Here is a 115,343-nt window from a genome sequence, read left to right as displayed (position 1 = left end):
ATCATTTGTGGCGTTAAAGACGCTACTTTTTCTCTGTCCTCACTCTTAAAGCGCCCATATTCTATTTCAGGCAAGGATTGTGTCAGGAAATCTGGTGGCAGTTGGTCTTTTTCTATCAGTTTTAATACTAAATAAGCAAACAGTGGCTTGCTCAAGGAGCACGCCTCAAATACAGTAGACTCATCAACACAATCTCCTGAATCCATATCAGAAATACCAAGCGCACCGCTCCAAGAAAGTGTTCCATCAGAAATAGTAGCAATGGATAGTCCAGGAATGTAGGCTTTTTTCATCAAATCGTGCAACATTTCTTTTTTTGGTAAATCAACGGGTATTAAAGAGGGTTGCTCTTTTGCCCCAACTGTTTTTTCATGATCCGTTTCGAGTTGAGGTTTTGGTAAAGGATGTTTCAATAAAAAGGTTTTTTCCCCATGGATAGAAAGGATTTCCACGAGATCGCTTTTGAAACTTAGCTTAAACGAGGGATCCTCTTCCGGCAGAAATTCGGTTTCTGATATGCGTACAAGCTTTGTTTCAACATTAAAACGCCTGCAGATTAAGCTACCCTCTTTTAAGTAGATTTCTGCTTCATTGTTATAATTTCCTACAAAAGTTTCCAATGGAGCGGTAAATACTGTTTTTTCTAGAGAGGAAATTTGATGAACTGCATTCGACCATTCCAAATGCCTTAGCTTAAGCGCTTTTTCAAAATAAATTCTTGCCTCTTCAAGTCTGCCCTCTTCTTCACACATCTTACCCGCAATTGTTTCTTGCCATCCGGCCTCATCACTTTGACTAAAACTCATATAGTTAAAGAGTTCTTGCATATCCCCGATAGGAGGTAAAATAGGAGAATTCAAAATTTGAGTGGCGATACTCATCCCATTTTCTGAATTCGTAAAAAATACCGCACCCTTTTTTTCTGTAACATTTATGGCAATAAACGATCGTGTATTAGGGTTTGCACCCCATTGATAGGCGATGACTGCATCTTTATTTTTATAAATATGCCAACCTAACCCACAGGTTTTCGCAATATTGTAATCACTTCTTGGCTCAAATGCTTGTTTTATGATGGGATCATCCATACTATCCAACCAAGCACTCATCAATTTTGAAAAATCATTAGCTGTTGTAAGCAGTGATGCGGCAGAATGAAGTGGTGGATCTATTTCTAAAATGGGAGTCGATTTTCCCAGCTGAGTATGAACCACTACAATATTTGTATCGTCTTCTGATTGCGGCTGGAACGTAGAGCGATTCATTTTTAAAGGATCAAACACATACTCTTTAGCCAACTTTTCTAAATTTTTACCCGTTTTTGTCTCAATGACTGTTTGTAAAAAAAGAAACGCTTCACCTGAATACGAATATCCACTACCTAGATCTGACTTAGGATCAAATGCTAGTGGTGAAGATAAATTGGGAGCCCAATTGGGCAAGCCTGTGGTATGTGACAATACATGTCGAGCAGTTAATTTTTTAGCCTTTTCAGGATAGTCACCATCCACCTTGAATCGTTCATATTCATGGCCTTCTTGTTGAAGAATAGAAAGTAATGGCTCATCCAAATCGATTTGCTTCTCTTTGACCAGCTGTAACACCAAATAAGTAAATACAATTTTACTCAGTGAAGAGGCTGGAAATCTCGTATTACCATCTACGGAATTTTCAGTACCTGTGGATTGAACATTTTTTTTGCCAAGAGCAAGAGAAGTTTTTGCAAGTCCGTGTTGGTGTTGTTCATTAGATTCAACATAAGCATAACTTACAGCGGGAGTATGAGCAGAATCAATTATTTTTTGTAGTTGCCCTTTATTACGTACAAAAGTTGTGAGTTCTTGATGAAGCATCATTTTTTTATCATGCATGTTTTTTCGGTCTATAATGGTTTTTTTTGTGTCTTCTACTCGTTTTGCATCCTCCTCGTTTTCAAGCAAGATAACAGGCAGTTGACTCACCGTACCCAGATAATTTTTAAGTGCTGTTGGTGGCTGTCCATGCTTGATGTATTCATCAGCGATGAGAGAGTATGTCCAGAAATCTCTGAGATTAAAACTAAGTTCACCCTGATTATCTTGGAGAATTTTATCTATTTTTTCAAAATCACCATGTCGCGCATAGGCGAGCATTCGTTCTCCTATTGATAATTCTTGAGAGATTCTCCATAAATCTTTTGAATCGATGGTGACATCATGAATAACAGGCTCTAAACCAAGCTTCATGGCACATACATTGACTGCTCTAATGTTGGCCGGTGAAAAATAAGCATGAGTAAAATTAACAAAACTTGTTAAATCCACTTCTTTTTCAGAATGTAATGCATCAAATAACTCCTGGGTGTATTTTCCAGTATCATGCTTTATCGCGCTGCCTATTTTAAACTGCCAATCACCCTTTTCATCTTTAAAAAACAGAATGTTTTCAAATCCCATGGCATCCAGGATGATATTAGTCCTTTGATAAAAATCACGATAATGATTTAAAAATTCAATCATGACTTCCCGAAGCTTAGGATCGCTATCCAAACGTTGCAAAATGGCACCGATTCGTTCATCAATGAGCGCATAATCATTAAGCTCAAAATCTACTCCAGTATCGTCTTTATGAATAAGCGTTTTATGTGCCTTATCAAACAAATCCTGGTTATGCTCCATCAAATAAATATCAAGTTCTGCAGGTTCTATTTTAAAATCAAATTTTACTTTAGATTTGAAGCATTTCTCATAGGGAACAATGGATAACGCAGCACTTTGAGACTCTTTTCCAGGAAGTTGTACTTGACATGTAATATGCTGTTCCCTAATGCAGCGTTGTTTTCCATCTTGATCAAAACACTCGTATAAAACCGCATATTTTTTCTCTAATTCTTCAAGCGCCGTAGGATTTGGATTTTGTTTCATTAACTTAATAACAAAAGGCGCATCTGGAAATCGATAAAGTATGTGAGTTCCACCTTCAGCGATACGCAGAGCTTTAGTTAAATCAATTGCACCCGATTCAGTCTTTGGTACTGAGTGAATGAACTCTTGTTGTGCTAATTCACCAGACATTTTGTTCACTGATAGAATTTGAGCGATTTCTGTATTTGATGTGGACATAATAGGAAAACAAAAAAAGAAGTATTGCGCACATTTTAAACTAAAAAAATTGCGATCCCTTTGGGTGATCCTATTTTTACGTTTTTTTTACAGCTCAAATTGCTTTTTTATGATAGGTTACTATGAATTTCTGGCTCATCGACTAAGAGGGGCATTAAACTGACGCCTTACCTAACAAAAAATTATTATCTTGCATCCGCAAACACATTAACTCTTTATTTGCTATATCAATAGCGCGAGATAGAGCCCCAAAAATTAAATTTGACCCGAATAGAAGGATGTATAGCGTGTCTACGCGTCATGACCCATAGAGTGTGTTATTAATCATCTCAAGCGTACCTATAATGTTAACCGCTAGAATTCCACCAAATACATGGATTAAACCCTTTCCAGTAGCTCCTGGTTGACTACCCGAACCTGCAGCGCGTGCAATTAATACCCACCCTCTTACAAAAGCAATGAGACCGATGACTTGAATAATAATCGTCAATGGCCTTCCCACAACACTTCCACTACCAAATAAGGTATCAAGAGTCGAATTACCGCTATTAACCGGTGCATACTGAAGAACATTTTGATAACCAAAAGAAGATTGCATGAATGTCGCAAAAGTCGTTGGGAAATAAATCAGCATTGTACCCACTAACAAATAGGTTATTGGTTCTTTAGCATTGGTATTACTCGACATCATTGTTCGTTGTTCACCATATTGCTTTAAACAATAAACTCCCTTAAATAAAAAGGCGCAACCGATAAGATACGCTGCTCCTGTAATTAAGCGCTCTACAGGAAGCAAGTTATTTGCAATATTATTTAATATATTGACCTGACTTGATATCCAGCATGCTACTGTCCCGCCTGTACATGTATCAGCCATATAAAACCTCAACTATTTTCTTATCTAATCACTCGTACTGGGCACGTTAATACCCATCACCCCTTCACCGAATGAATTAATTTCACCCCATACCTTGCAATTTTTATTTCTTTTCTTACAGTTAAGTTTAGAATATTTATGCCAATTTGTTTTGCACAACGATATAAATACTATTTAACACTAATTCTGACTTAAAATAAGGCAAAATACTTAAATAGTAGCGCATTTTTACATAAATTTTGCAGATAATTTAATATTTGTGTATAATTGTCATAATGTTTATAAATTTGAATTTGGTATCCATCATGAAAAAAGACAAAGACAGAGAGAAAGAAAAACATCAGCCTGCCCCTGAGCCAACCACCACAGGTGGAGCAAAAGAACAAACCTCTTCAGCTGCACTCACATTGCAACTATTAAAAAAAGAAAAAGAAAAACTTAAAGAGGAAGAAAAAAAAGAGGCTGCTGCTGAAGGAGCAAAAGTACGCTGTCGGACTTGTTTTAAAGAAATAGCCCCTACCCGTCGTTGTTTTGGACATGGTGGAGGAGGTGGTGGAGGTGATGGTGGCTCTGGTAAAACCTCCGAGGAAAAAGCAAGTTCTGGTGAAGATAAATCACTCACTAAATCAGGAAAAATAGTTGAAACTACCGATGAATTGATAGGCGAGTTTGCTTCAATGGGAGATAGTGAAGAACTTGATTTAGAGTCTAGTTTTGACCCAGAAATAATTGAACAATTAATTGCTGATGGGAAATTGCTGGTTGATAGTGATCGCGAATCAATGACCCTTACCATTAAATTGCTTTGTGAACCTAATGAATTAACTGAAGAACAAAGAGAAGAATTAAAAAAATTCATGGAAGCGATTATAAAAGAATTCAATGAATTTAAAAAAGAAAATAATCTTTCCGATGATTGTTTACAACTCATTCAAGATGAGGAAGGAAACATACGTTCGCTTCGTATTACTATGCCCACATTAGCCTTATACGATGCATTTATCCAACGGCTAGCAAATAATTTAGTACCAATACCCAGTCCAAAAGCACAAGAAACGGATGAAGCCACGAAAGAACAAAGTGTTGCTCCAAATCCACTTTCGATGGAACCCAAGCCGTCTAATAAGTCCTCTAAACAAGAGGAAATTGAGCAAAATAAGGATATAGAACCTAAAAAGACGGAAAATGAGGAGGAGGAACAAGTAATCTTTAACCCATCTCCTTTTAACAGGAAACCTTGGTAAAAGCTACAAATGAACCTCCCTGTGGCAAGTCACGGAGAGGTTCATTAAATTATATTTTTCGAATCAGTGCCAAAACAACCCCAATTATTTTATGCCCGCAACTCCGAGTAACACGAATACTTGCCCAATTCTCATTTACAGCGATCAATTCATACTCCTTCACTGGATTACCTGCCGAGAGTTGCTTATAACGGCGCACGGTGACTTCTTTACTATCTTGTAAATGAATAACAACTATACCCCCAGGACGAATTATTTGATCCGGATCAACAATTAAAATATCACCAATTTTAAGTTCTGGAGTCATACTGTCATCTCGTATGCATAATGCAAATGAATTGTTTCCAAGTTGAGCTGTCAAATCAGGACTAAGCGGAATAAAAGATATAGCATCACTTTTCCTGTCTTCCTTTATCGCTTGAATATATTGTTTAGGATCGCAAGCTTGCTGAGCATTCAACAAGGGAATTAAGGCCCCTAGCCACGGAAACTCCTGCTTAACCTGTTTGTCATCAGTCAAACACATCAAATACCCAGGAGCTACATCTAACGCCTCTGCTAACTGCTTAATTTCCTCAGGACCAGGAGTTCTTATCCCTCTTTCCCAGTTGTTAATCCTGGAAGGTTTTAAATCGTCTGTAAGCTCTGAAAGCGCTTTTCTAGTCAGTCCTTTAGCTTGTCGCTCTTGAAAAATTCGCTCTCCAATTTTTTCTTTGATGTTCATCATCGAGTTATACCTTTTCTCAAAATAACTAATAAATCCATTGACAATTCACCTATTGTGCAATATCGTCATGCTTAATTGCACAATAGGTGCAATTATAAAATCATTATCTTTCAAATGAAGATAACACAGAATAAAAACAATAACGAGATGTACAACCAGGAATGTGTATCAATCATGGATTTTATGGTTAACAGCGAGGAACTTGAGGCAATTTATGGTTTACCTCATGCACAACAACTCGCTTATTTAAGAGGGATACGACCGTATATGGACGTTAAAACAGGACTTGTTGGCGTTAAACGGCGAATTAGCTTTCAGTCGATTGCTGAACAAATTTATATTCAGCCGCACCAAGGTGTAAAAAGTGAAAAATATTCTCGTGCTCAAGTTCGACGTGCTTTGTCTGCTTTAGAGCGTGTTGGTTTGATCAGTTTGCAATCAGAGGAATTGCAGCTGATTTTAAAATGCAACTTAGCAACTTTGGGTTATTTTACCCAAAATAAAGTAGTCACAAACCCGTCACAGAAAGCCGTCACATTTTGTTCTGAACAACCCATTGTAAATAAAGGGTTTTACGAAGGTTATTCAGAAAAACCCGTCACAGTGGAACCCCAAAAAGCCGTCACACCTCTTATAAAAGAAAATAATTATATTTATTTATTACGCCAATTCGACCATTTCTGGCTTATGTATCCCGAGAAAAAGTCACGTGATCGAGCTTTTGAAATTTTTCAACAAATCAATCCCGATGAGCATTTACTACAAACCATGTTGCAAGCACTGGATAGCCAAATCAAAGCCCGTAAAACGAAAGAAGTGCATGGCGAATGGGTTCCAGCCTGGAAGTTTCCAGCCAACTGGTTGTCGCAAAAGTGTTGGGAAGATGAAGTCAAAATCGAATTAAAGCAGGAGAAAAGGAATGAGAACCGTCGCGCAAATACTTCAACAACAGCCCATGACCCATTCTGGAACCCAGAAGCAGGAGACTTGGCCAGTACAGGAAAAGATGAATACCAGCAAGCCAACGTCATCAGCTTACAACGTTACCGGCAAGCGGATTGAGAACCTGTTTACACGCTTTGCTGTTTTTTACGGGCATTTGTGGCGCAGTCAGTTTAAGAGCGATGGATTTTTGGAGTTTGCCAAAAAAGAGTGGGCAGAAGGGTTGGGCCAATTTAGCGATGAGGTTTTGAATCAGGCCATTCTAGCGTGTCTGGATCATTGTGACATGCCGCCTAGTCTGCCGCAAATGATTGGTTTTTGTCGTGACATCAAAAGGAGGAATACTTTTTATGTCGCAGGTGAAGCACATCAACCAGCCAGCAAGACTGTGGTTGAAGAAAATATCAGGCAATGCAAAGCCTACTTACTTAAATAAATAAGGAGAAGCACAATGTTACTTTTATCAAGAAAAATCGGGGAATCCGTGGTTATCGGTGAAGATATTTACTGCACGGTGCTTGGATACCAACATGGAGAGGTTTGCCTGGCTTTTGATGCCCCTAAGTCCCTTCCAATTCATCGGGATGAAATTCAACGCAGAATTAACCGTGATCGTCAAAAGGATGAATGGTATCGCGAACCTATGTCTCATCAAGAAAGCGTGGTTGACCGCCTAATCAGTAAATTCAAACACGAGATGAGTCCTGCTTAGAACCATCAATAATAATATGAGGTTTAGCTAATGATAGATCTGGTTGAACAAGGGATAACGGTTAAAGACCGTGCCAAAGAAAAGCTGAAACGTGATTTAGGTGGTTTGATTGAAGGGGCGCTTAGCGATCCGAAAACCGTAGAGATAATGCTGAATGCAGATGGACGGCTTTGGCAGGAACGCCTTGGAGAAGCAATGCGTTGTATAGGGAACATCACTGAAGCTCGTGCCGATTCGATCATCAAAACTGTTGCTGGTTATCATGGAAAAGAAGTAACTCGCATGAAGCCTTTGCTGGAAGGAGAGCTGCCTCTGGATGGATCACGTTTTGCTGGACAACTACCACCAGTTGTTTCAAGTCCAACCTTTGCCATCCGCAAAAAAGCTTTATCGGTTTTTACACTTAATGACTATGTTCAATCGGGGATTATGACAGAAGCCCAGTGTGAGGTGATTGAAAAAGCCGTCTCTTCACACCGAAACATTTTAGTCATTGGTGGTACAGGCTCAGGAAAAACTACATTGGTGAACGCCATCATCAATGAAATGGTTATTCATGCGCCTGAGGAACGCATTTTTATTATTGAAGATACAGGGGAAATCCAGTGTGCAGCCAAAAATTGTGTTCAATACCACACCACGCTTGAAGTCAATATGACCCAGCTTTTAAAAACCACATTGAGGATGAGACCCGATCGAATCATTGTCGGTGAGGTTCGCGGTAGCGAGGCGCTTGACTTGCTAGATGCATGGAACACTGGACATGAGGGAGGAACTGCCACATTGCATGCTAATAACTGTCTTGCAGGGCTTCATCGGTTGAAATCACTCATTACTAGAAATCCCGCAGCACCCTCCGAGATAGAGCCTTTAATTGGAGAGGCTGTCCATTGTGTTGTGCACATCTCAAGAACCCCGCAGGGGAGACAAATTCAAGAAATTATTAATGTCCATGGTTATGAAAATGGTCATTACACCATCGAAAAACTTATTTAAGGAGAAAATGAATGAATCAAATAACTCTGTTTAACCAAAAGAACTACTGGATAATGGGATTAATCGTTTTATTTTTGTTGTTAATCACTCATCCAGCTGCAGCTTCCTCTGCAGGTGGGGGACTTCCCTTCGATTCATGGCTGACTAAAATTCAAAAATCCATTACAGGCCCTTTCGCCTTTAGTGCTGCTATTATCGGATTGGTTGCTGCAGGTGCGACCCTTATTTTTGGCGGTGAATTAAATGGATTTATGCGATCCCTGGTCTTTTTTGTACTGGTACTCTCATTTCTGGTAGCAGCTCAAAATACCATGACAGCAATTACTGGCAAAGGCGCTGAAATTTCTAAACCATCTGTTGGGATCATTGCAACGGAGTCTCAGCCATGAGTCTTCGTTCCATCCCAATACGACGCTGCGGAAACCGCCCAAGTTTATTTATGGGCGGAGACCGTGAACTGGTCATGTTCTCAGGGCTCTTATCAGCAATCCTAATCTTTGCAGCTCAAGACTGGCTGGCGGCTTTTGCAGGTATAGCCATATGGTTTCTATCCTTGAAAGGGCTTCGTTTAATGGCCAAATCCGATCCTTATATGAGGGCTATATATTTAAGGCAAAGACGTTACCAAGCTTATTATTCAGCCCGTTCAACTCCTTTCAAAGCAAATAAAAGAGGTTATCAATGATTGCATTAATTACCTTTTTAATCAGCACCACAGGACTTTTACTTTTGAGCCTCCTGTTTTGGGAAATTCGCCTGAAAAACCGTAAATACCATTTAAAAAAGCATCGTCATAATTCAGGAGGTACTGCTGATTTACTCAATTATGCCTCAGTGGTCGATGACGGTGTGATTGTCGGTAAAAACGGCTCCTTTATGGCAGCCTGGCTATACCAGGGTGAAGACAATGCCAATACTACGGATGAGGCCCGTGAGATGGTCTCGTTTCGAATCAATCAGGCAATGTCTACTATGGGCAATGGCTGGATGGTTCATGTAGACGCTATAAGACGAGCGGCTCCAGGTTATAGTGAGCGTGCTTATTCTCACTTTCCAGATCCGATTTCCTATGCGATTGATGAAGAAAGAAGGATACTCTTTGAAAGCATGGAAACCCTATATGAAGGGTATTTTGTGATTACCTTGACCTGGTATCCGCCGGTGATTGCCCAAAAGCGTTTTGTGGAATTGATGTTTGATGACGAAGGACTGAATCTAAGTCAAAAGGCAAAGACGCATCAACTGATAGAGGAATTCAAACAAGCCTGCAGAAACTTTGAATCACGACTAAGTTCAGCTTTTAACCTCGAACGACTGAAAGCCGAACAAAATAGTGATGAATATAATAATACCGTGCTTCAGGATAACTTCTTAAGACACTTGCACTATTGTGTCACAGGACTTAACCATCCGGTCAATCTTCCTAAAAATCCGATTTACCTTGATGCGTTAATCGGTGGTCAGGAATTAATACCGGGCATTACGCCCAAAATTGGCCGGAAATTCATTCAGTGTGTGGCGATTGAAGGTTTTCCAATGGAGTCTTACCCTGGCATTCTAACCGCCCTAACTCAATTGCCGGTTGAATATCGTTGGAGTTCTCGTTTTATTTTTATGGATCCACATGAAGCGGTGGCACATTTCACCAAATACCGTAAAAAGTGGAAACAAAAAGTCAGAGGTTTTTTCGACCAGGTGTTTAACACCAATTCAGGTGTGATCGATGAAGACGCACTCAATATGGTGAATGACGCACAATCAGCCATTGCAGAAACCAACTCAGGCATGGTGGGGCAAGGCTACTACACTTCGGTTGTTATTTTGATGAATGAAGATCGTGACTTGGTTGAAAAATCAGCGCTTTTGATTGAAAAGAACATCAATGCCTTGGGATTTACAGCAAGAACAGAAACCATTAATACCATGGATGCCTTTATGGGCAGTCTTCCAGGGCATGGTGTTGAAAATATAAGACGGCCTTTAGTGAATACCATGAATTTGGCTGACTTATTACCTACTTCCAGCATATGGACAGGCGAAAACAAATCCCCTTGCCCACTGTTTCCACCTTTATCACCTCCATTGATGCATTGCGTCACCAATGGTAATACGCCCTTTCGCCTGAATCTTCATGTAAGAGACTTAGGCCATGGCATTATGTTTGGTCCAACACGCTCTGGGAAATCCACTCATCTTGGCTTAATCGCACTCTCCTGGCGCCGCTACAAAGATGCACGGATTTATTCATTTGATAAAGGGATGTCCATGTATCCAACGTGTAAGGCCAGTGGAGGGGAACATTACACCATTGCTGATAAAAACTCACATCTTTCATTTGCGCCCTTACAGTTTTTAGCTACTAAAGCGGATAGAGCCTGGGCTATGGAATGGATTGATACGATCCTTGCCTTAAACGGGTTAAATACCACACCAGCTCAACGCAATGAAATTGGTCATGCCATTATGAGCATGCATCAGAGTGGTTCTAAAACCTTATCTGAATTGGTCATGACCATTCAAGATGAACCCATCCGTGAAACTCTGAAGCAGTACACGATCGATGGATTAATGGGGCATTTATTGGATGCCGAAACCGATGGTCTAGGGCTGTCTTCATTTATGACCTTTGAAATTGAGCATCTTATGGGGCTGGGTGAGAAATTTGCTTTGCCAGTATTGCTGTATCTATTTCGACGCATTGAAACATCACTGGATGGCAGGCCAACTCTGATTTTACTCGATGAAGCATGGCTGATGTTGGCACACCCGGTATTTAAAAACAAAATTGCTGAATGGCTTGATTCCATGGCCAAAAAAAATTGCGTGGTGTTTATGGCAACGCAACATTTATCGCATGCAGCGAATTCTGGCATTTTAGATATCATTGTTGAATCAACTGCCACAAAAATCTTTTTACCTAATCTGTATGCACGAGATCCTGAAACACGACTGATCTACGAACGCATGGGATTAAACCCTCGCCAGATTGACATCATTGCATCAGCTCAACCTAAGCGTGATTACTACTATGTCAGTGAAAAAGGACAACGCCTTTACCAATTGGCTTTAGGTCCAATGGCGTTGGCATTTGTGGGTGCTACAGATCCTGACTCCATAGAACGAATGAAACAACTTGAGCTGAAATATGGCGCTGAGTGGGTCTCGTATTGGCTTTTAGAAAAAGGAATCACAATGAATCAATTTGGAGAAGCAGCATGAACCAATTAAAAAAAAGGCTAAGTCTTAAAAAGAAAAAAAACGACTTAACTGATAATCCTTATCTCAATGCCAAAAGAGCTTGGAATTTCCATACTGCAGGTCTTATGAAATCATTGCAAATATGGCAATTAGTCAGTTTGGGTAGTCTTTTAATCACTTTGGCTGCTATTGGCGGACTCATAACAATTGGAAGTCAGTCCAAATTTATCCCCTTAGTATTTCAGCAGGATGCCAGCGGCAATACGCTATCAGTCACTCGTGCAGACCGTGTCGGTAATGCAAGTATCGATGATTACCGGGCAGCTGCAGCCCATTTCATTGAAAACATCCGAATGGTCAGTGTTGATGTCGCACTGCAGAAAAAGGCTGTATTTCAAGTTTATTCCTATTTGAACCAAAACGATGCGGCATTGACCAAAGTTCAGGAATTTTACAGTGACAAACTACACTCAAATCCATTTGACCGAGCAGCACATGAAATCGTTAGCATTGAAATACGCTCAGTCCTGCAAGAGTCTCCCGATACCTGGCAGGTTGATTGGGTTGAGACGGTAAGAAACCGTGACGGAACGCTTAAAGAAAAGCCCGCCCAGATGAAAGCACTTGTGACAATGTATCAGGATAATGAGCTCAATGATGTATCCAATGAATCTATTTTAAAGAATCCTCATCTGATTTATGTCCGCGATTTCAATTGGTCTTATGACTTAAAGAATGGAGAAAATGCATGAAAAAAATAATTCTTACCTTCAGTTTATTACTCCCTTTGACAAGCTTTGCTGTGGATAACACTGAGCTGGCTAACTTCTATTTTTCTAAAAGCATCCCGCAACTCACGAATCAGGAAAAGCAGGCTTTAAGCATTGCAGAAGAATGGCAAAAGGGTGACAAAACCAGCAAGCCATTCCACTCTTCTGATGGCTCGGTAAGTTTTGTTTATGGTTCAGGTCAAATCAGAGTGGTATGTGCACCATTACAGGTTTGCGACATTGCGTTGCAGCCAGCTGAGCAACTTAACGATATGAATGTCGGCGATCCACGTTTTCTCGTAGAGCCTTCCATTACTGGTTCAGGCATGGATCAGCAAATCCACTTGTTAATCAAACCCAAAGATGTTGGGCTAGATACCTCTCTAGTCGTTACTACAGACAGAAGAACCTACCATTTTAGATTGAAGTCAGATCAAAATGATTTTATGCCCTATGTCTCTTTTACTTATCCAGATGATGCAAAAGCAAAATGGCGTTTGATACAGCAAATGCAAGCGGAGCGTCGAAAAGCCAATACATTCACTGAAACCAGCGAATATTTAGGAGATCTTAATTTCAATTACAGAATACAAGGGAATTCCCGATTTAAACCCGTTCGCGTTTATAACAATGGTGTGAAAACCATTATTGAAATGCCTAGAAGCATGTCTGAAAGCGAGGCACCTGCACTACTAGTCTTAAGAAATGGTGGTTTGTTTAAACAACCAGAATCAGTGATGGTCAATTATCGTCTGCAAGGCTGCCGATATATTGTTGATAGTGTGTTCGACAAGGCAATACTGATTATCGGAAGTGGATCTTCTCAAGAAAAAATTACCATTACGAGGTGCTAGGGATGAGGAAATTAAGTGTTTTATTGCTGGCAATTGTTTTGTCGAGCTGTGCGAGCATGCAGTATGGAAATTTTACGGTTGCCTCTCAGAGCAAAGATATTTATTTGGCGAAGGATGCTACATCACAACTCATACGGATTTATCCTCCAGCTCAAAATACCTTTTATATCAGTCAAAAAGTTAATGATGGCTTTGGCATTAATTTGACTCATGAAATGCGAAACAAAGGTTATGGAGTGATTGAAAACGTCCAGCCAAGACAAAAAGCAAATTTTTTCTATGTGGTTGATGAGATTAAGCAAGGCTCTCACTATCGAGTCAGTCTTTATATTGGCTCGCAAACATTAAGCAGGATCTATGTCAGAACTAAAGAAAAAATCGCTCCAACCAGCCCATGGTCACACAAGGAGTAATACTGATGAACCCAAATAACGATTTATTATCAAAGGACTACTCACCTCAAAAGCTCAAAACAGCTGGGGTAAAACGTGTAAACAACTTGCCATTAATTATCGCAATTGGTGTATTGACCGTTTTTGTTGTGCTCATTGTCTTTGTTGCCCATAAGAGAGCCAACGCACAAAACCAAACCCCAGAGGCCATAAAAGTCACGGGACAGAAGAAAAATAACATGAATCTGGCCAATGAAATCGTTGGAAATCACAAGACCGGTGTGATGCCTGCTTCCAATGAGACACTAATTATCAATCATGAGCCAGTACTTGAGTTACCTGTGGATCAAAACTCCCCTCAAAAGCAAGAAATGGAGAGTCAAAATGTATCGGATACGGAGCTGGAACGAATTCGTCAGGAAAAAACTCAAGCATTTGAAGAGGCGGTCAAAGCAAAAACATCAATTATGGTTGATAATCCTCGCCTAAATTCCAGAGAAATTACCAATACTCACAGAGCCAATTCAGTTGCACCATTCGATGTCGATGGAGGTGGCTCCTTTAAAGAGCAACTTCAATTTTTACAAGAAAGACAAAATACCAGACCCATGCCGCAAACCTTGGGCGGTGAGGAAAATGAAATGCGCTGGCATTTAAATTCACGACTTGAGAATCCCAACAGTCGATATGAGTTAAGGGCTGGCAGTGTCATTCCAGGAGTGATGATCAGTGGCATTTCCTCTGAGTTGCCTGGGCAAATCATCGGTCAGGTTTCGCAGAGCGTTTATGATACGCCAACCGGGAAGTATCTTTTAATTCCGCAAGGTACAAAGCTTATTGGTATTTACTCCAGTGATGTGAGTTTTGGTCAAAATTCCGTCCTGGTAGCCTGGCAGCGCCTTGTTTTTCCAGATGGAAAAGCATTGGATATTGGCTCCATGCCGGGAGGTGACAGTGCAGGTTACGCAGGATTTCGTGACAAAGTTAATCATCATTACATACAACTTTATGGTTCAGCCCTTTTAATGTCCGGTATCGTCGGGGGAATTAGTTACAGTCAAAATAGTAACCAGCCTAATCAGTATGGATATACCCAGCCTACAGCTGGCAGTGTACTAAGTCAGGCCTTGGGACAACAGCTGGGTGAGGTGACTTCGCAATTGGTAGCAAAAAATCTGAATGTATCACCAACTATAAACATTCGCCCGGGTTACCGTTTCAACATCATTGTCGTAAAGGATTTAACTTTTACAAAGCCCTACCGGCAGTTTGCATCGTAACAGAGGAGAAATGTTATGAAACTTCGAATCCTATTTGTTTATTTATGGACATTTAATGCCTTCTCAAATATGCCAGTGTTTGATTTACCCAATTACGTACAAAATGGAAAAATGCTACTGAATCAGATTAAAGAGTATAAAACTCAGGTTGATCAATACAAAAACCAGGTTCAACAATATCAAAACATGCTGGATAACACCAAATCGCTCACTTCGTTTCAATGGGATAATGCCAATGGTGTAATAAATAATCTGCTTGAATCGACCGATACGATTGACTATTACAAACAGGAGGCTGGGAGCCTCCAGGGTTACCTAGATAGGTATCAAAGTCAGGAATATTATCAAAAAACTCCATGTTTTAATGGCAGTAACCAGTGTACACCCGAAGAAATCCAAAAAATAAGGCAAAGTAAAATCTCGGCTTCTGTTGCTCAAAAACGAGCTAATGATGCCATGATCAAAGGAATCGATAAACAGCAGCAAAGCATAAAAGATGATTCGCTGAAACTGCGCACCTTGCAATCTCACGCCCAAACTGCCCAAGGGCAAAAACAAGCACTTCAAGCTGCATCGCAACTGGCCAGCAATCAATCCCATCAATTGCTTCAAATAAGAGGGCTTTTATTAGCGCAACAAAGCGCCCAAACCACAAAAGATGCAGCCGCTGCGAACAAAGAAGCCATACAAACTGCGGGTGATGAACGCTTTAGATCAGGCGCCTTTCATAAAAGTTCAGGTAAGAAATGGTAACCCATTTATAACAAGAGGAAGACAACAATGAAACAATTAGGATTATCCATAGCACTTTTAGCATTCCTACTTACAGGCTGTGACAGCACTGAAATGAAAGCAAGAAAAAAGGCAGAGCATCTCGCATCGTTAACCTGCGACAGCTCCAAAGAGGGTAGGACAGCCAATGAGCTGCAGGCAATAGCTGATGCATGTTTTAAAGGCGGAAGTTACTCCAAAAGCTCAGGTACAAAATGGTAATCCTATGAAAAAAAAGACAATCACTTATTTAATCGTATTCTTTTTAATTGGGTTTTCCGTGTGTTGCCATGCTCAAGGCAGCATGGACAGCAGGGATTTGCTGGATAATATTTTGTATCGTTTTTCCAATACGGCCTCTACATGGAGCCAAACTATATTAAGTTATGCACGATACCTTTTTTGGTCTTTGGCATTAATCAGCATGGTATGGACCTATGGTCTCATGTCATTACGAAGAGCGGATATTCAGGAATTTATGGCTGAAACGGTTCGATTTTTAGTGGTTGTCGGTTTTTTCTATTGGATTTTAGATAATGGACCTGCCATTGCCACCGCAATCATCGATTCCATGCGACAACTCGCAGCTAAGGCTTCCGGAATAGATACGCACATTTCCCCCTCTGACATTATTGACGTAGGGTTTGATATTGTCTCCAAAGCAATTGATAACTCCTCCCTCTGGTCCCCTGCGGCAACAACGGTGGGATTGATCGTTGCAGGGGTGATTCTAGTCGTTTTGGCACTGGTCAGTATTAACATGCTGATTATTCTGATTACTGCCTGGATTTTAACGTACGGTGGCATCATTTTATTAGGCTTTGGTGGCGGACGCTGGACTTGCGATATCGCGATTCAATACTACAAAACAGTGTTGGGTATTGCATTACAGGCATTTGCGATGATTTTGATTATTGGTATTGGGAAGTCTTTTGTCGATCAATATTATGCCGCTATGGCAAAGGACATTCTCTTAAAAGAAATGTTTGTGATGCTCATTGTCGCCATTCTTTTGCTGGTGCTTATCAACAAAATTCCTCCTGTTCTTGCCGGAATTGTATCTGGCGGTGGCGGAGGCAGCGGTGGTATTGGTCTGGGTGGAGCTTTAGGTGCTGCCGGCATTGCAGGTGCTGCTTTGGCAAGTAGCGCGGGAGCTGTCAGTGCTCAAAGCGCAGGAGGGTTATCCGCTCTTCATTCTGCATTCAAAGCAGCATCCCAAAGTATAGGTACTGGTGATTTAAGTTCTGCTTCAGAGGGGAATGTAAGTTCTAAAACTGGGAGTTTGGCACAAGCCATGGGACAGGTTTCCAAATTCGCCGGTTCGTTTGGTTCTCATTTGGCTACAGGAGCATTTGATGTGGCACGTGAAAAAGCAAGCACTATGAAGGAAGCAATAGCTGCAACTGTGGCCGAAACTACAGGTGGGAAAATTGCTGATGCAATTCATCAACGGGTGGAATCGCAAAACGATTTATCAACATCTGAACACCAGGATTGTGCATTTCAAAATATTACTTCGATAGGCGCTCCAGAAGGAAGTTTCAGTGCTGGAGAAAACAATGATGAAGTCAGCCATTTTGTCAATCGAAAAGCTTCTGGAGAGAGCCAATGAATCTGAGTAAACCCAATAAATCCATTGGCCCACAGGTAAGAAAAAAGCAGGATAACAAGACAACCATACGACTCATCAGCATGACTCTGCTGGGGTTTTTAATTAGCTTGGAGATTGGCACACAATATGTAGCTTATAAATTTCATTACCATGCGAGTTTAGGTTTTTCATTCAAGCATGTTTATCTACCTTGGCAACTGCTGTGGTGGAATAGCAAATATCCTAATTACCATCCCGAATTTTTTAATGCTGCGTTTGGCATGGTGGTGATGAGTAGCTGTCTTTTTCTAATGCTGCTGATGTTTGCAAGTCGTCATTTTAAAAAAGAAAACATCAGCGAATACCTTCACGGTTCAGCCCGATGGGCGAATATGGATGATTTAAACGATGCTGGTTTGCTTTCCCAAGAGGAAGGTGTGTATGTTGGAGCTATTGAAGATAAGCAAGGAGAGATTCACTATTTGCGCCATAATGGACCGGAGCATGTGTTAACCTATGCACCAACGCGTTCGGGAAAGGGGGTTGGTCTTGTGATTCCAACCCTTTTATCGTGGAAGCCATCCTGTGTCATTACGGATTTAAAAGGTGAGCTTTGGGCAATGACTTCCGGCTGGAGACAAAAGCATGCCAACAATAAAGTGATCCGCTTTGAACCAGCAACATTAACTGGCTCAGCCCGTTGGAATCCGCTTGATGAAATCAGAGTAGGTACAGAATCAGAGGTGGGTGATGTACAAAATTTGGCAACGCTTGTGGTTGATCCTGATGGCAAAGGGTTAGAAACGCACTGGCAGAAAACATCGCAAGCCCTTTTGGTTGGTTTTATTCTGCATGCGATTTATAAATTGAACAACCAGGGGGAACCCGCCACATTTCCCAACATTGACCGTATGCTGGTTGATCCCAATATTAATATTGCCGATCTACTCATTGAAATGACCCAATACCCGCATATTGAAGGCAAAACCCATCCCGTTATTTCTGCCTCTGCCCGTGACATGATAGACCGCCCCGAAGAAGAAGCTGGTTCTGTGTTATCCACCTTAAAATCTTATCTGGCGTTATACCGCGATCCGGTAGTAGCACATAATGTCTCCGCCTCTGATTTTTGCATCCGTGATTTGATGAACCATGAAAGTCCTGTGAGCCTTTTTATCGTTACTCAACCCAATGATAAAGCAAGGCTTCAGCCTCTGGTTAGGGTCATGATTAATATGATAGTGAGGTTATTGGCTGACAAAATGGAGTTTGAGCGTATATCTGATGACACAGGTTTATCTTATGTCAGAACGAAAAAAACGTATAAGCATCGACTGCTTTGCATGATCGATGAATTTCCAAGTCTTGGAAAACTCGATATTCTGCAAGAGTCATTAGCGTTTGTTGCGGGTTATGGTTTAAAGTTTTACTTAATTTGTCAGGACATTAATCAGCTTAAAAGCCGTGAACGTGGTTATGGTCCTGATGAAACCATCACGTCTAATTGCCATATTCAAAATGCTTATCCACCTAACCGAGTTGAAACAGCAGAGCATCTTTCCAAGCTGACAGGTCAAACGACGATTGTTAAAGAACACATCACCACCAGCGGCAAACGCTTATCAACCTTTTTAAATCAGATCTCCAAAACCGTGCAGGAAGTATCAAGACCTCTCTTAACCGTTGATGAGTGTTTGCGTATGCCCGGACCGAAAAAAGATGCCGATGGTTTGATACGTGAGGCTGGTGATATGGTGGTTTATGTTGCTGGTTTTCCTGCGATTTATGGGAAACAGCCGCTTTATTTTAACGATCCGGTTTTCTTAGCCAGAGCATCTGTTGAGGCACCAGTACACTCAGATATTTTGCGTGCTCCTTTAAGTAACGATGAGCTCATCAAGTTATGAAAAAATTGTCCGTCTTCATCGCTATTTTCTTGATAAGTCTTATTACTTTAGGCGCACTGTTCCATGCCATGGGATTTAGGATAAACCTGACTGAATCCATTCCTATAGGCTTATATCGCATCACCAGTGCAGAGTCTCTCAAAAATGCTTATGTGATTTTTTGTCCTGATGACAGGAAGTCGTTTCGGTTAGCCAAGAACAGAGGCTATATAGACCATGGTCTTAATTGTGGTGGATATGGTTATTTAATGAAAAAAGTGGTCGCTGTATCTGGCGATATTCTTTCTGTGACACCTGAAGGGGTCTTGGTAAATCAAACGTTGCTTCCCTTTTCAAAGCCAAAGTTAAAGGATGGAATTAACCGAACTTTACCTCAATGGAGGACCTTAGATTATCCGCTTAAAGAAAATGAAGTGATGACCTTGACCAGTCAAAGCGAATGGTCATTCGATGGTCGATATTATGGTCTTGTTCACACAAGACAAATCAAGGGAATGATCACACCCATATGGGTAATTAATAAACGGGAGAAAACCACATGAGTCACGAAACCGAGTTAATGGATGTGATGTCAGAAAAACTCGAAGATTTAGTAATCCCTGGCTTTCTTGTCGAAGTCAGCCCGATAGAAGCTGACCTCATGGGAGCTTTTGTTGAAGATGCACTCAATGAAGAAGATGCGATGGAGGCCATTTATGACTAAAATGCCTTACCATCAAGTCGTTGCCAATCAAATTATTGAAAGCCTGAAAGCAGGAACAGCACCTTGGCTAAAACCATGGGAACCAGGCACAAGTAATGGTCAAGTTCCTTATAATCCGATAACAGGTAAACGTTATCGCGGGATTAATGCATTGTATTTAATGCTGAACCAAAGTGATGACAACCGCTGGTTAACCTACAAACAAGCACAAAGCATGGATGCTCAGGTTCGTAAGGGAGAAAAAGGAACCACAATCCAATATTGGAAATTTCATGAAGAACAAACTAAACACGATGATGCTGGTAAACCTGTGCTTGATGAGCATGGTAAACCATTAAAAGTGCAGGTGAATCTTGAACGACCCAAGGTGTTTTATGCAACGGTATTCCATGCCTCGCAAATTGATAATATGCCTGAACTCATTCCAAAAGAGCCGGACTGGTCCTTAATTGAAAGAGCAGAAAAACTATTGCATAACTCCGGCGCTACCATTATTCATTCTGAGGCTGACAAAGCCTTTTACAGATTATCGACAGATAGCATCCATCTTCCACCAAAAGACCAGTTTAAATCCGCAGCGAACTATTATGCGACTGCCCTGCATGAGCTGGGGCATTGGAGCGGCCATCCCTCAAGGCTGGATAGAGACCTAGGCCATCCCTTTGGTTCAGATGCCTATGCTAAAGAAGAATTGAGGGCAGAAATTGCCAGCATACTTTTAGGTTCTGAGCTTGGTATAGGTCATGACCCTTCACAACACACTGCCTACATCAAATCATGGATTCGAGTTCTGGAAGACGAGCCTTTAGAAATATTCAGGGCATCCGCAGATGCGGAGAAAATAGTGAATCACCTGTATGCGTTAGAGCAAACTCAAGACATTCAACAGGCAGAACTTATTGAAATCAAGGATGAGCAACTTAAAGAGGAAGTCTTTATGGCGCCTGAAAAAACAACTTCTGAAAAAGTCTGGTTAAGCATCCCCTACAAACAAAAAGAGATTGCAAAATCCACCATCGGAAAACTCCCCGATGGAACACCAGGAATTGCCTGGGATAAAGTGCAAAATTGTTGGTATGCAAACCCTGGTGTTCCTGTTGAGAAAATCAAATCTTGGCTTCCTGAACATCAAGTACAACTTCAAGAAAAAGTGCTTATACCTGAGAATGAATTTAAAGCGGCATTGATAAGCCTTGGTGCTATTGTTTCAGGAGAGCATCCGATTATGGATGGCAAGCCTCATCGTATCCTCACGGAGGGTGATAAAAATGGTGAAAAGGCAGGATTTTATGTAGCTCATTTAGATGGTATTCCAGCAGGATATATTAAAAACAATCGAACCGGCGCTGAGCTTAACTGGAAATGTAAGGGCTACATTTTAACTGATGAACAGAAGGCGTCACATAAGACCGAAGCGCTTGGACATCAACTAACTCGCCAACGTGAGATTGAAGCCAAACAAAAAAGTACTGCATTCAAACTCCAGCAAAAATTATCCATGATGACAGAGGTTGTGGAACCCACACCTTATATGCAGACTAAGGGTATTCAGAGTCATTATGGAGTATATACAGATAGTGAGAAACAAGTAACCTGCATACCAGCAACAGATTGCGAAGGAACCCTTTGGACTATTCAATACATTGCTGAAGATGGAACCAAACGCTTCGCGAAAGATTCAAAAAAAGAAGGATGTTTTCATGTATTGGGTGGTCTGGCAAAACTAGCAGAAACACCTGTTATTGTGATTGCTGAAGGTTATGCTACTGCTGCAACTATAAAAGATGCAACCAGACTACCAGCCGTCGTTTCCGCATTTGACTCCGGTAACCTCAAGCCAGTCGCTAAAGCTTTACATGATAAATTTCCCAATACACCAATTATTGTGGCTGCAGATGATGACAAACATCTTGAGTTAACAAAGGGCATCAATCCTGGAAAAGAAAAAGGTAGTGAAGCAGCAGATTCAGTTAATGGTTTCATCATTCTACCGACCTTTGCTCCAGGAGAGCAGTTATCAAACCCTCGACAGTTTAGCGATTTTAATGATCTGGCTAACAACAGCAAGCTGGGAATCGAAGGAGTGAAACGGCAGTTAAAATCAAAAATTGATAGTGTTGTTAAGCAAAACCGCCGCTTGCAAATAACGCAAAAAACTAATGTGGTTCGTATCGCCTAGATTCAATTGAATATGGCAGCAATTGACAGTTCAAATGTTGCCAACATCTATCTCTCTCATTATCTTGTAATCCCTGAATTTCTTAATGTATACTTCCGCCAGGTTTGTCGACATCCCTGGTTATGAGTGGCCAAAAAACGATTTTTCAAAAATGTAATCTGTTTTGTAGTTAATCTTTATTAACTGCTGGCAGTTTTCCTTAAACACTCATGAAAACAAAATTAAGACCAGCGTATTTAATAAGGAATCTACAAATGTCCATTGCAAAACTGTGCGCGGATCAACTTCGTGCTATTTCCAATAATTATGGTGTTAAACTAAAATCAAGCTCATGCTCATGAGCTTGTTGCTGCATTTTTTGGGTATAAATCAAAGGCAGCCTTGTTGTCGGATACCCTCGCATCCATAGAGAATATCGGGCAAGCACAAATTTTTGTTCTAATTCCATCCTCTTTTATAGAAGAACGTCGGAAATGCCTTGTGGATTTACCATCTGACCTACCAGACACCTATACCTTAGGTGAGGAAATGTTTACTTTCCTGGCAGCTCAAAAAATGCTTGTAGGTAATTCGTTTGCTTCTTGGGTGCATCTTGCTAAAGCACTCACAAATGAATATCTACAAATCAACGGAAACTTAATTTTACCAAAAAATTTTGGCCCTTCTGAAAATGCTCGCAGTATTTTTAATAAACCTGTTTATGAATTTAACCCCAAGCTGGAAGCTACAGAGAACGGAGTAAAACTCACGTTATCTAACAGGTACCACGGTTCAAGTCACGTACATTTTCATCCTATCGATGTTGTCCTAACAATCAAATTGCGGCGTATTGCTGGTCATTTTGGTTATGCAAAACCAGAAATCTCCTTAATTTGATATTTCTAGTCAGCCAGTTCGTTAAATTAGGAGACATAATGAAATCTTTAAAAAGTAAACGTTCGGCTAAATACATCTAGAAGAGGCGAACAAAATTGAGCAAGATTGCTGCCCCATAATTATTTAGAGCAGATAATGACAAAAAAAGAAGAACATTGGCGAGGAGTAATTAACACCTTTGAGGAGAGCGGTTTGGCTCCTGGTGAGTTTTGCAAAAAACAAGGGATTAGCGGTTCACGCTTTCGATTTTATCGTAAAAAATTTAGGGAAGAAGCTCATCCAGAACCCCCAGCCTCAAAAGCCTTATTCGAGCCTCTTATTATAGCCCCATCCTCCACTACCAAAACGAATTTTAAATTGGTTGTTGAACTTCCCAATAAAATTCGCTGCGAGCTTGGTGCAGTTGATAGCAAACACCAGATGGCGCTACTCAAGGAGTTGATGACATTATGTTGATTCCAAACGACATTCAAGTACACCTTTATTGCGGGATTACTGATATGCGCAAGTCTATCAATACGCTGGCGATTCTGGTGCATGAGGTATTTGAGATGGAGCTTACTTCAGGACATTTATTTTTATTCCGCAGTCGCTGTGGTTCAAAGCTCAAGGCATTGTATTATGAGGAATGCAGTTTCACTTTATGGTATCGAAGATTAGAGAAAGGAAAATTCATTTTTCCACGTAATGCTCAAGGACATATTGAACTCACCCAGGCTCATTGGGATTGGCTTTTATCCTCCAATAAATACACGTACCAGCAAGGAAGTCCTCCTGAAATTTATCGTGATTTTTATTGAAAAACTCTGATGAATCATGGTGGTTATGGTATAATTCCACCATGAAAACGCCTATCGAACATTCTATTTTTTCTTCTGAGTTTCAAGAGATTCTTGCCCCATTTCAAATAGAAGAATTTCAATCACTACAACAAGAAGCCCAGGAATGGAAAGATAAATACCATAATCTTTTAGAACAATTACGCCTGGCCAAACAACAACACTTTGGTCGCTCCTCAGAAGCCCATATAGGGCAAGGCGAATTGCAATTTGACGAAGCTGAATCGGTTGAGACAACAGAGCTTCCTCAAGAAGAAAATACCGTAACAGTAATCTATACGCGTAAAAAACCAGTACGACGTCCATTGCCTGCGCATTTACCTCGAGTCATTATCGAACACGACATTCCCGAAGAAGAGAAAATGTGTGCTTGCGGCTGTATGAAAGAACGTTTTGGTGAAGAGGTTACGGAACAACTGGAGTATATTCCTGCCCAACTTTCAGTAATTGCCCATGTTCGTCCAAAATACGCCTGCCGTCCCTGTGCTGAGGGAGTGAGTATGGCACCCATGCCGCAACTATTCCTTCCCAAGAGTATGGCAACCCCAAGCCTTGTGGCTCATACCGTTATTAGCAAATATGAAGACCATTTGCCTTTGTATCGCCAGGAGCACATATGGCAACGATTAGGGATAGAGATGCCAAGAAACACCGTGTGTGGCTGGATAATGGCGGCTTTCGAGGTGTGCGAACCAATGGGGACAGCCCTTCATGAGGAACTTATTGCATCGAATTATTTGCAGGTAGATGAAACTACCATGCAGGTTATGGATGAGCCGAAGAGAAAGAATACCAGCACCAGTTACATGTGGGTCTACACGAACCACCGACCCGATAAAAAAGTGGTACTTTTTGATTACCAACAAACCCGCGAGGCTCGATGGCCAAAACAAATGCTTAAAGATTTTAAAGGCTATCTGCAAACCGATGGCTACAAAGGGTATGATTGGGTTGATGACCGCCCCGACATTATCCATTTGGGGTGCTTTGCTCACGCCAGGAGGCCTTTTGCCCAATTAGTAAAGCTTGCGAAGACCACAGGGAAATCACATCAGGCTGTGGCTTACATTCAAAAGCTTTATCGTATTGAAAAAGTAGCGCGCGACAAAAACCACACTCATCAGCAACGATATGAGCTGCGTTTGCAGCAAGCCAAACCCATCTTGGGTGAGCTTAAAATCTGGCTGGACAAAACAATAAAAACAACAGTACCTAAATCCAAATTGGGTGAAGCGTTATTTTATATGCACCACCGATGGGGTGAGCTTACTGCCTATCTTTTAGATGGGGCTCTGGAGATTGACAATAATCTCATAGAAAACCTCATAAGACCCTTTGCTTTAGGGCGAAAAAACTGGATGATGGCCGGTAGCCCTAGAGGAGCTCATGCTGGAGCCCTATTCTATAGCCTCATTGCCACAGCCAAGACCAATGGACTCAATCCATTCAATTATCTCAAACATCTCTTTGAAAATATACGCTCCTGCAAAACTTCAGAAGATTATAAGGCATTGCTGCCCTTTAACATCAAGCAGCCTTAACCCAATTTCTTATCCTATACAACCTGTATTTAGCCGAACGTTTACTTTAAAAATAAAACTTCCTTTTGGATTAAATGAAAATAAGTCCATTGTGCACATTGCTAATGTTGCTAGTGGTAAGAATTGTAACTGTATTTGTCCGTCTTGCAACTCTCCACTAATTGCAGCCAAAGGCACAAAAAATCAGCACCACTTTAAGCATGCCACTACCATTGAATGTGAAGGAGGATTGGAAAGTGCCATCCATATGGCTGCTAAACAGATTATAAAGGAGCGAAAACAAATTAAGCTCCCTGAATATACCATCAACAAAACAATATTAGATTCGAAAGAAAAAATGCACCTCGAATATAAAACTCTTGTCGAGAAAGGAAGGTCTATTTACTTCGACTCTGTACAAGAAGAACAAGAGCTCAATGAAATACGAGCCGATATTTTAGCTATAGCAAGCAACCAGAAACTTATAATAGAGATATTTTATCGACATAAAGTGGATGATCAAAAAATTGAGAAAATTAAGGCGGCTAATATATCTACTATTGAAATTAATCTCTCTGATCTCAAACCAGACGATGTGAAGGACTGGGAAACTTTTTGGCTCTGTATTAACGATCCGAATCGTGCTCAATGGCTATATAACGCCAGAGCAGCAACTGAAAGTGTAGAACTTGAAAAACAATTGAGAGTAAAGGTTCAAAAAATAGAAAAAGAATATGCGCTGGAAGAAATTAAGAGACTTAAACAGGAGCAAGAAGTAAAACCAGTACTTGAAAAAGCTCTGGAGGAATTGAAGATACTTCGCACTAAGAAACATGGAGCTTGAACAAGAGGTAGACAAGCATCCTGCATGGAAATTTTATAGTAAGTATCTTCTACATTCAGCGGGTGAATTGCCAAATTTTCTGAATATAGATGTCTCTGACGGAGATTGGATTTTTGGTTGCGATAAACATATATGGCAAACAGCTTTTTATTATAATTTTTTCATTCTCAATGAGAACAACAAAAATTATTTCTCTATTAAGCAGGTAGATGATTGGCTTCAAAAGGTAGCCAAATGTAAAATCCCTCCTTGTGCTCAGATTGTAGGGAAATATGGTAGGCGCTTTCCTGAGCTTGTTCCCACTAATATTTCAGGAAATATGCCTTCATCATGGAGAACCCTGAGGGAATATTTTAATCATCTCGACAAATTAGGAATGCTTATATATGCCGGGAATGATCGTCGCCATAGAGGAAGTTTCTGGTTTCAAATTCTCAACAGGGATTTCAATTCTTATAAGCCTTACCCTTCTTCTTTAGTCGAGAAATTTCCCGTCGCACATGGTTATCAGGTTTGAATCCTTGCCGCTCCAGGTGATCATGTGCATTATCCTGCAATAGCACTTGACCTCCTCCGGTGAGCTGAACCAGATCGCATTTGGACAAGTTTCGCAAGCTGTGGTGATCTTTGGCTGGCGAGCCTTGTCTAATGCTGAAAGAGTTGGGCTTTGTACTGCCCCTTCTATTTCCAGTGGCTGTTCCAGCAGCCTCATGGCCTCCTGAAGTTCTTCCTCGATGGCTTTGTCGGTTTGATCTTGATTGATCATGCGATTTCTCCCGTTCAAAATTTAGTTTTCGACGTTGATTTTCCAAATCTAAATCAGCAAAAGTGATTGGCATTTGATATTGACTAACAATTTGCAAGATAATTTTTTTAAATAGTGGAGACCCGTTCACAAAAATACAGTCACCATAGCGCTGCCTTGCCATTTCCAAGGCTTTTTTAAGCGCAGGAATAGAACCACCTTTAGAAATTACAATTTCTTTTCCATTGTCTCTGATGATGGCGTTATCCTTTTTATAAATCTCAGTACCTTCTTTAGTAACAGAGTCGATTTGTTCAAAATTAAAAGAGGGAAAAACTGAGTCGGTGCCTGATATCGTGTAATTATTTTTGTTTTTTCGGTTACGATAACGCATTGCCATTAAAGCATCATGGTCACCACTTTGTGCTTTTTTTTGTAGCCAATCAGCCCAGGTCTTATTTTGAAAATTTTCCATTAAACTGTGCCGAGCATGCGTATAATTTTCCCTGATTTTCTCAATGTCGTGCAGGAGAGTTTTATTGATTTGCTGATAAAGAAACTTTTTGCTCATTCTTGAAAGGTTCATTAACTTTAAAGCGGTTCGTTTCATTTGTCCTCGTTTTTTGGCCTTATCAATCAATTTGACTTTAGCTTCGCGCAAGTTTTTTAGTTTTGCTGAACGTACATTTTGGTTTTGTTCTTTTTCATGCTGGTATTGGGCATAGAGTTCACTACTAATAATCGTTTTGTTTAGTGGTTCATACCGATAAACATTGGATGATGATAGATTAGTTATTGAAAGCAATGGCTCAAATACACCAAGTTTTGATTCAAGACGCTGTTTTGAAAAATTTCTTGATACAGAACTTGCTTTGACCATAAGACCATCCTCATCACAAAAAATAAAGCCATTAGCCCTGATTAGTATTCTCATATGGTGTTTAGCTAAAGCCTTATGTAAGTCGCTCCAATTTTGGGCCGCTTCGATTTGCGCTTTACAATTGCGCTTCATCCAGTTAATCAGGCTCTCAATACCTGAATGGAGCTCCATATCGTCAGCAAGGTTTTCTGAACGGTTTTTACGGGTTTGATGATTAGTTATTTGAAGACCTAATTCAATTTCGAGTTTGGATGCAACCTCAGAAAAGGTCTTATATGCCCTATAAGGTTCAATCATATTAAAGGTTTGGGGATGAATTTTATTAATCGCAACATGAATATGGAGATTGTCTGTGTCATGATGAACAACGGAGATTCTTTGATGTTCTTTAAATCCAATCGACGATGCCACTCTGTCTTCAATTTCTTGTAAAGCTTGAGATGAAGGATTTTCTCCTGGGGCGAAAGAAATGAGCATATGGTAGGTTTTATCGCCCAACGCTCTCTGGTTTCTAGCCTGTGTTGCCAATACCTCCTGAACAGCCCAAATGGGATCGATACTATTACAGTTTGATAGTCTGACTTTGCCCACACGCTCCTCTTTGTTTTGTTTATTACAAAGATACTGGACAAGCCCCGAAAAACTGCTGAGTCTTGTTTTCTTCATGGGAATATGGCGAATAATCATAGTTTTTTCACCACTTCAAACATCGCATCCTGGGTGGTTTGAATACGAGTTAACAATGTTTTTATTGTTTGTAGGTCAAAATGCGCGACACGTTTATCCTGAGTCAGCCAAAGTTTTAATAATCCACCAAGCCGTCCTAAGTCTCCATTAATCTTGGCTAGCTGCAGTACATAATCCTTATCAACACTACTTTGAATTTGATAACCGAGACTAATCCTTCTTAAATACTCGGCAATTGAAAGGCCAGCAGTGGCTGCATTCGATTTAATTTGAATTTCTTCAGATGGCAAAACAGGAACACGAAGATGACGACCATTTTTTCTGGTGGGGGTTTTAAGTTTCTCGTCCATAAGGATGCTGGCCTCTTAATTAAGTGGTTATGCAATCCTTTGAGTATCGATTTGATCTCAAAACACAGTTTTTTCGTTGAGCACCGAAGGTGCGAATAAGACTCGTGAGGTTTGGTAGCCAGCTTGCTGGTTAGCTAACTTCACCTATCTTGCCCTGCGTTTTAAGTTCATCTAATGGCATACTATCAGGTAATTTTATGTAATTTCAAGGTTATTTTTCGTAACGCCCTATTAATTACTTATAATTACAATTAATTACGACAAATTACACTAATGTGTATTTAAAAGTTAGTTTAATTACGAAAAATGGAAGGAAAATAACATAACCTATTGCGGTGTAACGCAATATTTCATACTATCGAAGGGAACAACAATAAATTAACAGTATGAACATGGGAAACTCCCTCAGCGAACGAATCGCAGCCAAGCAGATAAATAGGAAATGTTCTGATAAATCGGTCAACAAAGCCGCTTTTCTTGCGCTAAAACAGGATATCGATGCGGCATTGACTGACGGCTGGTCCATCAAGTTGGTCTGGGAAACTTTAGTTGAAGAAGGAAAAATCTCATTTTCATATAAAACATTTTGTGGCTATGTAGCACGTTTGATTGCTGCAGAAGAGAAGCCATCTATGCAGGAGAACACCAAGGAAGATGAAAAGGCTAAAAGTAAAGCAAAAAATGAAATTCGTGGCTTTACATTTAATCCAAAACCCAATCTGGAGGAACTCTTGTAATGGCAAAAATTCATATCACACTGCAAGGCAAAGGCGGTGTCGGCAAATCATTTATTTCAGCAACAACTGCGCAATACAAAAACTATAAAGGTCAAGCCCCACTGTGTATTGACACCGACCCTATAAATTCAACCTTTCATGGCTTTAAGGCCTTAAATGTTGACCATATTCAGGTCATGAGCGGCGATGAGATCAATCCCAGGCTATTCGATGCCCTCATCGAAAAAATTGCCTCAACAACTAATGATGTAGTCATTGACAATGGCGCTAGTTCTTTTGTACCGCTATCTCATTACCTCATCAGCAACCAAGTTCCTGCTTTGTTAAAGGAGTTGGGGCATGAGATGATTATTCATACTGTCATCACCGGCGGCCAGGCCTTGTTCGACACTATTAATGGCTTTGCGCAGCTGATTGATCAGTTTGCAAATGAAGCACAGTTTGTCGTCTGGCTTAATCCCTATTGGGGAGCAATAGAGCATGAAGACAAATCCTTCGAACAACTAAAGGCTTACCGTGACCACAAAGACAACATATCAGCCTTAATCCAAATCCCCGATCTGAAAAAAGAAACATACGGCCGGGATCTAACCGAAATGCTGCAACAAAAACTGACTTTTAACGAGGTGCTGAGCACACCAGACAAAAGCATCATGACCCGCCAACGCTTAAAAATAGTTCGTGATCAGCTGTTTGGTCAGTTAGACAACGCCAAGGTGATCTAATGTCAGATAAATTTGATGCAGCGATTCAGGAGATCGCCATTAAGCATGGGGTGGTTTTAAGCAAGGAGGATCCAATTCTCATCCTGCAGACCATAAATGATAGATTGATTGAGGAAACCCAACAGGCCCAAGCGGTTATGCTAACTCAGTTCAGAGAGGAAATGGAGAGTATTTCCTCTCAATGGAAAGATGATGCTAGGGAAAAAGCTGAAAAGATACTCAATATGGCATTAGCCAGCAGTAAAGAAGCTATGACTCGTTTGTTGCAGGAGGCCACAAATGAATCAGTATCGGTAATTAAAAAAGTAATTTCTGATTCAGTAGCAGATGTTCATGATATGGCAAAGCAAACAAAAAATTATAGTCTGTTGGCCATATTTGGATCAGCGTTGGTTGTATCTTGTGTATTTTTAGCTCTATTTGTAATTTAGCACTGGAATTTGATTTATGACTGTAGAGACTGAAGTAGAACTTATTCCTCCAAGACCTTATGGCTTAATTTCAGATTTTAGTAGCATTAAATATGAAAATAAGGCTTGTATGTATCCAGGATGCAATGAACCACCTATTGGTTCTCATGTTTTATCTAAATCATGCATTAGAAAATATGCAAACAATCAGATAATTCAACTACAAACTCTTGTTTATGAACCATTTGAAAACATAAGACCTAAAGAAAAACGAAAATACTATAAACCATGCGATTTAGATAAGATCTCAACCTTTAAAGGATTTTGTAATAAACACGACCATAGCCTTTTTCATGAATTGGATAATTTTGATGGTATTGTAACTCCCAAGATTGCTCTGCTAGCTCATTACAGAATTATATGTTATGGGTTAAATGTTCTTCAATTGCAATTAAAACAACACGAATTTTTGAAGGATGCTGCATTTGTGGGAGGCGCATCAAAAAAAACCAATGAAAAAGCCAGAAGAATTAAAAATGGATTTTTCCTGCGTGGATTAAAAATGGCCGAAGCAGATTATTTAGAAAGAAAAGAAATCTGTGAAAAGCTGCTTAATGCTGTTGATCCCCAAATGAATTATATTCATTTTGAAGGAGGAATAGAGAATCCTCTATTCGTTGGGAGGGCTGGCATATTTTTACATCAATTTGGCAGGGAGCGATTACCCAAAAGATTTATGGCCCAAATGCCATTTATTACATATTCATCTATTTCAGATGGAAAAACATGCAATCTAATATTTGCTTATCTTCCGCAAGATGCCAAAGAATATTCCAAAGATCTAGATATTTTTATTAACCACCCAGATTTCAAAAAACGGCTGGAAGTTTTAATTTATTCTCAAAGTGATTGTTGCATTTTGAGAAAAGATCTTACAGAAGCTCACAGTAGTACTATTAAAGCGATAGTTGATTTTTATCGTTAACTCTATTTCAATTGGTTCACGCATAATGAATTAATTTTTACCCAATTTTTTGGGGCGTCATTGGGGCATTAAATTAAAATCCGGGGCTTTTTTGGGACATTTTGTAGACAATGATAGACCATGAAATACAACATAAAAATTATTAAAAACCCGCCCAATGCATTGATTTCATTGGGTTTATGATGGTCTTTGGTGGTCAGAAATGGTTTTAATGATTGGTGGAGGCGGCGGGAATCGAACCCGCGTCCGCAAATCCTCTGCCTTCAGCTCTACATGCGTAGCCGTGTCTTTTGATTTAACTGTGCATTCTCCGACGGGCAGGATACTACACAGCGATTCCCTGAGTTTCGCGCCTTAATACGGGATGGATTAGGACGCTAGCTTATCTCTTATGACCGTTGATTCGATACCGATAAGCGGGCTCGGTCGAACGGGATACTGGGTTTATTGGCCAGTACACAGTGATGGTTCAACTAAAGCGCTTATTAGGCAGCGATAGCTTCTCCACCAGCAAAGTTTTCATCGTTTGCATTTATATTTAGTTTGAGTCTGATTTACGAGAGTTCTCAATCTCGGCATGCACCTCTGGTTTTGCAACCCACGTCGAAGCCAGGTCGCCCCCTTTGTACACTTTAAGTATAACATAAAATGTGTGCCAATTAGCAGCTTTCTTTGAAAATTCAGGATGGGCTTGCCTGGGTTAAGACTTTTGTCCTCCCCCAGGCTTTGTTTTTACCCTTGAATACCGTTATGACGTAACAACGCATCAACCGTTGCCGGGCGGCCACGGAATTCTTTGTAGGCCTCCGCAGCTTTCTTCGAGCTGCCGGCTTCCAAGATGCAATGCAGGAAATCGTGCCCCGTTTTGGGATTTAATACCCCTTCCTCTTCAAAACGAGAAAACGCATCACTGGATAAAACTTCTGCCCAACTGTAACTATAGTATCCTGCCGCGTATCCGCCCCCAAATATATGGCTAAAGCTCTGCGGAAAACGATTGTAGGGCACAACAGGAATCACACTGGTTTTGGAACGTACGTCAGCGAGGATATGCTCAACCAAGGATTCCTGCTTGGGCGCATACTCTTGATGGATACGAAAATCGAATATGGAAAATTCCATCTGCCGTAACATCGCCATTGCCGATTGGAAATTTTTTGCGGCAATCAACCGTTCAAAAAGAGTTTCGGGAAGCGGTTCACCGCTGTCTACATGCGCGGTCAACACATCCAACCCACTCTTCTCCCAACACCAGTTTTCAAAAAATTGGCTGGGTAATTCGACTGCATCCCACTCGACCCCATTAATGCCTGATGCGCCCAGATAATCGACCTGAGTTAAAATATGATGCAAACAATGGCCAAATTCGTGGAATAAAGTGACCACTTCTTCATGCGATAACATCGCAGGCTTATTGGCAGATGCTTTTGCAAAATTACAGGTCAAGGTCGCGATGGGTAACTGTACCGTGCCATCTTCCAACCTTCTGCGGCTTTGTAATGAATCCATCCAGGCACCGCTGTGTTTGTTCGGTCTGGCAAACAAATCCGTAAACACGTAGCCGCGAACGTTATTGTGTTCATCAACTACACAATAACATTGTACGTCTTTATGCCAAATATCCACGCCCTGCACTTCTTCAATGGACATCCCATAAAGTTTTTTAACAAGATTAAACACACCCTCCATGACCTTAGGTTGCGGAAAATAGGGTCGTAAATCTTCCTGTGACAGGGTAAACAATGCTTGTCTTCGTTTTTCAGACAGATACGCTACGTCCCAAGGCTTTACGGGTTTAAGCTTAAATTTTTCCTCAGCAAATTGCTGCAACTGCTTGAACTCTGTTGTTGCTTGCGCATGGATGCGCTGAACCAAATCATCCATAAAATCCCTGACTTGGCCAGTTGATTCTGCCATTTTGGTCGCAAGCGACAATTCTGCATAGTTGTTAAATCCTAAAAGCTCGGCTTTTTCATGGCGTAATGCCAAAATTTCCTGCATCAAAGGTGTATTGTCATAAGTTCCAGCATGAGGACCTTGATCTGAAGCTCGAGTAATAAAGGCCTGGTACATTTCTTCGCGTAGCGCACGATCTTCGGCATAAGTCATCACTGCTTGATAACAAGGGTATTCCAAAGTCAATACATGTCCTTCAAGACCTTTTTCAGCAGCAACTTCTCTGGCAGTATTTAAAGCATGTTCGGGCAGCCCTGCCAAACGTGCAGAATCTTTAATATGAAAGGTAAAGGCTTGGGTTGCATCCAGTATATTATGTTCAAATTTATTGGTTAGCTCATCCAGGCGCGTCTGAATTGCTTCAAAGCGTTTTTTACGTTCCTTATTCAGGGCAACCCCTGATAACTCAAAATCACGCAGGCTGTCGGCAATCAGCTTTTGTTGCACTGGGTTGAGCGCATGTTTGTCAATTGATTTAATGGCTTCATACAATTCATGGTTATGACCCATTGCTGATTCATAAGCGGAAAGCAATGGCAAGCAGGCATCATAGCATTTGCGTAACTCGGGAGAATCGAGGACCCCATGCAAATGAGACATCGGCGACCAAAAACGTTCCAGTTCATCAGCCATATCGTCTAAGGGGTACATTAGGTTGTCCCAGGTATAATGAGGGTTTTCTTTGAGTAAACGGTCAACCTGATCCAAATGTTTTTTTAACATAGCGTCCAGATGGGATTGAAAATGATTGACATCGATACGGCTAAATTGGGGTAGTCCTACGGTTACTGACATGCTTTACCTTCAAAAATGGATACAAGACGTAAAGCATAGCATTCAATTCATAAAGCCTCTATACCTCAATGAACTCATTGAGATATAGAAGCGTGTTATCTGTTAGGCGGGGATGACAGAATAGACAACCAGGCTACGGGACTACGTGCGGCATTGCGCCAAGCCTTATGTCTTAGATACAACAAATCGAATTATCGCATTCCATTTCTTCCTCATCATCCTCGGGAATAACATCCAAATCTACAGTGGGCGGCGCTTTAGCGCTAAAAAGCCCTAGTCTGGATAATGCAGAGGAACGATCCAGGGTATCCCTAGGCCGCCTATTGGCTACTTCTTCGGTAAGGGCAAAATTTACAATGCAAACTGTAACCAGGATAAGTGCCCCAATGAGCGGTAAAATCGGATTCACAGCAAATACGGGAAGCGCCATACACATCCCTAAAAAAATAAAGACTGTAGTCGCTACATGCGAGCCTAAGCGAAACTTTTCTAAAGCTATTTGCTTATCTATGGCTTTAAGATGTTCTTTTATTTGTCGTTCCTCTTTTAAGGTATGCGGCTTATCGAGCATCTCGCTGTATTGTGTGCGCAGTTCATACATGCGACTCAACTCAATATAAGCCCGAGTCATAGCCCAAATGACATCAAAGGCAAAAACAGCAAGGGATACGTAAAATGCAAAAGGAGCTAAGGCTCCGGTTAAATAAAAGGTATTAATCAGACCTGAACCTACCCAAACAATATCATTGCCAAATTCAAAATAGCGTCTTTTGATTTGGGCACTAAAACGCACCGCCCAGCCTAATGAAATTTCGCGCTCATCCATCCACCAACCAGGAACGGTGTGCTTAAATAAAGAAAAAAGATTCACTACCAAGCGCGGCAACCAAAAAAACCATGCCAGGTGTATGAGAAACGGATCCATCACTGTGTCCATGATTTTTACAAAGCGAAGGTATACTTGGGATTCTGTATGCACCAAGGCAAGAAGATCCAATGCACGTTTTGAACGAACAATGAGGAGTCGCCATAAATTGATGTCCATGATGGTATTTCGTAATTCCTGGGTGACGGAAAAATTTTCAGGAGCTTTTCCAGGCAGCCTTTTGGGGAAATTTGAAATAAGTTCTGCCAATAATTCACGATACAGATTTTGTTGGGCACGTAAGCGAACCACTTCTCTGGGTATGTCCATATGGTATCGATAAATGTGCTCCAAAAGTTCAGCCATCATCAATGCGGCAATCAATTGTTCACGGAGCTCATCGCGATCTATAGGTTTTGGGGAGAGAAATTTAGCCCTGAGTTGTTGTCCTAAAAGGCTATATTCCAAGTTCATCACCAGATGCATGGGGATTATTTTACGATAAAAATCGGGTCCCAACTTTTTAATACTTTCTGTGAACGTCCAATTCAATGGATTATCAGCCTGGGCAACAAGAGAGAGCTCAGGAAAGGTTTCATGCAAATGTCGAATTAGTGGGATCATGATGTCCTAAAATATATTTTTGGGATATCAAATAGACAATAGTATATTAATCATTTGCTTACTGTCTATAAATAACTTTAAAAGTAAAAAAATAGGCCTAATTATATATAAATATGCACAAAAAGAAAATTTATGACCGGATTGTGTTCCCATGCGCGATTGTTTGGCAATTATGATGGTGATGTTTTCATAACATCAGCCCCTATGATTTGCCTGATTCGACTATACTATATTTAGGTTAATTTATCGATTTCGCATGCTCATAAAACAGGAAAATAGGACAAAATTAGCTCTTTTTGAAAAAAAATAGTCAAAATGAACTTGTTTTCTTGATGATTAATGTCATCTGAGCGACAATAGCACACCTAGTTAAGTGCACAAGAGAACCCATGAATCTTTCCAAAGAATTAGCTAATGCCATTCGCATGTTAAGTGTAGACGCAGTAGAACAAGCCCAGTCAGGGCATCCAGGAATGCCGTTAGGCATGGCTGATATTGCCACCGTTTTATGGAAGAAGTTTTTAAAACACAATCCGAAGAATCCTCACTGGTTTAACCGCGATCGTTTTGTCTTATCCAATGGGCATGGCTCCATGCTGATTTATTCATTACTGCATCTGACTGGATACAATCTTTCATTAGATGATCTGAAGCATTTTCGTCAACTTAATTCGAAAACCCCTGGGCATCCAGAATTTGGCCACACTCCTGGGGTAGAAACTACGACCGGACCTTTAGGACAAGGCTTAGCCAATGCAGTAGGCATGGCTTTGGCAGAGCGCGTTCTCGCAACGCACTTCAATCGCGATGATTTGCATCTTGTGGATCACTATACTTATGCCTTTACTGGTGATGGCTGTCTTATGGAAGGCATTTCCCACGAAGCATGTTCGCTAGCGGGTACTTTGGGTTTAGGAAAACTGATTGTTTTTTATGATGACAATGGAATTTCTATTGATGGTAAAGTCGAGTCTTGGTTTACTGATGATACAGCACAACGCTTTAGAGCCTATCAATGGCACGTCATCGAGGCAGTAGACGGCCACAATATGGACGCGATTGAGCAAGCCATTCTTAAAGCACAAGCCAATACCACGCAACCCACGCTGATTATCTGCAAGACAGTAATTGGTCTCGGCTCCTCTGTAGCCGGTAGTGAAAAAGCCCATGGCTCTGCATTAGGTGCAAAAGACGTTGCCAAGGTACGCGAATTTTTTAAATGGAACCACGAACCTTTTATTATTCCCGATACCATTTATCAACAGTGGAATCATGCGGAACAAGGGGAAAAAGAAGAGCAGCAGTGGTTAATGCTTTTGAATGAATACCAACAACACTATCCCCAAGAACATTATGAATTTTTACGTCGCATCAATGGCGATCTTCCCGATGATTGGCAAAGCCAAAGCCATGCATTTTTTGAGCACTGCCGCAGCAATGATAAAGCCATTGCGACGCGTAAGGCCTCCCAGCAATGCATCGAACATTTTGCCCGCATGCTGCCTGAAATGCTTGGCGGCTCCGCCGATTTAACCGGTTCCAATAATACCGATTGGTCTGGCAGCAAGGCCATTACTGGCGAGGACTTTACAGGGAATTACCTGTATTATGGCGTGCGTGAATTTGCGATGGCAGCCATCATGAATGGTATTGCGGTCCATGGAGGATTTATTCCTTATGGCGGAACATTCCTGGTTTTTGCCGACTATGCGCGCAATGCTGTACGTTTAAGTGCTTTGATGAAACAACGCGTTATTTATGTCTTTACCCATGATTCGATTGGTTTAGGCGAAGACGGCCCAACACATCAGCCAGTTGAGCATGCGTCCATGTTGCGGATGACTCCAGGCATGACCGTATGGCGCCCTGCAGATTTAATGGAAACAGCCGTTGCATGGAAACTCGCTTTGGAGCATCATAATGGCCCAACATCCTTACTGCTTTCAAGACAAAATTTACCTGCATTGCCACACGGCGCAAGCGCAGCGGAACTGATTAAAAAAGGAGGTTATATCATTATGGACTGCGATGGCACCCCGGATGCCATCCTGATTGCAACGGGCTCGGAAGTTCAGCTTGCACTTGCTGCTGCAGAACAAGTGCAAGCACACAACCTTAAAGTGAGAGTCGTTTCCATGCCTTGTGCAGAACGGTTCCTGGAGCAAGACCAAAGTTATAAAAATGAGGTATTGCCCCAAAACATTCACACGCGTATCGCAATTGAAGCAGCCAGTTCGGCGTATTGGTATCAATTTGTTGGTTTGCACGGTGCAGTAATTGGTCTGGATCGTTTTGGCGTATCAGCTCCTGCAAGCCAAGCATATCAATATCTAGGTATTACGGTAGAACACATAATTAAAACTTTGGAAAAATTAGTACAAAAAAATTAAAACATTATTTAAAGAATTTGTAGCCTGGGTGAAGTGAAGCGTAACCCGGGGAGCGATCATGCATCTCGGGTTACAGCTTTACCCAGGCTACGATTCACCGCCATGAAGTTAAGCAAAAAACTGTCGTTCCTGCGAAGGCAAGAACCCATTTCTAGCGAGGCAAAATGCCGCTTTAAAAATAGATTCCCGCCTTCGCGGGAATGACAAAAATCCTTAACTTATTGGCAGTGAGACGAGATTAGAAGCTTAACTTGAGATAAGTAACTCATTACTAAAATTGGAGAGGAGTAATATGACAATACGTGTCGCGATTAATGGCTACGGTCGCATTGGCCGTTGTATCTTAAGAGCAATTTTTGAATCCAAAAAACAAAATGAATTTGAAATCGTTGCGATCAATGACTTATCCGCCATTGAGACTACAGCACATCTGACCCGCTATGACACTACACATGGCCGCTTCACATCCGATGTGAAGGTTGAAGGCGACATGTTAGTAGTTGATGGTCATGCAATCAAAATCATTGCCGAACGTAACCCGCAGAATCTCCCCTGGAAAGAACTAAAGATTGATTTAGTTTTAGAGTGTACCGGTTTCTTTACTGAGCGAGAAAAAGCGATGCAACACATTACTGCTGGTGCGAAAAAAGTATTGATTTCTGCCCCAGGAAAAAACGTGGATGCAACCATAGTTTATGGAGTCAACCATCAAACACTTAAAGCATCAGATCTCATCGTTTCCAATGCGTCATGCACCACCAATTGCTTGGCACCTGTTGTAAAACCATTAAATGATGTTTTAGGTATTGAATACGGTTTATTAAATACAGTTCATGCCTACACCAATGATCAAATGCTTTTGGATGGAAGCCATGAAGATTTACGTCGCGCCCGTGCAGCAGCCCACTCTATTATCCCGACAAAAACAGGGGCAGCGGCAGCTGTAGGCTTGGTATTGCCTGAATTAGCAGGAAAACTTGATGGCTTTGCAATGCGTGTTCCAGTTCTTAATGTGTCTGTGATTGATTTGACCTTTACTGCAAAACGTGAAACCACTGCACAAGAAGTGAATGACATTGTACGCCAGGCAAAAAGCCGTATCTTGCAAATCAATGATGATCCTTTAGTATCTTGTGATTTTAATCATAACCCGGCATCTTCCATTTTTGATACCACGCAAACCAAAGTGTTCGGCAAGCTCGTGAAAATAGTCGCATGGTACGATAATGAATGGGGCTTTTCTAATCGTATGCTGGATACTGCACAGCAAATGATGAGCTGCTAAAACCCCAGTTTGGAGATAACTGATGAATCTGATACAAATGAGTGATGTAGATCTGTCTGGAAAACGGGTGTTAATTCGCGAAGATTTGAATGTTCCAATCAAAGATGGAATTATTACCAGTGATCAAAGATTACAGGCCGCACTACCCACTTTGAAAGCTGCCTTGGCTGCTGGCGCTGCAGTTATGCTCTTATCTCATTTAGGGCGTCCAGAAGAGGGAAAAATAGAACGGCGTTTTTCCATGCAACCCATTGCAGAATACTTGCAGGAAAACTTGGACTACCCTGTTCATTTCGTAAGTGATTACCTCAATGGCGTCGATGTTAAACCAGGTGAACTCGTGGTTTGTGAAAACGTACGCTTTAATGTTGGTGAAAAAAATAATGACGAGCAACTGGCTAAAAAACTCGCCAGCCTCTGTGATGTCTTCGTTATGGATGCTTTTGGTACAGCCCATAGAGCCCACGCCTCTACGTACGGTGTAGCTCAGTATGCATCGATTGCCGTTGCAGGACCTTTATTGGTCCATGAACTGGATGCTTTGCAGAAAGCACTTGCTGCACCAAAAAAACCGATTGTTGCAATTGTTGGCGGTGCAAAAGTTTCTACAAAACTCAGTTTATTACGCCAGTTAGTTACCCTTGTTGATTATTTAATCCCTGGTGGCGGCATTGCAAATACCTTCCTAAAAGCACAAGGATTTGAAATCGGTGTCTCTCTTTATGAAGAAGAGCTGCTGCAAGAAGCACGTGAAATTCTCCAGTTAGCTAAAGAAAAAGGCTGTCATGTCCCATTACCGAGTGATGTGGTGGTAGGCAAATCCTTTAGCGAACAATGTCCGGCCTATAACAAGTCGTTGCAAAATGTTGCATCTGACGACATGATCCTCGACATCGGCCCTACAACGGTAAGTGAGTATGTAGATATTATTAACAAGGCCCAAACCATCATTTGGAATGGTCCGGTTGGCGTTTTTGAATTTGCACAATTTGCTTATGGAACACGTGCATTGGCCATTGCTATTGCTGAAAGCGATGCGTTTTCAATAGCTGGTGGCGGTGATACGCTTGCAGCGATTGATCTCTATGATCTGAACCAGCAAATTTCTTATGTTTCTACTGGAGGTGGGGCATTTCTTGAGTGTTTGGAAGGAAAGACCTTGCCAGCTGTTGCCATTTTGCAGGAGCGAGCAAAAGATGTTAAGACAAACTAAAATCGTTGCCACTTTAGGACCATCCAGTAGTGATCCGGCAATACTTCGTGCCATGTTAACCGCAGGTGTTGATGTGGTACGCATCAATTTTTCCCATGCAGATGCCTCTGCATTACAGCTCATTGCTTTGGTGCGAAACATCGCCGAGGAATTAAATCGGCCACTGGCAGTAATGGCTGACTTACAAGGACCTAAAATCCGCATTGGCCGCTTCCAAAATAAATCCATCACTTTAGTTGAAGGACAAGCCTTTACTTTGGATTGCAATGCCCCCGAGCTGTTAGGTGATACGAATGAAGTGTCTGTGGCTTACCCGAGTCTGTCTCGTGAACTGACCCCAGGCGATCATTTACTGCTTAATGATGGCTTAGTTGAATTAGAGGTTAAAAGCATTTCCAACTCCAAAATTCACTGTACTGTCGTTGAAGGCGGCATCTTAAGTGATCTGAAAGGACTAAACAGAAAGGGCGGTGGATTGGCAGCCAGAACCATGACCGACAAAGACAAGCGTGATTTACATACCGCCATTGAGGCAGAGGTAGACTACATCAGTTTATCCTTTGTAAAAGATGCCGAAGACATTCGTCATACCCGCGCACTCATGACTCAATTTGGTAAAAAAATACCCGTCATTGCCAAAATTGAACGCACTGAAGCGTTACACCACCTCACTGAAATTATTCAGGAAGCGGATGCAATTATGGTCGCCCGCGGCGATTTAGGTGTTGAAATCGGTGCTGCGGAAGTACCCGCGATTCAAAAACACATCATTGGTGAAGCCCGTCGATTAGACAAAGTTGTAATTACCGCAACGCAAATGATGGAATCGATGATTAACAATCCTCAACCCACACGGGCAGAAGTTTCGGATGTTGCCAATGCCATATTGGATGGAACAGATGCGGTGATGTTGTCTGCAGAAACGGCCAGTGGTCAGTTTCCAGTAAAAGTTCTGAGCATGGTTAATAAGATCTGCTTAAGCGCAGAAAAACATGCCAGTTTTTACTATCACAGCACTGATGAAACCTGTCATTACCACCGCGCGGATCAAGCAATTGCCATGGCCACGATGCACGCAGCCAATCATTTTCCTATACAGGCAATTATTACCCTGACTGAGTCCGGTGATACCGCTTTATGGATATCACGACAACAAAGTACGGTTCCTATTGTCGCTGTATCGGCTAATAAGCGAACTATAGGTCGTTTGTGCCTTGCCCATAATGTTTTCCCGGTATTTATGAATTATCATCAATTCGCTACCGAAACACTGAATCAACAAGTGCTTGAGGAATTAATAAAGACAGGCCATTTTGAGAAAAAAGGCTTCGTTTTATTAACTCGCGGCCGCGTCATTGGTACCGCGGGTGGTACAAACAGTATGGAGATTATTCGGATTTAAATGTACTCTATAATAAGTTCGCTGCGGGTGTAGTTCAATGGTAGAACCTCAGCTTCCCAAGCTGATGGCGTGGGTTCGATTCCCATCACCCGCTCAAAATGATTTACTTGCATTTAGCAAACGAAGCATCCCTTAAATGGAAAATTAACCTAATTAAATTCAGCATTAACAAGAAACAACTTTTAAAGTTTGGGGCTGCCTTTCAGAGATCCGCCTGCGTCGCAGCACCCCATATAGAGTGCGACCGTTTATCTGAATCAATTAACTATTCGATGATTTCTTCTTTTTTGTCATTTCGAGACAAACCCAGTTTCTCTTTCAAACGTGCTACAACATCTGGATCATATTGTTTTGTCGTTTTATGTTTCACCACTACAGCTGTTGTCTTAGCCGGTTGAGTTGGTGCATTTAACGTATTGTACGTTGAAGAGCGTGCTGGATAAGTAGGAAAATGATCCTCTGCCACCAAGGGTGATTGGCTTATTTTCGCTTGAAAACTCGAGGTTTGCTGATTCGAGCTGGTTTGAACTGGTGCTTTTTCTGTCTGAACTTTACGTGCATTTCTTACACTTTTCTCGACACGCTTTTTAATCTTGGCTGCCGCATGCTCTGCTTCCTCTTCACTGACCGCACCGAACTCATTACCGTGCAGATCAACTCGCATTTCTCGCAGCTTTAAGCATGCCAAGTAATCAAGTCGGCGCGTAAATAAAACCACTGCTTCCCTTAATTTACTTTTGGAAATACCCACTTCTTCTGCCTTATCCGCAAAAAGCAAAATATCATCCATAATTCCCACTTTTAACGGACGGATTCGTAACGAATTATCAAATGCTGCAGGGAAATTTGCAGCGAGCCACAATAAGGCGTCTGTTCGTGCTTTTTTAGACTTATTTTTTTGAGCTTTATTAATAACGGCAGTGCGTGGGTGCAGCTCTTGTCTTCTCATTAGAGTACCCTTGTTAGATATTGAATGTCATATCCGGAAATGAAATCATTCACATTAAGAATGAGCGCACAATGTACAATGTTTAATGATTGTTTGCAAGCACTCTGAATCATGTTCAGTAATTGCACATAAAAACTGAAAATCAAAAGTAGAAAAATAAGCGCTGATAGTCCTATAATGAAAACAAGATTGCTTTAATCTGCCAATGTTGTTGATACTATTTTCGTTGATATGTCTGGCCAGATATATCATTTGAAGACATATGGAGCACATATGACCAATTTCATACAAAAAATGTTTATGGTATTTCTTGCTGTATTTTTTCCATGGATCGTGTTCTTAATGAATGATAATCCTGGTGCAGCATTTGTTTCTTTAGCCTTACAAGCTACGGTGATTGGATGGCCTTTTGCAACCATTTGGGCATGGCGAACACACTACCCTCCCCCAAAAGAAAAAAAATAACTTATTTCATCAAGGAGAACTATGCTAACTCGTGTTATTGTTAATGGGGCCAATGGTAAAATGGGGACCCTAGCCTGTGAAACTCTGCAAAACCATAAGGAATTTGAATTAGTTGCACAACTTGGCAAAAAAGATGATTTGGCGCAAGCCATCAAAGACACTAAAGCACAAATTGTTATTGATCTGACTCGTGCGGATTGTGTTTATCAAAATAGCCTCACGATTATCAATCACGGTGCACATCCTGTTATTGGCACATCTGGACTACTTCCTGACCAAATTAAAGAATTAACTGCTTTATGTGAAAGCCACCGTCTGGGTGGAATTATTGTTCCTAATTTCTCTATAAGCGCAGTCTTAATGATGCTCTTTGCTGCCAAAGCTGCTGAATATTTACCTGAAGTAGAAATTATTGAGGCACATCATCAACAAAAGCTGGATGCACCGTCTGGAACTGCTTTAAAAACTGCTGAAATGATTGCTGCAGCACGAAAGAATCCTAAGAACAAATTGAATCTAAAAGAATTAATCCCTGGTGCACGCGGAGGAGTTCACTGTGAGATCAATATTCATTCCTTGCGCCTGCCTGGCGTGATTGCCCGTCAACAAGTCATTTTTGGCAGCCCAGGTGAAACCTTAACCATTACCGATGACTGCATTGATCGCCGTAGTTTTATGCCTGGAATTATTTTGTCATGTCAGAAAGTAACGGGATTATCTACATTAATCTATGGTCTTGAGCACTTACTTTAGTGTCTGTTACAACTCTACTATCTTGACTAAAATTGTAAACAGACCCTAATTAACATCTGTAGCTGGGTGAAGCGAAACGCTTAGAAAACGAGTTTTATATTGGCTCGATTTTTGTTGCGTTGTGCTTCATCTTGGCGTTCAGTAATAATTAGTTACCTCATAAAGATGTGACTCTTTCGACTTTTTAAACAAGCTGGTCCACTCATCTACAGTCGTTCCAACCAATTCAGAAAAACTGGGACTTTCACTTGGCTTTAAAAAGCTGCGCAAACGTCCATAAACGGAATTAGTTGCCTCAGTACGGCTTTCATCGGACTCAGGGCGTTCAAATGCAATTTGGAGTATCTTTTCAACTCGAATAACATTATCTTTCCCAGAGGATGGATTCTGCATTAAATCAAAGATTTTCTGTATTCCATCAGGACAGGTCGGCGGCTCAGGAAAGAACACTGCAGACCAACGTGAACCCGTGTCTATTGGAGTAAACAGGCTTTTCTCATTGATTAATGGATGTAAGGCATCATAAAGCCTATTACAATTTGTTTTACCTAATTGTCGCGCAGCCAAACGACAGAGCAGTGTATTTCCAGGCAATAAATATTCCTTTATTTTTTTAGAGCCGCCAATAAAAATATTTTTCACTTCGTTATCGGTTGCAATCCGGTCATCCTCTTTAAGCGCTCGCTCATTATCCAGACGTTTGATAATTTCAGTGGCTATATCTTCTGGTAAATACCAATCAGGAGTTTTTATTCCTTCAGATCCTGGCGCATTCTGCCCTGCATGTTCATGCTGATGACGACTCATATAAAGATCAGCAACCAAGGAGACAAAACGAATGCGATTTTTTTTATCCCAAAGTTCATCAAATATAGGCCAGCTTCCATAAAGCTCTTTATAAAGAATCATGGCATCAGTATGAATAAGCTCAATCGCTTTTCTATCCTTGCCACTCACACAAGAACCATAAGAATGGCCGCCAATAGTCAAAATAATCAGCTGCTCCAGAGAACTCAAAAACAATTCTCTGCCTGCATAATCAAATATCGTCGCCGTCCCTGGTTTTGATTCTAAGACACTTTTATATTGCTCCAAAAGCGTCTGCAGCCCTGGGGTCGAAGAAGCATATTTTTTCGCAACAGCCAATAAATTCAAACTGTCTTTATCATTTGACGGGGTATAATAAACGCGTTTTGCTATATTATAGGGGTGATTGCTTTGGAGCATTGCTTGAGTTTTTGCTCGCCGTTCTACCGCAGCACGCGCTAATTTGTACAGCTCCAAATCCGGAGGTAGTGTTGGCAAATAATCCGTTATCCAATTTGGTACATAATCTGCTGCATGAATTGGACTAATCAGCGTTTGTAACAGTGGAAGCTGCTCTGAATTCGAATGCTCCATCACTTTAGCAAGATTTGAATCGCTATGGCGCTCCTGAACTGCCTGCGGCCATTCCAATCCATCGCGTGTGGCAATATGGCTTGAGCGATACCGCTTCTTTGAAAGTTCACGAATTTTTCCCTCACGGCTTACTGCCAATAAACTATGTGCAGCATAATTCGCAGGTAAAGGCAGCGTTCGGTGACGGCTGGATAAAAAGGTAACTGCATCTTCTTCCCGATCGAACTCTTTAAGTACATGCCCCAGAAAAAACTGCTGATGATGGGGTAATACCCAATACCATTGTGGAATACTTGAAATGTATCCCACTGAGTCGGCACATTCCCGCTTAAAATTCTCTGAGGTGAGCAGCTTTTTAAACTTGTCTAATTTTTTATCCACAGTATAAGGATCAGCCGCCAAAATTCGTATCATTTCTCGCAGGTGTGGACTCAGCTGATTAAACCATAAAGGAAGCGGTGAAGATCCCGTAGCAATTTGCTGTAAGTCTGTAGTCAAACTGATTGCTTTCTTTTTTATTGAATCCCAATTGAGTAAGAAATCATTAAAATCATGGACCACTTCAGTGGGGCTTTCGATTTTTCGATCCAGATTGCAAAAATAAGCTTGTTGATGCTCATTAAGAGTATAAAACCAGGGCGGAGTTTTAGGATATCTTCCTTTTTTTATTTGCTTTAATTCATTTAGGACTTGCTCATAGGAAGGAGAAAGTGATTCGTCGAGCTGGATAATGTAGTCATCATCTCCCAGCTTCATGGGCGTTAATGTTGCCAGATCATAGCGGCCATGACGCATTAAGTCATACTGCTCTGCCTCATTCAAAAGCTCGACTGCTTCTTTAATAGAAACACCCCATACCAAAGCAATCACTTCAAGTAATTTGGCGGTGTATCTTTCGAGCTCTATATGCAATTCATCTGTTGAGCCATTTACTTCTAACGCCCTATCTTTACATTCACCCACATACTCTTCTAAAGTGCTTTTGGCCAAAAAGCTGCTTTGCAGTGGTAGCGGATACGCTTCAAGAAGAAAGGAGAACGCTTTACAAAAACTATTAATCCGTCGCTCATAACTGCGGTGATTATCAGGCTTCTGGTGGTAAGTTTCTAAAATATAGCCAGGAAAGCGAATTTCTAAGGCCTGGAGTACTTCTTGTGGTAATTCGGTACCATAAGGTACACGTAAAATAATTCCTTTTCCCATCGATTAATTTCCTTAACTACTTACCCCAGTTCAAAATATCGCTGGTACGCAAGCGATTCAAAAAGAGGTTATTTTAGTCCTAATCTCTTCGTTATTATTGTATAAATAATTCCATGAAACAATTACAATAATCACTTAATTTGATAAAAATAATAAAAAGGAGTTTGCAAATGAGCTACATTGTTCAACATTATATTGGTGGCCAATTAATCAATGAAAACACGACAAGCCACGCTATTTATAACCCCGCTCTGGGAGAAGTAGTCGGCCAAGTTCATTTTGCATCCAGATCACTTTGTGATAAAGCTGTTGCCACTGCTAAAGAAGCAGGGATAGGATGGGCACAAACCCCAGCAATTAAAAGAGCACGAATCCTTTTTAAGTACCGCGATTTATTAGAAAAAAACCAGATGGATCTCGCACGCATCATCACCCGCGAACATGGTAAGACTTTGGATGATGCCAAAGGTTCTGTAGCACGTGCTATTGAAGTAGTGGAATTACATTGCGGCCTGGTCAATCAACTTCAAGGAGATTTTTCCGCTGACGTAACCAATGGAATAGATTGTCATACTTTAAGGCAACCAATAGGTGTGTGTGCAGGTGTTTCTCCTTTTAATTTCCCAGTTATGGTTCCTGTATGGATGATGATTCCAGCGATTGCTTGCGGCAACACTTTTATCTTGAAGCCCTCGGAACAAGATCCCTCCGCCCCTGTCCGTTTGTTGGAATTATTAAGTGACGCAGGGCTTCCAGATGGCGTTGCCAACTGCCTGCATGGTGATAAAGCGACAGTAGACCAGCTACTCGCTCATCCAGACATTGCTGCCTTTACTGCTGTTGCTTCTACACCTGTTGCCCAACACATTTATGCTACTGCAACCTCTTATGGAAAGCGCGCGCATACATTTGGCGGGGCGAAAAACCATTGTGTCGTAATGCCTGATGCGGATCTCGATCAAGCTGCTGCTGCGATTGTAGGAGCAGCTTATGGTTCTGCAGGCGAACGATGCATGGCTATTTCTGTCGTAGTTACTGTAGGTGAGCATACTGCGGATGCCTTAATTGCAAAAATGACACCGCAAATCAAAGCAACCCGTATCAATGCAGGGGATGCACCCGATACCGATATGGGGCCATTGATTAGCGGACCGCATCGAGAAAAAGTCTTGGCCGCCGTAGATAAGGGAGTAAGTGAAGGAGCAAAATTAATCATTGATGGCAGAACATTTAAACATTCCGAACATCCACAGGGCTTCTTCATGGGACCATGTTTGTTTGATCATGTTCATGAAGATATGTCTATTTATCAAAATGAAATTTTTGGCCCGGTTCTGGTGATTGTTCGTGTCAATCATTTTGATGAAGCCCTTGATTTAGTCAATAGAAATCAATACGGCAATGGAACTGCAATTTTCACCCGTGATGGATTTAGTGCTCGTGAGTACAGCCAGCGCGTACAAGTTGGCATGGTGGGGATCAACATTCCTATTCCCGTGCCTGTTGCCAATCATCCCTTTGGCGGTTGGAAACATTCTTCTTTTGGTGACACCAACATGCATGGACAAGAAAGCATCAACTTCTATACCCGCCGCAAAACTGTTACCAGTAAATGGCCTGTGAGTGAAATCAACGAAAGTGCTTTTATTATGCCGACGCATGGTTAAAACAAATAGAAATTAATGTAGCCCGGGCGCAGGCATAACCCGGGGTTACAGCTCCGCCTTCACCCGGGCTACATTTCTACATAACACGGAGAATTCAATGGCAAAAATAGGATTTGTGGGACTCGGGCATATGGGCTTACCCATGGCCATTAATCTTGTTAAAGCAGGACATCAGGTTACCGGATATGACCTGCAGCAAGCTGCTTTACAGCATTTTTCCCAAGCAGGTGGCCTGATCGCGCAAAACGCATATGAAATTGCCAAAGAGAAAGATGTATTGATCACGATGCTGCAAAATGGACAACAAGCATTGAACGTTTGCCATGGCAACAATGGATTGTTTCAAACAGCAAAACAAGGCGCTTTATATATTGATTGCTCCACCATAGACGTCAACAGTTCACGTGAACTTCATAATCTGGCAAAACAACACCAGCTACAAGTCGTTGATGCTCCGGTATCTGGCGGCGTAGCCGGAGCAGGAGCAGCCACATTAACGTTCATGGTTGGTGGAGAAGAAGACGCGTTTCATACTGCGAAACCTATCCTGGAAGCTATGGGACAAAAGATAATTCACACTGGCGGCGCAGGAAGTGGGCAGGCAGCAAAAATATGTAATAACATGATTCTAGGAATCTCCATGATTGCCGTTTCGGAAGCCTTTATTCTCGCCGAACAACTGCAATTGTCCCCAAAAAAACTCTTTGAAGTGGTAAGCAATGCATCAGGGCAATGCTGGGCGATGACCAAATATGCACCCGTTGCCGGAGTTTTAGAAAATGTTCCTGCTAACAACGATTTCAAACCTGGATTTGCGGCAGCAATGATGCTGAAGGATTTGTTGCTCAGTCAGGACTCAGCACACTCAGTCAATGTAAATACTCCATTAGGTGCTAAAGCAACGGCTATTTATCAGCATTTTATTGACCAAGGTATGGGTGATTCCGATTTCTCCGCAATTATTAAACTGATTTCCCAAGGCAAAGAGGTATAATATGCATGCTCATTTACTCAATCCCCAATTAACACCAACGGAAGACTCCATAGCCGAATTTTGGTCTGAAGTGGCGCAACAAACCATAGATTGGCTGCAACCCTGGGATACCGTGCTCTCTGGGGGATTAAAACACGGTGATGTAACCTGGTTTAAAGGTGGAAAATTGAATGTCAGCATGAACTGTTTAGACAGGCATTTACCACAAAAAGCGAATCAGCCAGCAATTATTTGGGAAGGAGATGAACCAACCCAAGAAAAAATCCTGACCTTTGCAGAGTTACATGCTGAAGTATGTCGCATGAGTAATGTGCTCAAACATTTAAAGGTAAAAAAAGGGGATAAAGTAGCCATCTATTTGCCTATGATCCCTGAAGCAGCAATTGCCATGCTGGCTTGTACGCGTATTGGTGCAGTACATACGGTCATCTTTGCCGGTTTCTCTGCCCACGCATTAAGACAACGGATACTCGCCGCAGAATGTACCTGCCTTATCACCGCAAACCATTTCAGTCGAGGCGGTAAAATAATTGCTTTAAAGAAACAAGTTGATGAAGCATGCCATGATTTACCCTTGCAAAGGCTGCTCATAAAAACGAGCGATGATTCAGCTGCCTTTGATAAAAATAAAGATTATTGGTGGCATGAGCTTAAAGATAAAGTAAGTACACACTGCGATCCTGAACCCATGGATGCAGAAGATCCACTATTCATATTGTACACCTCTGGAAGTACTGGCCAACCTAAAGGGGTAGTCCATACAACTGGAGGATATCTGGTACAAACAGCGTACACACACGAATTAATTTTTAATTGCCGACAAGGTGAAGTATTTTGGTGTACAGCAGATATAGGATGGGTAACCGGGCATAGCTATGTGGTTTATGGCCCGCTTTGCAATGGAATTACAACCTTGATGTATCAAGGAATTCCCACCTGGCCTGATTCATCCAGAGATTGGCAAATCATTGATAAGCATCACGTGAATGTATTTTATACTGCACCCACAGGGATACGTGCCTTAATGCGTGCCGGCGATGAATGGTTAGCGTCCAGTTCTCGAAGTTCCTTGCGACTATTGGGCTCGGTGGGGGAACCCATTAATCCTGAAGCATGGCAATGGTATTATCAAAAAGTAGGGCAAAACAGATGTCAAATAGTAGATACCTGGTGGCAAACTGAAACCGGGTCGATAATGATTAGTCCCAGAGCTGATGATCCGATTACAAAACCAGGATCAGCACGTCAACCAGTTCCAGGAATCATTCCTGTATTACTCAATGAACACGGCCATGAAATAGCAGGTGCTGGTGAAGGATTTTTAGCGATTAAATATCCTTGGCCATCTATGGCCAGAACCATTGCGGGTGATCACCAACGTTATTGCATGACGTATTTGCACCATGGCTATTACATAACGGGAGACGGTGCAAAACGAGATGAAGACGGTGATTATTGGATTACAGGAAGAGTAGATGATGTGATTAATGTATCAGGACATCGCTTAGGTACCGCAGAAATTGAAAGTGCGCTGGTAAGCCACACTGCTGTTGCGGAAGCAGCTGTAGTAGGTATCCCCCATGATCTTAAAGGCCAGGGCATTTACGCCTATGTCATTTTAAAACAGGACTTCACTGCTGATGCCGCATTGAAAGAGCAGTTAATCCAACAGGTCAATAAAGAAATAGGACCTATTGCAAAACCCGATGTCATTCATTTTGCACATGATTTACCTAAAACACGCTCAGGTAAAATTATGCGGCGCATTTTGCGTAAAATTGCATGCAAAGAAATCCAGGGTCTGGATGAGCTGGGGGATATATCCACTTTGGCAAATCCGCAAATTGTTGAGAAATTGTGGGAGGAATCGAAGCAACCCTAACCTATTCATTTCTTTAGTACATGCAGCCTGGGTGAAGGCACACGCAGCCGTAGCCAAAGGGCTCAGTAAAGTAAACCTGGGTGGTGGCTGACGCCTCACCCTGGCGATATTTCGTGCGCCCAAAAATTCTCAATTTTTGACCAAATTGTCAATTAAATGCAAAATATGTATTGCTTTATAAGCGAAAAACAATTAAAATTGGTGACGTTTTAGCTATAGGTCAGATCCCCTAAAATGCAAGAAGCCCCGGATTGTTTTGATTTTTCTCAGCTGTCCTTGGAGGAAATAGCCAAATTACTCCAACGTTTTAGCGTGCGCCTAACTCCCGATGAAGCCCTTACCATACAAAATTCCTTATTAAAGCGACCACCAACTTATGCGGAATGTATTTTATGGTCCATCCAGGGCTCCGAACATTGTTCTTATAAAAGTAGTCGCAAACACCTTAACCAATTTAACACGAAAGCACCCCACGTCATTCTCGGGCCTAAAGAGGATGCGGGAATTGTTGCTGTAGCTACTGATAAACAAAACAGGCGTTATGGCATCGTGGTGAGTCATGAATCACATAACCACCCCTCGCAGCTCGTGCCCTTCGAAGGTGCAGCAACAGGAGTTGGTGGAAATGTACGTGACGTCTGTTGCATGGGCGCAGAAGTCATAGCCGTTGCCGACAGTTTGCGCTTTGGCGATATTACTCGCCCCAAAACAAAATGGATACATCAAGGAGTAGTTCAAGGAATCGCAGGTTACGCAAACCCCCTTGGCATCCCCAATTTAGGCGGTGATACTTATTATGATGAAGCCTATAATGAAAACTGTCTGGTCACTGTAGTCACTTTAGGTGTCGTCAGAGAAGACCACATTATTCATTCTTATGCGCCAGCCGATGCAGAAGGCTATCAATTTATATTAGTTGGCAAACCTACAGACAACAGCGGTTTTGGCGGCGCAGCTTTTGCTTCAGCAACGCTGAGTGAAGAACAACAAGAGCAAAATAAAGGAGCGGTGCAAGAACCCAATGCTTTTTTACAACGCCATATCCTTAAAGCCAATTATGCCATGTTTGAATTCCTGCGCGAAAAAGATCTAATCGATCGAGTTGGCTTCAAAGACCTGGGCGCAGGAGGAATTGCTTGTGCCAGCGTTGAATTGGCGGAAGCCAGTGGCTATGGGGCAGAAATCAATCTTGATCTGGTGCCAACCAGCATGGACAATTTATTGCCCGCTGTCATCTTATGTTCTGAGACCCAGGAACGCTTCATGTGGGTTGTTCCCAAAGATCTGGTCGATACCTTCCTAAAACATTACAATGATCGTTTTGCGCTTCCAGAAATCTGTGATGGTGCACAGGCAACTGTTGTCGGGCAAATCAGAAACGATGGCTTATATGTGGTGAAGGCCCAGGGCAAAGAAATTGTTTCCGCACGCGCAGAAGACATTACTAAAGGGATTCTTTATGATCGCCCATTCAGTTCGAAACAAAGCTCTTACAGTGAACCAGAACACGTTTCAGTAAGTGATTTCAATGCAGAATTACTCAGTTTACTTGCACATGAAAACATTGCTTCACGTGCCCCTATTTATGAAAGTTATGACAAACAGGTCCAAGGCCGTTCATTCATTGAACCAGGATGGGCCGATGCTGGAGTAATTACTCCATTTAATGAGGATAAATATCCGGAAGAAATTCGACGCACTGCTGTTGCCCTATCTGTCGATCATAATCCGCGTTATAACAAAATTGACGCGTATTGGGGTGCAGTCAATGCCGTTGTTGAATCGGTACGTAACATCATTGCAGCAGGCGCATGGCCTCTCGCCCTAACAGACTGCCTGTGTTTTGGTAATCCTGAAAATACCGAACAAATGGGTGAGTTTGTTGATTCCGTACGCGGCATAGTCGATGCATGTGATGCAGTAAAAATGTTTACCGATCGTAATGTAAGCCTGCCTATTATTTCAGGTAACGTGTCTCTTTATAATGAATCGGCTCAAGGTGCAATCCCACCGAGCCCCATCATCAGTTGCATTGGCGCGGTCAGCGATTACTCCAAAACAGTAACTTATGATTTCAAAAAAACGCATTCAGTGCTGTTAATGATTGGCGAACGCAAAGATGAATGCGGCGGTAGTGTGTATTACCAACTACACAATCAGCTGGGCAGTCAATTACCCAAACCACAACTTGCTGCGTTCGCGGATGAAATTAATGCGGTACATGCTGCCATGCAAGCAGGCCTGGTTTTGTCAGCACATGATATTTCTGAAGGCGGTGTTGCTGTTGCCCTAGCGGAAATGAGTTTTAAAAATGAAATTGGGGTGAATGTTTTTATTCCTGGTGATTTAGCCAATGATAAGAAACTGTTTTCGGAAAGCGGCGGATTTATTCTCGAAGTCTCTCCGGAAAAAATAAGTACGCTGGAACAGATATTTAATAAATATTCTGTGCCGTTTCAAGCTATAGGTGAAACGACAGCAACTCCAAACCTGGTAATCAATTCGGTTATCAATCTATCAATCAGTGCAGCCAAAACTGCCTGGAAAAATGGTTTAGTTGAGAGGCTCATATAATGTCAATTATTGATTATAAAGCTGCAGGTGTAGACATTGAAGCAGGTAATGAAGCAGTTCGTAGTATAAAAAAAGCGGTAGAAAGTACTTTTTCACCGCGAGTACTTACTGGAATTGGCAGTTTTGGTGCCATGTATGATCTTAAAAACCTGCTGCAAGATTATGAGCATCCAGTTCTTGTACAAAGCATCGATGGTGTTGGGACCAAAATGATGGTCGCCAAAATGATGCAAAAATTTGATACCATTGGCATTGATTTAGTAAGCGCCACCACCAACGACATTATTGTTTTGGGAGCGAAACCGCTTACCCTGCTCGATTATATTGCTAACGATAAATTAAAACCGGCAATCATCGAACAGATCATTAATGGCATGGTAAAAGCCTGCACAGAAAACCACATTTCTTTAGTGGGTGGTGAAACGGCTGAAATGCCAGGCACCTATCTGCCAGGCGAGCTGGATTTGGTCGGCGTCATTACCGGGGTCGTAGAAAAAAATAAAGCGATTGAAGGAAAAGAGATATGTGAAGGCGATCTCGTAGTCACCTTTCCTTCAAGTGGTTTGCACACCAATGGTTATTCACTCGCAAGAAAGTTACTCTTTGATGTTGCCGGCTATAAAGTTGAATCACAATTTCAAGATTTTTCCAACAGCATTGGTGAGGAACTGTTAACACCGCATCTGAATTACACCAGACCTGTTTTAAGTCTTTTGGAAAAAAACATTCCCATTAAAGGCATGGCGCACATAACTGGGGGCGGCTTATTGGAAAACATTCCACGTATTTTGCCCAAAAATTGTTCTGTGGAAATCCATAAAAAACAAATCCCCGAACTGCCCATATTTAACTTATTACGCAAGTTGGGACACCTGGATGACGACCACATGTATCGTACGTTTAATATGGGTGCAGGTTTAGTACTGTTTATAGCACCAGAAACACTCGCTGCTGTTCGTGAAGTACTCCGCGATTTTCCTACTTTCCCTCTTTATGAAATTGGACAGGTCGTAAGAGGAGAGCAAAAGGTGACGCTGTTATGATACGTATTGGCTTAATTCAATTTCCAGGATCCAATTGTGAGCGCGAAACAGCGCTTGCTGTAAAACGTGTTGGCATGGAGCCTGTAGAGTTCTTGTGGAATGAATCCTTAGAGAAATTACGTAACCTGGATGGTTATATTCTTATCGGGGGCTTTTCCTATGAAGATCGTTCCCGCGCAGGAATTATTGCTGCACTTGATCCGGTAATTCAAGAAATCAAAGCACAAAGCGAAAAAGGAAAACCCGTAGTGGGAATCTGTAATGGCGCGCAAATACTCGTTGAATCCGGTTTAGTACCAGGTTTCAATCAGAATGATATCAGCATGTCACTCACAGAAAATAAGCGTATTGCCAATGGCAAAATAGTAGGAACAGGTTTTTATAATTCCTGGGTACATATACGCTTGGCAGAAAATCATCAGCATAATGCGTTTACCCGCCATCTTCAAACCACAGATTTAATTCATCTTCCTATTGCCCATGCGCAAGGACGATTTGTTATGCCGGATTCTTTATTAAAAGAAATCGAAAAACACGGCTTAAATTTATTTCAATATTGTGATGCCCAAGGAAATGTCATTGATAATTTCCCCATTAATCCCAATGGATCTGCAGGTAACATTGCTGCAATCACCAATCAAGCTGGGAACGTCATAGCCATGATGCCTCATCCTGAGCGTACGATAAATGGCGACCCTATTTTTGCGTCCATGCGTGATTACATAAAAGAACATCAATATAGCCCGGGCCAAGACGTATCCGTAACCCAAAAAAGTAAGCAAGTTACGAATCACACCCCAAGAAATTTCAGCAAAACCCCAAGCAGCCATATCTGCCTTGTCAAACTAATTATCACCGATAATCAAGCTTTGACCGTACAAAAAACGTTAAGGCGCTTAGGTTTTCCAGTAATGGTAAATCGATTTGAGCATTGGGAAGTTGAATGTGATTCTGCAGAACAGTTTGCCCAACTCAAAAATACTGGACTTTTGTATTCCGATCGGAAAGAGCGCGAAGTATCTGCAAGCGAGCTTGGGTCGCAAAATACTTTAGCTTATCTGGTGCGCGCAAAAGAAGACTTGAAAGGACAACAAACCTTACAAACGCTTAATACCCATTATGCAGTGCAAGAAATAAATAAAATAAGACATGGTGTCTTATGGCAGTTTACCAGCGATGAAACCAATGTCACTGCGTTAATCGACCCTATTTTATTAACTCACATTATCGGGAATCCTTATGCTCATGAATGCTACCGCTACGACCACTCGTTATAACAATGAAATTCGCGAAGCTTTGGCTTTTTGTCTAGATCAAACGAATTTACCTGTAGGAAAAAAATATCAAGGAAAAGTAAGAGATTCGTATGATCTTGGTGATGCCATCATGCTCATTACTACAGACAGACTAACAGCTTTTGACAGACATCTCGCACTCATTCCCTATAAAGGCGCGGTACTTAATTTAACTAGTGCCTGGTGGTTTGAGCAAACCAAAAGCCTTATACCTAACCACATTATTGCAGTTCCCGACCCCAATGTCGTTATTGCAAAAAAATGTACTGTTTTTCCGATTGAGTTTGTAGTCAGAGGTTATATCAGTGGCACAACCAGTACTTCTTTATGGACACAATATCAAAGTGGGGTACGTAACTATTGTGGAATCACCTTTCCTGAAGGATTAAGTAAAAATCAAAAATTAGAACAACCTGTTTTAACTCCGACAACCAAAGAAAAAATTCACGACCGCCCAATTACTCCAGCGGAAATTGTTTCTGAACGATGGATGACTGAAGAAGATTGGCTAGAGGCCAGTGCTTTAGCTCTTAAACTCTACGAACGTGGCGCTGAAATGGCTAAAAATCATGGTTTGATTTTAGTAGATACTAAATATGAATTTGGCCGCGATGCGCAAGGGAACATTATTGTTGTTGACGAAATTCACACTCCTGACTCCAGTCGTTATTGGTTGGCTAACAGCTATCAGGAACGTATTGCAGCCGGACTAGAACCAGAAAATATTGATAAAGAATTTTTACGCTTATGGTTTGCAAAAAATTCAGATCCTTATCACGATGAGCAACTTCCACAAGCACCACAAGAATTAATTGAAGAACTCTCATCACGTTATATTCAATTGTATGAACGAATCACAGGTAACAAGTTCAATTTTGCAGAACACAAAGAACCTGCCGAGCAACGAATCATGCGTCATATTGCAAATTACTTGGGGTAACATAACCAATGTGTGGGATAGTAGGTATTTACAGTCATGAACCAGTTGCCTCAGAATTATATGAGAGCCTAATTCACTTGCAGCATCGAGGACAAGATGCTGCTGGTGTCCTGACCTGTGATCAGCGTTTCTATACGCAACATGGATTAGGTTTGGTACGTGAAATTTTTACTCCTGAGAATGTTTCCGCGTTGCAGGGAAACATAGGTATTGGCCATGTACGTTATCCTACTGCAGGCGGCTATACTGCAACAGATGTGCAACCCTTATGGATAGGCAGCCCACGAGGTATTGCACTTGCCCATAATGGCAATCTGTCCAATTACCAAGAACTGGCTGATGACATTCGTTTAAAACAACACCGTCATCTTAATTCTACGCTTGATTCTGAAGCCCTATTACTCATGCTGGCGGATAACCTGGCCAGCAATGCGCCCAGTAACGAGGAAAATAATGACCATTTTTTTGAATTGCTGACTCAAGCAGTCACGCACATTTTTGAACGAATTGATGGGGCTTATTCCATTGTTTCCGTAATTATTGGCAAGGGGCTTGTTGCATTCCGTGATCCTCATGGTATTCGCCCTTTAGTATGGGGAACGCGCGAGAATCCAGATGGAACCGTAGACACTATTTTCGCATCAGAAACTACCCCTTTTTATGCATTAGGTTTTGAACCAAGGGGAGATATCTTACCTGGTGAAGTAGCCTATGTGGATCTTACCGGGACATTACACCGTCGAGTTCTGAAAAACGAAGAATTTAGACCCTGTGTGTTTGAGTATGTTTATTTTGCCCGTCCGGATGCAACGCTCAATAACGTAAGCGTTTACCGGGCACGTCTACGTATGGGGCAAAATCTTGCCCTTCAGTGGAAGAAAAAACACCCTGATCTCATCCCGGATGTTGTAATTCCAGCTCCTTTCACTGCAAATACAGCAGCTTTATCTTTTGCCCATGAGTTAGGCATCAGATATTCTGAGGGCTTGTATAAGAATCCTTTTATAGGCCGTACGTTTATCATGCCCAATCAAAAGGCAAGAAGCCGGAATATCCGTTATAAACTAACGCCACAACGAACCGAAATTAAAAATAAAACCGTGATGATTGTCGACGACAGCATCGTTCGGGGAACAACCTCCCGGGAAATAGTCAAAATGGTAAGGGAGTCTGGTGCCAAAAACATTTATTTTGCGTCCACATCTCCACCACTTAAAAATCCTTGTTTTAGTGGGATTGATATTCCCTCCCGTAAAGAACTCATTGCTGCCAATCAAAATGAAGATGAAATTGCCGCCTATCTTGGTGTTGATGTTTTACTCTATCAGTCTCATGAAGATTTGATTGAAGCAGTAACCCGTCGTGGGGAGCATCAAATCAAAAAGCCTTGTATGGCGTGTATGGATGGCGATTATTTTTGTAAAAAACTAACTGCAGAAAAGATGAAACAGCTCGAGCTGCAGCGAGAAAGCAGCAGACTGAGCACCCCCGCAAAGAAAGAGGACATCATTGAATGAACATTCTTGTTATCGGTTCTGGCGCACGTGAACATGCACTTATCAAAGCATTACACCGTTCCCCACAAAATGCTTCCTTGTTTTGTTATGGCACAGCAATCAACCCAGGAATCCATAAGTTAACGGCTCAATATCATGCAGGCGATATTACCAATTGCGCGGCAGTAGTGTCCATGGCAAAGATCTGGGGGATTGAACTGGCAATTATCGGCCCAGAAGCACCGCTTGAGAAAGGAATGGCTGATGCATTATGGCAAGCAGGAATTCCAACGATTGGCCCGAAAAAAGAATTGGCGCAAATAGAAACCTCTAAAGAATTTGCGCGCGATCTCATGCAAAAATATCACATTGCCGGTTTACCGCGTTATCAAAAATTCGCAGCGCTGAATCACGTTGAAGCATTTCTTAATCAGCTCGGCGAAGGCAATTACGTGATTAAAGCAAATGGATTGATGGGAGGCAAGGGAGTAAAAGTTGCAGGAGAACATCTGCACTCAATTAACGAAGCCTTAAGTTTTTGTCAGGAAATTCTCGATAAAAAACAGACGATTCTTATTGAAGAAAAACTAATCGGGCAGGAATTTTCCTTCATGTGTTTCGCTGACGGCAAAAAATTGATTCCTATGCCTTTAGTACAAGATCACAAACGCGCTTATAACGGAGATAAAGGGCCTAATACCGGTGGTATGGGTAGTTATTCAGACACCGATCATCGTTTGCCTTTCCTAACTGCAAATGAGGTACAAGAAGCTCTGGCAATTAACAATGCAGTCTTTCAGGCTTTGTCTGCCGAATGCGGTGAACCTTATATTGGCATTTTATATGGCAGTTTTATTGCCACCAAAAACGGAGTTTATGTCATCGAATTCAATGCCCGCTTTGGTGATCCGGAAGCGTTAAACGTGTTATCCATTCTGGAATCCGATTTTGTTGCCCTATGCCAGGCCATGGTTAACAACAACCTTAGCGAAGCTCACGTCACCTTCTCGAAGAAAGCTACTGTTTGTAAGTATACTGTTCCTGAAGGTTATCCTGATGCACCAAAGAAAAATTTTGCTGTTGATTTCTCAAAGGTAGTTTGCCAAGACCATTTATATCTTTCTTCGGTAAATCAGATCGATCAGCAAATTATTGCTGAGGGTTCGCGCACCGCCGCCTATGTCGGCATTGCCGATTCAATTTTTGCTGCAGAAATGAACGCTGAGGATGAAATTTCCTTAATCGAAGGCCCATTATTTCATCGTCAGGATATAGGCACAAAAAAATTAATTCAGCAGCGCATTGATCACATGCAAAGGATACGCACCTCATGATTCGCATTGCCGTCCTCGGCTCAACTCGAGGAACTAATCTTAATACCCTTGTCGCGGCAATGCAGCAACAGCATTTAACTGCGTCCATAGAGCTGGTCTTAAGCAATAAAGCAGACGCGCTCATTCTGGAAAAGGCAGCGCGTTTTGGCATTAAACCCATGTTCGTTAATCCGCAAGGCTTAAGCCGCGTCGATTTTGATCATGAGCTATCCAAAATACTCAAGCTCCATCAAATAGAGCTTATTGTATTAATTGGTTATATGCGCATCTTATCGTCCGAATTTGTCGACAGCTGGGAAAATAAAATAATCAATATTCACCCGTCTTTATTGCCTGCTTATGCAGGGTTAATGAATCTCGATGTACACCAGGCAGTTATAGCCGCTGAGGAGGTTGAAACAGGATGCACCGTACATTTTGTTACCGCACAAGTAGATGCTGGCCCGATTATTTTGCAAAAAAAATGTCCTGTTTTACCAGATGATACTCCAGAAATTCTGAAAACCAGAGTACAAGAATTGGAAGGTCCTGCTTTGGTTGAAGCAATAAACATGATTGCAACAACTGATAGAACCCGGGTTCACTGCTATTAACTTAAGAAAAAGATGTCGTTTCCGTCTTCGCGGGAATGACAAAAATCCTGAAGTCAATGCGGTGAGATTTTGAAATATAAACAGTCCGGGGTCTGCTGAAATTCGCTAGCCAAGATAGTACAATTGTCTGCAGATCCTAATAATTAACGAGGGAATTATGTCTAATATACTTGTATCAATACTTATGGGTTCAAAGTCTGATTGGGCCATCATGGAAGAAGCCAGCCTGACTCTGGAAAAATTTAGCATCCCCCATGAGGTACGTGCATTATCTGCACATCGTACTCCAGACGCTTTGTTTGACTATCTTAAATCTGCCGAACAACGCGGGGTAGAAATTTTTATTGCTGCCGCAGGCGGCGCAGCTCATTTGCCTGGTGTTGTTGCTGCCAAAACCATCATCCCTGTTTTAGGTGTCCCTATGCCTTCATCGACATTTACCGATGGTCTTGATGCACTTTTATCCATCGTGCAAATGCCTGCAGGAATTCCAGTCGGTACTCTCGCTGTGGGTAAAGCCGGCGCAATCAATGCGGCTATTTTAGCGGCCACAATCTTGGGAAATAAGTATCCCGAATATCGTGATGCAATTAAAAAATATCGCGCCGCTCAAGCGGAAAAAGTATTGGAAAATGCAAAAATTAAGGGATAACTGGTATAGTGCACGGCGAATATTAGAGAAAGTTATTTTACCAATGCTTGCCGGTGAAGGCATACAACCACATCCTGGCAAAAAAAATTCTTTCTGCTGAGGATTCCGTTAAAAAATGAATCATGTTGCCGCCTTTCCATTGGAGAGCGGCTGCACTCTACATGCCTTTGGGTTTCATAATTTCGTCTTGTTTCTCAAGCTCTTCAATAGCAAGAGAGGCCACTCCTAACACCGTTTTAATTGCTTGTTTTTGATGAGGGTCCAAGTCTACTGTCTTAATGTATTTTTTATAAAATTCTTTTTCTTTCGCTTTAAATTGATCTAATTTATTTTGATCAGGAGAGGTTACTACTGAAAAGTCCACATTATTTCTTCTAACATCGTAAATAACATCATAAAAAGTATTTAATAAATCGTCATATTCTTTATTTAACTCTTTAGGTAATACCATACGATCAACATAAAAAGGATTGCATTCCACGTTAAATTTCAATCCTTCACGAGTAATGCGCATGGGAATTGCCGATAGATGAACGCCACTTACAGTCAACTCCCGCTCATAACCATAATTTTGTGCCTCACCAGTAGAATCAGTGACCGCTATATCATCTTCATAATCCTGAGTTACCTGTTGACTGGATGGGATATTATTTCTATCAAGTACATATACAGCATGCGTTTTCTTGGGAAGATAGTTTGCAAATGAAATACCTACGCCTAATTTCATTGAAGTGGATATTCCACTTACATCCCCCTTGCGATGCTGCTTCGCCACTTGGCGAGTTGCCCCAACATCGATTTCTCTAGAACCTTCTTTATAGACAATCAAAGGCTTGCTACCGGCTAAACCATGTACGGCTTGATTTATTTTATCGTGCTCTTCTTTGACGCTCATGCCCCTAAATAGAAATCCTTGATAGAACGCATTCATTAAAAAATCTAATACATTAAATTCGTCGGCAACAATTTTGTCTCCTCGCACAGTACTTGTGTTAAAAGAATGGGTATGTATCAAATATTTTTCTTGTTTCTTGTGCCGATAAAAATTTCTATTTTCGTCATGGCGCGTCCAAAGAGCTCTTGATGAAGTTCGAGTATGACTCTGTTGCGTATGCTGCTTGGTGCTATGCTTACCGCCCGATTTTAAAAACATGATTACATCTCCAGCACAACTCTATGATCAAATTGTAGGATAATATTTCTTTTGATTCAAAATATCCACATATTGATTATTTTAATGCACGAAGCTGTTTGGATTTTAGGTAACTTCTCCTCATCCTGAGGAGAAAGAAAGATCTCTTGCAAGAGGCTCAACTTAAAAAGTCATGAAGGTAATCAACAAATAACTCTACAAAAAAACACGAACAGCTACACTAAATCAAACCATTGATTTAATCGAGCGATTAATTCTTCAACGCCTTCTTTTTTCAAAGAAGAAAAAGATTGCACTGTAACCAAATGTTCTGCGAGATCATAATGTTTGCGAACTTTGGATAAGGTGGTCTTTACCTCGCTGCGGCTTAATTTATCTGATTTAGTAAGTAAAATGTGTATGGGAAGCTCGCGCTCCAAAGCCCAATCGATCATCATCTGATCTAAATCTTTTAAAGGATGGCGAATATCCATTAATAAAATCAGTCCTTTTAAACTTTGCCTGACTTCGAGGTAATGCGCTAAATTTTTTTGCCACTCCATTTTTACTTGCAAAGCAACTTTGGCATAGCCGTAACCAGGTAGATCAACAAGGCGACGTGCTTCACCGATCTCAAATAGATTAATTAATTGCGTACGTCCAGGCGTTTTACTTGTTCGCGCCAAATTTTTGATGCCCGTTAAGCAATTCAGGGCACTTGATTTTCCTGCGTTTGAACGGCCAGCAAAAGCAATCTCATATCCTGAGTCCTCAGGTAAGTGAGATACGCGTGCTGCGCTTTTTAGGAATACTGCTTTAGAATAAGGATTTTCTGGCATAAGAATCATAATATTTTGGTATTTCGACCAAGGCAGTGTACCATTACTTCGTAAATTTATTATGAGAAATCGATGAAAAAATTTGTACTCACTTTTTTCTTGTTTATTCCATTAGTCCTTTTTGCCCAAGAAAATAGAACCTCCGAAATGAAAAAAGCAGTAGTGTGCACTGCATGCCATGGTCAAGAAGGCAATAGTGCGAATCCCGAATGGCCTAATATCGCAGGGCAACATCCCAAATATTTTATAAAACAAATGCACGACATGAAGGACAGTGATTTACGTGACGCACCAACAATGAAAGCGCTTGTTGCCACACTGAGCGAGCAAGATATGGATGACTTGGCAGTATATTATGCTAAAATGCCCCTGGCTCAAGGCAGCACTCCCGAGAAATTTCTTAAGCGGGGTGAGCAAATCTACCGCGGGGGAGACTTTGCAAAAAGGATTACGGCGTGTATCGCCTGCCATGGTCCGAAAGGCACAGGTAATGCCCAAGCTGGCTTCCCAGTACTTTCTGGCCAACATGCTGCTTACACCGTGTTGCAATTAAATGCATTTAAAGACGGTAAGCGAAAAAATGATTTAAACCATATCATGCAAGATATTAGCAGCAGAATGAGCCAAGATGATATGGAAGCAGTTGCACATTATATTGAAGGCTTACATTAGGGAACTAAATTATGTTAAAAAAATTAATCGCTGTATTTTTTCTTTTTCCAGCAATGGCCTTAGCCGCGTCATTTGTTGAAGGTAAAGATTATCAAATCGTTACCAACCCAAAAGCAACAAATAATAAAAATAAAACCCCCACCATTGAGGAATTTTTTAGTTATGGCTGTCCTTGGTGTTACAAAATAGAAGCGCCTCTAGGTGCATGGGTTAGTAAAATGGGCACTAACATTCAATTCGAACGTGTTCCTGTGGTATTCAAACCATCCTGGGAACTCTATGCTAAAGCCTATTACACTGCAAAGACTCTTGCGCTTTCAGATAAAATGAATCCTTTACTCTTTAAAACCATACAAGATGACAGAAAACCTCTGGATTCAAAACAAGCGATGATCAATTTCTTTGTTACTCAAGGTGTCGATAAAGAAATTGCGAAAAGTGCTTTTGAAAACTCCCCAGCAATTGATATGCGTGTGCAAAATGGGATGAGTCTCATGGGGGCTTATCAAATTAATGCGGTTCCTGCTTTCGTAGTCAATAATAAATATAAAACTGACTTACAAATGGCTGGCAACTTCGATCGCTTATTGGAAATATTGAATTACCTCTCGAGAAAATCTTAATCTTTGTCTTGAACAGCTCTTTTTTGTTTATTTACCGTCCCGCGCCTTATTCGCGGGATCTGGAAAAATAGGCAGCTTAAGTTTTTAAAAATGTGCGCTCAAATAGCCGCAATAGGTTTCCACAACTTTAAGTGGAATAAAAAAAATAAAACTTGTTAGCATAAATACTGAAGTTCTGATTTGGGTAAAACCATATCCGTAATTTATGATGGCACAGGGTAGAAAAGGAATTAAACGGCACAAAGCAAGTGATTTCCATCCATAAGAATCGACGCGTTTTAGCCAACCATCCAATTGTTGTTTCTTTTTTCCTGATAACCAAGCAAGCCCTACATGACGACTAATCATAAAAGCAATTACCGCACTGAGCAGCGCGCTCAACAAATTCAGAACCAATCCCCAATAAAATCCAAATAAGGCGCCCGCTGCAAGAATAATTGGCAAGTTTGGTAAAAATAATAGAGAGGCAAAACAATAAAGTAAGAAAAAACCAATAACAGCTAGAGGGCCGAATGAACGTAACCAGTGGATTAGAGCAGGAATTTCATGCTGAAAAAACCAGGCAACAGCAATCAAGACAAGGATTGCTGCCCATTTAAGCCATCTAAAGCCTAGATTAATTTTCATAAATGATGAACAAGGACTATATCCAATAATCAATTATGTCAAGAAGCCGCTATCGCGTCAAACCAACTCATTGATTCAACGAGTTAATTAATTTTCACGTTCATTGCAGTCCTTCTTTCATATTCCAATAAGCTTTAAACCAAGCTTGCAGTTATTCCTGGTTTTTGCTGTTTCTGTTCTTCTTTTGCCACTGATAAATGTGCCAATAATCCACTTAAAACATCTAATGTTTGCTTCAATGCAGTTGAGAGTGAACTTGATACAAAGGTACTTAAAAAAGGATTGTCTTGTTTATAGAGCTGATCAGAATTTTCAAGGAGCTCTGCAGTTTTTCTATGCGCCTCAACCAACTCGTCCACACTGCGCAAGTGCAACAATTTATCAAACAGCACTTTATACTCTTCTCTGAGGGCGCCTTCTTTGGCGGTTAAATCCACGCTCTGTTCTGTAAAAAAACTTGAACGGTTCTTGGGGTTAATTAATTTTAAATAACCATTCAATGACTCTTCTAATTTAGGTTTTAGCTTATTGAGTAGTTTGGCAATATATATCTGGTCTGTAATTTGTAAAAATGGTTGCGCGATATTTTCTTTTTTTAGAGAAGAAACCTCTATATAAATAATTCCCAACTCGCTAGCCCATTTCCTTGCTTCTTCTGAGTATATAGTTTTACTTTGTCCCAAATCTGCTTTACAACCAACCAGTACCATAGGAACGTCGTCTTTTTTAATTTCTTTTAAACGCTCAATATGTTCTTTCGTATGCTGCAAAGACACTCTATTGGTTAGGTCAAAACAAATCAAGGCACCATCAACATTCCGAAAATAGGAAGAAACTATTTTCTGTAGGGTTGGAGCTCCCGAAGCATCCCAGATACGCAATTGGATTATTTTATTAAACGACTTAAGCAGTCTAATTTGTTGGTCTACCCCCATGGTGTCCATGTACTCGTCGGAACTATAAATATTACCGCCACAATAGGTATGCAGCAAAGACGATTTACCGACAAAGTTATCACCTAGAAGGATTATTTTGAAATGCTCATTAAATTCTTGCTTGTGTTGCATGCTAAATATCCCTCCTTAGATCAACTTGAACAAATAATAACAAAGAAATAATGGTGATTTAAGTGTTTTTTGAACTAATAGGTAAATTTTTTTTAGCATTGATGAAATAACGGATCCGAGTGTTGCTAATACAAACTCAGGACTAAATGTATCGTGTTATACTCCCTTACCTGGGTTTTCCAAACTTAAAATTCCAGTATTAAAATCATAAGCAAAAATCTCAGCATAACGCCCCCAATCAATCATTGTACGCAATACACGTTCTGCTTCTTTTTCACTTAAGTAATCTTCAAGCTTGCTCAAAAACCTCTCTTCGGAAACCCTATGCCCTACTTTTTCATCCAAAATGCGGCGAATGTAGCGGGCAAGAGGTACTTTTTCCAACAATCTCTGCGCAAATAATTGTTTACGTTCTTGGAGATCTGCCTCCGCAAATTGTTTACCGAGATCACTCAATTGAATATCTCCTGCAGAAACTTTGGCAAAACCTAATATTTCCAAAGTTTCAAGAATAGGGAACAGATCATCAATATTCATCATCAGCTCATCGGCAAGCTCTGGCAAATCAATTCGCTCTTCAAAAGAAGTCATTGTTTCAATCAAACCAGTCAGTTCTGAAGGCTCTACATCAGGCAAACGATATCCTAAACCGATTTGCCGTTCTCTCTGCGCCCGCTTTGCCTTTTCTTTAGGTCCAGTAGTCATTAATGTATAAATTTTATCTACCAAAGCACGGAACTCATGCGATTCAGTATCGCGCGGCTGCGGTAACGTAACAGGTAATTCGGCACGGATGTATCCAGGATCATTACCAAAAATTACAATTCTATCCGCTAATGTAGCTGCTTCTTCAATATTATGCGTTACCAATAAAATGCCATTGGTATTGGTTTTCTTTTCTTCCCATAATTCCAACAAGTCAGATTTCAGGTTTTCTGCAGTCAAAACATCAAGTGCTGAAAAAGGCTCATCCATTAACAAAACATCAGGATTAATCACGAGTGCGCGGGCAAAACCAACCCGTTGACGCATCCCGCCCGAAAGTTCTTTAGGAAATGCAGACTCAAAACCATCAAGACCAATAATATCAATCGCTTCAATGGCTCGGTGCCTGCGCTCTTCACGGCCTACCCCTTGTGCTTCCAGACCCAATTCCACATTTTCCAGCACGGTGAGCCACGGCATCAATGCAAAAGACTGAAAGACCATTGCAATACCATCAACAGGACAGGTAACGGGCTTACCACGATAGGCCACCGTCCCCCTTGTAGGAGCTATAAGACCCGCGATAATACGCAATAAAGTGGACTTTCCTGAGCCGGATTTACCTAATAATGCAACAATTTCACCTTCTTGTAGCTTGAAATTCACATCTTCAAGCACAAGCAAATTTTGTTCTGCTGCTTTTTTAAAAGACTTGCTCAAGCCTTCTATAGCAATAATGGTTTCAGACATAAGTATCTTTTAATTAAAGTTAAAACGTTCTTCCGCCAACCGATAGAGCGGACGCCAAATCAAATGGTTAAAAGCAAGCACATACAAGCACATCATCGCAGTCCCCAAAGCAATTCGCGGGAAATCTCCCGTGGCCGTGCTGGCCTGGATGTACTCACCTAAGCCTGTGGCTCTCAGTGTGGTATTACCCCAGCTTACAAACTCTGCAACAATGCTGGCATTCCATGCCCCACCTGCCGCCGTTATGGCACCAGTAATATAAAAAGGAAATATCCCAGGCAAAGCCAATCTTTTCCACCAAATCCATCCTTTTAAGCCAAAATTGTCTGCAGCAAGATAGAGCTCGCGCGGAATAGTCGATGCTCCCGCAATCACATTAAATAAAATATACCATTGAGTTCCTAGAATCATGAGTGGCGTGACCCATATTTCGACGTTTAAATGGAATGCTACAATGGCAATCACAAATAAAGGATAGAATAAATTCGCGGGAAACGCTGCAACAAATTGAATCACAGGCTGTATTTTTTGCGCGATTCTTGGTCTTAAGCCAATCCAAACACCTACTGGAATCCAAATCAAAGAACTGATGATAATCAAACAAAGAACTCGTGTACCAGTTGCTGCTCCAAGCAAAAACACATGCAAAATATCACTGACTTTCAATTCTGCAAGAATAAAGCGCAATAAAAACCACCCTCCAGAACAAACACTGATTAAAACCAAGAGACTCCAAACGCGATCCAGACGCTTTTGCTTTTTAAAATCAATTTCTTTAATTGCTTTGGCCTCATTTATCCTAAGCCAGCGTGCATTGACAAAATGATCGGTAAAAATATTGAGAACTTCCGTAAACTGTTTCATTAGCCGACTGCCACGAATCCAATCCACTAACCAGGATTGATATTCAGTTTCATCATGTGAGGGCTCTGTTTTAAACTTTTCAGACCATGCTATTAAAGGCCGGAAAAATATTTGGTCATATAAAAAAATAACAACAACCATAGCCAGAATGGCATAACCCACAGCATGTATATCACGCTGTTGGATTGCCAAAGCGATGTAAGAACCTACCCCGGGTAACCTAATCTCTTGATGTGCTACAGAAATTGCTTCCGACAAAACCACAAAGAACCAACTTGCGGACATAGAAACCATCATATTCCATAACAAACTCGACATGGAAAAAGGAACTTCCAGTTTCCAGAACCGTTGCCATGCTGACAGCCGGAACATGGAAGAAACCTCTTGCAAATCATGGGGCAATGTTTTTAGTGATTGATAAAAACCAAAAGTCATATTCCATACCTGGGCGCAAAAAATAGCGAAAATGGATGCGCATTCAGGTCCTAACAAACTGTTAGGAAACAATCGAATAAACCCTGTCACGGTAATGGATAAGAAGCTTAAAACTGGTATGGATTGCAAAATATCAATAGCCGGTATAATGATTTGTTCTGCACGCCGATTTTTAGCTGCCCAAAGTCCTACCGTGAACGTAAAAATAATGGAAAAAAACAATGCAATAAACATCCGCAGTACAGTACGCAGTGCATAAAAAGGAAGGTTGGCAGGATCCAAAGAAATAGGTATTTGTTGTCCTAACTGATAGGGAGAGGCCATTTGCGAACCAGCCCAACCAAAAAAAAACAGGATGGAAAAAATGAGAATCAGGAGCAGCAAGTCCCAACGATTTATATATCGGCCAAATCTATCAGGATTAGCAAAGTAGAACCGACTTTCGCGCACAATGCCTCCTCAATAACTTTTTCGACACCCAAATACACTCTGCAACTAAATGAACGCAGTATTTATAATTAAACTCAAGTGAAACTTAATAATGACTTTAGATAAACTCTTGGATTACCTTACTGGTGTTAGTTTTCCTTAATACGAGTCCACCTGCTTGTTTCAGGCTAATAAAATACCATAAAGACAGCATAATCGATAGCTTAAAGCATCTGAATAAACCGCTTTTCTACTTAAATCACACCATTATTTTTCTCATTAGACTACCTCATCCAGAATAATTTGACTAAAAATTGAACTTTCTGATAATTTTAGTGTCTAATATAGTGAGCATTTCCCCCGAATGCTTAGCTCTGCTTTACCCCCTCTTAAGCGGAGCAGTGTTTGGATTCATAATCTAAACATGAGATTTGCCCCGGCTCCAGCCGGGGATTTTTTTATTTGTATTGGATGAGCTACACTATAGCAAAATAATTATGGATTTAGTAATTATTCCTAATTAACAGGATATTTTCATGAATAAAAAATTAGTCTTTGTTTTATTATCGATTTTTTTCCAGTTAACTTATGCACAACCGGATCAGGCCCAATTATCTGTCTGGGTCAACGAAGCAATCGTTTCTACCTATACCTACAGTTATAAAAATTATCTCGAAGATCAGAAAAAGATCGCTAAATATTTTACAGCTGATGGCTGGATAGCCTACAGCAATGCTTTGAATGCTTCTAAATTGCCAGAGGATGTTCAAAAGAACCTTTACACTGTAAGTTCCGTTGCAACCGCCCCCCCGGAAATTACTAATATTGACGCCACACATTGGAAAGCAACCATGGGGCTAATCGTTGCTTATCAGAACCCACAATATCAACAACGACAACACTTGAAAGTAACCATTAATTTTATGGTTGCACCATCAGGGCGAGGGGTCCGAGGATATAGTATTACCAGTTTGCAATCCACAGTAGTCAAACAACCTTGTAAATGTGATGTTGAAGAGGATGAGCCAATACCCGCAAGTACAACGAGTACTTCTACTCCAAACGCAGCACCACCAAACCCACCTATGCCAGGTAACGCCAAACAATAAGTCCTAGATGCACGACAATTAACATACCAATCAAAATCAAAATAATATTTAATTTGGTTGGTATGGTTACATCTAAAGCGGATTGCTCCGGATGGTTGGGATTGTAATAAACATCAATTTCTGCATTTTCCTGAAAGGCTATAGCCGCCTTATAAGCAACACCACGAGAATATCTACTATTGGGATTATTATGAGCGGTATCTAAAAATAAATATTCCCCCGTTAAATCTGTATCATAAACTTGATAGGTATATTCAATTTTAGGCCAAACACTATGACCTACTTTGGTCCATTCACATGCCGTAATACGGCCTTTAACCTGTAACCACGTCTGAGCTTGCGCCAGAACTTGCCGATCACGCCAAAAATGCCTGAAGATGATTAAAAGGAAGAGCAGCCATCCTAAATCCAACATCCAACGCCAAGTATTTAGCCCAGTCATTAAAGTAGTCCTAAGAAATATGCAGTATGCAATATACAGTATATATCTCAATAGGTATAATCACCCACATTAAGGTGATTGAAAAAGGACGTACAATGATTGCTAAAACCCCCCTTCATGCCACCCATCAAGCATGTGGTGCTAAAATGGTCGACTTTCATGGCTGGGATATGCCATTGCATTATGGCTCCCAGATTAATGAACATCACTTTGTTCGTAAAGATGCAGGCATGTTTGATGTCTCACATATGACCATTGTTGATATTCTTGGCGCTGGCGGCCGTCAATTTTTGCGCAAACTTTTAACGAATGATGTTGACCAGCTCGAACACAATGGAAAAGCACTTTATAGTTGTATGTGTAATGAACATGGAGGGATTATTGATGATCTCATCGTCTATCAACGTGCTTCAGATAATTATAGAGTTGTCCTGAATTCAGCGACCCGACACAATGATTTAGCCTGGATTCGCAAAAAAAGTGAGGGATTTGCTGTTGGCTTACAAGAGCGAAGAGAATTGGCCATGATTGCCATCCAAGGGCCTAATGCAATTGAAAAAACACTAACAATTCTTAATCCCGCCCAAATCGATGCTGTTTCAACACTGACACATTTTGAGTGTGTGGATGTTGAACAGTGGTTTTTTGCCCGTACGGGATATACTGGAGAAGATGGATTTGAAATTATCATGCCCCAAGAATCCGTAGTTCAATTATGGAATGATTTAATGCAGGCCGGAGTGCATCCTTGTGGATTGGGTTCCCGCGATACGCTTCGACTGGAAGCTGGCATGCTTCTTTATGGTCAAGATATGGATACTACGACAAGCCCGTTAGAATCGGGACTTGCCTGGACCATTAAATGGGAGCCTGCAGATCGTGATTTTATCGGAATGGGTGCTTTATTCTCCCAGAAACAGATGGGAATAAAGCGAAAAATGGTAGGGCTCACTTTGTTAGATAAAGGGATTATGCGTCATGGACAAAGAGTAGTCATTCCAGGTCATCCTGATGGGATTATTACCAGTGGCAGTTATTCACCCACACTCGAAAAATCCATAGCCTTAGCACGTGTTCCAGTTGAGGCTGGTGATGAGGTTATGATAGACATTCGCGGTAAATTAGTTCCTGCAAAAGTAGGTAAACCACGTTTTGTTAAAGCAGGGAAAGCAATTTAAAAAGCGAAGTTAAGTTAGGGTCACATAAAAAATGTAAAACTTGCGGCTTTGGAAGAAAAAAAGCAGAATCAGGTTTTTGGTCACTGACTTCTGGGTTCTGCTTCTGCACCCAGGCTGCGTAATTAAATAAGGATAAGATTATGAATGAATTAAAATTCACTAATACTCACGAATGGTTAAAAGAAGATCAAAATGAAGTTACTATAGGTATTACCGATCATGCCCAACAATTATTGGGCGACATGGTTTTTGTCGAATTGCCAGAAATTGGGGATGAAGTAAGTGCTGGTGAAGAACTTGGCGTTGTAGAGTCTGTAAAAGCTGCGTCTGACTTTTATGCACCCATTAGCGGTGTTGTTACTGCCATCAATGAAGTGGTTGTAGAAAACCCAGCTCTTGTTAATTCCGACCCTTATGCTGCGGGGTGGCTTGTCAAATTGAAGCCCAGTCATCCTAACGAAATCAATGGTTTATTAACCGCTGAACAATATAAAAATGAGATTGCTGAGGAGCATTAATCATGCCTTATATCCCACACACTCCCGAAGACAGCAAAGTCATGCTTGATGCTATTGGCGCTCAAGACTCCCAAGCTTTATTTGATGAAATTCCATTGTCTTTGCAATATGCAGGATTCCAAAATATTCCTGCCGGTATCAATGAAATGGATATGTTAAAAGAGGCACAAAAGTTAGCGAATAAAAATCGTAATGGAATCTGCTTTATGGGTGCAGGATGCTATGAGCATCATATACCTGCTGCAGTGTGGGATATTGCGTCTCGTGGTGAATTCTTAACTGCTTATACTCCATATCAGGCAGAAGCCAGCCAAGGGACTTTGCAGTTGCTCTACGAATACCAAACCATGATCTGTGAATTAACCGGCATGGAAGTATCGAATGCGTCGATGTATGACGGCGCGACCGCGCTAGCTGAAGCTATTTTAATGGCAGTACGGGTTAACAAGCACAGCAAAACAAGTCGCGTATTAATCCCTGGAACCACTCATCCCTTTTATCGGGAAACCATCGAAACTATCCTGCGCAACCAGCATATTGAAGTGATTACCTTACCCTTTGATGAAAAACAAGGTATTACCTCTCTTGCAGCATTAGAGCCCTATACAGGGGAAGATATCACTGCACTGGTTATCGCCCAGCCTAATTTTTTTGGTTGTCTGGAAAAAGTAGATGAACTCAGTGACTGGGCTCATCAGAACAAAACCATTAGTGTCGCGTGTGTTAATCCTGTGTCGCTGGCCTTATTAAAACCGCCAGGATTATGGGGGAAACATGGTGTAGATATTACCTGTGGAGAAGGCCAACCTTTAGGCTCTCCTATGGCATCAGGCGGCCCATACTTTGGTTTTTTAAGCACCCGCATGGCCCATGTGCGCCAAATGCCCGGAAGACTTATCGGATGTACTTCGGATAAAGATGGAAAAAGAGGATTTACACTAACCCTGCAAGCACGAGAACAGCACATACGTCGTGCTAAGGCGACTTCAAATATTTGCACTAATCAAGGTTTATTGGTAACAGCGGCCACCATTCATATGAGCCTTTTGGGTGCAGAAGGGTTACGCCAGGTTGCAAGCCAATGCCATCATAATACTCATGAATTAGTAGAAGTTTTAACACAAATTGATGGCGTAGTGCAGGCTTTTGGCGCACCTTATTTTCATGAAGCGTTGCTCAAGCTCGATCATCCTGTTGAGGAGGTATTAAAACAATTAGCCAGTGCAGGTATCAATGGAGGCTATGCCCCCGCAATTCATTACCCACAATTGGCAAATACTCTTTTAGTCTGTGCTACTGAAATGCGCACTGAAGAGGAAATTATGCTTTTTGCAAAAACATTGAAATCAATTATGTCGCAACGAGGTGTCTCATGTTTGTAATCCAGTTAACCTATTTGGTTCCTCTAAGTGAAGTAGATAAATATCTACAAACACATAGAGAATTTCTTGATTACTACTATAAACAAGGCCTATTGGTTGTCTCTGGCCCCATGAAACCACGCACTGGTGGAATCATTATTGCCGCTACGAATGACAGAGAGTATCTGGAGTCCATATTCAAAAAAGATCCCTATTATTTGGCAGAAATCGCCAAATATGAATTTATTGAATTTACTCCTGTCAATTTTCGAGCTGAACTGAAAGAATTTATTCAAAAAACGGAAGGCTAACTATGTTGATTTTTGAATTATCTAAAGAAAACCGGCAGGCTAGAGCCCAAGCGCCTAAAATGTCTAGCAGTAAATATGCCATTCCTGCCGAATTGCAGCGAAAAACTCCCCCAAAAATGCCTGCCTGCTCCGAATTACAGGTAATACGGCATTTTACTGGTTTATCACATAAAAATTTTTCTATCGACAGCAATTTTTATCCACTGGGTTCATGTACCATGAAATACAACCCTCGCGGGGTCCACAAAGCTGCGTCTATAGCGAACTTCCTTAATCGACATCCCCTATCCACCGAGGAAAACAGCCAGGGCTTTTTAGAGCCATTATATCGCCTGCAGGAATATATAGCTGAAATTACCGGGATGCCGGGTGTTTCTTTAACCCCCATGGCCGGTTCGCAGGGGGAGTTTGCCGGTGTTGCCATGATTAAAGCATATCATCAATCTCGGGGTGATACAGCACGCGATGAAATGCTAATTCCTGATGCGGCCCATGGCACAAACCCTGCTTCTGCTGTTATGTGCGGTTTTAAAATTGTTGAAATAGCTACTGCTGCAGATGGTGATATCGATCTCGAAGAGCTAAGAAGCAAACTAGGTCCAAGAACAGCCGGCATCATGCTTACCAATCCCTCTACTTTGGGCTTGTTTATGCGTCAAATTAAAGAAGTTGCTGCTCTTGTCCATCAGGCCGGTGGTTTATTATATTACGATGGAGCCAATCTCAATGCGATTTTAGGAAAGGTAAGGCCGGGGGATATGGGCTTTGATGTCATGCATTTAAACCTGCATAAAACATTTGCAACCCCTCATGGCGGCGGCGGACCTGGTGCAGGCCCAGTAGCTGTAGGCAAGCGTTTACTCCCATTCATACCGTTACCCGTAGTGAAAAAAACCAATTCGGGATATCAATGGGCAACAAATCAAGATTATCCACAAAGTATTGGCCGCCTTTCTTGTTTTATGGGGAATGCTGGTATTTTACTGCGAGCCTATTTTTATATACGGGTACTTGGTAAAGAAGGTCTGCTTCGTGTTTCCGAATTTGCAACGCTTAATGCAAATTATCTGCTCAAAGAGCTCACAAAAGCAGGATTTACCGCAGCTTATCCAAGCCGACGTGCCTCTCATGAATTTATTCTGACTTTAAGTCCGGAAAAGAAAAAGTATGGTGTTACAGCAATGGATTTTGCTAAAAGATTGCTGGATTATGGCGTTCATGCACCCACGACCTATTTCCCACTACTCATTCCAGAATGTCTTTTGATTGAACCAACAGAAACAGAGAGTAAAGAAGAGTTAGATCAATTTGTACACATCATGAAAACCATTAGAGAAGAAATAGCCACAAACCCAGACTTGGTAAAAGGCGCACCCCATACTTTACCTGTCAAACGGCTCGATGATGTTAAGGCAGCTCGCGAATTGGATTTAAATTATTTTGCCCATGAAGAATATTAGATGATTTGCTGCTCAAATATCTATTAAACTCATCAAGTTGGGAGCCTTTAGCTCCCGCTATGTTACTTTGTCAGATTAAGTCTAAAACACATAGAGCTTGTCTTGTACATCTATCCCATTCGGTCTATAACTATAATGAATTAACAAATTGATTTATACCATCATTAATTAGGGCGACTTATATGATGATGGACGCTAAATTATAAAAGATATTTTATTAAAGGAAGAATATAAATTGCTCCCCAAGAACCTGACAGTTCTCCATTTTCTTTTACATGACACACAAGTCTGTATGGACCTGCGCTATATAGAAAAAATTCTACCTTTGCCCATGCTTGAAATCGTTCCATCGTGCCCAGTCTATTTTGCAGGATTAATGAATCTTAAAAATAAATGTATTCCTGTACTTGATTTAGCCATTTGTACGGGTTTAACACGCAATGAAGAATATCCTATAAATATACCAATCTTACTTTGCTCCGATAAAACACATCAAATTGGCTTCATTGTCGATAAAGTGCTTGGATTGAGCACTATTGATGAAAAGCAAATTGAAATACAGGAGGAGCTGACAAGTAATAATTCACCTTTTTTGGGTGCTGTAACGCTAGAAACAGGGGTTTCATTATTACTCAACATCAATTGGGTTTTTGCATTAAAGTTAACTCAAGAAATCAGCCAATTGAGTACGAATCATGAGTAACAACATGAGCAATAATATGTTGAATGACATAAAAAAACTCGAGTCTGCATTTATCGAATTAATCCACAAGCGTTTTGGACTAGTAACCCATGTAAATCAGGCAAAAGAATTAGCAAAAACGATTAGTACCGCATGTAATAAATTCCACTATCAGCCTCAGGAATATTTGGAGCAATTAAAAAAATGTTCCAGTAACTCTTCCTTATTAGCTGATTTAGTCGCATCCATTACAGTGGGAGAAAGTTATTTTTTTCGTGATAAAAATCAAGTACATTTACTTGAAAATAAGCTGTTGCCCCAATTAATAAAACAGAAATCACATGATTTTACTTTAAAAATTTGGAGTGCCGGTTGTTCTTCAGGCGAAGAAATATACACCATTGCCATGCTGTTAGCAGAACTTATACCCCATATCGATATATGGAATCTCTGTTTATTAGGCACAGACATCAATACCGCAGCACTGCAAAAAGCAACAGCAGGCACTTATGGACAATGGTCCATGCGTTCTATTCCAGAGAAATACATGCAACGCTATTTCCTGAAAAGTAATAGCACCCACATACTTTCGCCTGAAATTCGTGATTTAGTACAATTTAAATACCTTAATTTGTGTGATAACAGTTATCCATCCATAATTAATGGTATATTTGAAGTCGATTTAATCCTATGTCGCAATGTGCTCATTTATTTTGATAATGAGCTGGTTACTAAAATTATGAAAAAGATCAGTGCATGCATGACTGAAGATGCTTATCTTTTATTAGGCGCATCCGATCCTATTGTTACGACTGGAACAAATCTTGTCTTTCATCATGATGGCGCAATCTATTTTTCACTGGATAAAGGTGATGGAACAAAAAAGGATTTTGAATGATGATAAAAGAACAAAAACATGCTTCGGAATTAATGCCCAAAAGCGAGGAAGCACTAAAAATACTGCAAGCAAGAGCAAAACAACTTGCCCAGCAGGAAGAAGACGTCCGTAAAAATCATGGTGTTGCCTTTATCCGCTTCAGCTTAAGCAAAAATGAAATTTATGGAGTTCCTTATCAATACGTTCAAGAAATTCTGCATCATACCCCTATGGCGCATCCTCCTTTCGCACCCAATTTTATTGCTGGAGTGCTCAACTGGCGTGGTACGTTAATAACAGTAGTTGATCTCCTCAAATTCTTCCATCCAAATCATTCGAATCACAAGCAGGATAATCAATTTATAATAGTTGTTCATGCAAATGATATAACCCTTGGGTTACTTGTTCATCGCGTCCAGGGCAGCGAGACTTATCTGCCAGGTCAATTAGCTGCTCCTCTATCCTCTGCAAGCGTAACCAATTCAGAATATATTCTGGGGATACATCATGCCGTCACAGCAATGATTAATATGGAAGCTTTTACATCAGGCTTAAGCCAAGAAATTAAAACGCGTTTATACAAGATAGGAGAGGGTCATGGAAACTAATGGGAATAAACGGGGCCTTGTTATCACAATACGTGCCCGTTTGATTATTGGCTTTATGAGCCTTAGCCTACCTGTAATCGTATTAATTATTCTCTTGTTACCTAAAATAAATGAGGTAGTTTATCTGAGTGAAAAAATTCGCAGTGAAAACTTACCCGAAATTCTTGATAGCCAAATCTATCAAACTCAAGACCTTCTCGAGCATTGGGCCATGACCGGCGACCCACATACTAAAGAACATTTGACGCGTCTATGGGACGATATCAATGAAGTCAGGGACCAGTGGGATCAAGTAATGCATGCGCTTGGGCACAAAAAATTACAGGAAAAATGGGATAATTTGCAAGAATTATATATCCCCCTTTACGATGTCCAAAAATCTATAATAAATGCCCCTAGAGATCCCAATAATTCCAATAATGTAGAAAACAGCAGGAACAAAACCAGGGAAGTCGAAAGCGCAATGATTGACATAATACTGGGTTCTTATTCCGAAGAAACAGGAAAGCGCTCAGGCGGCTTGTACGTAATTTTGGCAGAAGAAATTGAAAAAAATACGGATAAAATAAATCATAGCTTAAACTCTTTAAAGAAATACGCTTATGGGCTATTGATTTTGGCGATTATTTTAACCCTTATCGTTCCTTATGTGACCCAACAGTCTATAGCCCGTCCTGTTGATAATGCAATTAATATTGCTGAACGAATTGCCGCTGGTGAACGTAATATAGATATACAAATTCGAACCTCAGATAAATTGGGTAAACTCCTTCTATCGCTAAAAGCCATGCAAGAGGCGATTAAAAAAAATGAACAGATCCTGAGTCAAAAAGAAACAGAATCTCGCGAGTTATTTGAAAAACTAGTCAATTCATCGAAAAAATTTAGAGTGCATAGCAGTAAAGTTGCTGCAGGCGATCTTAGAGAGCGTCTTGAAATAGACAAAGAAGACATCTTACAAGATCTGGGTAAAGATTTAAATTCAATGACAGATGGACTTGCATCAATTACCAAAAAAATTAGTAAAGTCAGCAATGACATCGTCGCTATGGTTGGAACCGTACTCACTTCAGCAAATGAACAAGCAGAAGGAATTACCTCGCAAGCATCAGCTATAAATGAAATCAGTGCGTCATTGGAAGAAATCGATAAGAGTTCAAAACAAACTATGGCTAAAGCACAAACTCTGCGTGAAGTAGCAAAAAATACCTATGAGCAAGGAAAACTGGGAACAGAGTCCGTAGAACAAAGTATTCAGGGGATTAAAGCTTCAGAGGAAAAGATGACGCTTATTGCCCAAACCATTCTTGACTTAAGTAATCACACCCAACAAATTGGCGATATTACCTCCGTAGTAAACACTCTTGCACAACAATCAAAGATGTTGGCATTGAATGCATCGATTGAAGCATCCAAAGCAGGAGAAGCTGGAAAAGGTTTTGCTGCAGTGGCAACTGAAGTAAGAAACCTCGCTGAGCAATCAGAACAGTCAACCGTACAGGTACAAAAAATTCTCGAAGATATCCGCCGTACTACCGAAAAAGCAGTTACCGTTACAGAGGAAGGAGCTAAAACGCTTGATCTGGGGATTAAACTCGTTGAGAAAGCAGGTCATGTCATTCAAACTCTAAGTAAAATGATTAATGAAGCATCGATTTCAAGCCAGCATATTGAAGTAGCCATTCGTCAAGAAGCTGTTGGGATTGAACAAATCGTTGAGAGCATGAATGAAATTAATCGTACTACCTCAACTTTTTCCAGCGGCATAAAAGAGATGATGGCATTTATTCATAATTTGGATGATATTGCCAAACATCTAAAGGATGATGTGAATTTTTATAAAGTTTAGGAGCGTCCATATGACTCCAGACGATCATTTAAAAAAGCAATTGCTTGAAACATTTAGTACGGAACTTGAATCATTATCGACGCTCATCACCGATCATTTAAAAAAGATTGAGCGCGGCGAATCAAAGAGTGATTTAAATCAGCTGATGGAGGAGATTTCTCGCGCCGGACGAAATATTAAAGTACTCGCACTTTCTGTAGGTATTGATGAGCTGGGAAAAATTGCCGGATATGTTGAAAAATTGTTTGAACCTTCGCAAACAATATCACCCGAGCGCATTAATTTAACATTTCGTGCCATAGAGGAAATGCGTGAAACCCTTCATAATTTTATAGAAGAAAAGCCGCTTTCAGCTGAGCTTGATGCATTATTACAACAACTACAACACGCACTAAATCATGAAGAAGAAAAAAAAGAAGAAATTCAAACTATAGAGAAAAAACCAGCTTTATCTGAGCCTGTTGCTCCTGTAACACCTCCGGGTAATGTTGCGGATAATGAATTTATAAAAAAACTTATTGTAACATTCAAAGCAGAACTCCAAGAAAATTTAATCACGATCACAGATGGCTTGCTGCAGCTTGAAAAGGGAACTAAATCAGAACAAGGTTTCCAGAGTGTACTGGAGGAAATTTTTCGTGTCGCTCATAACATCAAAGGATCTGCTCGAGGCATAGGCGTTAATGATATTGGAGAGATAGCCCATCACATAGAAACTTTATTTGCAGCGGTCCAGAAAAAAAGTATTAAAATTTCTCCAGAGCTCATTAACCTGTGCCTGCAATCGATCGATTACATGAATGAAGCAATGCAGTGCTATACCGATCAAAAACCATTATCTTTTGATTTAGCAAACCATTTGCGACAACTGGAACACTACACCGAATCGCCTGCTCAAGAAATAACATCCACATTAGAACCAACAGTTGAATCATCACCGAAATCTGAAAAAACACCTAAGACTCAAGAAATACAGACCAAAACAAATGAATTTGAATCAATACGTGTCTCTTTGCAAAATTTAGATCGAGTTACAATCTATACTGAAGAAATCCAAAGCATTAAAATTGCTATTGAAGAATACTATTCCAAATTAACCAGGATGAATTTCAAAATAGCTCATCTGGTCCAATCCTGGAAGAAAGATAAAGTCAATTTCGATGCTTTTTCCCAACATGAAGTCGGCTCATTAACCGCTCTATTCTCCAGCAGTTTTGTTGAATTAGCAGAAATCAATAACTTAACTCATTTAATGCAAAGGGAGCTGCATACCTCTGTTAGCGAATTATCTATTTTGTTAAATGCACTACAAGATGAAATTCGTACTTTACGTCTTATACCGGTAACGACGCAATTACGTTATTTACCACGCATTGTCCGTGATTTGGCGCATGAGCTAAAGAAACCAGTCAATATCGAAATAAATAGTAATGACGTTAAAATGGATAAAATGATACTTGATGGTTTAAAAGATCCTATAGTACATCTGCTACGTAATGCAATCGATCATGGCATAGAAAATTCTGAGGCTCGTAAAGCTGCTGGCAAATCAGCGCAAGGAAATATTTCGGTCAATGTAAATCAAGAAGACAATCAGATTGTCTTTAAAATTATTGATGATGGCGGCGGAATTAAAACGGATGATTTGATTCGCACAGCACTGCAAAAAAACATCATCACTCAATCCGAGCTTGAAAATATGAAAAAAGCAGACCTCTATGAGCTTATTTTTCGTCCTGGTTTTTCTACTCGGGAAATTGCAACCGATATTTCTGGTCGAGGTGTAGGCCTGGATGTGGTGCGCTCCAATTTACTCCGTTTAAAAGGCCATGTCAGCGTTGAAAGCACCCCAGGAAAAGGAACCGTCTTTTTTCTGAGAGTTCCTCTTACATTAGCGACTGAACGTGGATTGATTGTTTCATGCAATAACCAAATATTCGTGCTTCTTACCAACTCTGTAGAAAGTGTCATGTTATTAAAGAAACATGAGGTTATAGCCGTGGAAGGAAGCCCTTCTGTTCTTGTCAAAGAACAACCAGTTTTGTTATGCTCCTTGTCTAAGGTACTCTATCTTGATGAAAAAAAACAAAATAGAACAGAACATATCTCTGTTGTAATCATCAAAAAAAATGAGGATCGTATTGCCTTACTTGTCGACGAAATTATTGGTGAAAGGGAAATTGTACTCAAACCGTTACAAGAACCCTTATCAAATATACCTTGTGTCATCGGAGCTACCTTGACAGGCAACAATCAAATTAATTTCGTATTAAACTCTTCAGAGATTATTAAAAGAATGCTGCTATAGTGAACTACTGCCCATGATAAAAATTTTAATTGTTGATGATTCACCAACAGAGGTTGCAATAATTCAACACATTATAGAGTCTGAAAAAGATATGGAAGTCATTGGGATCGCAAAAAATGGCAAGGAAGCCATTGAATTAACTGAAAAGTTAAAACCCGATCTCATTACCATGGATATTCAAATGCCCATCATGGATGGGCTTGAGGCTACACGTCTTATTATGGCTCAAAATCCCACACCAATTATCGTGATCAGTTCTCTGGTGAATGATGAATCACTCCATGCTACATTCCATATTCTTGAGGCAGGAGCATTAACTGCTTTGGCCAAGCCCGTAAATGTATTTTCCCCCTCTTTTGAGGAAAGCAGACAGCACATCATTGACACTCTACGCAGCCTTTCTGATATTCGTGTTATTAAAAAACCTTTGAAAAACCATTTAATTTTTGACGAAAGTAAAAAGCATAAAACAGAAGCGGTCAATACAACACATTATGAGATCATAGCGATGGGAGCCTCCGTTGGGGGGCCTATGGCATTGCATACTATCCTCTCGCGGTTAGCTCCTGATTTTCCTGTACCAATCCTGATTGTCCAACACATGAGCCGTGGCTTTATTCGCGGATTTGCACAATGGCTTGAAGAGAATATAAGCCTTACCGTGAAGAATGCAGTAGATCATGAACCATTACAAAAAGGAACGGTATATATAGCACCTGAACATCAACATATGGTAGTTGAACGTGTTCATGAACACTTAATCTGTAAATTAGTTGATGGGGCCCCTGTTTCCGGTTTTTGTCCTTCGATTACCCGATTACTTCAATCAGTCGCCAAAGTTTGCGGGAAAAAAGCCATTGGCATTTTATTAACTGGAATGAGTGATGATGGTGCGGAGGGTTTATTGGAGTTAAAAGAAGCTCAAGGACATACCTTGATTCAAGACCAGGAAAGCTCCATAGTTTTTGGGATGGGTGCTGTTGCTCAATCATTGAATGCTGTAGATCAAGTCATTGAGTTGGAGCAAATTGCCAGTTATTTAACAAAAATTTGTACCAGCGAAGATGAGTAACTCATTTATGGAAAAAGAAAATCCCGTTGTCCTGATTGTAGATGATAGCGCCACTATGCGTTTAATCACCTGCGATACATTGACTAAAGTTGGTTTTAATGTCATTCAGGCAGAACATGGTGAGGCTGCATTATCACTACTGAAAACCACTAAACCTGATGCTATTTTGTTGGATGTGGAGATGCCTGGCCTCAATGGTTTTGAAGTATGTGCAAAGATTCGAAAATTACCGGATTTTCGTTATCTCCCAATTATGATGGTTACCGGTTTAGAGGACTATGAATCAGTTAATAAGGCTTTTCAGGTTGGAGCTACCGACTTTACTACCAAACCCATTAATCCAACCCTGTTAGGATATCGCGTCCGTTATATGGTACGCACTAATTCTTATTTTCAGGATTTACAGATTGCGGAACAAAAGGTCAGAGCTCTAAACGAAGAACTTATCAATAAGCTGGTCGAAATACAGCAAAATGCAATTGCAGTAGCTCGTTTTGTACCCCAAGATTTTCTGAGGGTGCTTAATCGTAAGAATATTTCCGATATTAAACTCGGTGATTGTGTTGAAAAAGTAATGACCGTTCTCTTTTTAGACATAAAATCATTTACTACGATGGCCGAACGCTTATCTCCCGTTGAAATCTTCAATCTTTTCAATACCCTCATGAGTTATTTGGATCCGGCCATTCTTAAAAATTCGGGTCTTATTGATAAATATATTGGTGATGCCATTATGGCATTGTTTAATAGTGCAGATGATGCCGTAGGTGCGGCATTGGATATGTTAGATGCCCTTGAGGCTTTTAATGCCACACGAATAAGCGATAACCTCCCACCAATTAGTGTAGGAATTGGTATAAACACGGGTAATTTGATTGTTGGAACTGTTGGTTTTGAAAAGCGTATGGATTGTAGTGTAATTAGTGATGCGGTCAATATCGCTTCTCGGCTTGAAACATTAACTCGAAGTTTTGATATCGAGCTCATCATTGGTGAGGAAACCTATGAACAATTAAAACAAAAAGATCAATACGATCTGCGCTTCTTAGGTTTGACAACAGTAAAAGGCAAAACTTTACCCATAAAAATTTATGAAGTCTTTAATCATAATCCTTCAGTGGAAGTGCAATTTAAAAAAGATTCTGCCTCTATTTTTACCGCCGCATTAGAACATTTTGAGGCAAAACAATTTGACGAAGCCTCAAGTCTTTTTGAGCAAATTATAATAAGTAATCCCAATGATTTACCTGCAAAATATTTTCTGCAGCAATGCAAGGATAAGATGAGTTAAAAACCTAGACTGAGTGAAACAAAACCCGGGAGTACTGTATCACCAAGCAAGTATCCCGGCCTAGGAGCCCCTGAGCCTTGTGCTTTTGTACCATCTTGTCCATAACCTATTTCTGATTCCAACTTGTTTGAATGTTGTTTTTTTTTGCCAAATCTAAATCAATTAAACAAATCTTGATGAGGAATCATTAAGCGATCGTATACAAAGAAAGTAGGACCCTTGCCTAAAGCAATTCGAATCAATAATCTTGGCTAATCCTATTAAATAACACTAAATTCATTATTTTTAACCCAATTATTGCGACGTGATTTTACCATAACCTTAACTCAACGTGAGAATTGAGGTTGCTATAGTAACCACCTGATATTTAGGCTATTATTGGTTTTTTATATTGGAACATTTTTTACCATGCATAGTGCTATCGTCATTCCTGCCCGTTATGCTTCAACTCGTTTACCAGGAAAGCCTCTGGCAATGATTCATGGTCAAACCATGTTACAACGCGTGGTTTGTTTATCACGTGCTGCTGCTGAAGGATTAAAAAATGTTTCTGTAGTTGTTGCAACCGATGATGAGCGAATTGTCCAACATTGCAATGAAATGGGCGTTACCTCAATAATGACCTCACCAGGAGCCCCCAGCGGAACGGATCGTGTCGCCGAAGCAATACGCTCTATGAACAATAAGCCAGATTTCATTTTAAACATGCAAGGCGATGCCCCTTTGACACCGCCGGATTTTTTACGTGCATTAATTGATGCTTTTGCTGCCTCTCCTTGCGATGCAGTAACCCCTGTAACCCAGTTAACCTGGAAACAACTGGATGTGCTTCGTCAAAATAAGCTGACTACCCCCTTTAGTGGTACTACGGCCGTATTCAATGAAAAAACAGGCAATGCTTTTTGGTTCAGCAAAAATATTATGCCGGCCATTCGCAAAGAGGATGAATTACGCCAGAAAAGTGATAAAAGCCCTGTATTTCGTCATATTGGTTTATATGGTTATTCACTGGACATGCTCGAAAAATACATTACCCTCCCAGAGAGCACATTTGAAAAAATGGAGGGATTAGAGCAGCTACGCATTCTGGAAAACGGTTATACCCTTCGTTGTATTCCTGTTGACTATAAAGGCCGAGCCAGTATGTCGGGTATTGATAGTCCGGAAGATGTAGTTCGTGCTGAAGCGTTGATTGCCCAATACGGTGAATTATTAGAGAGTATGTAACGATGACAACGCGATTACTTGTTGCACGCCATGGGAATACTTTTGCTCCTGGTGACGTAGTTAGAAGAGTAGGAACCACTGATTTGCCCTTAGTCGATAGTGGCTTGCATCAAGGACGGATGCTAGGTATCTATCTGCAAAAGAATGATCTTATTCCTGATGTCATCTTTACATCGAAGCTCAAGCGAGCCATACAAACTGCAGAACAAGCACAAAGTGCTATGGGAATCAATTTACCTATTGAAGCACTGGCTATCTTCAATGAGATTGATTATGGACCTGATGAAAATCAACCTGAAGAACGTGTCGTTGCGCGCATTGGCAAAGAAGCAATGAATGCCTGGGAAACACATGCGATAGTACCTGCAGGTTGGCAGGTAGATCCTGCAGCGCTTATTAATAATTGGATGGATTTTTCTACTCGTCTGCGTAAAGAGTACCCTGGAAAAATAGGTCTGGTAGTCACAAGTAATGGGATTGCCCGCTTTTCACCTTATTTGACAGGAGATTTCGCAACATTCAGCACCCAATACGGGATCAAAATCGCTACAGGAGCATTGTGTGTCTTTGAAAACGAGGAGCCTTCTGGGCTATGGCATTGCCGTGCATGGAATGTGAGGCCAAATCTAGACGTGTAATATTTATTGAATCGCACGCTGGGTCGATTCAAGTGAATGGCTGGGTGGATGCCTGGCAATCGGCTTCATGGGGGCAGCAATTATCCTAAGCTGCTGTAAATCAAATATAAATGTGCTCTCAAAAATATATTTATCTGCCATCACCGTGTAGGGAGTAGATGAAATTAAGATTTCTGGATGCAGATATAACTGCCCTAAAAAATGATACAACACTTAAATGTTTATAAATATACTCCCTACGTAGCCGGCTTTATGCGCGGTACATAGGGGCATTTATACTACGATGCTTCTGATTTATTACACGTTATCAAAATAGTTTTTTAACGTTTGCTGCACATCGAAATTGAGCTCGCCGGAATTAGGATCGACCGCACTTACCGTATCACCAAGATAACCAACTGCCCAGAAGAAAATGTTATTTGTTTCCATATTAGCCTGTAAATAAGGCATTAGCGAATTAGTAAAAAACGCTTTTCCTTTTGCAGTTTTCCATGATGCTTCACCAAGCACAACAGGATAGCCAGCTTTATATAAAAAACCCCATGACCAGTCGAAACGCAATTGACTTGGCATCCCGGGCGCAGTTTCCCAACCAGCAACCTCAGCAGGGTATACATGCGGCGAAAAAACCAAATGACTGTTTTGGGCCTGTTCATCTCCCAATAACCATTGTAACGCAGGTTGATTAATCCCTTGACTGATCAACTGATTCTTAAATTTATCTTTATCAAATACGGCAATTCCGTTTTTAGCCTGTTTATCATTCAGTAAAGGTTTGAAGTCCTCTCCCCAATTCCCTTTAAAAAACATACGCTCTAAATTGCCGCATAAAGAGGGATCAGGAGAATGGCTGTATCCGTTGTCATTTACGACTTGAGATTTAGGAACACAAATTACCGGGTTATTCGCATCATCACTTCCTGAATCAGGACCCTCTACAAATAACAGTAATTTAGGATTGTTTTTCTGCACTGCATTAGCAGCAGTTGCTATAACTTTTGTCCAAGGTACTTGGGAGTCATGTGCTTTAAACCAATTCAAACGATAAGGTTCGTTAAAAATATCAATGCCCAGTACATTATCTAAATTGCGATTTTTAATTTCTGTAGCTAAAAGAGAAATATCATTTCCATATTGTTGCATATCATAAACAGTACCATCTCGCATCGCATCACCATAGCCATGACGATGATGGATATCAATCATTACTTTGATATTTTTCTTTTTTAATTCTTGCAATACTATCCAAAACGCTTGTTTCGGACTAACTGCTTTTTCGCAAGCAGTACCATTACCTTGCCATGTTTTACAAAAGATACCATTACCTGCACCAGGAGAAGATTTGTCAGAAAGCCACTTATTCAAGTCAACCTCATGTTGATCATCATACAAAACCTCAGGTTGAATAGGCAATCGCAAGGTTTTGAAACTTACTGATGAGTTTTTATCCACTCCTGAACTGGGAAAATCCCATGGATGACTGATCAAATCCATCATTCCATAGGCTCTTGGGTTGGCACTCAAAGATGGAATTGCATAAAATGGATTGCTCTGTAAACCTTGAAAAACATTCGTATCCTGAAATCCAGACCAGGATAGGCCATCTATATGGACAATCTGCCCTTTATCATTGTAAATTTTACTTTCTCGGGTTTGGTAGGAGTGGGCATCCAATGCAAGTATTAACAATAACCAACATCCTAATAGTCTCATTTTTTTCATTCATATACCTCATAAAACATAGACAACGTTCAAAAGCGGGAGTTATTTAACCACTCATGAATGACTTCAGGCTAAATATTGAATGAATTTTACAAAAATATAACAAATCAGGTGATTTAATTGGCGCAAAAAACAAACATCATAGTGGCCTGGGCGAAGCGTAACCTGAGGTTTGTAATCTCGAATTCCCAGGTTACAATAAACTAAATAAAAATCACTATCCTACGCTTGAAAAGCGACGATCATTTTCATGAATTGATCTTTTAACCAACTCATCCATATCCTCATTGGGTTCGCAGGGTTGATAAACAACTTTTAAGGGGGAAACATCCACAGTTGATTTGGAACTATCATTTCGCAAATAACCATCAAGGTTTCTAAAAGTAAGGTATTTATCTGTAGCAAACTCTTGGCATTGAGCCATGGTTTCATCTTGGCATATTGAAAATTTAATTAAATGTTCCACATGAAACGGTTCACGGCTTTTTGAAAATACATATTGCATATCGTACAGAACGCTATCAGCACCAGCACAAAAATAAGAACCGGATTGAAATTTATTATTCTCAAATACATCACTACGAATGAAACGGCCTTCTCCAGGTTGCAAGCCAGCAAGAGACACTTTGTGAGTTGCTATTTCTTTAGGATTGTCTGCAAAAGCATAACCAGTTAAAACCATACCCAATAGTAATGAGGTTATTTTCATCATTCTGTTTTAACTCCTAATGTGAAATAAATATTCCTGTAATGGCTATTATCCCTAATCCATTGCAAAGAACAATAAAAGTAAGAAAGTATCTAAATAAATTGATAACTCTAATTAATTTCAGTCCGACATTATACCCTATTTCATACGAATAGTGTAAAAATTTATAAATTAATTCTCATTTTGAGCGAAAAAATTCTTATAATTCAACATCTATCTTAAAAATAGCTTTTCTTTTCCAATCAAATAGCGCGTTTTTTTGATCCAATTGTTTTTTTTATTAACTACATTTCAATTATTTGTTATGCTTGCCTGCCTAAAAAATAAATTTACTTTTTTACTTAATGACTAAAAGTTTAACTAAAGAATTCAGAGCTTCATTAATATATTATTTGCTCAACCCCTATGATGTGACGAATAAAAAATCACTGACAGAATCTGCTTTTGCAATATATAAACATGTGGTGAGTCAATATGGTATGGAGCCCGATAAATTCATGGTTCATATCGATGAAATGGTCGGGAGCGCGGTTCGTGGAATTAGAGTACATCCTTACCTCGGTGAAATACTCGATTCGTTTAATCGTCAATTAAGTCGCACAGAGAATGCAACAGCCCAAGCATTTCATGTGCTTACGCTCACCTATCATTTATATTTAAAAAATAATTTAGTTTCTCCGGAAAAAACTGCTCAAGAGCAATTAGTAAAGCTACGCGCAGCGACTCAACAATTATCCGGAGCCAACCCTTATGCTGAAAAATTAGAAAGTGCCCTGGAACAACTGACACGATTAGTTAATGAACATTTTAAATTATCCGCTAAGATACAATTTCAACAGCATGAAGAATTTGAAAAAAAGCTAGGAGAGGTATGTTCTGAATATAAAAATGCCATCGAAAATGATGCCTTCGTTAAATCTGCTTTTTACAGTTTTCTTGCAGCAATCCTCAACATCTTTAGTTTGACAGATTCTGCTAAAACCTACCAAAGAAAGAGCATGTTTTTTCAAGAGGTTTCTCATACATCACAAAATACATTGTCAAACTTTAATATTCCATGTATTGAAGTTGAAAGTATTCATGACGAATTAGAATACTCAATGGCAAGCTCCAATTTGCGGTAGCAGTTTAAACCCATTCTATTCAATTAAGAGCTTACGGCACAAAAGCCTGATGCCCGAGGTTTATCCTGTAACTCATCTAATTTTTGCTCGATACACTTTTTCATAGCAGCTACAGTATCTGTTTCTCCGTAAACACCTCTGATTTTTTTTATTATCCACATTTCCGAGCGAAGCTCTTTAATAAACTTTAAATGTCCAGCAGGTTCTTTTTCTTTTAACTCATCCCTTAATTGCAACAGTTCTTCCTCGCTTAAATGTGCTTTCTCCAGCAATTTTAAAGCATAAGCTTTATCTTGCTTTAAAGTTCGCAGAGGTTCTTTACGCATTATCTCGAGATAGAGTTTATAGTCTGCTAGCGTACGAATAGTCGGAATCAGGATTGACATGGAACTGGTTTCCTGCGCTTGAGCAAGAATCGACTCATATTTATCTGAAGATAAACCTTGCTTTGCCTTATGCTGATGCAAATCACAAATCACATCGGCATAATATACTTTCATTCGAATGTAATAAGGCCCCAATCCTGACTTTGCAACTCCTGGACTTCCTAGTTTCCTGGTATATTTTTCAAAATTCTCAATTGCAAAATCCAACGCGGTCTTTCCTTCATCGTCTTTTTTATTCAGCATATACTTAAAATATTTTGGTGTTTCATAACAACGATAACTTTGCGTTTGGATTGCAGCATGTAGTGCTGGCGTATCTTTTGCGCATACCGCCTGAATTGATTTCAACATCTGACTTGCTTCCAACTGATATCGCCTTATTTCATTGGGAGAACAGTTTATTGCGATACAATGTTGCTTCAACTCGGTAAGAATTGATTCACTTGCCTCTGCAAAATGATCTTGCAAAAACTCTCTAAATTTAGGTATTGCTAAAAGCGCTACACGCAATTCGGCCATCTTGGAGGAGGCTGCTCGTTGCACAATAGTCAAAGTACTTTCAGTTTCAGGATCAGTCCCCACTTCATCTAGAGGCTGGTGCAGACATTTGGAAATGAAACCTTGCGGCATCACTGTTTGCTTTAAAAAGCGCCTCCACTTTGCTTGCTGAAATTCAGAATCATTCTTTAAGGACTTATAAGCCCCCCTATCTTCTTCACTATGGTAGGCTTTAGTACCTGTTGAAATAATAGCTTTTTTTGTCGGCCAATAATGATTTCCTGAGTCTTGCAGATCAGGAAATCCAAGCAAGTCGCGAGTAGTAATACGAAATTTGTCACTGGAATAGCGAAGATTGGCAAGACGAGCACCACGTGCAGCCATAATTTTATCACTGAACATCAAATCATGATCTATTTTAAAAAAATGAAAGTGGGGACGTTCATTTTCATAGGTCACATAATAACCAATATTGCCCTTGTGTAAATCATCTTCTTCTAGCCCATACGCTGTAGTAAACACGTCAGCCAAGGAATCCATATCAATATCAACAAGACCAAGTTTTTTTTGTTCCAAAAGCCTTGCAAAGAAATTTTGTGGTAATTTATCCAGAAAATTAACTGCCTCACCGACGTCATAGGTAGCTATTTCTTCTTCTTGCCGGATATTTTCCGCCTTGGTTGCAGGCTCTTCACATTTTCTTTTCAGCTTTTCTCCTTCAAAAATAACGCGAAGAAGATCAGGCATCAGTTCTAAAGTGCCTTTTAATCCTTGTGGAATTTTTTGAACATTAAATTGGGTTATGCCTTCGTCTAATTGCTCATTACAAAGTATGATTGCAATAGCAAGATTTTTGGGATCTATATTTTTAAAATGATATTCTTCCAGCCTTTTTCGTTCATCCCAATATTCTTTCAATCTTCCCTCATAAACTTCCTCCAGTTTCTGTCGTTTATCGTCTTGATGCACCCTTTTTAAAGCTATGGCTTCCCATTTATTTTTAACGGTAGCTTTTTTTTCAATTGGTTTATGCCCTTTTATCCATTGCGCAAATTCCTCTTCACTAACCTCACCATTCGGCAATAAACCGGGTGCTTTCATAAAAACGATGTTTTTGTCCTTTTTACGAAGACGTAATAATGCATGGGCTGCATGCTCAGAACACACACCGACGATTTTACCTTGATAATTCGTTACTATGTCTTGTCTTAAAGCGTGGTGGGGCGCAGAGTACGCATTGGCAACTGCGGTAAAACAAGCCTCCAGTTTAGATGCCTCTTGTCCCTTTACCCCAGGATGTTTATTTTTTTTAAAAATAACATGCCGAGCATGGCCTGTTTTATCATAAGCAATCGTCTTTAAATGGATTTCATGAGCACTTTCTTTGACTCCTAGGAAGCTAAAACCAAAAATGTTGGATAATCTCATGATTTTTATTGCCACAATAATAAACTTTATGATCTAATTATACACATCGAATATTATTCTTTGCTTAACTGTTGAGCCCTATTAATGGTCAACTAGTCACCATAATGATAAGTAGATAAATAACTAATTGATTTTAGGATAAAAAAACTTTGCTATTAAAAAAAAATGAGTTATAACTCTCTTACCTGAATCATGGAATGACAGGGATATAAGATGGGGCAGCATGATGCTGAATATTATTTTTTCATGGAGTGAGAAAATGAACAGTAAAGTATTTTCGCAGCGCTTCAATCGCGAGTTGGCTTCATTGGGCTTTCCAGAAGAGCTAACTGAGAAAATCAAAGCGGTATCTAAAGTATTTGGTGTTTCACGTCATTTAGCAAACTCTTTAATTTTCGGTCACATACTTCCAGTAACTGAACAACTCAATAAGATTGCCGAAATTTTAGAAGTTTGTCCGCAATGGTTAGGTGGGGCAACTGACCGAAAAAAAACTTATCCAACCCGTGAAACAGCAGATAGTGTATAATAGTTAAAGTTGAGATAATTATTATATGTTGTAAAATGCTGTATCTGACTCTAATTATCGATTATCAGATACAGCAGAACATGTATCTATTTTCATCATAAAAAGCCCTTATTCGCGGATTACTACCATCATGGAATGCTTAAGTTTTTGTATTGCCAAATCAATTGATTTAACGCGCGTCGACAATTATTTTAAAAATGCTGCGACTGATTTTACTTCATTGAAAACCCGAGATGTCCTTAAGTTAAGCCTGAATCATAACAAAGATCATACCATATTCATTTTTAAAAATGGCACAGTGGTTTCCTGGGGGATCAAACGGTATAAAATTAATGATTACCTTAATACCATCAAACTTTTGATAGATAAACCCGTAGCCCTTTTGGTACATGATGAGTTTCATTATCAGCTTGATAATAAAACGACCATAGAACCCCATGATTTTTTCGATGTAGACTGCTTGACCATAGAAGACGAAAGTGACGAGCTCAAACTCAGTTTATCTTATGGGTTTTCTCAATCAGTCAAGTTACAATATTTTGAAACCATTATTGATGCGCTTATTGATAAATACAATCCTATAATCCAAAAACTTTCACATACAGGCGAGATGGAAATTAGCCGTACTCAAATACAGCAGATTATTGGAGAAATCCTTGGAGCAAAAAGCGAAATGAATTTAATTAGTAATTTCCTTTATCATCCAAAATATTTTTGGCAGCATCCAACCTTAGAAGAGCACTTCACGATGTTGGAGCGTTACCTACATATTCAAAGACGAGTCAATGCCATTAATCATCGTCTGGATACTCTTAATGAAATCTTTGATATGTTTAATGGTTACTTGGACAATCGACATGGCCATAATTTAGAGATTATCATCATCGTATTAATTATTTTGGAAATTGTTGTCGCTGTTTTAAACTTGCATTTTTAATAATTCATTTTAATAATGAGCAAATTAACATAAAACAAGCTATTCTTTAAAAAAACAAATAATATTTATTAATATCCATTATGCTTAGTAAAACTACCCAACTCAATGAAGAACAGCTCAAAGAACTAGAAGAATTAAAAGCTGTCTGCAAAAAGAAAGATGGCAGCGTACCTAATTCTTATACCCACCTACTCATTCAAAAAAGAAATTTACCTACAGTCTTGAGATATCACGAGAAACAAAAACTAGTCGGTTTTTTAAGTGTTTTTTTCTTTTATGAGGATGCAGTTGAAATTTCACTGATTGTTCATCCAGATTATCGCCGGAAAGGTATTGCAAAAAAAATGCTACGCAATATTTTACCCCTGATCAAAGAGCAAGGCTATTTTAGATTGATTTTTTCTAGTCCTTATCTTTTGAATAGTCAATGGCTACCTGAGCTTGGTTTTTCTTACATGCATAGTGAATACTATATGGAGCGACATGATTTAACTCCCTTACTGGACTACAAAAAAAATCTGACGTATCGCACTGCAACAGAAAATGATATTCCGCTGCTTTGTATTCTGGATGAGGCATGTTTTTTTAAAACGGAAACAGAATTAGTTCCACGCTTTGAACACATATTAAGTGATAGAACCTATCAAATAATATTGGCATTTGAGGACAATCATCTTGTAGGAAAAGCGCATATACGCTGGGAAAAAAATGGGGCAACACTTTCTGATATCGCAGTTTTGCCAATCCGACAGGGGAAAGGTTTGGGAACAGCATTGATTTCATACTGTATTAATCATGCCTTAAGTGAAGGCAAACCTCACCTCAATCTTGATGTAGAAACACATAATCAAAAAGCACTTAACCTATATACTCGGCTTGGTTTTCTAACTGAAAATTCGTGTGATTACTGGAAAGTTGATTTCTTCGAATTACAAAAACGAGTGATCGCAAAAAAAAGGCGTTAATTTGCTTACCTGAAGTCCAACCTTATATGCCCGACATATATATTCAAGTGCAAAAAGTATGCTCTGAGGTACATTTAGAAAATTTGGTTATATCAACTGCCTTAGGTCGCTCTTTTTTTGTAAAATAAAACCTGTTCATATAGAGCTTGACAGAATTTAAACCGCCACTTTATATTGTCCTAAAACTGAAACAACTATTTGCTGCAATTGATTAGTCTTCAACTTGCATAGAAGGTTTCATACTAAAAATAAAAAGGATCATAATGAAAAAAAGGGTTGTTATAACCGGCATGGAAATAACCTCTTCCATAGGAACAGGCTTAAGCAAATTCTGGGAGGCTGCAAAACAGGGACAATGCGGAATAAAACGCATTCAAAGTTATGACCCTTCATTGTATCCTACCCAAATAGCAGGCGAAGTTACTGATTTCTCCCTTGAACATCTTCCTGAGTTTAATAAGAATAAACGCTATCCACGCGTTGCTCAATTCGCGCTCTACTGCACACATCATGCAATAGAACAATCCAAACTCACCCCCCATGAACTTAGCAAAGCAGGGACTTTCATTGGCACCGGGATGGGAGGATATCCCGAATCAGAAGCAAGCTATAAATTCTTCTTCACTGAAACTTGGAAAAAAATGCAGGCCCTGTCAGTGATCAGAGGAATGTCCAATTCCATTGCTAATTTTGTCGCCATAGCATTCGGCTTAAGCGGTCCAAATTCCACTATTTCTAATGCATGTGTTTCATCGGCCGATGCCATAGGGGCAGCTTACCAGCAAATCGCTAACGGCAGAATTTCCACTGCAATCTGCGGAGGTACTGAAGCACCACTTTGGGAATCAATGATGTCTGCGTGGTGTAAATTAAAGGTGATGTCCACTAATAATGAACAACCAACAAAAGCCTGTCGCCCATTTGACCTGAATCGTGAAGGGATGGTAATGGCAGAAGGTGCTGGAGTTTTAATTCTTGAAGAATTACATCAAGCCAGAGCTCGAGGAGCTAATATTTTTGCAGAGATTATTGGTTTTGGCGCCAGCTGTGACGCATTTCATATTACCGCACCCTCTTCAGAAGGACAGCAACGTGCGATACAAGGCGCATTAGATGATGCAAAATTATCACCGCGAGATATTCAGTATCTCAAAGCGCATGGGACTGGAACACCATTAAATGATATGGTCGAAACACAAACAATTAAATCACTATTTGGTGAAAGAGCCTATGAGATCCCAATTACGGCACAAAAATCAATGATTGGGCATGCAATAGGTGCATCTGGTGTCATGGAGGTCATTTCCACATCTCTAAGTCTACAACATGATTTGTTATTACCTACAATTAATTTAGAAACTCCAGATCCTTCCTGTGACTTGGATTATGTAGCTAATGAAGCCCGTAAAAAGGCTATTGATATCGTATTGTCCAATCACTTCGCTTTTGGAGGCGCCAACGTTGCTTTGATCTTACGTAGATATATAAAATAAAAATAGCAGCCTGACTGCTTGCAGCCAGGATCTAATGACTTGATAAGTTATTCGGCTCAAATTAAGTGCTTTTGCCGGCTGCAAACAGCAGGACACCCAGTTGTTAAGACTGAAGTCTCCCAAAACCCCATGGTGAGGAGTTAGCCGCACTCGGATTTTTTTAAAACATATAGCTTAAGCTAAACAATATCTCGGTAGTGTAAATATGGGGTGTGCCGGGACCTTTACTCAACGTACCGCCATCGTCCCCCAAACGGTGTTTACCCCAATCTGCAAATTCAGCCCCAACACCTACCTGCCAATTCGGGGTTAGTATTTTTTGTACCCCAAGCCCCAGAGTGTATGAAAAAGCAAGCGTACTTGAGGTTTCAAACCAGAACGCTGGAAAAAGGACAGGATCAATTGTAGAGGGAACCCAGTTATGAGCATGGTTCCAACCAGCTCCAAAACTACCACTTAAATAAGGCTGGAGGGTTTGAAAGCCACAGGCAATAAGCTTTCCTTTAAACTCTGCGCGTACATGGCTCACGCTATACTGGTAGGTATACACATCAGGAAGGCCATTTACATTAATTGTTCCTGAAAAATTGACGTCACTCGCAGCTGCTACTCCAAGTCCAAACTGGGCGATAAAGCTGCTTGCGCCAATAAAACGCTGCAACCCGAAAAATAATTCGCCAGTACCTAACCAATCGGATTTCGAATCAGCAAGATAAAGGTTGTACTGTGGTGGCGGAAAAGGATAGAGATATTGATCTTTCCCTGGATTAGACCATGCAGGCCCTCCGCTTACAGTAATAATTGATGACCAAACCTGAGGTACAACAGGAGCAAATGGGTCATCGGTAGCATATACTTTTACTGCAAACAGTCCGCAAAATCCTAAGGCTACTATTATTTTTTTCAACATACCTATCCCATTGATTTTTAATTATGAAATCCAAAGTCTTCAGGCTAATTTTATACCGTATTTAGACTTACTTTTCTATACTTCACGTGTCGTTGACATTTATCATCTATATACTTTAATTTTCGTCTTAACGCATAACTGATTCATGATGATGAAAAAATATACTTATCACTCAAAAAAAACCTTTTTTGTTATTAAATATATTTAGGAATGCAAATGAAAACGAAACTTGGTCTCTTTGGCTCAAACATTGAACTGAAAGAAATGGGGACTCAAAAAGAAAATATGATCCCATCATTCAAAATTATTTTCGTAGGAGACGTTTGTGGTAAAACCTCTCTATTAAAAACGCTTACCTCGGGAAAATACCCCACTAATATTAGGGCTACATCAGGTGCGGATTTTTATCATAAATTGATTGAATTTCATGAAAGTAAAATAAATCTTCACATATGGGATATTCCTGGAGGAGCACGTTATGGAAATCTATGCCGACTTTATTTTAAAGAGACAGACATTGCAATTATAGGTTTTGATTTGACCAGTAAAGCAACGTTTCAAGGTGCCATGAAATGGCTGGAAGAAATTAATCATCATCTGGACAGGAACCGCTTGGGAAAAATTATTTTAGTTGGGCTAAGAAGCGATGCAGAACCTGATAGAGAATTAGATGTTAAAGATCTGAGTCGCTTTGTTAAAGACAACAATTTATTTTACATGACCGCAAGTGCAAAAGCAGGCGAAAATATGGAAGAGTTATTCATGCAAGCAGTTACATTAAAAATGGAGTCATCATATCTTAAAGAAGAACCATTAATGGCGCCTCAAGTTGACTATTATCAATCGGACAATAAATGTACTATTTTATAGATACTGAATCAAAACGCTTTGCCGATGTTATCAGTCCTCATACCCGTCAGAGATACTTTTAACCCTTCTTTTATACAGACTCCAAGCAAAAAAATGAAGCCATTTAAAACATAGCTTTGGAGGTTTCTTGGGTATATAATCAGCTATTTTATAAAAAAAGGCCAATAAATGAGTTATTCACTAGGTGATATAGCAAATAAGGTACAGGGGGTAGTCATAGGGGATGACTCAATAAAAATTTCGTTCTTATCACCTATTGATGAGATTATGCCAGGAAGCCTGGTGTTTGCTGACAGTAATGAAAAGGTAAAAGTAGCAGAGGCATCGCAAGCAGCTGCCGTATTAGTCAATGAACAAACTTCGGTTTCAAAAAAGCCAATCATACAGGTAAAACATCCATTCAAAGCCTTTATTACTCTGATGCATTTTTTCAATCCTCCGCAAAAAACCATCCCTAATATTCATCCTACCGCAGTCATTGGCGAAGGAGTGGTATTAGGGCAGGAAGTATTTATAGGACCTTATGTGGTGATTGAAGCAGGCAGTAGTATTGGCGATAACTGTATCCTAAAAAGCCATGTTCATATTGGCCGTGAAGTGGCTGTTGGAGATAATACTACCATCCATCCCCATGTTGCAGTGTACGATAAGTGTCAAATTGGTTCCCGAGTTATAATTCATGCCTCTACAGTTATTGGCTCCGATGGTTTTGGTTACACCTTTGTTGATGGAAAACATCTCAAAGTCCCTCATGTTGGATGTGTCATTATTGAGGATGATGTAGAAATAGGTGCAAATACCGCTATAGATCGTGCCACAATGGGAGCAACTGTTGTTGGTGAAGGGACTAAAATTGATAACCTCGTCCAAGTAGCGCATTCTGTAAAATTAGGTAAACATAACATTTTATGTGGTTTTACTGGCATCGCAGGAAGTACTACCTCAGGCAATCATGTTATTTTTGCTGCCAATGTTGGGGTCAGTGATCACGTGCGCATTGATGATGGTGTGGTGTTAGGCGCTCGCACAGGAGTGCCGCCGAACAAACATCTGAAAGAAGGGAACATTTATTTAGGAAATCCGGCTCGTCCTAAAGATCTTGCGATTCAGCACGAACTCAGTGTCAATCGAATTCCTTTAATCCGTAAAAACATTAAGACTCTAACCGAACAAGTCGAATTATTGAAAAAACAACTTGCCAAAGAAGAGGCAGAATAACTATGACCCCCCCCTTGATTCTCATTGACGGCTCATCCTATTTTTTTCGTGCATTTCATGCATTACCACCTTTGACTAATTCAAAAGGACAACCCACAGGAGCCATCTATGGGGTGGCCAATATGATTAAAAAGCTCATCAAAGATTATCAGCCAGAGGAGCTGGCGGTAGTCTTTGATGCCAAGGGAAAAACCTTCAGGGATGAATGGTACCCAGAGTATAAAGCGCATAGACCACCTATGCCCCAAGAACTAAGTACTCAATTTGCGCCCTTAATCCAGCTTCTGGAATCTATGGGACTTCCCATACTGATTATTGAGGGAGTCGAAGCAGACGATGTAATCGGTACCTTGGCAAGGCAGGCTACTGAACAGGGAATCTCTGTAGTGGTCTCTACAGGTGACAAAGATATGGCGCAACTCGTCAATGAACATATAACGTTAATCAATACCATGAGTAATACTATCTTGGATATTGAAGGCGTCCAGGATAAATTTGGGGTAAAACCTTCACAAGTCATTGATTATCTTACGCTTATTGGGGATAGTGTCGATAATATTCCGGGGGTCACTAAATGTGGGCCCAAAACAGCAGTCAAATGGCTTACGGAATATCAAACTCTCGATAATCTGATTCAGCATGCAGATGAGATTGGTGGCAAAATTGGGGAGTATTTGCGTGCAAGTATCCCACAACTGCCATTATCCCAAAAATTGGTAACGATCAAAACTGATGTTGATTTACCCTTAAGCTGGGGCGAATTAAAACCTAATCCAATGAATAAAGGACGACTCATTGAATTATCCCGTGAGTTTGAATTTAAAAACTGGCTTAAAGAACTTTTGGGGGAAGAAGGAAGTGCCTCTGCAAGTCAGTCCGTTATTTCCAGCATACCTTTTGAATTGATTACCACCAACCAGCAGTTAAATCATTTGCTCAATCAACTGGAGCAATGCCAAGCATTTTGCATCGATACAGAAACAACCAGCATTGATATTATGCTTGCAGAAGTTGTTGGGATTTCCTTAGCAATAGAAGAAGGAAAAGCAGTGTACATTCCCTTTACACATACTGATGGCACTGCACAATTAATTCGCGAAGAAGTATTAACTGCTTTAAAACCTGTTCTAGAAAATCCTGAAATAAAAAAAATCGGTCAAAACCTGAAATACGATTATGCCGTATTGAAAAATCATGGCATTAACCTACAAGGGATAAGTTATGACACCATGTTAGAGTCTTATGTACTCAACAGCGGTACAGGACGACATGACATGGATTCATTGGCATTAAAATATCTGGGACACAAAGCGATTAGCTATGAAGAAGTTGCTGGAAAAGGAGCTAAACAACTGCGTTTTGATCAGATTCCAGTCGATAAAGCAGCAGCGTATGCTGCAGAAGATGCAGAGATTACGTTGCAACTTCACAATAAGCTTTTTCCTTTAATTCCAGAATCCGTACAAAGTGTGTTCACTGATATAGAAATGCCATTAGTTACCGTTCTTGCAGACATCGAACGACGCGGGGTGCTCATCGATGCAATAACGTTGGAGCAACATGGAAGCCGCTTGAAAGAACGCATTCAGGCATTGGAAAAAGAAGCATTACAACTTGCTGGCAGACCCTTTAACCTGAACTCGCCCAAACAATTACAAGAAATTCTCTTTGATTCGCACAAACTGCCAATAATCGCAAAAACGCCAACGGGACAACCCTCTACAGCAGAGTCTGTATTGCAGGAACTGGCTTATGATTATCGCCTTGCAGCAGTGATCCTTGAATACCGCAGCCTGACTAAACTTGTTTCTACGTATATTGACACTCTACCTAAAAAAATTAATCCAAAAACACTTAGAGTACATACATCTTATAACCAGGCAGTCACGGCAACTGGTAGACTTTCCTCAAGTGAACCTAATTTACAAAATATTCCTATACGAAGTGAGGAAGGCCGTTTAATTCGTACTGCATTCATAGCTCCTGAGAACTTTCTCATTCTTGCAGCAGATTACTCCCAAATTGAATTGCGGATCATGGCTCATCTGTCACAAGATGAAAATCTGTTAAAAGCCTTTGCTCTGGGCTGGGATATCCATGCGGCAACAGCCAGCGAAATTTTTCAAACTCCATTGAATGAAGTAAGCAGCGAGCAGCGCCGGAGGGCTAAAGCAGTCAATTTTGGCCTGATTTATGGAATGTCCGCTTTTGGTCTGGCAAAACAAATTGGTGTGGAACGCCAGGATGCGCAATATTACATCGATACCTATTTCCAACGTTACCCTAAGGTTTTGGAGTACATGAACCGAACCCGTCTGCAGGCCCATCAGCTTGGCTATGTAGAAACTCTATTCGGTAGACGGTTGTATTTACCCGAAATTAATGCACGCAATTTAGTAAGACAAAAAGCAGCGGAGCGAACAGCAATTAATGCGCCTATGCAAGGCACTGCTGCGGACATCATTAAAAAGGCCATGATAGCGATTGCTAAATGGCAAAATGAACAAAAAAATCCACCGGCAAAAATGATCATGCAAGTTCATGATGAATTGGTTTTTGAAGTATATGATAAAGAGGTTGAAGCAAGCAAAAAGATGATTCGTGAGTTAATGGAGCATGCGGTAGAACTCTCCGTTCCGCTTGTAGTCTCTATTGGTACTGGATCCAATTGGGATGCGGCTCACTAAACAATTAAAAAAGGAAGGAGGCATGACATGTGCCTCATTTTATGCATGATGCGTTGCCCAATAAATATTCAAGGCATCACCATATTCAAGGGGTTTAATGATTTGTCCTCTTACATTTAGGTCTTTGATTGCCAGCTTATCTTCTTTTGTATAAGCATTTGTCAAAATGAATACTTCTGTAAAAGCCAATGATGGATCCTTGCGAATAATTTTCAGCAAATCGATACCATTCATTTTGGGAACATTAATGTCAAGGAGAATTACTTTTGGGTGAATTTTGTTTTGCCCTTCCAGTCCATACAGTTTATTTAAAGCTTCTTCACCATTTGAAGCAACTTCAATAGCACACGACTCTTTAACTTTCTTAAATATTCGCATGACGCCTTCCACATCAACAATATCATCTTCAATATACAAAATATCAACGATATTTTCTTGGAATTCCATAGTCATTCTCCAACCGCGTTCATCTGCTTTTAAATAGATTACCAAAAAGCGCGCGTAACTCAGGAAATAGCTTATCTAAAAAGACTTACATTCATAGATTGAATTTCATATGTTAATTATAGTATCAATAAAAATCATTTTGGGAAAAATTTGAATTTATTGCCTATAATCTATATTAAATTAAATGAAGGAATAAAAAAATGTATGAACTAGATAATTCCATTAATTTCATGCTCGTAGATGATGATGAAATTGATATCAAAGACATACAAAGAACTTTTAAAAAAAATAAAATCAACAATCCAATACACGTAGCAACAAATGGGGTCGATGCATTAAATAAACTATTGGGTATAAATGGAGAAAAAAAATTAAAACCCACGCCTAAAATAATTATTCTTGACATTAATATGCCTAAAATGAACGGCATAGAATTCATGAAAAATATCCGCACAAATAAAAAATTAAAATCATTACTGGTTTTTATTCTTACTACTTCAAATAGTGAAAAAGATAAAATAGATGCATATAACTTAAATGTTGCAGGTTATATTGTAAAACCATTTCAAGTTTCAGAATTTATGGAAATGATTTCATCATTGCATCACTATTGGAATCTACTTGAGTTTCCTAACAAGAATACGAGGTAGCCGATCACAATTTCTTATCGGCCCAATGACTAGAGCACCTTATTTTTTTTGATCTGCTTCGGCCAGGTAAATGACATTGTAGTCCCATGTCCTACTTGCGACTGAACCATCACTTTTCCGCCTTGCGATTCGACAATTTTTTTAACAATACTCAAGCCAATACCCGTAGACTCCAGCTCATCCCTTGCTTTGAGGGTCTGAAACACAACGAAAATCTTATTAAAAAATTCAGGTGAAATCCCTGGGCCATCATCTTTAATCGTAAACAGGTAAAATGCCCCCAAGGTATCAACCTCGATTTTGATGGTACCCTTTTTTCGATGATGATGTTTAAAACTATTACCAAGTATATTAGAGAATACTTGAATCAATGGAATTTTAGCAGTTTTAAAAGTCGGGAGCCGTTTAGGATATTGTACTTCAAATCTCCCTTCCGGATTAAGATTTTCAATGATGTCTTTCAGAATTTCTTTGGTATTTACACGCTCGACATTCAAATCCAAACGACCTGCTCGAGAATATTGTAATATTCCATCAATTAAATTCGCTAATCGTAAAGTGCGTTGACGTAATAAGGCCAAATGTTCTTTTGATTTATCATCCAGTTTATCGGCATTGTCCTCTTCAAGCCAGGTCGCTAAACGTTCGATAGCCCGTAAAGGAGCTTTTAAATCATGTGATGCAATGTAAGCAAATTGCTCTAACTCTTCATTCGTCTTAAGCAGTTGATTTTCGATTCGCTTCGCTTCGGTAATATCTTTGGATATCATCACATAACCAACAGGATTACCCTTATCATCCCGACGTACTGTTAGGGTGACGGCAGCAATAAAATGTGAGCGATCTTTACGAACACGTTCTAACACTTCTTCCGCGTTTCCATTTTCTAATGCTCTGTTCATAAACTCCTGAGCAACTCCGGATTTAATGTCTTCACGTGTATGGAGCACAAATATATTTTTTTTATTCACCATCTCGGGGGCAGTGTATCCATAATTCCGGTACGCGCCTTCATTCCATAAAATTATTTTTCCCTTCAAGTCCATGCCTACTATAGAATACTCAACAGAGCTGTCGAGTATATTTTGCAGCATACTTTTTGTATAAAATGTCTCTTCTGTTTTAATAGATTGTACCTCGGAGTCAAACAAACTCTGTTTTTTTCTCTGATGTTTTTTAGCCTCTTTTAATGGTTGCGCAAAGGAACCAAGATCATCTGTTTTTCCGTCAATTTTTTTATTTTTACGTACTTTTTTGTGATCCGAGAGACTCTGTGTCCGGTCATAGTCCATCATCACGGTTTCCTTAAAAAAGATAATTGATAACGTCACAGAAATAGGATAACTCTAATTATAGCGCGTGTTTCAGATGCTTGCTGATTTTACGTTGAGTCGGCTCTATAAGATTATAAGCTAGATGATGTAATCAAAGGTGATAGCTGGCTTGTCTTTTAGAACGGGTTATATGTGAAAAAGCTTGTTTTTCATCGACCGATTCATCGAAATAATACGCGCAGGTTTTTTGAATGCATTCTGGACTTACGGTCTTAGTCCAAGTATTGTACTCATTCACTAACCGATTGTATTGAATCAAAACTTTAGCAAAAGCGCCACGCATAAATTCAGAGTCTGACCAGGTAATAAGGGGAAGATGAGGATATTTTTGCAGTATGACTGCTGCGAGTTGTGGTCCATGAGTAGAAAATTCGTCAATTAAATTCAACTCACCATCGATTATAACCAGATCCGGAACATGAGTGCCTATAAAAGACAGTGCGTCCTGACTATTACTTACAACATCTATTGCTACTGCAGCAATAACTGACTCTAATTGTCGAGACAAGCAAAATGCATTAAAAGCGTTGTCTTCAATAATTAATACACGCATCGCGTCCGGGCTCCCTGTTAGTTCATGATTAAGTATAAAGATCAAACCTTAAGGCAGAATTAAGAAATTATTTTTTGCAAAAATTTATTTTCTATTGCCCGAAAATAGACAATTAAGTCTAAATTAGAATAAAATATATTAATTTTACTTATGTGCTCCAATATGAATAAGAAAGCAATAAAAAATATTTTACCCACTGCTGAGGCAATCCAACGTTTGTTGTACCCTTATGCAGAAGTTATTGTGCATGATGTAACGCAAAATAAAATTGCGGCTATTTACAATCCATTTTCCAAACGCCGAGCAGGCGACTCATCCCTACTGGAGCAAGATGAGCTGCAACTACTGAATGATTGTGTTGGCCCCTATGAAAAAACAAATTGGAATGGAAACAAGATCAAATCAGTCAGCAGCATGATTCGTGATGAAAACCATAATATAGTGGGCATGTTATGTATTAATCTTGATGTTTCAGTAATGGAACAGTTTAATGAGTCTTTGCAACAATTTCTTCAGTGCGCCCAATTAATAGCAAAACCAGAGCCTCTATTTAAAGATGATTGGCAAGAGCGCATTAATACCTACATCCATCATTACTTAAATGAACATCAATTAGTACTTAATTCATTAAATCGAAAAGAAAAAAAAGCCTTGATAGAGCACCTGTATGCGATCGGCGCTTTTTCTGGTAAAAACGCAGCACACTATATTGCGCAAGTTTTGAATGTGTCACGGGCCACTGTTTATAATTATCTACATCAGTCCGTAGGAGAAAAATGAATGTTTGATGTAAAAACTGCCGTACTGAAAGCGGAAAACAGGATTCGTAACTATATTCGTGAAACACCTTTGGATTTTTCTGTACCGCTAAGCAAACTTACCCGTGCGAATCTTTATTTAAAATGTGAAAACTTACAATATACAGGTTCCTTCAAAGTACGGGGCGCGCTTAATGCATTACTCTCGCTAAAAAAAGAGCAACAAAATGGCATTGTGGCAGCATCGACAGGAAATCATGGGGCAGCGATTGCCTATGGATTACATAAATTAAATCTCCCAGGAGTTATTTTTGTACCTGAAAATGTGTCTCCTGTAAAAAGGGAGAATATTAGTTTTTATAATGCGCCACTTAAGCTTTATGGAAAAGATTGCGTTGAAACAGAATTACAAGCAATAGACTATGCAAAACAGCACGATATGGTTTACATATCACCCTATAACAATACGCAAGTAATTGCAGGTCAGGGTACCATTGGTATTGAACTTATACGCCAATTGGATTCTGTAGATGTTATTTTTATCCCTGTAGGTGGTGGGGGATTAATTAGCGGCATTGCGGGATATGTCAAAGCAGTTTGTCCTCAAACAAAAATTATTGGATGTTTACCTGAAAATTCCCCGATCATGTCAGAATCGATTAAAGCAGGAAAAATTATTTCCATGGAAACCTTACCCACTTTTTCCGATGCTACAGCAGGGGGAATGGAGCCTGGTTCAATAACCTTTGATCTGTGTCGCGAGTATGTTGATGATTTTGTTTTAGTCTCTGAAAACGACATTCGATCTGCGCTACTTACAGTATTGAAAATCCAGCATCTGTTAATCGAAGGTGCTGCTGCGGTAGCGCTGGCTGCTTTTTTAAAATGTGCTGAAAATTACCAAGGAAAAAACGCAGTAGTTGTATTAAGTGGCGCTAATATTAGCCTGGAAACATTAAGAAATATAATCCAGTAATTATAAAAATATTTATTGTGACAAATCACTTGGGAATCCTGCTCGAGCGGGGCATAGTTGAGCGCAGGTTAACCAAGAGGAGCAAGATATGGCAACCAAAGCTGCTCTTTTTCTACTTTTAAGGCATAAACTGCTGCACTTGGAAGCCGAACAGTCATTGCAGTGTCTAAATGAAAAGTTCTATTATCCAACCATTGAAGGCTACTGACTCAAGGGGTAATGCAGACCATTGAAGGAATTGTGATGCAATTAATCGGCGTACAAGTGAAACATCGATAGATACTGTCATAGCACTCGCGAGGATTTGCTGAGTCGGGTGCTTGGATAAAATTTTATACTTCAACATCATGTGCCAATAAACGTCGGTTCGCACGAAAATAAGTTGCAGGAGAGTATTCCAATAAATCAGAAAGTTTTTCCATATAAATACAAGCAAAACGATCAACTTGATAGGCAAAATAACTTTCCTCTGCTCCAGCACGAAAAATACGTTCCCATTTTGGATTAAAATAGGTTTGTTGTTCTTTTAAAAATTTAGTAAGTTGGGCATCAATCCTGCTGATTTGTGCTTGCAATTCTTGTATGTCATTGCTGTATTGCGTTGAAGATTCATCAATCATTTTTGTGTATAAATGGACGTATTGCTTTTCTAAATCCTTTTTTATTTCCATCGCTTCACTGATTTTTTTCTCTATAGGCATTGCTCGTGCTTGTGCAACTATTTCCTCTCCAAGCTCTTCAACAACCAAAGCGGTTCGCCAATTACAATCCTTTTTTAACCTTAAGATATCTCCATAGATGTGATCGCCAATATAAAGAATCTCATCACCACGGACATGCAAATCTTCGGTGAATTTTTTGGCATTACCGCCCTGGTATACGCCTGGAACTATAGGGCCCACTGTATTAGTCATTGTTCCAGTAGCGGGATGAATCGATAAAAAACGCAGATTATCGTAAAAAAAACGTGGCTTATTAGCTAGTGTAATGACGAATTCAAATAAATTGATCCAGCTTTCACCTCTCTTTAAGAAAGGGTTAATGGCATATTCCAATAGTAGCTTTGTATAGGAAAAGTCGGAATTTGTTAGAATAAATATTTTTTTGCCATGATGAATGAAATGCTTCAGACCCTCAACCAGGGCACGCTCTTTAATAACATATGTATGCAGATTTTTACTGATAATGGTTTTTAAACTGCCGTCAGAATGAACTTTATCCACGCAAAATTGTACGTCTTGTGCGATAGTTTGATAACTGGGTATTTCCTCAGGATACAATGAATCCTTTAAATCAACCAATTGGCCATACAAGACACAGAAAGCAATTGAAAAAGCCGTATCTATAGCCATGTAATTCGGATCACTCAAATCAACATAAATACTCCGATAAAATTTTTGCTGCTCAGCAAAATCAATGGGTTTAGTGCCATGGTAACTTTGGCGAATTGCACCATAACGGCTTAACTTTAAAATATTGCCGTTTTTACTATCAATAACCAAACCACGAATCGCATCGTGATAATTAAAATTCAACTTTTTAATTTGTTCAGGATAATGTTTTACTTCGATTAACTGTTCTTTAACAAGCTGGTAAACCAAAGACTCAAAATTCTCAGAATTATAACGAATCAAGGTATGATCCATGTCCAGACCAATCAACTTGATTTTTTTCATATTCAGAATTCGGTTTACATAAACTTTATGTTCATTCATTAGCCTAAAACCTGTTGTGTTAAAGTAAACTGGGTAACGCGAAACGTCGCTGCTCCCACCCTATGTACTGCGCATAAAGCCGCCGTACATAGGAGATTTTCTATTTCACGCGCTTCACACCATCCTGAGAAGCCAACAAAATTATATCTGCTGTACGATGTGCAAATATTCCGTTTTCCACAACTCCGACTATCTGGTTAATGCGATTTTCCATATCCATAGGTTCATCGAGTGTTAAATGAAACACATCAAGGATAATATTAGCATTATCAGTAATGAAACCTTCCCTATACTCAGGATCACCACCTAATTGGACTAACTTCCGAGCGACCATACTTCGCGCTTGAGGAATTACTTCAACAGCAACTGGAAAATTTCCTAAATGTTTTACAAGCTTTGAATCATCCACGATACAAATAAATTTTTCTGCTACCTGGGCTACAATTTTTTCGCGAGTATGAGCACCACCGCCTCCCTTAATCATTGCGCCTTGCTCGGTCACTTCATCAGCACCATCAATATAAATCGGTAAGTCCTGTACTGAGTTTAAATCAATAACAGGAATACCTTCTTGCCGTAATAAAGCTTCCGTTGCCTTGGAGCTCGATACACATGCATCAATTCTGTGTTTTATAGTAGCCAGTTCTTTAATAAAGAAATTTACTGTAGACCCGGTACCTACACCAACCACCATATCGTCTTCGATGTATTGCAACGCAGCTTTTGCCGCCTGCATTTTTAATTCACTCATTAAGCACCGCTCCCTTTCTTTGCCTTACAATTTCATATAAAGAAACTCCAGTGGCTACGGAAACGTTTAAACTGGCTACACTGCCTAACATAGGCAAAGAAAATAAACCATCACAGTGTTCACGTGTCAATCGGCGTAGCCCTTCGCCTTCTGCACCCATCACAATCGCGACACTTCCAGTGCAATCTGTTTGATATAAAGAGCTGGTGGCCTCGCCTGCCGTGCCATAAATCCAGACACCATGTTCTTTTAAAAGTTCCATGCTCCGTACTAAATTAGTTACTCTTGCCAAAGGGACAGACTCCGCTGCACCGCATGCAACCTTACTTACTACAGGAGTAATACTGGCACTTTTGTCTTTTGGAATCACCACAAAATCAACACCAGTTGCATCTGCCGTACGCAAGCATGCTCCCAAATTATGTGGGTCGGTGACCCCATCCAGGATTAGAATCAAGGCAGGCTGTTTACTGGACTCAAGTAATGCCAGTAAATGGGATTCATTGTAATCGGGCAATGAAGATGCACTTGCAACTACTCCCTGATGGGCAAAGTCCGCAAAGCGCTGATTCATTTTTTGCATACTTAATTTTTCAATTTTGATGTGTGCTTGCACCGCTTTATCAACAATATCCTGTAACCGTTTATCCACTCGATCTTCACTGATATAGAGTTTTTTGGTCTCTCGATGCGGATTGGTTAACAAAGCAGAAACTGCGTGTACCCCATAGACAAACTGCTCACTCATTACTGACGGCTTCCTCTACTGGCTCAAAATCAATTTTACGCTCATCTAAATCTACTCGGGCTACCAAAACCGTCATCTTGTCTCCCAAATGATACACATGACCACCCCGTGCTCCAGTCAGACGATGTTTAACAGAGTCGAACGTATAGTAATCATTTTTTAAAGAAGTGACATGGACCAAACCTTCAACGTAAATTTCATCCAGTTCAACAAAAATTCCAAAGCTGGTCACTGCAGAAATTCGCCCTTTGAATACCTGCCCTAATTTATCTTGCATGTATTCACATTTTAACCAGGAAATCACTTCTCTTGTCGCATCATCTGCGCGACGCTCGGTCATCGATGAATGTTTCCCCAACCGATTCATATCTTCATGGGTATAGCTGAATTCATGAACTGGCTGATTATCTAATAAATGACCCAGTGCACGATGAATTAACAAATCCGGGTAACGTCTGATGGGCGAAGTAAAGTGGGTATAGGCAGAGTAGGCAAGGCCAAAATGCCCTTCATTGGCTTCAACATAGTGTGCTTGTTTTAGCGAACGAAGCATTACCGTTTCAATGAGATGTTTATCAGGCCGATTTTCTATAGCGCTCATAGTGCGCTGAAAATCTTTGGGGCCTGGTTTTTTTCCACCACTTAATTGCAATCCTAATTCACCTAAAAACTGTCTTAATGCAATAATCTTGTCCTCTTCAGGAGCAGCATGCACACGGTAAAGTGTAGGAATCTCCGCTTTTTCCAAAAATCGTGCTGTAGCGACATTCGCGGCCAACATACACTCTTCGATTAGTTTATGTGCATCATTGCGAATCACTGGAACAATGCATTTAATTTTTTTATTTTCATCAAATTCGATGCGCGTTTCTGTAGTATCAAAATCCATGGCGCCTCGAAGCTTACGGGTAACCAATAAAACCTGATACAAGCCATAAAGAGCATCCAAAGTAGGCCATAAAGAACTATGTTTTTCGTCAGCAGTACCTTGTTCAAGCCAAGAACCAACCTGCGTGTAAGTCAATCGCGCATGGGAATGAATGACGGCACGGTAAAACCTAGAGCGCGATATTTTACCTTCATTACTGATTGCCATTTCAGCAACCATACACAGGCGATCGACATGAGGATTCAAAGAACACAAGCCATTGGATAACGCTTCTGGTAGCATTGGGATTACTTTGCCAGGAAAATAAACTGAATTACCACGGCGTGCAGCTTCCTTATCCAGTGCAGAATCTTGTTTCACATAATTACTGACATCCGCAATTGCAACATATAATTGAAACCCGCCATTTGGCTTTTTATAGCAATAGACTGCATCATCAAAATCTTTTGCATCTTCCCCATCAATTGTAACAAAAGGAAGACTACGGAGATCCATGCGACCATTAATTTGGTCTTCGGTAACATGCTGGGGAATTTTTGCAACTTCAATATTCACATCCTCTGGCCATTCGAATGGAATTCCATGTGCATAAAGTGCAACTTGAATTTCCATGCCAGGAGCCATATGTTCGCCTAAAACATGAATAACTTTACCAATGGCTTGTGTTCGTTTACTGGGGAAAGAAATTAATTCAACCAAAACAATTTGACCGTTCTTTGCTCCATTGATCATTTCTTGAGGAATAGAAATATCTTGGGTTAAATGCTTGCTATCAGGCAATACAAAACTGACCCCATGCTCTGTAAAAAATCGTCCCACAACAGTGGCATTGGCATGTTCTATCACTTCATGAATTTTTGCCTCAGGCCTTCCTCGCCTATCTACACCTGCTTGATAAGCAAGAACTACGTCACCATGCATCACCGCCCTCATTTCTTTAGCGGACAAAAACATATCTTCTGCACCATCACCTGGAATAAAAAAACCAAAACCATCAGGATGTGCTTGCACCGTTCCGCGTGACAGATTAATTTTTTGCATGAGACAAAACCGACCACGTCGATCTTGCATGATTTGCCCATCACGTAACATGGCTTTCAATCTAAACCCCATAGATTCTTGCTTGCGCTCATCTTCTATTTTGAGTTTATCGAATAATTGATTCCGCGACATGGGCTTACCGTATTCATTAAGAATTTCTATAATGAATTCTCGACTGGGGACAGGATCGGTATATTTTTCGCTTTCCCGTTCATAAAAGGGATCTTTTGATTTTTTGCTCAACTCTTATCCTGTTTGTATTTTATTGTCATCATAATTAAGTTATACATCATTTGCTCTGTTCTACCACTTATCCATGAAAGTAGCAAGACAAGTTGTCAGGCCTGCAATTCCTGCCAAAGAAGCGTGTCAGCGTTAGCCAGCTGTCCAGAAGAGCTTTTCACAAGCCTTTAGGGTTTATTACTTAAATGGATATCTATTTATTATATTCTCTTGAATCTCTTTTGCAGAGAGATTTGTATGAAGCAATGAACCAATCAATATTTTCTCTTTCATCTCTTTACTTATTGAAGGGTCACGAGATAATACAGAATAAATGTTTGACACAAACTGGATTCGCTTTTCCTTATCCTCTTTTCTGTCTGGCTTTTGATCAAATAACTTCATATACATTCTAGATCCTCCAAAATTGATAACCGAAATTACGGGTTAACTACTGATTCTTAGGAACAGGAAGCACAAATCCTCGCGCACCTACCGCAGCGGATAATGCCGATAAAGACATATCTTCTGCTGCCCAGAACGTACTGCTTTTACCTTCAGCAGGAATTTTCACCCCCTTCCATTGACACACGGCAAGAAGCCCCTCGCAAGGTGCTTGCTGTTCATGGCCAGGTTTGGATTCAATACAATTTAAAACAAAAGGGCCTTTATGCAGTGCCAATGCAGACCAATTTCCAGCTTGTATCCTTGTTGTCCAACCAGCACTGGCACTGGGTTCATTAACTGGATGCGTAATCCATACATCACCAGAAGCAAGATTATGAATAAATATTAAACTGCTTTTTTTAGCTTTTAATGTCACTGATTCCCCCTGAATAGCAACAGCCTGACATCCGACAGGCAGAGTCGATTCCGCAGCCGCAACATAAAAAGATAACAGTGAAAAACAAAAAAAAGCGAAAATTCTCATTACTTTCTCCCAAAACAAGAAATAGAAACCCAATTCTTCCTACTTCAAAAACATCAAAGGTTGAAATTATATAATTAGCCTATGTCGCTTGTCAGCCTTACTTGCTAAAATCATCTAATTTACGTTGACCAATCGAATGAATATGCATATCTGGGTAGATGCCGATGCGTGCCCCAAAGTAATTAAGGAAATCTTGTTTCGTGCTGCAGTCCGTACGAACACATCACTAACCTTAGTGGCCAACTCCTATCTTACTTATCCTAAATCACCATATATCCGCTTTGTGCAAGTCGTTAAAGGCTTTGACAGTGCAGACAATTATATCATTGCCCATTTAAAACCCTTTGATTTGGTTATCACTGCCGATATCCCCCTGGCTGCGGAAGTTATTGCACAAAAAGGATTAGCGATTAATCCTCGTGGGGAAGAATATACTGAGAACAACATCAAACAACGTTTAAATTTAAGAGATATGCATGAGCAATTACGGGCAACCGGACAGCATTCAGGTGGTCCTGCTGCATTAAGCATCAAGGAGAAAACCGCTTTTGCTAATGCTTTAGACAGATTCCTGGCAAAAAAAGGGCAAAAATAACGGTCTCCATTTACAGCTTGCCCGCAGAATCCAAAACAACAAATAGGTTGGGGCCATTTTGACCATAAATTTTCGCCTCTGTACCGCACTCTACACGTCGTACCAATGGATCATGCTTAGAAAAACTCCGTGAAGAAATTTAAATGAAAAATGACGATGCTCAGGTCTAACAACTTAATCCACACCATTTGAAAGTCAGCAAATTTGACAAACAATTCTCCACAACCTAGATTTTAAATATACTCAAAGAGGATGGGTAAACTGCATGAAGCTCCTTCGGCATATCCTGTTTCTTGTTGTTCTATTGGCAGGGAATACACCCGCTTACACTAACAGCATTTTCGTAGGAGTCTCGCGATCTGCGCCTCCTTTTTCTGCCGTAGATGGCAGCAATCATTATTTTGGATTTTGCATCGATTTAATGAATGAAATATGTAAACGTCTTAATACAACTTGCGAATACAAACCAGTTACCATGCTTAATCAAATGGACGAACTGAATTCGGGAAACATTGATCTCACTTTTCCCCCAGGCCCTATACCTGCAGCTGCATCAGAAAGCTATATTTACAGTTTACCCTACATGACTAGCGACGGCCAATTTTTGGTCAACTCTTCAAATATAAAAACAATTGCCGAACTTAAAAACAAAAGAATAGGAGTTCTGAAGGCAAGCCACCTTGAAGATACTCTTTTGCCCTATACGAGCAAAGATAATATAAGTGAATATCCAAAAATTTCTCTAATGATCATGGCATTACTCAATAACGATGTCGACGCAATCGTAATGAACATCAATATGGTTAAGTATCTTACCATCAATAAGGTAATGAGCTTTCAAACTGTAGGCCAGCCTATTACCCTGGGGAATGGATATGGAATCGTAGCACTGGCTAAAAATGCCGATCTCGTTAACAGAATAAATAAAATCTTGTTGCAAATAGAAAATGACGGAACATATGCAACTATTTACAATAAGTACTTCGGATCCTAATTTGTAGCCCTATGCAGTATAGGTTAAACTGGCATTCATTTTAAAATGATACAGGATAAAATATGCCAGATAGCATTAATGTTGAAAAAATCATCACTCTACATAAAAACTCCATCGGCCAATGGAAAGCTTCCGGTATAGTGCCTCAACACGAAAAATTTTATCTCTTGGTTGAAGAAAATCATGCGTTTAACTACCAACTCTGGCATGCAGAAGATAGGGCTCGTCGTGATGATCAGGGATATGAGTTTGTATACCAGGCTAAACGAGAAATTGACCGCTTCAATCAATTACGTAATAACCGTATGGAAACAATGGATGAATGGCTTTTCAACCAACTGCAACCTGCAGATTATCATACTTGTCCCGTACACTCTGAATCACCAGGAATGATCATCGACCGGCTTTCTATTTTATCCTTGAAATCTTATCACATGGAACTGCAAACGAAACGTGAAGACGTTGTGGAAGAGCATCGGAAAAATTGTACTCATAAATTAGCAATCATTAATCAACAATTGGAACAATTAGCTTTGTGTTTCAAGGAGCTAATTGAAGAAGTACAGGCTCAAAAAC

The 115,343-nt window shown here is 40.2% G+C and carries 106 protein-coding genes, 1 tRNA gene and 1 other RNA gene (2 of these 108 cut by a window edge); 78 read left to right on the top strand and 30 right to left on the bottom strand.

Annotated features, from left to right (window positions below):
• Both Lpar_RS04960 and Lpar_RS04955 read right to left on the bottom strand, forming a co-directional pair.
• A protein-coding gene (locus Lpar_RS04960) for a serine hydrolase domain-containing protein (RefSeq protein ID WP_237759344.1) crosses the window boundary here: on the bottom strand, positions 1–3,053 show its beginning. The gene continues 3,079 nt to the left of window position 1, outside the view; the window shows 3,053 of its 6,132 coding nt (coding positions 1–3,053); its start codon is at positions 3,051–3,053; its stop codon lies off the left edge, out of view.
• A gap of 346 nt (positions 3,054–3,399) precedes the next feature.
• Positions 3,400–3,978 (bottom strand): hypothetical protein, encoded by a 579-nt coding sequence (locus Lpar_RS04955; RefSeq protein WP_058509174.1) that lies wholly within the window; start codon positions 3,976–3,978, stop codon positions 3,400–3,402.
• A 305-nt stretch (positions 3,979–4,283) separates the two neighbouring features.
• Here Lpar_RS04955 and Lpar_RS04950 point away from each other — a divergent pair, with 305 nt between their 5' ends.
• Positions 4,284–5,222 (top strand): hypothetical protein, encoded by a 939-nt coding sequence (locus Lpar_RS04950; protein WP_058516875.1) that lies wholly within the window; start codon positions 4,284–4,286, stop codon positions 5,220–5,222.
• Positions 5,223–5,271: 49 nt separating this feature from the next.
• Here Lpar_RS04950 and Lpar_RS04945 read toward each other — a convergent pair whose 3' ends face one another.
• Complete coding sequence (locus tag Lpar_RS04945; protein WP_058516874.1) at positions 5,272–5,949, bottom strand: LexA family protein; 678 nt, start codon at positions 5,947–5,949, stop codon at positions 5,272–5,274.
• Positions 5,950–6,123: 174 nt separating this feature from the next.
• Between Lpar_RS04945 and Lpar_RS04940 the strand changes: the two genes are divergently transcribed.
• The 24 genes from Lpar_RS04940 to Lpar_RS18755 all read left to right on the top strand — a co-directional run bounded on the left by Lpar_RS04940 (position 6,124) and on the right by Lpar_RS18755 (position 26,840).
• Positions 6,124–7,011, top strand: coding sequence for a hypothetical protein (locus Lpar_RS04940; protein ID WP_058516873.1), 888 nt, complete (start codon positions 6,124–6,126; stop codon positions 7,009–7,011).
• Positions 7,012–7,015: 4 nt separating this feature from the next.
• Positions 7,016–7,327: a hypothetical protein gene (locus Lpar_RS04935; RefSeq protein WP_058517077.1), complete on the top strand. Its 312-nt coding sequence runs from the start codon at positions 7,016–7,018 to the stop codon at positions 7,325–7,327.
• Between the two features lie 15 nt (positions 7,328–7,342).
• Positions 7,343–7,603, top strand: a complete 261-nt coding sequence (locus Lpar_RS04930) for a carbon storage regulator (RefSeq protein ID WP_058516872.1) — start codon at positions 7,343–7,345, stop codon at positions 7,601–7,603.
• 30 nt (positions 7,604–7,633) lie between these two features.
• Entirely contained in the window at positions 7,634–8,599 is a 966-nt protein-coding gene (gene trbB, locus Lpar_RS04925; RefSeq protein ID WP_058516871.1) for a P-type conjugative transfer ATPase TrbB, read from the top strand.
• A gap of 11 nt (positions 8,600–8,610) precedes the next feature.
• A complete protein-coding gene (locus Lpar_RS04920) occupies positions 8,611–8,988 on the top strand; it encodes a TrbC/VirB2 family protein (RefSeq protein WP_058516870.1) in 378 nt (125 codons plus the stop codon).
• Entirely contained in the window at positions 8,985–9,284 is a 300-nt protein-coding gene (locus Lpar_RS04915; protein ID WP_058516869.1) for a conjugal transfer protein TrbD, read from the top strand. Before Lpar_RS04920 ends, Lpar_RS04915 begins: the two co-directional genes overlap by 4 nt.
• On the top strand, positions 9,281–11,818 hold the full coding sequence (locus Lpar_RS04910) for a VirB4 family type IV secretion/conjugal transfer ATPase (protein ID WP_058516868.1): 2,538 nt from the start codon (positions 9,281–9,283) through the stop codon (positions 11,816–11,818). Before Lpar_RS04915 ends, Lpar_RS04910 begins: the two co-directional genes overlap by 4 nt.
• A complete protein-coding gene (locus tag Lpar_RS04905; protein ID WP_058516867.1) occupies positions 11,815–12,549 on the top strand; it encodes a conjugal transfer protein TrbF in 735 nt (244 codons plus the stop codon). Before Lpar_RS04910 ends, Lpar_RS04905 begins: the two co-directional genes overlap by 4 nt.
• Positions 12,546–13,421, top strand: coding sequence for a P-type conjugative transfer protein TrbG (gene trbG / locus Lpar_RS04900; protein WP_058516866.1), 876 nt, complete (start codon positions 12,546–12,548; stop codon positions 13,419–13,421). The genes Lpar_RS04905 and trbG overlap by 4 nt, the downstream gene beginning before the upstream one ends.
• A gap of 2 nt (positions 13,422–13,423) precedes the next feature.
• The gene (locus Lpar_RS04895) at positions 13,424–13,834 is read left to right on the top strand and encodes a conjugal transfer protein TrbH (RefSeq protein WP_058516865.1); all 411 of its coding nucleotides are present in this window, start codon (positions 13,424–13,426) and stop codon (positions 13,832–13,834) included.
• 5 nt (positions 13,835–13,839) lie between these two features.
• Positions 13,840–15,093: a TrbI/VirB10 family protein gene (locus Lpar_RS04890; protein WP_058516864.1), complete on the top strand. Its 1,254-nt coding sequence runs from the start codon at positions 13,840–13,842 to the stop codon at positions 15,091–15,093.
• Positions 15,094–15,108: 15 nt separating this feature from the next.
• Positions 15,109–15,846 (top strand): P-type conjugative transfer protein TrbJ, encoded by a 738-nt coding sequence (gene trbJ / locus Lpar_RS04885; protein WP_058516863.1) that lies wholly within the window; start codon positions 15,109–15,111, stop codon positions 15,844–15,846.
• A gap of 27 nt (positions 15,847–15,873) precedes the next feature.
• Positions 15,874–16,086, top strand: a complete 213-nt coding sequence (locus Lpar_RS04880) for a hypothetical protein (RefSeq protein WP_058516862.1) — start codon at positions 15,874–15,876, stop codon at positions 16,084–16,086.
• Between the two features lie 4 nt (positions 16,087–16,090).
• On the top strand, positions 16,091–17,476 hold the full coding sequence (trbL, locus tag Lpar_RS04875) for a P-type conjugative transfer protein TrbL (RefSeq protein ID WP_058516861.1): 1,386 nt from the start codon (positions 16,091–16,093) through the stop codon (positions 17,474–17,476).
• Entirely contained in the window at positions 17,473–19,362 is a 1,890-nt protein-coding gene (locus tag Lpar_RS04870) for a type IV secretory system conjugative DNA transfer family protein (protein WP_058516860.1), read from the top strand. The genes trbL and Lpar_RS04870 overlap by 4 nt, the downstream gene beginning before the upstream one ends.
• Positions 19,359–19,904 carry a conjugative transfer signal peptidase TraF gene (gene traF, locus Lpar_RS04865; protein ID WP_058516859.1) on the top strand — a complete coding sequence of 182 codons (546 nt, stop codon included), beginning with the start codon at positions 19,359–19,361 and terminating at the stop codon, positions 19,902–19,904. Before Lpar_RS04870 ends, traF begins: the two co-directional genes overlap by 4 nt.
• Positions 19,901–20,065 carry a hypothetical protein gene (locus tag Lpar_RS19070; protein WP_058516858.1) on the top strand — a complete coding sequence of 55 codons (165 nt, stop codon included), beginning with the start codon at positions 19,901–19,903 and terminating at the stop codon, positions 20,063–20,065. The genes traF and Lpar_RS19070 overlap by 4 nt, the downstream gene beginning before the upstream one ends.
• Positions 20,058–22,244: a zincin-like metallopeptidase domain-containing protein gene (locus Lpar_RS04855; RefSeq protein WP_058516857.1), complete on the top strand. Its 2,187-nt coding sequence runs from the start codon at positions 20,058–20,060 to the stop codon at positions 22,242–22,244. The genes Lpar_RS19070 and Lpar_RS04855 overlap by 8 nt, the downstream gene beginning before the upstream one ends.
• Before the next feature lie 384 nt (positions 22,245–22,628).
• On the top strand, positions 22,629–23,120 hold the full coding sequence (locus Lpar_RS04850; protein ID WP_133133929.1) for a hypothetical protein: 492 nt from the start codon (positions 22,629–22,631) through the stop codon (positions 23,118–23,120).
• Between the two features lie 135 nt (positions 23,121–23,255).
• The gene (gene tnpA, locus Lpar_RS04845; RefSeq protein WP_058516855.1) at positions 23,256–23,576 is read left to right on the top strand and encodes an IS66 family insertion sequence element accessory protein TnpA; all 321 of its coding nucleotides are present in this window, start codon (positions 23,256–23,258) and stop codon (positions 23,574–23,576) included.
• Positions 23,570–23,920, top strand: coding sequence for an IS66 family insertion sequence element accessory protein TnpB (gene tnpB, locus Lpar_RS04840; protein ID WP_058516854.1), 351 nt, complete (start codon positions 23,570–23,572; stop codon positions 23,918–23,920). The genes tnpA and tnpB overlap by 7 nt, the downstream gene beginning before the upstream one ends.
• A 41-nt stretch (positions 23,921–23,961) precedes the next feature.
• Positions 23,962–25,500 carry an IS66 family transposase gene (gene tnpC / locus Lpar_RS04835; RefSeq protein WP_065236069.1) on the top strand — a complete coding sequence of 513 codons (1,539 nt, stop codon included), beginning with the start codon at positions 23,962–23,964 and terminating at the stop codon, positions 25,498–25,500.
• A complete protein-coding gene (locus tag Lpar_RS18760) occupies positions 25,391–26,323 on the top strand; it encodes a DUF7828 domain-containing protein (protein WP_115341283.1) in 933 nt (310 codons plus the stop codon). Before tnpC ends, Lpar_RS18760 begins: the two co-directional genes overlap by 110 nt.
• The gene (locus Lpar_RS18755; protein ID WP_069683465.1) at positions 26,313–26,840 is read left to right on the top strand and encodes a hypothetical protein; all 528 of its coding nucleotides are present in this window, start codon (positions 26,313–26,315) and stop codon (positions 26,838–26,840) included. The genes Lpar_RS18760 and Lpar_RS18755 overlap by 11 nt, the downstream gene beginning before the upstream one ends.
• On the opposite strand, the gene traI is transcribed toward Lpar_RS18755, so the two are convergent.
• Both traI and traJ read right to left on the bottom strand, forming a co-directional pair.
• Positions 26,770–28,635 carry a TraI/MobA(P) family conjugative relaxase gene (gene traI, locus Lpar_RS04825; protein ID WP_058516851.1) on the bottom strand — a complete coding sequence of 622 codons (1,866 nt, stop codon included), beginning with the start codon at positions 28,633–28,635 and terminating at the stop codon, positions 26,770–26,772. The genes Lpar_RS18755 and traI overlap by 71 nt on opposite strands.
• A complete protein-coding gene (gene traJ, locus Lpar_RS04820; protein ID WP_058516850.1) occupies positions 28,632–28,985 on the bottom strand; it encodes a conjugal transfer transcriptional regulator TraJ in 354 nt (117 codons plus the stop codon). The genes traI and traJ overlap by 4 nt, the downstream gene beginning before the upstream one ends.
• Before the next feature lie 392 nt (positions 28,986–29,377).
• Between traJ and Lpar_RS04815 the strand changes: the two genes are divergently transcribed.
• The 4 genes from Lpar_RS04815 to Lpar_RS04800 are packed head-to-tail and all read left to right on the top strand — an operon-like array spanning position 29,378 to position 31,842.
• On the top strand, positions 29,378–29,722 hold the full coding sequence (locus tag Lpar_RS04815; RefSeq protein ID WP_058516849.1) for a TraK family protein: 345 nt from the start codon (positions 29,378–29,380) through the stop codon (positions 29,720–29,722).
• Positions 29,722–30,447, top strand: coding sequence for an ArsA-related P-loop ATPase (locus Lpar_RS04810; protein WP_058516848.1), 726 nt, complete (start codon positions 29,722–29,724; stop codon positions 30,445–30,447). Before Lpar_RS04815 ends, Lpar_RS04810 begins: the two co-directional genes overlap by 1 nt.
• The gene (locus Lpar_RS04805) at positions 30,447–30,878 is read left to right on the top strand and encodes a conjugal transfer protein TraM (RefSeq protein ID WP_058516847.1); all 432 of its coding nucleotides are present in this window, start codon (positions 30,447–30,449) and stop codon (positions 30,876–30,878) included. Before Lpar_RS04810 ends, Lpar_RS04805 begins: the two co-directional genes overlap by 1 nt.
• 16 nt (positions 30,879–30,894) lie before the next feature.
• Positions 30,895–31,842 carry a hypothetical protein gene (locus Lpar_RS04800; RefSeq protein WP_058516846.1) on the top strand — a complete coding sequence of 316 codons (948 nt, stop codon included), beginning with the start codon at positions 30,895–30,897 and terminating at the stop codon, positions 31,840–31,842.
• Between the two features lie 216 nt (positions 31,843–32,058).
• Here the strand turns inward: Lpar_RS04800 and ssrA are convergent.
• The 3 genes from ssrA to Lpar_RS04790 all read right to left on the bottom strand — a co-directional run bounded on the left by ssrA (position 32,059) and on the right by Lpar_RS04790 (position 36,082).
• Positions 32,059–32,464: a transfer-messenger RNA gene (ssrA, locus tag Lpar_RS18305) on the bottom strand.
• A 110-nt stretch (positions 32,465–32,574) separates the two neighbouring features.
• Entirely contained in the window at positions 32,575–34,593 is a 2,019-nt protein-coding gene (locus Lpar_RS04795; protein WP_058516845.1) for a M3 family metallopeptidase, read from the bottom strand.
• Between the two features lie 172 nt (positions 34,594–34,765).
• Positions 34,766–36,082 (bottom strand): hypothetical protein, encoded by a 1,317-nt coding sequence (locus tag Lpar_RS04790; protein ID WP_058516844.1) that lies wholly within the window; start codon positions 36,080–36,082, stop codon positions 34,766–34,768.
• A 389-nt stretch (positions 36,083–36,471) separates the two neighbouring features.
• Between Lpar_RS04790 and tkt the strand changes: the two genes are divergently transcribed.
• The 5 genes from tkt (at position 36,472) to Lpar_RS04765 (ending at position 42,466) form a co-directional block, all read left to right on the top strand.
• Positions 36,472–38,472 (top strand): transketolase, encoded by a 2,001-nt coding sequence (tkt, locus tag Lpar_RS04785; RefSeq protein WP_058516843.1) that lies wholly within the window; start codon positions 36,472–36,474, stop codon positions 38,470–38,472.
• 292 nt (positions 38,473–38,764) lie between these two features.
• A complete protein-coding gene (gene gap / locus Lpar_RS04780) occupies positions 38,765–39,757 on the top strand; it encodes a type I glyceraldehyde-3-phosphate dehydrogenase (protein ID WP_058516842.1) in 993 nt (330 codons plus the stop codon).
• A gap of 22 nt (positions 39,758–39,779) precedes the next feature.
• Positions 39,780–40,970 (top strand): phosphoglycerate kinase, encoded by a 1,191-nt coding sequence (locus tag Lpar_RS04775; protein ID WP_058516841.1) that lies wholly within the window; start codon positions 39,780–39,782, stop codon positions 40,968–40,970.
• A complete protein-coding gene (gene pyk, locus Lpar_RS04770; RefSeq protein WP_058516840.1) occupies positions 40,954–42,372 on the top strand; it encodes a pyruvate kinase in 1,419 nt (472 codons plus the stop codon). The genes Lpar_RS04775 and pyk overlap by 17 nt, the downstream gene beginning before the upstream one ends.
• A 23-nt stretch (positions 42,373–42,395) precedes the next feature.
• Positions 42,396–42,466: transfer RNA gene (locus Lpar_RS04765), tRNA-Gly, on the top strand.
• A 171-nt stretch (positions 42,467–42,637) separates the two neighbouring features.
• On the opposite strand, the gene Lpar_RS04760 is transcribed toward Lpar_RS04765, so the two are convergent.
• Complete coding sequence (locus tag Lpar_RS04760; RefSeq protein ID WP_058516839.1) at positions 42,638–43,321, bottom strand: ProQ/FinO family protein; 684 nt, start codon at positions 43,319–43,321, stop codon at positions 42,638–42,640.
• A gap of 273 nt (positions 43,322–43,594) precedes the next feature.
• On the opposite strand from Lpar_RS04760, the gene Lpar_RS04755 reads away from it, so the two are divergent.
• Both Lpar_RS04755 and dapB read left to right on the top strand, forming a co-directional pair.
• Positions 43,595–43,786, top strand: a complete 192-nt coding sequence (locus Lpar_RS04755) for a hypothetical protein (RefSeq protein WP_058516838.1) — start codon at positions 43,595–43,597, stop codon at positions 43,784–43,786.
• A 21-nt stretch (positions 43,787–43,807) separates the two neighbouring features.
• Positions 43,808–44,539: a 4-hydroxy-tetrahydrodipicolinate reductase gene (gene dapB / locus Lpar_RS04750; protein ID WP_058516837.1), complete on the top strand. Its 732-nt coding sequence runs from the start codon at positions 43,808–43,810 to the stop codon at positions 44,537–44,539.
• Positions 44,540–44,677: 138 nt separating this feature from the next.
• Here dapB and Lpar_RS04745 read toward each other — a convergent pair whose 3' ends face one another.
• Positions 44,678–47,143 (bottom strand): hypothetical protein, encoded by a 2,466-nt coding sequence (locus Lpar_RS04745; protein WP_058516836.1) that lies wholly within the window; start codon positions 47,141–47,143, stop codon positions 44,678–44,680.
• A gap of 170 nt (positions 47,144–47,313) precedes the next feature.
• Here Lpar_RS04745 and Lpar_RS04740 point away from each other — a divergent pair, with 170 nt between their 5' ends.
• The 11 genes from Lpar_RS04740 (at position 47,314) to purE (ending at position 61,613) form a co-directional block, all read left to right on the top strand.
• Positions 47,314–48,810 carry a CoA-acylating methylmalonate-semialdehyde dehydrogenase gene (locus Lpar_RS04740; protein ID WP_058516835.1) on the top strand — a complete coding sequence of 499 codons (1,497 nt, stop codon included), beginning with the start codon at positions 47,314–47,316 and terminating at the stop codon, positions 48,808–48,810.
• A 97-nt stretch (positions 48,811–48,907) separates the two neighbouring features.
• On the top strand, positions 48,908–49,804 hold the full coding sequence (gene mmsB / locus Lpar_RS04735; RefSeq protein ID WP_058516834.1) for a 3-hydroxyisobutyrate dehydrogenase: 897 nt from the start codon (positions 48,908–48,910) through the stop codon (positions 49,802–49,804).
• A 1-nt stretch (position 49,805) separates the two neighbouring features.
• Positions 49,806–51,686: an acetate--CoA ligase gene (gene acs / locus Lpar_RS04730; protein WP_058516833.1), complete on the top strand. Its 1,881-nt coding sequence runs from the start codon at positions 49,806–49,808 to the stop codon at positions 51,684–51,686.
• Between the two features lie 234 nt (positions 51,687–51,920).
• Positions 51,921–54,260 (top strand): phosphoribosylformylglycinamidine synthase subunit PurL, encoded by a 2,340-nt coding sequence (gene purL / locus Lpar_RS04725; RefSeq protein WP_058516832.1) that lies wholly within the window; start codon positions 51,921–51,923, stop codon positions 54,258–54,260.
• Entirely contained in the window at positions 54,260–55,303 is a 1,044-nt protein-coding gene (gene purM / locus Lpar_RS04720) for a phosphoribosylformylglycinamidine cyclo-ligase (protein ID WP_058516831.1), read from the top strand. The genes purL and purM overlap by 1 nt, the downstream gene beginning before the upstream one ends.
• Positions 55,300–56,580: a phosphoribosylformylglycinamidine synthase I gene (gene purQ / locus Lpar_RS04715; RefSeq protein WP_058516830.1), complete on the top strand. Its 1,281-nt coding sequence runs from the start codon at positions 55,300–55,302 to the stop codon at positions 56,578–56,580. The genes purM and purQ overlap by 4 nt, the downstream gene beginning before the upstream one ends.
• Entirely contained in the window at positions 56,543–57,538 is a 996-nt protein-coding gene (locus tag Lpar_RS04710) for a phosphoribosylaminoimidazolesuccinocarboxamide synthase (RefSeq protein WP_058516829.1), read from the top strand. The genes purQ and Lpar_RS04710 overlap by 38 nt, the downstream gene beginning before the upstream one ends.
• Positions 57,539–57,546: 8 nt before the next feature.
• Entirely contained in the window at positions 57,547–59,055 is a 1,509-nt protein-coding gene (gene purF / locus Lpar_RS04705; RefSeq protein WP_058516828.1) for an amidophosphoribosyltransferase, read from the top strand.
• Positions 59,052–60,368 carry a phosphoribosylamine--glycine ligase gene (gene purD, locus Lpar_RS04700; RefSeq protein WP_058516827.1) on the top strand — a complete coding sequence of 439 codons (1,317 nt, stop codon included), beginning with the start codon at positions 59,052–59,054 and terminating at the stop codon, positions 60,366–60,368. Before purF ends, purD begins: the two co-directional genes overlap by 4 nt.
• Complete coding sequence (purN, locus tag Lpar_RS04695) at positions 60,365–60,961, top strand: phosphoribosylglycinamide formyltransferase (RefSeq protein WP_058516826.1); 597 nt, start codon at positions 60,365–60,367, stop codon at positions 60,959–60,961. Before purD ends, purN begins: the two co-directional genes overlap by 4 nt.
• 157 nt (positions 60,962–61,118) lie before the next feature.
• On the top strand, positions 61,119–61,613 hold the full coding sequence (gene purE / locus Lpar_RS04690; protein WP_058516825.1) for a 5-(carboxyamino)imidazole ribonucleotide mutase: 495 nt from the start codon (positions 61,119–61,121) through the stop codon (positions 61,611–61,613).
• A 157-nt stretch (positions 61,614–61,770) separates the two neighbouring features.
• Here purE and Lpar_RS04685 read toward each other — a convergent pair whose 3' ends face one another.
• Together Lpar_RS04685 and yihA are read right to left on the bottom strand one after the other, a co-directional pair.
• The gene (locus Lpar_RS04685) at positions 61,771–62,766 is read right to left on the bottom strand and encodes a hypothetical protein (protein ID WP_172465781.1); all 996 of its coding nucleotides are present in this window, start codon (positions 62,764–62,766) and stop codon (positions 61,771–61,773) included.
• Between the two features lie 215 nt (positions 62,767–62,981).
• Positions 62,982–63,584 carry a ribosome biogenesis GTP-binding protein YihA/YsxC gene (yihA, locus tag Lpar_RS04680; protein ID WP_058517075.1) on the bottom strand — a complete coding sequence of 201 codons (603 nt, stop codon included), beginning with the start codon at positions 63,582–63,584 and terminating at the stop codon, positions 62,982–62,984.
• A 72-nt stretch (positions 63,585–63,656) separates the two neighbouring features.
• Between yihA and Lpar_RS04675 the strand changes: the two genes are divergently transcribed.
• Together Lpar_RS04675 and Lpar_RS04670 are read left to right on the top strand one after the other, a co-directional pair.
• Positions 63,657–64,256 carry a c-type cytochrome gene (locus Lpar_RS04675; RefSeq protein ID WP_058516824.1) on the top strand — a complete coding sequence of 200 codons (600 nt, stop codon included), beginning with the start codon at positions 63,657–63,659 and terminating at the stop codon, positions 64,254–64,256.
• A gap of 11 nt (positions 64,257–64,267) precedes the next feature.
• Positions 64,268–64,879, top strand: coding sequence for a thiol:disulfide interchange protein DsbA/DsbL (locus Lpar_RS04670; protein ID WP_058516823.1), 612 nt, complete (start codon positions 64,268–64,270; stop codon positions 64,877–64,879).
• A gap of 84 nt (positions 64,880–64,963) precedes the next feature.
• On the opposite strand, the gene Lpar_RS04665 is transcribed toward Lpar_RS04670, so the two are convergent.
• From Lpar_RS04665 to Lpar_RS04650, 4 genes are all read right to left on the bottom strand, one after another.
• Positions 64,964–65,506 (bottom strand): TVP38/TMEM64 family protein, encoded by a 543-nt coding sequence (locus Lpar_RS04665; RefSeq protein WP_058516822.1) that lies wholly within the window; start codon positions 65,504–65,506, stop codon positions 64,964–64,966.
• A 134-nt stretch (positions 65,507–65,640) separates the two neighbouring features.
• Positions 65,641–66,573, bottom strand: coding sequence for a Rab family GTPase (locus Lpar_RS04660; protein ID WP_058516821.1), 933 nt, complete (start codon positions 66,571–66,573; stop codon positions 65,641–65,643).
• A gap of 156 nt (positions 66,574–66,729) precedes the next feature.
• Positions 66,730–68,028 (bottom strand): ABC transporter ATP-binding protein, encoded by a 1,299-nt coding sequence (locus Lpar_RS04655; RefSeq protein WP_058516820.1) that lies wholly within the window; start codon positions 68,026–68,028, stop codon positions 66,730–66,732.
• Between the two features lie 9 nt (positions 68,029–68,037).
• Positions 68,038–69,777, bottom strand: coding sequence for an ABC transporter permease (locus tag Lpar_RS04650; protein WP_115341284.1), 1,740 nt, complete (start codon positions 69,775–69,777; stop codon positions 68,038–68,040).
• Positions 69,778–70,292: 515 nt separating this feature from the next.
• On the opposite strand from Lpar_RS04650, the gene Lpar_RS04645 reads away from it, so the two are divergent.
• A complete protein-coding gene (locus Lpar_RS04645; protein WP_058516818.1) occupies positions 70,293–70,865 on the top strand; it encodes a DotI/IcmL family type IV secretion protein in 573 nt (190 codons plus the stop codon).
• Here the strand turns inward: Lpar_RS04645 and Lpar_RS04640 are convergent.
• Positions 70,840–71,307: a DUF3592 domain-containing protein gene (locus Lpar_RS04640; RefSeq protein ID WP_058516817.1), complete on the bottom strand. Its 468-nt coding sequence runs from the start codon at positions 71,305–71,307 to the stop codon at positions 70,840–70,842. The two genes, Lpar_RS04645 and Lpar_RS04640, sit on opposite strands and share 26 nt — an antisense overlap.
• 95 nt (positions 71,308–71,402) lie before the next feature.
• On the opposite strand from Lpar_RS04640, the gene gcvT reads away from it, so the two are divergent.
• The 14 genes from gcvT (at position 71,403) to Lpar_RS04565 (ending at position 86,687) form a co-directional block, all read left to right on the top strand.
• Positions 71,403–72,485 carry a glycine cleavage system aminomethyltransferase GcvT gene (gene gcvT / locus Lpar_RS04635; RefSeq protein WP_058516816.1) on the top strand — a complete coding sequence of 361 codons (1,083 nt, stop codon included), beginning with the start codon at positions 71,403–71,405 and terminating at the stop codon, positions 72,483–72,485.
• 140 nt (positions 72,486–72,625) lie between these two features.
• Entirely contained in the window at positions 72,626–73,003 is a 378-nt protein-coding gene (gene gcvH / locus Lpar_RS04625) for a glycine cleavage system protein GcvH (RefSeq protein ID WP_058516814.1), read from the top strand.
• 2 nt (positions 73,004–73,005) lie between these two features.
• The gene (gene gcvPA, locus Lpar_RS04620; protein WP_058516813.1) at positions 73,006–74,385 is read left to right on the top strand and encodes an aminomethyl-transferring glycine dehydrogenase subunit GcvPA; all 1,380 of its coding nucleotides are present in this window, start codon (positions 73,006–73,008) and stop codon (positions 74,383–74,385) included.
• Entirely contained in the window at positions 74,376–74,675 is a 300-nt protein-coding gene (locus Lpar_RS04615; protein WP_058516812.1) for a YciI family protein, read from the top strand. The genes gcvPA and Lpar_RS04615 overlap by 10 nt, the downstream gene beginning before the upstream one ends.
• Positions 74,676–74,677: 2 nt before the next feature.
• A complete protein-coding gene (gcvPB, locus tag Lpar_RS04610) occupies positions 74,678–76,135 on the top strand; it encodes an aminomethyl-transferring glycine dehydrogenase subunit GcvPB (protein ID WP_058516811.1) in 1,458 nt (485 codons plus the stop codon).
• A 235-nt stretch (positions 76,136–76,370) separates the two neighbouring features.
• Positions 76,371–76,838 carry a CheW domain-containing protein gene (locus tag Lpar_RS04605; protein WP_115341285.1) on the top strand — a complete coding sequence of 156 codons (468 nt, stop codon included), beginning with the start codon at positions 76,371–76,373 and terminating at the stop codon, positions 76,836–76,838.
• Between the two features lie 4 nt (positions 76,839–76,842).
• Entirely contained in the window at positions 76,843–77,715 is an 873-nt protein-coding gene (locus Lpar_RS04600) for a CheR family methyltransferase (protein ID WP_237759343.1), read from the top strand.
• Positions 77,712–78,302 carry a chemotaxis protein CheW gene (locus Lpar_RS04595; protein WP_058516808.1) on the top strand — a complete coding sequence of 197 codons (591 nt, stop codon included), beginning with the start codon at positions 77,712–77,714 and terminating at the stop codon, positions 78,300–78,302. The genes Lpar_RS04600 and Lpar_RS04595 overlap by 4 nt, the downstream gene beginning before the upstream one ends.
• Positions 78,292–80,151 (top strand): methyl-accepting chemotaxis protein, encoded by a 1,860-nt coding sequence (locus tag Lpar_RS04590; protein ID WP_058516807.1) that lies wholly within the window; start codon positions 78,292–78,294, stop codon positions 80,149–80,151. Before Lpar_RS04595 ends, Lpar_RS04590 begins: the two co-directional genes overlap by 11 nt.
• A 10-nt stretch (positions 80,152–80,161) precedes the next feature.
• Positions 80,162–82,459, top strand: coding sequence for a chemotaxis protein CheA (locus tag Lpar_RS04585; protein WP_058516806.1), 2,298 nt, complete (start codon positions 80,162–80,164; stop codon positions 82,457–82,459).
• A gap of 13 nt (positions 82,460–82,472) precedes the next feature.
• Entirely contained in the window at positions 82,473–83,531 is a 1,059-nt protein-coding gene (cheB, locus tag Lpar_RS04580) for a chemotaxis-specific protein-glutamate methyltransferase CheB (RefSeq protein ID WP_058516805.1), read from the top strand.
• 7 nt (positions 83,532–83,538) lie between these two features.
• Positions 83,539–84,822, top strand: a complete 1,284-nt coding sequence (locus Lpar_RS04575) for a response regulator (RefSeq protein WP_058516804.1) — start codon at positions 83,539–83,541, stop codon at positions 84,820–84,822.
• Positions 84,823–85,230: 408 nt separating this feature from the next.
• Positions 85,231–86,049 carry a 3-deoxy-manno-octulosonate cytidylyltransferase gene (gene kdsB / locus Lpar_RS04570; RefSeq protein ID WP_058516803.1) on the top strand — a complete coding sequence of 273 codons (819 nt, stop codon included), beginning with the start codon at positions 85,231–85,233 and terminating at the stop codon, positions 86,047–86,049.
• Between the two features lie 2 nt (positions 86,050–86,051).
• Positions 86,052–86,687 (top strand): histidine phosphatase family protein, encoded by a 636-nt coding sequence (locus Lpar_RS04565; protein WP_058516802.1) that lies wholly within the window; start codon positions 86,052–86,054, stop codon positions 86,685–86,687.
• Between the two features lie 297 nt (positions 86,688–86,984).
• Here the strand turns inward: Lpar_RS04565 and Lpar_RS04555 are convergent, their stop codons facing one another.
• Positions 86,985–88,409 carry a cellulase family glycosylhydrolase gene (locus Lpar_RS04555; RefSeq protein ID WP_058516800.1) on the bottom strand — a complete coding sequence of 475 codons (1,425 nt, stop codon included), beginning with the start codon at positions 88,407–88,409 and terminating at the stop codon, positions 86,985–86,987.
• Positions 88,410–88,626: 217 nt separating this feature from the next.
• Positions 88,627–89,121, bottom strand: a complete 495-nt coding sequence (locus Lpar_RS04550; RefSeq protein ID WP_058516799.1) for a hypothetical protein — start codon at positions 89,119–89,121, stop codon at positions 88,627–88,629.
• A gap of 341 nt (positions 89,122–89,462) precedes the next feature.
• Here Lpar_RS04550 and Lpar_RS04545 point away from each other — a divergent pair, with 341 nt between their 5' ends.
• On the top strand, positions 89,463–90,242 hold the full coding sequence (locus tag Lpar_RS04545) for a hypothetical protein (RefSeq protein ID WP_058516798.1): 780 nt from the start codon (positions 89,463–89,465) through the stop codon (positions 90,240–90,242).
• Between the two features lie 23 nt (positions 90,243–90,265).
• On the opposite strand, the gene Lpar_RS04540 is transcribed toward Lpar_RS04545, so the two are convergent.
• Positions 90,266–92,554 (bottom strand): hypothetical protein, encoded by a 2,289-nt coding sequence (locus Lpar_RS04540; RefSeq protein WP_058516797.1) that lies wholly within the window; start codon positions 92,552–92,554, stop codon positions 90,266–90,268.
• Between the two features lie 259 nt (positions 92,555–92,813).
• Between Lpar_RS04540 and Lpar_RS19015 the strand changes: the two genes are divergently transcribed.
• The 4 genes from Lpar_RS19015 to Lpar_RS04520 all read left to right on the top strand — a co-directional run bounded on the left by Lpar_RS19015 (position 92,814) and on the right by Lpar_RS04520 (position 96,478).
• Positions 92,814–93,083 (top strand): hypothetical protein, encoded by a 270-nt coding sequence (locus Lpar_RS19015; protein WP_058517074.1) that lies wholly within the window; start codon positions 92,814–92,816, stop codon positions 93,081–93,083.
• 130 nt (positions 93,084–93,213) lie between these two features.
• Positions 93,214–94,020, top strand: a complete 807-nt coding sequence (locus tag Lpar_RS04530; protein WP_058516796.1) for an RMD1 family protein — start codon at positions 93,214–93,216, stop codon at positions 94,018–94,020.
• 80 nt (positions 94,021–94,100) lie between these two features.
• Complete coding sequence (locus Lpar_RS04525; RefSeq protein ID WP_058516795.1) at positions 94,101–94,985, top strand: GNAT family N-acetyltransferase; 885 nt, start codon at positions 94,101–94,103, stop codon at positions 94,983–94,985.
• 263 nt (positions 94,986–95,248) lie between these two features.
• Positions 95,249–96,478, top strand: coding sequence for a beta-ketoacyl-[acyl-carrier-protein] synthase family protein (locus tag Lpar_RS04520; protein ID WP_058516794.1), 1,230 nt, complete (start codon positions 95,249–95,251; stop codon positions 96,476–96,478).
• A 160-nt stretch (positions 96,479–96,638) separates the two neighbouring features.
• On the opposite strand, the gene Lpar_RS04515 is transcribed toward Lpar_RS04520, so the two are convergent.
• Positions 96,639–97,388: an outer membrane protein gene (locus Lpar_RS04515; RefSeq protein ID WP_058516793.1), complete on the bottom strand. Its 750-nt coding sequence runs from the start codon at positions 97,386–97,388 to the stop codon at positions 96,639–96,641.
• A gap of 216 nt (positions 97,389–97,604) precedes the next feature.
• On the opposite strand from Lpar_RS04515, the gene Lpar_RS04510 reads away from it, so the two are divergent.
• From Lpar_RS04510 to polA, 3 genes are all read left to right on the top strand, one after another.
• Positions 97,605–98,258 (top strand): Rab family GTPase, encoded by a 654-nt coding sequence (locus Lpar_RS04510; RefSeq protein ID WP_058516792.1) that lies wholly within the window; start codon positions 97,605–97,607, stop codon positions 98,256–98,258.
• 168 nt (positions 98,259–98,426) lie between these two features.
• Positions 98,427–99,476 (top strand): UDP-3-O-(3-hydroxymyristoyl)glucosamine N-acyltransferase, encoded by a 1,050-nt coding sequence (gene lpxD / locus Lpar_RS04505; RefSeq protein WP_058516791.1) that lies wholly within the window; start codon positions 98,427–98,429, stop codon positions 99,474–99,476.
• Between the two features lie 2 nt (positions 99,477–99,478).
• Positions 99,479–102,163 (top strand): DNA polymerase I, encoded by a 2,685-nt coding sequence (gene polA, locus Lpar_RS04500; protein WP_058516790.1) that lies wholly within the window; start codon positions 99,479–99,481, stop codon positions 102,161–102,163.
• Positions 102,164–102,202: 39 nt separating this feature from the next.
• On the opposite strand, the gene Lpar_RS04495 is transcribed toward polA, so the two are convergent.
• Entirely contained in the window at positions 102,203–102,610 is a 408-nt protein-coding gene (locus Lpar_RS04495; protein WP_058516789.1) for a response regulator, read from the bottom strand.
• Positions 102,611–102,810: 200 nt separating this feature from the next.
• Here Lpar_RS04495 and Lpar_RS04490 point away from each other — a divergent pair, with 200 nt between their 5' ends.
• Complete coding sequence (locus Lpar_RS04490) at positions 102,811–103,260, top strand: response regulator (RefSeq protein ID WP_058516788.1); 450 nt, start codon at positions 102,811–102,813, stop codon at positions 103,258–103,260.
• A gap of 29 nt (positions 103,261–103,289) precedes the next feature.
• Here the strand turns inward: Lpar_RS04490 and Lpar_RS04485 are convergent, their stop codons facing one another.
• Entirely contained in the window at positions 103,290–104,555 is a 1,266-nt protein-coding gene (locus Lpar_RS04485; RefSeq protein ID WP_237759342.1) for a sensor histidine kinase, read from the bottom strand.
• Positions 104,556–104,685: 130 nt separating this feature from the next.
• Complete coding sequence (locus Lpar_RS04480) at positions 104,686–105,147, bottom strand: response regulator (RefSeq protein ID WP_058516787.1); 462 nt, start codon at positions 105,145–105,147, stop codon at positions 104,686–104,688.
• A gap of 162 nt (positions 105,148–105,309) precedes the next feature.
• Here Lpar_RS04480 and Lpar_RS04475 point away from each other — a divergent pair, with 162 nt between their 5' ends.
• Positions 105,310–105,927 (top strand): helix-turn-helix transcriptional regulator, encoded by a 618-nt coding sequence (locus Lpar_RS04475; RefSeq protein ID WP_058516786.1) that lies wholly within the window; start codon positions 105,310–105,312, stop codon positions 105,925–105,927.
• Positions 105,928–106,881 carry a threonine/serine dehydratase gene (locus Lpar_RS04470; protein ID WP_058516785.1) on the top strand — a complete coding sequence of 318 codons (954 nt, stop codon included), beginning with the start codon at positions 105,928–105,930 and terminating at the stop codon, positions 106,879–106,881.
• A 332-nt stretch (positions 106,882–107,213) separates the two neighbouring features.
• On the opposite strand, the gene Lpar_RS04465 is transcribed toward Lpar_RS04470, so the two are convergent.
• The 6 genes from Lpar_RS04465 to Lpar_RS04440 all read right to left on the bottom strand — a co-directional run bounded on the left by Lpar_RS04465 (position 107,214) and on the right by Lpar_RS04440 (position 113,178).
• Positions 107,214–108,596: an HAD-IG family 5'-nucleotidase gene (locus Lpar_RS04465; protein WP_058516784.1), complete on the bottom strand. Its 1,383-nt coding sequence runs from the start codon at positions 108,594–108,596 to the stop codon at positions 107,214–107,216.
• Positions 108,597–108,696: 100 nt separating this feature from the next.
• Positions 108,697–109,347 carry a ribose-5-phosphate isomerase RpiA gene (rpiA, locus tag Lpar_RS04460; protein WP_058516783.1) on the bottom strand — a complete coding sequence of 217 codons (651 nt, stop codon included), beginning with the start codon at positions 109,345–109,347 and terminating at the stop codon, positions 108,697–108,699.
• Positions 109,340–110,095, bottom strand: coding sequence for a 23S rRNA (guanosine(2251)-2'-O)-methyltransferase RlmB (gene rlmB, locus Lpar_RS04455; RefSeq protein ID WP_058516782.1), 756 nt, complete (start codon positions 110,093–110,095; stop codon positions 109,340–109,342). Before rlmB ends, rpiA begins: the two co-directional genes overlap by 8 nt.
• Positions 110,088–112,268 (bottom strand): ribonuclease R, encoded by a 2,181-nt coding sequence (gene rnr / locus Lpar_RS04450; protein ID WP_058516781.1) that lies wholly within the window; start codon positions 112,266–112,268, stop codon positions 110,088–110,090. Before rnr ends, rlmB begins: the two co-directional genes overlap by 8 nt.
• Positions 112,269–112,445: 177 nt before the next feature.
• Positions 112,446–112,658 carry a hypothetical protein gene (locus Lpar_RS04445; RefSeq protein WP_058516780.1) on the bottom strand — a complete coding sequence of 71 codons (213 nt, stop codon included), beginning with the start codon at positions 112,656–112,658 and terminating at the stop codon, positions 112,446–112,448.
• A 40-nt stretch (positions 112,659–112,698) separates the two neighbouring features.
• Positions 112,699–113,178: a hypothetical protein gene (locus Lpar_RS04440; protein ID WP_058516779.1), complete on the bottom strand. Its 480-nt coding sequence runs from the start codon at positions 113,176–113,178 to the stop codon at positions 112,699–112,701.
• Positions 113,179–113,320: 142 nt separating this feature from the next.
• On the opposite strand from Lpar_RS04440, the gene Lpar_RS04435 reads away from it, so the two are divergent.
• From Lpar_RS04435 to Lpar_RS04425, 3 genes are all read left to right on the top strand, one after another.
• Positions 113,321–113,773 carry a YaiI/YqxD family protein gene (locus Lpar_RS04435; protein WP_058516778.1) on the top strand — a complete coding sequence of 151 codons (453 nt, stop codon included), beginning with the start codon at positions 113,321–113,323 and terminating at the stop codon, positions 113,771–113,773.
• 265 nt (positions 113,774–114,038) lie between these two features.
• Positions 114,039–114,767: a transporter substrate-binding domain-containing protein gene (locus Lpar_RS04430; protein ID WP_058516777.1), complete on the top strand. Its 729-nt coding sequence runs from the start codon at positions 114,039–114,041 to the stop codon at positions 114,765–114,767.
• A 62-nt stretch (positions 114,768–114,829) separates the two neighbouring features.
• Positions 114,830–115,343, top strand: the 5' portion of a protein-coding gene (locus tag Lpar_RS04425; RefSeq protein ID WP_058516776.1) for a DUF4254 domain-containing protein. The gene runs 77 nt beyond the window's last position; 514 of the gene's 591 nt are visible here — the first part of the coding sequence; its start codon is at positions 114,830–114,832; the stop codon falls past the right edge of the window.

The organism is Legionella parisiensis (genome assembly GCF_001467945.1).
GTDB lineage: Bacteria > Pseudomonadota > Gammaproteobacteria > Legionellales > Legionellaceae > Legionella > Legionella parisiensis.
Note: the sequence above shows the minus strand (reverse complement) of the source record. Positions and strands in the feature narration are given on the sequence as shown.

What these genes read in the sequence shown, in the direction of transcription:
- gap (WP_058516842.1), top strand. Translation starts at nt 38,765, where the DNA reads ATGACAATACGTGTCGCGATTAATGGCTACGGTCGCATTGGCCGTTGT.
- Lpar_RS19070 (WP_058516858.1), top strand. Translation starts at nt 19,901, where the DNA reads ATGAGTCACGAAACCGAGTTAATGGATGTGATGTCAGAAAAACTCGAA.
- purQ (WP_058516830.1), top strand. Translation starts at nt 55,300, where the DNA reads ATGATACGTATTGGCTTAATTCAATTTCCAGGATCCAATTGTGAGCGC.
- Lpar_RS04760 (WP_058516839.1), bottom strand. Translation starts at nt 43,321, where the DNA reads ATGAGAAGACAAGAGCTGCACCCACGCACTGCCGTTATTAATAAAGCT.
- Lpar_RS04515 (WP_058516793.1), bottom strand. Translation starts at nt 97,388, where the DNA reads ATGTTGAAAAAAATAATAGTAGCCTTAGGATTTTGCGGACTGTTTGCA.
- Lpar_RS04930 (WP_058516872.1), top strand. Translation starts at nt 7,343, where the DNA reads ATGTTACTTTTATCAAGAAAAATCGGGGAATCCGTGGTTATCGGTGAA.
- tnpC (WP_065236069.1), top strand. Translation starts at nt 23,962, where the DNA reads ATGAAAACGCCTATCGAACATTCTATTTTTTCTTCTGAGTTTCAAGAG.
- Lpar_RS04815 (WP_058516849.1), top strand. Translation starts at nt 29,378, where the DNA reads ATGGGAAACTCCCTCAGCGAACGAATCGCAGCCAAGCAGATAAATAGG.
- Lpar_RS04520 (WP_058516794.1), top strand. Translation starts at nt 95,249, where the DNA reads ATGAAAAAAAGGGTTGTTATAACCGGCATGGAAATAACCTCTTCCATA.
- Lpar_RS04640 (WP_058516817.1), bottom strand. Translation starts at nt 71,307, where the DNA reads ATGACTGGGCTAAATACTTGGCGTTGGATGTTGGATTTAGGATGGCTG.
- Lpar_RS04710 (WP_058516829.1), top strand. Translation starts at nt 56,543, where the DNA reads ATGCTCATGAATGCTACCGCTACGACCACTCGTTATAACAATGAAATT.
- Lpar_RS04880 (WP_058516862.1), top strand. Translation starts at nt 15,874, where the DNA reads ATGAAACAATTAGGATTATCCATAGCACTTTTAGCATTCCTACTTACA.
- Lpar_RS04530 (WP_058516796.1), top strand. Translation starts at nt 93,214, where the DNA reads ATGGAATGCTTAAGTTTTTGTATTGCCAAATCAATTGATTTAACGCGC.
- Lpar_RS04945 (WP_058516874.1), bottom strand. Translation starts at nt 5,949, where the DNA reads ATGATGAACATCAAAGAAAAAATTGGAGAGCGAATTTTTCAAGAGCGA.
- Lpar_RS04790 (WP_058516844.1), bottom strand. Translation starts at nt 36,082, where the DNA reads ATGATCCCACTAATTCGACATTTGCATGAAACCTTTCCTGAGCTCTCT.
- Lpar_RS04585 (WP_058516806.1), top strand. Translation starts at nt 80,162, where the DNA reads ATGACTCCAGACGATCATTTAAAAAAGCAATTGCTTGAAACATTTAGT.
- Lpar_RS04665 (WP_058516822.1), bottom strand. Translation starts at nt 65,506, where the DNA reads ATGAAAATTAATCTAGGCTTTAGATGGCTTAAATGGGCAGCAATCCTT.
- yihA (WP_058517075.1), bottom strand. Translation starts at nt 63,584, where the DNA reads ATGCCAGAAAATCCTTATTCTAAAGCAGTATTCCTAAAAAGCGCAGCA.
- Lpar_RS04645 (WP_058516818.1), top strand. Translation starts at nt 70,293, where the DNA reads ATGAATAAAAAATTAGTCTTTGTTTTATTATCGATTTTTTTCCAGTTA.
- lpxD (WP_058516791.1), top strand. Translation starts at nt 98,427, where the DNA reads ATGAGTTATTCACTAGGTGATATAGCAAATAAGGTACAGGGGGTAGTC.
- Lpar_RS04660 (WP_058516821.1), bottom strand. Translation starts at nt 66,573, where the DNA reads ATGCAACACAAGCAAGAATTTAATGAGCATTTCAAAATAATCCTTCTA.
- Lpar_RS04810 (WP_058516848.1), top strand. Translation starts at nt 29,722, where the DNA reads ATGGCAAAAATTCATATCACACTGCAAGGCAAAGGCGGTGTCGGCAAA.
- Lpar_RS04855 (WP_058516857.1), top strand. Translation starts at nt 20,058, where the DNA reads ATGACTAAAATGCCTTACCATCAAGTCGTTGCCAATCAAATTATTGAA.
- Lpar_RS04805 (WP_058516847.1), top strand. Translation starts at nt 30,447, where the DNA reads ATGTCAGATAAATTTGATGCAGCGATTCAGGAGATCGCCATTAAGCAT.
- Lpar_RS04555 (WP_058516800.1), bottom strand. Translation starts at nt 88,409, where the DNA reads ATGAAAAAAATGAGACTATTAGGATGTTGGTTATTGTTAATACTTGCA.
- Lpar_RS04595 (WP_058516808.1), top strand. Translation starts at nt 77,712, where the DNA reads ATGATGATAAAAGAACAAAAACATGCTTCGGAATTAATGCCCAAAAGC.
- trbB (WP_058516871.1), top strand. Translation starts at nt 7,634, where the DNA reads ATGATAGATCTGGTTGAACAAGGGATAACGGTTAAAGACCGTGCCAAA.
- purL (WP_058516832.1), top strand. Translation starts at nt 51,921, where the DNA reads ATGCAAGAAGCCCCGGATTGTTTTGATTTTTCTCAGCTGTCCTTGGAG.
- Lpar_RS04685 (WP_172465781.1), bottom strand. Translation starts at nt 62,766, where the DNA reads ATGTTTTTAAAATCGGGCGGTAAGCATAGCACCAAGCAGCATACGCAA.
- gcvPA (WP_058516813.1), top strand. Translation starts at nt 73,006, where the DNA reads ATGCCTTATATCCCACACACTCCCGAAGACAGCAAAGTCATGCTTGAT.
- purN (WP_058516826.1), top strand. Translation starts at nt 60,365, where the DNA reads ATGATTCGCATTGCCGTCCTCGGCTCAACTCGAGGAACTAATCTTAAT.
- tkt (WP_058516843.1), top strand. Translation starts at nt 36,472, where the DNA reads ATGAATCTTTCCAAAGAATTAGCTAATGCCATTCGCATGTTAAGTGTA.
- Lpar_RS04670 (WP_058516823.1), top strand. Translation starts at nt 64,268, where the DNA reads ATGTTAAAAAAATTAATCGCTGTATTTTTTCTTTTTCCAGCAATGGCC.
- kdsB (WP_058516803.1), top strand. Translation starts at nt 85,231, where the DNA reads ATGCATAGTGCTATCGTCATTCCTGCCCGTTATGCTTCAACTCGTTTA.
- tnpA (WP_058516855.1), top strand. Translation starts at nt 23,256, where the DNA reads ATGACAAAAAAAGAAGAACATTGGCGAGGAGTAATTAACACCTTTGAG.
- rlmB (WP_058516782.1), bottom strand. Translation starts at nt 110,095, where the DNA reads ATGAGTGAGCAGTTTGTCTATGGGGTACACGCAGTTTCTGCTTTGTTA.
- Lpar_RS04870 (WP_058516860.1), top strand. Translation starts at nt 17,473, where the DNA reads ATGAATCTGAGTAAACCCAATAAATCCATTGGCCCACAGGTAAGAAAA.
- Lpar_RS04755 (WP_058516838.1), top strand. Translation starts at nt 43,595, where the DNA reads ATGACCAATTTCATACAAAAAATGTTTATGGTATTTCTTGCTGTATTT.
- Lpar_RS04485 (WP_237759342.1), bottom strand. Translation starts at nt 104,555, where the DNA reads ATGATGGACTATGACCGGACACAGAGTCTCTCGGATCACAAAAAAGTA.
- purF (WP_058516828.1), top strand. Translation starts at nt 57,547, where the DNA reads ATGTGTGGGATAGTAGGTATTTACAGTCATGAACCAGTTGCCTCAGAA.
- Lpar_RS04800 (WP_058516846.1), top strand. Translation starts at nt 30,895, where the DNA reads ATGACTGTAGAGACTGAAGTAGAACTTATTCCTCCAAGACCTTATGGC.
- Lpar_RS04510 (WP_058516792.1), top strand. Translation starts at nt 97,605, where the DNA reads ATGAAAACGAAACTTGGTCTCTTTGGCTCAAACATTGAACTGAAAGAA.
- Lpar_RS04590 (WP_058516807.1), top strand. Translation starts at nt 78,292, where the DNA reads ATGGAAACTAATGGGAATAAACGGGGCCTTGTTATCACAATACGTGCC.
- Lpar_RS04920 (WP_058516870.1), top strand. Translation starts at nt 8,611, where the DNA reads ATGAATCAAATAACTCTGTTTAACCAAAAGAACTACTGGATAATGGGA.
- Lpar_RS04470 (WP_058516785.1), top strand. Translation starts at nt 105,928, where the DNA reads ATGTTTGATGTAAAAACTGCCGTACTGAAAGCGGAAAACAGGATTCGT.
- Lpar_RS04675 (WP_058516824.1), top strand. Translation starts at nt 63,657, where the DNA reads ATGAAAAAATTTGTACTCACTTTTTTCTTGTTTATTCCATTAGTCCTT.
- Lpar_RS04950 (WP_058516875.1), top strand. Translation starts at nt 4,284, where the DNA reads ATGAAAAAAGACAAAGACAGAGAGAAAGAAAAACATCAGCCTGCCCCT.
- traI (WP_058516851.1), bottom strand. Translation starts at nt 28,635, where the DNA reads ATGATTATTCGCCATATTCCCATGAAGAAAACAAGACTCAGCAGTTTT.
- Lpar_RS04905 (WP_058516867.1), top strand. Translation starts at nt 11,815, where the DNA reads ATGAACCAATTAAAAAAAAGGCTAAGTCTTAAAAAGAAAAAAAACGAC.
- Lpar_RS04430 (WP_058516777.1), top strand. Translation starts at nt 114,039, where the DNA reads ATGAAGCTCCTTCGGCATATCCTGTTTCTTGTTGTTCTATTGGCAGGG.
- Lpar_RS04550 (WP_058516799.1), bottom strand. Translation starts at nt 89,121, where the DNA reads ATGATGAAAATAACCTCATTACTATTGGGTATGGTTTTAACTGGTTAT.
- gcvPB (WP_058516811.1), top strand. Translation starts at nt 74,678, where the DNA reads ATGTTGATTTTTGAATTATCTAAAGAAAACCGGCAGGCTAGAGCCCAA.
- Lpar_RS04795 (WP_058516845.1), bottom strand. Translation starts at nt 34,593, where the DNA reads ATGTCAGTAACCGTAGGACTACCCCAATTTAGCCGTATCGATGTCAAT.
- Lpar_RS04540 (WP_058516797.1), bottom strand. Translation starts at nt 92,554, where the DNA reads ATGAGATTATCCAACATTTTTGGTTTTAGCTTCCTAGGAGTCAAAGAA.
- tnpB (WP_058516854.1), top strand. Translation starts at nt 23,570, where the DNA reads ATGTTGATTCCAAACGACATTCAAGTACACCTTTATTGCGGGATTACT.
- Lpar_RS04465 (WP_058516784.1), bottom strand. Translation starts at nt 108,596, where the DNA reads ATGAATGAACATAAAGTTTATGTAAACCGAATTCTGAATATGAAAAAA.
- trbL (WP_058516861.1), top strand. Translation starts at nt 16,091, where the DNA reads ATGAAAAAAAAGACAATCACTTATTTAATCGTATTCTTTTTAATTGGG.
- Lpar_RS04545 (WP_058516798.1), top strand. Translation starts at nt 89,463, where the DNA reads ATGACTAAAAGTTTAACTAAAGAATTCAGAGCTTCATTAATATATTAT.
- Lpar_RS04775 (WP_058516841.1), top strand. Translation starts at nt 39,780, where the DNA reads ATGAATCTGATACAAATGAGTGATGTAGATCTGTCTGGAAAACGGGTG.
- Lpar_RS04655 (WP_058516820.1), bottom strand. Translation starts at nt 68,028, where the DNA reads ATGTCTGAAACCATTATTGCTATAGAAGGCTTGAGCAAGTCTTTTAAA.
- traF (WP_058516859.1), top strand. Translation starts at nt 19,359, where the DNA reads ATGAAAAAATTGTCCGTCTTCATCGCTATTTTCTTGATAAGTCTTATT.
- Lpar_RS04495 (WP_058516789.1), bottom strand. Translation starts at nt 102,610, where the DNA reads ATGGAATTCCAAGAAAATATCGTTGATATTTTGTATATTGAAGATGAT.
- gcvT (WP_058516816.1), top strand. Translation starts at nt 71,403, where the DNA reads ATGATTGCTAAAACCCCCCTTCATGCCACCCATCAAGCATGTGGTGCT.
- purD (WP_058516827.1), top strand. Translation starts at nt 59,052, where the DNA reads ATGAACATTCTTGTTATCGGTTCTGGCGCACGTGAACATGCACTTATC.
- Lpar_RS04575 (WP_058516804.1), top strand. Translation starts at nt 83,539, where the DNA reads ATGGAAAAAGAAAATCCCGTTGTCCTGATTGTAGATGATAGCGCCACT.
- gcvH (WP_058516814.1), top strand. Translation starts at nt 72,626, where the DNA reads ATGAATGAATTAAAATTCACTAATACTCACGAATGGTTAAAAGAAGAT.
- purE (WP_058516825.1), top strand. Translation starts at nt 61,119, where the DNA reads ATGTCTAATATACTTGTATCAATACTTATGGGTTCAAAGTCTGATTGG.
- traJ (WP_058516850.1), bottom strand. Translation starts at nt 28,985, where the DNA reads ATGGACGAGAAACTTAAAACCCCCACCAGAAAAAATGGTCGTCATCTT.
- Lpar_RS04955 (WP_058509174.1), bottom strand. Translation starts at nt 3,978, where the DNA reads ATGGCTGATACATGTACAGGCGGGACAGTAGCATGCTGGATATCAAGT.
- Lpar_RS04480 (WP_058516787.1), bottom strand. Translation starts at nt 105,147, where the DNA reads ATGCGTGTATTAATTATTGAAGACAACGCTTTTAATGCATTTTGCTTG.
- dapB (WP_058516837.1), top strand. Translation starts at nt 43,808, where the DNA reads ATGCTAACTCGTGTTATTGTTAATGGGGCCAATGGTAAAATGGGGACC.
- Lpar_RS04565 (WP_058516802.1), top strand. Translation starts at nt 86,052, where the DNA reads ATGACAACGCGATTACTTGTTGCACGCCATGGGAATACTTTTGCTCCT.
- Lpar_RS04475 (WP_058516786.1), top strand. Translation starts at nt 105,310, where the DNA reads ATGAATAAGAAAGCAATAAAAAATATTTTACCCACTGCTGAGGCAATC.
- acs (WP_058516833.1), top strand. Translation starts at nt 49,806, where the DNA reads ATGCATGCTCATTTACTCAATCCCCAATTAACACCAACGGAAGACTCC.
- Lpar_RS04525 (WP_058516795.1), top strand. Translation starts at nt 94,101, where the DNA reads ATGCTTAGTAAAACTACCCAACTCAATGAAGAACAGCTCAAAGAACTA.
- Lpar_RS18760 (WP_115341283.1), top strand. Translation starts at nt 25,391, where the DNA reads ATGGACTCAATCCATTCAATTATCTCAAACATCTCTTTGAAAATATAC.
- Lpar_RS04490 (WP_058516788.1), top strand. Translation starts at nt 102,811, where the DNA reads ATGTATGAACTAGATAATTCCATTAATTTCATGCTCGTAGATGATGAT.
- mmsB (WP_058516834.1), top strand. Translation starts at nt 48,908, where the DNA reads ATGGCAAAAATAGGATTTGTGGGACTCGGGCATATGGGCTTACCCATG.
- Lpar_RS04745 (WP_058516836.1), bottom strand. Translation starts at nt 47,143, where the DNA reads ATGGGAAAAGGAATTATTTTACGTGTACCTTATGGTACCGAATTACCA.
- Lpar_RS04615 (WP_058516812.1), top strand. Translation starts at nt 74,376, where the DNA reads ATGTTTGTAATCCAGTTAACCTATTTGGTTCCTCTAAGTGAAGTAGAT.
- Lpar_RS04940 (WP_058516873.1), top strand. Translation starts at nt 6,124, where the DNA reads ATGGATTTTATGGTTAACAGCGAGGAACTTGAGGCAATTTATGGTTTA.
- Lpar_RS19015 (WP_058517074.1), top strand. Translation starts at nt 92,814, where the DNA reads ATGAACAGTAAAGTATTTTCGCAGCGCTTCAATCGCGAGTTGGCTTCA.
- Lpar_RS04740 (WP_058516835.1), top strand. Translation starts at nt 47,314, where the DNA reads ATGAGCTACATTGTTCAACATTATATTGGTGGCCAATTAATCAATGAA.
- cheB (WP_058516805.1), top strand. Translation starts at nt 82,473, where the DNA reads ATGATAAAAATTTTAATTGTTGATGATTCACCAACAGAGGTTGCAATA.
- pyk (WP_058516840.1), top strand. Translation starts at nt 40,954, where the DNA reads ATGTTAAGACAAACTAAAATCGTTGCCACTTTAGGACCATCCAGTAGT.
- Lpar_RS04445 (WP_058516780.1), bottom strand. Translation starts at nt 112,658, where the DNA reads ATGTATATGAAGTTATTTGATCAAAAGCCAGACAGAAAAGAGGATAAG.
- Lpar_RS04890 (WP_058516864.1), top strand. Translation starts at nt 13,840, where the DNA reads ATGAACCCAAATAACGATTTATTATCAAAGGACTACTCACCTCAAAAG.
- Lpar_RS04895 (WP_058516865.1), top strand. Translation starts at nt 13,424, where the DNA reads ATGAGGAAATTAAGTGTTTTATTGCTGGCAATTGTTTTGTCGAGCTGT.
- Lpar_RS04915 (WP_058516869.1), top strand. Translation starts at nt 8,985, where the DNA reads ATGAGTCTTCGTTCCATCCCAATACGACGCTGCGGAAACCGCCCAAGT.
- trbJ (WP_058516863.1), top strand. Translation starts at nt 15,109, where the DNA reads ATGAAACTTCGAATCCTATTTGTTTATTTATGGACATTTAATGCCTTC.
- trbG (WP_058516866.1), top strand. Translation starts at nt 12,546, where the DNA reads ATGAAAAAAATAATTCTTACCTTCAGTTTATTACTCCCTTTGACAAGC.
- purM (WP_058516831.1), top strand. Translation starts at nt 54,260, where the DNA reads ATGTCAATTATTGATTATAAAGCTGCAGGTGTAGACATTGAAGCAGGT.
- Lpar_RS04910 (WP_058516868.1), top strand. Translation starts at nt 9,281, where the DNA reads ATGATTGCATTAATTACCTTTTTAATCAGCACCACAGGACTTTTACTT.
- Lpar_RS04440 (WP_058516779.1), bottom strand. Translation starts at nt 113,178, where the DNA reads ATGAGAATTTTCGCTTTTTTTTGTTTTTCACTGTTATCTTTTTATGTT.
- Lpar_RS18755 (WP_069683465.1), top strand. Translation starts at nt 26,313, where the DNA reads ATGGAGCTTGAACAAGAGGTAGACAAGCATCCTGCATGGAAATTTTAT.
- Lpar_RS04600 (WP_237759343.1), top strand. Translation starts at nt 76,843, where the DNA reads ATGAGCAATAATATGTTGAATGACATAAAAAAACTCGAGTCTGCATTT.
- Lpar_RS04435 (WP_058516778.1), top strand. Translation starts at nt 113,321, where the DNA reads ATGCATATCTGGGTAGATGCCGATGCGTGCCCCAAAGTAATTAAGGAA.
- rpiA (WP_058516783.1), bottom strand. Translation starts at nt 109,347, where the DNA reads ATGAGTGAATTAAAAATGCAGGCGGCAAAAGCTGCGTTGCAATACATC.
- polA (WP_058516790.1), top strand. Translation starts at nt 99,479, where the DNA reads ATGACCCCCCCCTTGATTCTCATTGACGGCTCATCCTATTTTTTTCGT.